This window comes from Shinella sp. OV683, assembly GCF_057787725.1.
In genome coordinates this window covers 682,577-794,512 of record NZ_CM173543.1, presented here as the reverse complement: position 1 = coordinate 794,512, position 111,936 = coordinate 682,577, and the positions used below count along the sequence as shown (strand labels likewise).

Genomic DNA, 111,936 nt, shown 5'->3' with positions numbered 1-111,936 from the left:
GTGCGCGAGCTCGAGCCCATCAAATGCAACTATCGTGGCTATGAAATCATCTCCTCGCCACCGCCCAGCTCCGGCGGGGTGATCATTTGCGAAATCCTCAACGTGCTGGAATTCTATCCGATCTCCTACCTCGGCCAGAATTCGGCGGAAACCGTGCATGTCATGGTCGAGGCGATGCGGCATGCCTATGCTGACCGCAACGCGGCACTCGGCGATCCGGATTTCGTCAAGAACCCTGTCTCGACTTTGCTCGACAAGAAATATGCCAAGGCGATCCGCGACGCCATCGATCCGTTCAAGGCGGGAAAATCAGCCGACGTGACGCCTCTAGGTCTCGCTGAAAGCCACGAGACCACGCATTATTCGATCGTCGACAAATCAGGCAACGCCGTTGCCGTCACCTATACGCTCAACGGCTCGTTTGGCGCCGGCGTCGTCGCACCCGGGACCGGTATACTGCTCAACAACGAGATGGACGATTTCACCTCCAAGCCGGGCGTCGCCAATCTCTACGGGCTGGTGCAAGGCGAGGCCAACGCCATCGCGCCGAAGAAGACACCGCTTTCATCCATGAGCCCGACCATCGTCACCAAGGACGGCAAGCTGTTCATGGTCATCGGTAGCCCCGGCGGTGCCCGCATCATCACCATCACGCTCGAAGCGATCCTCAATGTCATCGACCACGGCATGAACATCCAGGAGGCGATCGACGCACCGCGCATCCATCACCAATGGCTGCCCGACAAAGTGGCGATGGAGCCTTTTGCGCTGTCGCGTGACACGATGCAGAAACTCGCCGACATGGGCTACAATGTCAGCGTCGACATGGACTGGCCGATCTGGGGTCAGGCGGCAGGCATCCTGGTCGGCGGTAAAAGTCTCGAAGAGATAGAGGCTGGCGACGGAGCGCGGCTGAATGGCGCGATAGACAGCCGGGCGGCTTCGGGCGCGGCGCGCGGTTACTAGAGCAATTCCAGCAAAAGTGCGTAGCGGTTTTGCGCCCGGAATTGCGTAAAAACAAAAAGATAGAGCGCTTTCGCGATTCGAAGAAAAGCGGAAATGCTCTAAGACGCCGCCTTCAATCTGGCCTTCAAGGCGTGAACCGTCTCGGCATCAGTCCGCTTGGCAGATGCAGTGGAGAAGCCCAGCGCCACGACGCGCGAGTCGGCGATTTCGGCATCCACCGAACAGGAGGAATGCACCTCCTTGATCTTGAGGCGCGAAAGCAGCCCGTCGATGGTGGAAAGATTGACGCCGGCGCCCGGCATGATGGAAATGCGCTTGTTGGCAATCCGGATCGCATCGACAAGATCGTCAATACCATCGGGCGCACTCTTGGCCCGCCCGGACGTCAGGATGCGCTCGAAGCCGAAATCGGCTGCGAGGTCGATGGCTTCCTTCATGTCGGGGACAAGATCGAACGCACGATGCAAGGTGCGCGGCATGCTGCCAACAGCGTTCGACAGGATCTTCAACGTGTCCGCATCCAGCCGGCCATCGTCGAGATTGGCCCCGAACACCACGCCGGCGAGGCCCGCCGATGCCGCAAAGAAGATGTCATTGGTCATCATGTCGACTTCGCGTGGCGTATAGGTAAAATCGCCGGCTCGAGGCCTGATCATTGCGTAGCAGGGCACGGGTGAGCGCGCAGCAACGCTCATCAGCCCAGCCGATGGCGTCAGCCCGCCGAGTGCCAGCGCGCTGCAAAGCTCGATCCTGTCTGCCCCGCCCTCGATTGCCGCTTTGAGGCCGGCAACGTCATCGACGCAGACTTCGAGTAAAATTTCAGCCATTCCGGACGTGCTCCAGCCCCAGTAATGCTGCTCCTATCAGCCCTGGCTCGATATCACATTCCGCCCGGACCACAAGCGGCCGATCGACATGCCGCAGGATTCGCCGTCGGATTGTCCTGTCAATTTCCGCCAAAAGTGCGGCGGAATTCGCAAGCCCCCCGCCTGTGGGCAGGATTGATGCGCCCGTGATGTTAATCGCTAGCGCCAGGGGTGAACTGAGGAGATCCACGTAGACCTCCACTGTCCGCGCTGCCTGATGATCGCCACTCCCCCACGCCGAGACAATCTGCGTGCTCGATCGCTGTTCTCCGTGGATCATGGCATGCAGTCGCTCGATGCCGCGGGCGCCGCCAATGGTGTTGACGCAGCCATTCTGGCCGCAGGTGCAGGCAAAGGCAGGAATGTCGACGGGCGGGTCACCCGCCGAGGATGCGATGATCGGCCCATGCCCCCATTCGCCGGCAAAGCCACCAGCCGCGTTGATCAAGCGACCGTCGACGACCAGTCCGCCGCCAACGCCGGAGCCAAGAATAAGGCCGAGCACCACCCGATGACCTCGGCCGGCTCCCTGCCCGGCTTCCGCCAGCACGAAGCAATCAGCATCATTGGCGATCAGCACCGCCGCGCCGAGCAACGCCTGCAAATCTTCCGTCAGGTGGCGTTGATCAATGCAGGGAATGTTGGCGCATGTGATGATGCCGGTGTCCGGGTCAACGACGCCGGTCATCGAGATCGCAATGCAATCCGGCCTTTCCGGCAGCGCTTCCAGCTCAGCCTTCAGCACACCGGCAAAGGCTGCGAAGTCATCCGCGGGCGTTTTGTGCTTGCCGAGAATTTCGATGTCGTCGGCGGGCCGCGCAATCGCACTCTTGATCCAACTGCCGCCGATGTCGAAGCAGAGGATCATGAGGACAGCCCGGGGCGATGTTTACCCCCCTCTGTCTTGCCGGACATCTCCCCCACAAGGGGGGAGAGCGGATGGAGCGCCCTTCCAGCCAAATCGTCGAATTGGGGCAATGCAACCTGCCGCCTGCTGCTCTCCCCACCTGTGGGGGAGATGCCCGGCAGGGCAGAGGGGGGTATCAAGACCACCATCATCGAATGGCTTTGCCATCCGCATCGAAGCGGTGCGCGGCCCCCTCGTTGGGCGACGCATAAACCACGTCATCCGGCGCATAGGCATGCTCGCCGAACAGTCTCACTGTCAGCAAGCCGACCTTTTCGCTCTCAAGATAGACGATCGTGTCGGCGCCAAGGTGTTCGACATGCACGACCTTGCCCGACCATGTGCCGCTTTCGCGGGACAGGGACATGTGCTCTGGGCGAATGCCCAGCGTCTTGCAGCCGCTCTGGCCAAGTTTATCAGCATCGATGAAATTCATCTGCGGCGAACCGATGAAGCCCGCGACGAAGAGATTGGCAGGACGGTTATAGAGTTCCATCGGTGAACCCACTTGTTCGACCTCGCCGGCGCTCAGCACGACGATTTTGTCAGCGAGGGTCATCGCCTCCACCTGATCGTGGGTCACGTAGATCATTGTCGCCTTAAGGCGGCGATGCAGCCGGGCGATTTCGAGCCGGGTCTGCACGCGCAACGCCGCATCAAGATTGGAAAGCGGCTCGTCGAACAGAAACAGCGTAGGCTCGCGGACGATGGCACGACCGATGGCGACGCGCTGGCGTTGACCACCGGACAGCTCCGCTGGGCGACGCTCCAGATAAGGACCAAGCGACAGCAGGTTCGAGGCATTGGCGACGCGCGTTTCGATTTCCGCCTTCGCCTCACCAGCCTGTTTTAGGCCGAGACCCATATTGTCGCGCACGGTAAGATGCGGATAAAGCGCATAGGACTGGAAGACCATGGCGATACCGCGCTTGGCAGGCGGCACGGCCGAGACTTCCTTGCCATCGATGATGATCTGGCCCGAAGTGATGTCCTCGAGCCCGGCGATGGAGCGGAGCAACGTCGACTTGCCGCAACCCGATGGGCCGACGAAGATCACGAATTCGCCGTCCTTGACGTCAAGATCGATGCCCTTGAGCACATCCACCGTACCGAAGGATTTGCGCACTGCTTTAAGAGTTAGATTGCCCAAGGCCGTTCTCCGAAACTATAGATTTATCAGCTTGCCGGTGCGGACGCTTTCGTCCGCGGCAAGGCAAATGCGCAGCGACTGCACCGCATCATTCATATGGCGATCGAGGTCTATATCCTCGCGGATCGCCTTCAGCACATAGGCCTGCTCGCGATCGCAGAGTTCCTGATGGCCGGGCTCGCCCGCCATCGTCAGCATCTGGTCGGGTTCGGCGAACTTGCCGTCGGCGCCGGTCCTGGCCTTGTGCAGGCGAATGGTCGATGTCTTGGTGTGGGTGTCGATGTCGTCGGACTTGGCATTCGGATCCATGACGATCGAGACGCTGCCGTTTGGCGACATCACGTCCTTCACGAAGAAAGCCGTCTCCGAGATCATCGGCCCCCATCCGGCTTCATACCAACCCACGGAACCGTCTTCGAACGTCACTTGCAGATGGCCGTAATTGTACATGTCGGGCGCGATCTCGTCGGACAGCCTGAGGCCGATGCCGCGCACCGTCACCGGCTTGGCATCGGTGATCTGGCACATCACGTCGACATAGTGGACGCCGCAATCGACAATCGGCGGCGTGGTCTGCATCAGCGCCTTGTGGGTCGCCCAGGTCTTGCCGGAGGATTGCTGGTTGAGGTTCATGCGGAACACGAAGGGGCCACCGAGATCGCGTGACAGCTCGATCAGCTTCATCCAGGACGGATGATGCCGGAGGATATAGCCAACCACCATCTTGCGGCCATTGGCGCGCGCGCAGGCAACCACCCGCTCGGCATCGGCAACGGTCGTGGCCAACGGCTTCTCGACGAAGACGTGGCAACCTGCCTCCATCGCCTTGATGGCATATTCGGCATGGCTGTCGGAATAGGTGTTGACCGAGCAAAGCTCCGGCTTCAGTTCTTTCAGCGCCTCATCAAAGGACGGCAGGATTTCCCGGCCCGCCAGCGGGGCCGGCAGTTCTGGCTTCGAGCGGTTGACGAGGCCGACGATCTCGAAGCCGGGATTTGCGGCATAGGCAAGCGCATGGCTCATGCCCATATTGCCGAGACCGGCGACGAGAACGCGGATAGGCGATGCACTCATTTCACTGCTCCTGCGGTGATGCCGCGGATAAGCTGCCGCGAGAAGATGAGATAGAGAACCAGAACCGGGGCGATGGCGAGTGATAGCGCTGCAAGCACCGCGTTCCAGTTTGTGACGAACTGGCCGATGAATATCTGTGCGCCAAGCGTGATCGTCTTGGTCGCCTCGGAAGGTGCCAGGATCAGCGGGAACCAGAGGTCATTCCAGATCGGGATCATGGTGAAGACAGCTACCGTCGCCATGGCGGGACGGATGAGCGGCAGCACAAGCCGAAAAAAGATCTTGTATTCGGAAAGCCCATCGATGCGGCCGGCATTCTTGAGGTCGTCGGAGACGGTTCGCATGAACTCCGACAGAATGAAGATCGCCAGCGGCAGACCCTGAGCGGTGTAGACAAGGATAAGCGCCGTTCGGGTATTGACCAGCCCAGTCGCGACCATCCCCTGCAGAATGCCGATCGTGCCGAGGCGGATGGGGATCATGATGCCAAGGGCCATATAGAGGCCCAGTAGCGTGTTGCCCTTGAAGCGATATTCCGAGAGGGCAAAGGCCGCCATGGCGCCGAACAGCAGCACCAGGGCAATCGCAACGATGGTGACAACAAGCGAGTTCTGCAGGTAACCCTGAAAATCGCCCTGCCCCAGCACTGTGGTGTAGCCGATAAGGTCGAACGTGCCCGGCAGCGGCGGCTGCATCGGATTGCGGAAGATCGCTGCGCGTGACTTGAACGAATTGATGATCGTCAGGACAACGGGAAACAGCGCAATAATGGTGTAGGCAATCAGCACTGCATGTGCTGCGGCTGCGCGTGCGGTGGAGGTGCGGGCTTTAGACATGTTCCTGCTCCTCAGAACTGGTAGTGGCGCATGCGCCGCTGGATGGTGAAAAGATAGAAGCTGACGCCCGCGAGGATGATGAGGAACATCACCGTCGCGATCGTAGCGCCCATCGAGCGGTCGCCAAGCTGCAGCTGGAAGCCGAAGAATGTCCGGTAGAGCAGCGTGCCGAGAATATCCGTCGCCCCGTCAGGCCCGGCAAGCGCACCCTGCACTGTGTAGACAAGGTCGAAGGCGTTGAAATTGCCGACGAATGTGAGGATCGAGATGATGCCGATCGCTGGCAGGATCAGCGGCAGCTTGATCTTCCAGAACTGGCTCCAGCCGGTAATGCCGTCCATCTCCGCAGCCTCGAGCACCTCGTCAGGAATGTTCAGCAGCGCCGCATAGATCAGCATCATCGGGATGCCGACATATTGCCAGACCGAGATCAGCGACACGGTAATCAGCGCCGAACTCGGCTTGCCGAGCCATGGCGCGAACAGGAATTTCAGGTGGATATAGCCGAGCAGGTCCGGTGCCACGCCCCAGATCGGCGACAGGATCAGCTTCCAGATGAAGCCGACGATCACGAAGGACAACAGCGTCGGCAGGAAGATCGCAGTGCGATAAAAGGCCGAAAAGCGCAGCTTGGGCAAAGACAACAGCGCCGCCAGCGCAATGCCGATCGGGTTCTGCACCAGCATGTGAATGATGAAGAAGATAACGTTGTTTCTCAACGCGTTCCAGAAGCCGGCCGACCACTTGTCCTCGCCGAACAGGACAGCAAAATTGGAAAATCCGACAAACACCTTGTGACCATCGACCTCGTTGAACAGCGACAGCCACAGCGTACCGGCGAGCGGGATGATCATCACCGCCGTGTAGACAAGAAATGCCGGCAACATGAACACAATGATATGCCAGCGGAATGGCCGCCGGATCGGCGTATCTGCACTGACCATGTCGACTGAATCGGACATCCCACAACTTCCGTCTATAGGTGAAAAGACTTGGGCCAACGCCCCCGCGGCGTTCCAAGTATGGCGCAAGGTCAGACGCTTGTCATTGCTCCCGCTGATTGCAGGAAGCCGCGCCCTCTTCGCTTGCTCGAGCACTGGATATCCAGTTTTCAGATGTGGCGGCGCGTCATGAGATGCGCCGCCACGAAATCATGCCTTAGCGCTTACTTGACAGGCTTGAACCAGCTGTCGAGACCCTTCTGCAGCTTTTCAGCAGCAGCCTGCGGCGTGTCGGTGCCGTTGATCACGTTGGCGGATTCAACCCACGTTTCGTTTTCGAGGTTCGGCGTGCCACGCGACAGGATCTGGTAAGTCGAGCGGATCGTCGGCTTGCACTTTTCGCGCCAGGATACGAACTCCTGAGCGAGAGGGTCCTGCATCTTCACGGCCGTCTTGTTGAGGCTGAAGAAGCCCGGCAGCGAATTGGCATAGAGGTCGGCGAATTCCGGCGAGGACATCCAGGTCAGGAACTTTTCAGCCTCGGCCAGATGTGCGCTCTTCGCATTCGCGCCCATGCCGATGTCGGTGTGGTCTGAGATATAGCAGGTATCGCCTTCCTTCTCGACCGGAGGAGCGAATGCGCCCATCTTGAACTGGGCCTGCGTGTTGAAGCCGCCGATTTCCCACGAACCAGCAGGATAGATTGCCGCACGGCCGAGCGTGAACAGGTTCTGGCTGTCAGGATAGGTCTGGGCTTCGAAACCGTCGCCGAGGTAAGGCTTCCACTTGGCCAGCTCTTCGAACGGCTTTACCCACTGCGGATCGGTCAGCTTCTGCTCGCCCTTGATCAGCGCCAGGCGGCCATCTTCGCCATGCCAGTAGTTCGGACCGATATTCTGGTAGGCCATAGTCGCGGCTTCCCACAGATCCTTGGTGCCCATCGCCATCGGGATATAAGTGCCATCCGCCTTGATCTTGTCGAGCGCAGCGTAGAATTCAGCCTGCGTCTTCGGCGGGGTGATGCCGAGCTTGTCGAAGGCATCCTTGTTGTAGATGAAGCCGTGGATAACCGAAGCCATCGGCACGCAGAAGCTGGCGGAACCATCGTCCGTCGTCCAGGCGGACTTGGCGACCGGCTCGAAATTCTCCATGCCCGGGTTCTTGGTAATGTCAGCCAGGTAGCCCTTCTTGTAGAGCTCAAGCGAGGCGTCGAACGGGCGGCAGGTGATCAGGTCGCCGGCAGAGCCGGATTCGAGCTTGGCGTTCAGGGCAGCATTGTATTCCGTCGGAGCGGATGGCGAAAACACCACCTTGATACCGGGGTTCTTGGCTTCGAACGCCGGAATGAGCTTGTCCTTCCAGATCGCTAGGTCGTCGTTGCGCCAGCTTTCGATCGTCAGCGTGACGTCCTCGGCCGATGCAATGCCTGCATAGCCGAGCACGCTGGCGCTCAAAAGGAGGGCCTTGATTAGATTACGGGTCATTTTGTTCTCCCTTTTGTTATGACGCCACTATGGCGTTCATACGAACCCAGTTCCCATTCTATCTGCCGAGCATGCCGAGCGCGCGCCGTACATTGTGGCCGCTTTCCCGAAGCATGGCTTCGGCCGAACTTTTGTTTTCCGCCCCTGCCGCAAGCAGGATTGCTGTCTTGACCGAACCGGACGCGGCATCGACGAGCGGCGCTGCGTCCGCAATCTCGATACCGGCAATCTCGGAGACTATCCGTGCCGCCCGGTTTTGCAATTTCTTATTGTCCGCCCGCAGGTTGACCATGTAGCCGTCGTGGACATGGCCTAGCTGCACGGCCATCAGTGTCGAAAGCATGTTGAGCGCGATCTTCTGCGCCGTACCCGCACCCATGCGGGTCGAGCCGGACACCATTTCCGGCGGCGTCTCGAGCAGGACAGACACATCAGCGCCTTCGAACAACGCTGCGCCCGGATTATTGGCGACCGCCACGATCTTCGCACCCCTTGCCTTGGCAGCATCGGCGAGCGCCAGAGCATAGGGAGTCGAGCCGCTGGCTGAAACGCAAATCAGGCAATCACCTGCGCCGATCTGTTGGGCATCGTCCTTGGCTTGCTCCAGATCGTCCTCGGGGTTGCCGGCAAGATCGGCCAGCGCACCAAGACCACCGGCAATAAGGATGACGATCTGTGATTGGGGAATTCCATAGGTACCAGGCAGTTCCAGCGCATCAGCCATGGCCATCAGGCCAGAGCTGCCGGCGCCGGCATAGATCAGTTTATTTCCGGACGAAACCGACTGCGCCGCAAGCGAAGCCGCCGCGGCGATTGCGTCAAGCGCACCATCGACGGCGCTTGCGGCCTGCTGCTGGGCGGAACTGAGAAGACGGAGGATATCGGCCGGCACCATCGTGTCGAGCCCCCTCGCCTTGTCGTTCAACGCCTCAGTACCACGTGCAGCCATGCAATTTCTCCTCTGCGGTCGGATAATGCCAAAAAAATACCAATTGTCCAGAAAAATTTACTTTTGCATTAATTTTTTACCGCACGCCTTCATTTGAACAGATTTAAATCGTGCATTTTCAGCCTGTTATGGAAATTATCAAAAACTTCACAAATCTGACTTGGTTATTGGTATTTTTTTGGTATGCTTTATTCAGGAGGCTTTTCATGCGTGAATTTCTGGTTGGTATCGATGGAGGCGGCACAAGTTGCCGCGCGGCGGTTGCCGACGCCAGCGGGCGCATATTGGGCCGCGGCAAGAGTGGTGCCGCCAACATCATGACCGCCCCCGACACGGCGCTCGCCAATATAGAGAAAGCCGCACGCGCCGCATTCGCAAATGCTGGCTTGAGTGAAGAGCTCGTTAATTCAGCCCATGCCTATCTCGGCCTCGCCGGCAACAATGTTGACGACACGGTCGCCTATATATCCGCACGCCTGCCATTCGCACAGGCGACCATCGAGTCGGACGGCTTCATCGCGCTGCAGGGCGCGCTCGGCGACGGCGACGGCGCGGTGGCCATCCTCGGCACCGGTAGCATTTACATTGCCCGCTGCGGCACGGATGTCCGCTATGTCGGCGGCTGGGGCTATCACATCGGCGATCTCGGCTCAGGCGCCCGGCTCGGCCAGATGGCGCTGGTGGAAAGCCTGCTCGCCTATGACGGCATCGAGCCACAGACTGCGATGACATCAGCACTGCTTGTCGAATTCGGCAACCAGCCGCCGAAGATGGTTGCCTTCTCGCAGCGTGCGAAGCCCGGCGATTACGGCCGCTTTGCACCGCTTGTATTTGAATTTGCAGTTCAGGGTGACGAGGCGGCGAGCCGTATCCTCAAGCAATCCGCCGCCTGGGTGGATGCGACGCTCGACCGTGTTTCCGAGCTCACCAACGGCGGCCGGCTCTGCCTGCTGGGCGGCCTGGCCGAACTCTATCCATCCTATCTTGCCAAGCGCCATCGCGACCGGCTCGTACCGGCCGCAGCCGATGCGCTGACCGGCGCGATCGCACTGGCAGCATCCACTTATGGCGCTTCGATGGAGGCAGCGGAATGAACGACGCGCTCGCCGCCATCCTGTCGCCCGACGACTTGCAATCCGGTGGCACCGGCCCGCTCTACATCAAGCTGCGCCAATCGCTGGAAGATGCGATCATGACCGGCAAGCTCAGCCATGGACAGGCACTGCCGCCCGAACGCGACCTTGCGGAATTCGCCAATGTCAGCCGTGTCACCGTCCGCAAGGCCGTCGACGACTTGGTCAAGGATGGCCTGCTCACCCGCAAGCACGGCTCCGGAACCTTCGTCATGAAGCCGGTGTCCAAGCTGCAACAACCGCTGTCACGCCTGACCTCGTTTACCGAAGATATGGCTCGGCGCGGCTACGTCACCCGCTCGGAATGGCTCGAGCGCGGTCTTTTCCATCCCTCCCCTGATGAAATGATGAAGCTTGGCCTCAAGGTCGATATGATGGTAGCCCGTCTCGGCCGTCTGCGTATCGCCAATGAATTGCCGCTGGCCATCGAGCGCGCCAGTCTTGCCGCCGATATCCTGCCCAATCCGGAGGGGGTGACGACCTCGCTCTATGCCGAACTGCAGAAGCTCGGCGCAACACCAGTGCGGGCCGTACAGCGGATTTCCGCCTGCAATGTCGAACGCCATGACGCAGCTCTGCTTGCCGTGCCGGTCGGCTCCGCAGGCCTTGCCATCGAACGCGTCTCCTATCTTGCCTCGGGCCGCGTGGTGGAATTCACCCGCTCGCTCTATCGCGGCGACGCTTATGATTTTGTTGCGGAAATGACGCTTACCGACGTCTGAAGCCGTTTTTGAAGAGAGAATGTCATGACCACCCATATGCGCCAGGAAATCGATGAAATCCCCGATGCGGTCTCCCGCCTGCTCGAGAACTCCTCTGCGAGCCTCGAAAAGGCTGGCCGCGCACTGCGTGAGAAGGACCCGGCTTTCCTCGTCACCATCGCCCGCGGCTCGTCGGACCATGCCGCCCATTTCATTAAATATGCGATCGAGCAGCGGGCCGGCCGCGCCGTTGCCTCTATTGGCCCGTCGCTTGCTTCTATCTATGGCAAGTCGCTGAAGCTCGACCAGGCCGCCGCGATCTCGATTTCACAATCCGGCAAGAGCCCGGACATCGTGGCCATGGCCGGTTCCGCCACGAAGTCCGGCGCGCTCACGATCGCGCTAACCAACACGCTGCCGTCGCCGCTCGCCGAGGCATCGAACCACGCGATCGATATCGCCGCCGGTCCCGAGCTGGCCGTTGCTGCCACCAAATCCTTCGTCAACTCGATCGTCGCAGGCCTCGCAATCCTCGCCGAATGGACCGAAGACAAGAACCTCAAGGGCTCGATCACAGCCCTTCCGGAAAAGCTTCGATTGGCAACCAAACTCAATTGGCAGGAACTCGCCGACGAACTGGGTGAAGCGGAATCGCTTTACATGCTCGGTCGCGGCCCCGCTTTGGCGATTGCCAGCGAGGCTGCGCTGAAATTCAAGGAAACGTCGGAGATGCATGCCGAGGCCTATTCCAGCGCCGAAGTGCTGCATGGCCCGGTGGCGCTGGTCGGACGCCGTTTTCCGGTCATCACCTTCGCCGCGCGCGATGATGCGGAAAAGTCTGTTATCGAAACCGCTGATGGCCTGACCGCCAAGGGGGCGCTTGCCTTCATCACCGCCAACGACGCCAAGTCCGCCCGTCGCCTGCCCTTCGTAGATACCGGCCATCCGCTAACCGACGCGCTGGCGCTGATCGTGCCGTTCTACGGCTTCGTCGAGGCCTGGTCGCGCTCGCGCGGCTTCAACCCGGATGCTCCGCCAGCGCTGAAGAAAGTGACGGAGACGAGATGAGCCAGCTGACCGCACTCACCCACGCCGACATTTTTGACGGCGCCGAATGGCACAAGGGCCAGGCGCTGCTGATCGAGAATGGCAAGGTCAAGGCCATCACGGCCGATATCCCGGCCGGCGCAACCCTCGTCGATACGCAGGGCGCGCAGATCGTCCCAGGCTTCATCGACCTACAGGTCAATGGCGGCGGCGGCGTGATGCTGAACGACGACCAATCAGCCAACGGTATTGCCCAGATTTGCGCGGCACATGCGAAATTCGGCACGACGGCGCTGTTGCCGACGCTGATCACCGACACGCGCGAGATCACCGCCGCGGCAATCGCTGCCGGCAGGGATGCCTGGGCCAGAAAGGTGCCGGGCTTTCTCGGCCTGCATCTCGAAGGTCCGCATCTGTCTATTGCCCGCAAGGGTGCGCATGATCCCCAGCTCATCCGGCCGATGGAGCAGGTCGATCTGGAGCGTTTGCTGGCGCTCAAGGGAGCCTTCGACGGGCTGATGATAACGGTTGCGCCGGAAAACACCACGGAAGATCAGGTGCGCCAGCTGGCGCAAGCCGGGTTCACGGTCAGCCTCGGCCACACCAACACGGCCTATGAGACAGCGGAGAAATACGTGGCCGCCGGTGCTCGCACGGCAACCCACCTGTTCAACGCCATGAGCCCGCTCGAAAACCGCACCCCTGGACTCGTCGGCGCGGCCGTCAATCTCGGCAGCCTCTATGCCGGCATCATCGCCGATGGCTTCCATGTCCATCCGGCCTCGATGACGATCGCCCTCAATGCCAAGCAGGGTCCGGGCAAGATCTTCATCGTGTCGGATGCCATGTCAACGATCGGCACCGATATGACCAGCTTCCTGCTCAACGGAAGACAGATCTATCGCAAGGACGGACGGCTGACGCTGGAAGACGGTACGCTGGCGGGAGCCGATATCGACATGCTGTCGTCGGTGCTGTTCGTCCACGAAAAGATCGGCCTTCCCTTCGAGGAAGCGGTGCGCATGGCAAGCCTCTATCCCGCTGAAGCCATCCGTATTGCACACCGCAAGGGACAGCTGAAACCCGGCTTCGATGCCGATTTCGTGGTGCTGACCAAGGACTATCAGATGAAAGGCACATGGATCGGCGGCGAAAAGGTATTTGCCGCCTGATCGACAGACACCATACGTCACGACATCAGAATTCCAATGCTCCCCTCTGGATAAAATCAGAAATCTCGATATACAACGTAGTTTCCGATATGAAATGAGAGACTGCGGGACGCATGAGCAGGAATTTTCTGGTGATCGAGCCCGAGGAGGGCATGCCCGTCCTTAGGGGACTGGCCTCTCCTGCACGCATATCCATGCTGAAATTACTGCATGAACGCGGGCCGATGAACGTCAACGATATCGCCGCCGTCCTCTCGTTGCCGCAATCCACCGTCTCCACCAATATCCAGGTTCTCGAGGATTGTGGCCTGATCCGCACAGAGAACCAGAAAGCCAAGAAGGGCAGCCAGAAGATCTGTTATCCTGCCGCCGAGGAGGTGCTCGTCGTCTTCAAGAGCGAGTATCGCGAGATGCGCAAGGACACGATCGAAGTGTCGATGCCGATCGGGCTTTACACCAGTTTCGAGGTCACTGCCCCCTGTGGACTCTGTTCGCCTGACAGCATTATTGGCCTTCTGGATGTGCCGAACTCCTTCCTCGATCCCGACCGTATGAAGGCCGGCCTGCTGTGGTTTACCCGTGGCTATGTCGAGTATCAGTTCCCCAACAATGCCAAGCTTTCCAACATCAAGATCCAGGAGATCGAGGTGGTCATGGAGCTCAGCTCCGAGGTCCCCGGCACCAGCGCCGACTGGCCATCGGACATCACGGTTTCGGTCAATGGCAAGGATGTCGGCGTCTGGACCTCACCAGGGGATTTCGGCGACAAGCGCGGTGTCTTCACACCTGCCTGGTGGAAGCTCAAAGGCTCACAATATGGCAAGCTGAAGAACTGGCGCATTGCTGCCGATGGAACCTATGTCGATGGTATCAGGATTTCGGATGTGACCATCTCCGATCTCGATCTGGTCAACCATCATTCGATTCGACTGCGCATCGGCGTTTACGAGAATGCAGCCCATCCCGGCGGTATCAATATCTTCGGCAAGGGGTTTGGCAACTACGACCAGGATATCCTGTTGCGGTTAAAGACCGCTTGATATCCAACTTTTCGATATGAAAAATAATTGAGCAAACACAGCACTATAGCCACTTCATCCAAGTCTTTCTGCCTAAATTATCATACTTTTGCCTGTTCCGCCCTTGACCATCGCTCATTTCTTGGCCTTTAATATCAGTCAAGATGATTTAAATCATCATTCGTGATATTGAATGGGAGGAATTCCGAATGAAGGCAGCCGTTACGGCTCATCCGCGCTATGTTGTCTCGGAAATCGATCCGAGACTGTATGGATCCTTTATCGAGCATCTGGGACGCGCAGTTTACACCGGCATCTATGAACCCGGCCACCCCACGGCTGACGCCAATGGCATGCGCCAGGACGTCATCGACCTCGTCAAGGAACTCAACGTTCCGATCGTCCGCTATCCCGGCGGCAATTTCGTCTCCGCCTACAATTGGGAAGACGGCGTTGGCCCCAAGGAAGAGCGTCCGGTGCGCCTCGACCTCGCCTGGCATACCTCGGAAAGCAACGAAGTCGGCCTGCATGAATTTGCCGACTGGTGCACTTCCGCCAACACCGAGATGATGCTCGCCGTCAATCTCGGCTCGCGTGGCCTCGACGAAGCCCGCAACTTCCTGGAATACACCAACCATCCCGGCGGCAGCGAGTGGAGCGACAAGCGCATCGCCAACGGCCGCAAGGAGCCCTACGACGTCAAACTCTGGTGCCTCGGCAACGAGATGGACGGCCCCTGGCAGATCGGCCACAAAACAGCCGACGAATATGGCCGCCTCGCCCACGAGACCGCCAAGGCCATGCGCGCCTTCGACAAATCGCTCGAACTCGTCGTCTGCGGCTCGTCCAACGCCAAGATGCCGACCTATCCGGAATGGGAAGCAACCGTTCTCGACCATACCTACAACGAGGTCGATTACATCTCGCTGCACATGTATTTCGACAACGAAGCCAACGATGCCCCGAACTACCTCGCCATAAGCGAGAAGCTCGACGCCTATATCGTCTCGGTTTCCGGTGTCATCGATTACATCAAGGCGAAGAAGCGTTCCGACAAGCAGGTCTACATCTCGTTCGACGAATGGAACGTCTGGTATCATTCTAGGGAACAGGACAAGAAGATCCTCGGCGGCAATGACGGCTGGCCCTTTGCCCCGCCGCTGCTCGAAGACATCTACAATTTCGAGGATGTGCTGCAGGTTGGCCTGATCCTCAACACCTTCATTCGGCGTTCGAATGTCGTCAAGATTGCCTGCCTTGCGCAGCTGGTCAACGTCATCGCCCCGATCATGACGGTTCCGGGTGGCCCGGCTTGGCGCCAGACGACTTTCTATCCTTACCTCTATGCGTCCATCTATGGACGCGGCAAGGCACTGGACCTGAAGGTCGAAAGCCCGACCTACAAGTCCGATGTCGCGGGCAATGTAGCCTATGCCGACATCACCGGCGTGCATGACGAGGCGACCGGCCACGTGACCTTCTTTGCCGTCAACCGCCATGCCAGCGAAGCGATCGACACCACGATCGATCTCACCGGCTTCGGCTCGGCCGAGATCGTCGATCACCAGGTGATGACTCATGCCGACCTGAAGGCCACCAATTCGGCCGAAAAGCCTGGCAATGTTGCGCCAAAGAAAGGCTCCGGTGCGAGCATTTCCGGCGGCACGCTCAGCCTATCGCTGCCGGCCTATTCCTACCAGATGATCCGCCTGAAGCTCTAACATCAGGCCGCCTGAAGTCAGAACTTCAGGCGGCTTAACAAGAAGTGCATGCGCTGAGGAGGAGCGTCGACGTGACCGCCGATATTGAAATCAGGAATGTGAGCAAGCAGTTCGGTGCCATGACGGTACTGGATGACCTATCGCTCTCCATCAAGGCGCGCGAGTTCGTCGTGTTCCTTGGACCATCGGGCTGCGGAAAATCGACGCTCCTTCGCATGATCGCCGGGCTTGAAACCGTTGACAGCGGCGAGATCGCCATCAACGGCGAGCGCATCGATCACCTTCCTCCCGGCAAACGCGGCATCGCCATGGTGTTCCAGTCCTATGCGCTCTATCCGCATATGACCGTGCGCGATAACATGGCCTTCGGCCTCGACAATATCGGCGTAGCGCGCGACGTCGTCGATGCACGCATTACCGAAGCCGCCCGTATCCTCGAAATGCCGCATCTGCTCGAGCGCAAGCCCGGCCAGCTCTCCGGCGGCCAGCGCCAGCGCGTGGCGATCGGCCGCGCCATCGTCAAGGAGCCGAAGGCCTTCCTGTTCGACGAGCCGCTTTCCAACCTCGATGCTGCCTTGCGCACCCGCACCCGCATCGAGCTTGCCCAGCTTCACCAGCGCCTGCAATCGACGATGATCTTCGTCACCCACGACCAGGTCGAAGCCATGACGCTGGCCGACCGCATCGTCGTCATGAACAATCGCAAGATCGAGCAGATCGGCACACCGATGGAGATCTACGAGCGACCCGCGACCAAATTCGTCGCGGGTTTTGTCGGCGCGCCGGCGATGAACTTCGTTGAGGTTGCGATCGATCGATCGGGCGAGGCCATTGCTGTCAAATTCGGCGACGGCGCGGCTGTTGCCACAGATATTGCCTCAAGCCAGATCATTGATGGCACTCATACATTCGGTATCCGTTCGGAAGATGTGCGCATCGCGCCAGCTGGCCAAGGCAATATCGACGGCAAGGTCGATGTGCTCGAACGCCTCGGCGAACGCACGCTGGTCTATGCCCGGCTCGCCGATGGCCACATCATCGTCGCATCCGATGCCGGCAACAGCCGTGTCGCGGTTGGCGATACGGTCGGGCTGACGTTCGACGGCAGGAAATCGCATCTTTTCAACGAGGCCGGTCGCGCCTGGCACGCGAGGGAGGCCTGATATGGCTGACCAGATGACGATCTCGACCGCGATGCCGGCCGCCGGCGTCAGGGTCCAAAGCGCCAATATCTACGCACCGCAATGGCGAAACTTCGTTTTCGTCGCACCATTCCTGTTCTTCTTCACCACGCTGCTGATCTTCCCGCTTTTCTGGGGCATGTGGCTAAGCTTCCACAAGGCCGACACTTTCTCGACCGGCAGGTTTGTCGGCCTCGACAATTATGTCAGGCTGTTCCATGACAAGGTCTTCGTGCAATCGGTCTGGAATACCTTCTATTTCGTGCTTCTCACCGTTCCGACGCTGGCGCTGATCGGTCTCTTCCTGGCGCTTTGCCTCAACCGCCGGACGCGAACGGCCGCGGTGTTGCGGACGCTGTTCTTCTCCTCCTCGGTCCTGTCGGTCACCATCGTCACCCTGATCTGGCGGATCGTCTACATTCCAAATGTCGGCCTGCTGTCGACGATCTACGGCTGGTTCGGGGCTACTGCGCCGGCATTCATCTCCGATCCCAGCATTGCGATGATCGGCATTGCCATTGCCACGATCTGGTGGTGCATCGGCCTGCCGATGATGCTGTTTCTTTCGGCGCTCCAGCAGATTCCGCAGGATATTTACGAAGCAGCCGCGCTCGACAATGCCAATCGCTGGCAGACGTTGCGATCCATTACGCTGCCATCGATCAAGCGCACCTTCATCCTGGTGATTATCATCCAGATCGTGCTGCAGTTCCAGCTGTTCGGCCAGGCCTGGCTGATGACGCGCGGCGGCCCGAACAACATGACCAAGCCGATTGTGCTCTACATTTATGACACTGCGTTTCGCCGCTGGGATCTCGGCATGGGCGCCGCAGCCTCGGAAATCCTGTTCATCCTCATCCTGATCGCGGCCATGGCCCAGTACCTCGTCACACGCAATAAGGGAGATCAGGCATGAGCGCTCCAGCCACTTCCATCAAGGGACGCGCCTTCGGCGACCGCGTGCTGCTGGCCCTCGTCATCCTGCTGTCGATCATCATGATCTCGCCGGTTCTGTGGGTCATCGGCCTGTCGCTCAAGGAAAATGCCGAGCTGATGGCCAATCCCAACTCGGTGTTCCACGCCCCCTATACGCTGAAGAACTACATCAACACGATCGGCACATCGTCGGTGTTCCGCTGGGTGCTCAACAGCGTCATCGTCTCGGGTGGGCTCACAATCGGCACGCTGATCCTGTCGTCGCTGGCGGGCTATGGCTTTGCCCGGCTGAACTTTCCCGGCCGCAATATCCTGTTCGTGATCGTGCTCTTTGGTCTGGCGGTTCCCGAACAGGCCGTGCTGGTCGCCCGCCATCAGATCTTCAGCGTGCTGAAGTTTCACAACACCTATCACGGCCTCATTCTCCCCGGCCTGTCGACTTCGTTCGGCGTCTTCCTGATGACCCAGTATTTCAGGGCCATCCCGAAGGAGCTGGATGAAGCCGCCATGCTGGACAATGCAAGCCGGTTCAGGATTTTCTGGAAGGTGCTGCTGCCACTGACGGTGCCTGCACAGGCAACCCTCGGCATCTTCACCTTCCTCGGCGCATGGAACGACTACTTCTGGCCGCTGATCTCGGCGACCAAAAAGGACATGTTCACGCTGACGGTCGGCATGGCCTCGACACAGACGAACTTTGCCCAGTCTGAAGGCATCGGCTTTCTGATGGCGCAAGCCGTGTTTGCCGGCGCGCCAATCCTGATCATCTACCTCTTTTTCCAGAAATACATCGTCACGGCCGTCTCAGGCGCCGCAGTGCGATAGCCAGAATTGCCTGACGGTCGAGGGATGGCCGCGGCGATTGAAGAATGAAGCCAATCCAGGGTGGAGTGGCGGAAACTCAGTAGGAGGAACTGATATGAAAATGAAGAAAATACTGCTTGCCGCAGTCTCTGCGGGCGTGATGATGCTGGCGAGCCCAAGCTTTGCAGCAACGGAACTGACCGTACAGCGCTTCTTCGGTGCCTGCGACGCAGATTTCGGCACCAACACCGATGTCGCCAAAGCCGTTGGCGAATGCGGGATCATCACTTCTATGATCAACAAGTTCAATGCCGACAATCCGGATGTGCACGTGTCCGTCACCACGGTGGAATGGCCGGGCTATGACCAGTTGACCGCCCAGTTCGCTTCCGGCGACGCCCCTGATATCGTCACCATTCATGAATCGGTGCTGGCGGACTATCAGTCCAAGGGCCTGTTGCTGCCGCTCGACGACGTGTTGAAGTCGGTCGGCGTCACGCCAGACAGTTTCACGGATGCCGCACGCAACGGCGTCACTAAGGATGACGGCAAGATCTATGGCCTGCCGATCGACACCTGGAGCCTGCTGTTCCACATCAATATGGGCCTCTTCAAGAAAGCCGAACTGGTCAATGCCGACGGCACTCCGAAGCTGCCGACAAGCGCGGATGAACTTCTGGCCCAGGCCAAGCAGTTCAAGGAAAAGACAGGCAAGCCATATTTCATCCAGCCAACGGCAAACGAGACCGCCAATTTGGCCTGGAATCTCTATAGCTACCTCTTCCAGCAGAATTCCGATTTCTTCGCCGATCCGAAGCACGTCAAGCTGAATACGCCGGAAGCCAAGAAGGTCGTCGAAATGTTCCGCACGCTCTATACGAACGGCGACATTACCCCGAACCTCGACTACGGCACAGGCATCAATGCGTTTCTGGCCGGTGATGGTGGCGTGCATCTGAACGGCACCTGGGTCATTGGCGACTATACCGCGGCCTCCGAAAAGGCGGGTACGGCGCTGAATTCGGGCGGTTATGCCGTCTATCCGTTCCCGCAACTGTTCTCCGGCGACAAGGCGCAATATGCCGACGGCCACAGCTGGGCTGTTTCGCAGAAAGAACGCACCCCGGAACAGCTCGCCGCCATCGGCAAGTTCCTGAAGTTCTTCGCCGACAATGATTTCGAATGGTCGCGCACAGGCCACCTGCCTGCCTACAAGGCGGTTCTCGCATCCGACGCCTTCAAGGCACTGCCGCACCGCGATACATTGGCGCCGCTTGCTGCTCTGGGCCGCCCGCTGCCATCGGCCGTGCAGCGCCGCTTCGCAATCCAGGACATCGTTGGCGAGGAAATGAACGCCGCGGAAACCGGCCAGAAGGACGTCGACGCAGCACTCACAGACATGGAAACCCGCGTCAACGACCTGCTCGGCTCGCTTTAATACCTTGGATCGTGCTGCTGTGTAGCCGGCAGCACGATCCACAATACAGAATGCCCGCGATCTCTCCCGCGGGCATTTTGCTGTCTGGGTGTGAGTACTGGAAAAAAGCAGAGCGCCCCGTGGGCGCTCTTTGACATGATGCTCAGCGATGATTGCTTAGGAAGCAGAGCGCGATCTCGAGGCGACGATATAGGCGGCTCCGTAGAGCGCCAGGCCAGCATTGAAGCCGATCAGCGACAGAACCAAGCTGATGAGCGAGGCGCCGTAGAGGACGAAGGCCACCGCGAAAAGCACCGCGATAAGGAAGGCAACAATGATCACGGCGAAGGCCGAGCGCAGCATCGCTGCAAACAGTCCCGTCATCATGGATGTTACCAAAATCATGTTCGCCTCCGATGCAATTCCCTTAAAGCGAGATTGCACGAACCATTCTAAGATCGCCTTAGTTCAATGGTTCACATTTTAATGGAGTCGGTTGCCGCTCAACGTCTATTCTCCCCCGACCTCATCCTCCTGCTTCACAATGATACATTAGGACTTCTTTGCAAGAAAATTTCGCGTGATCGGTACAGATATTTGAATAATAACGATTAAATTTTTAAGTCAAAGAATTGTACGTTCTAAAAATCGTCACATTCTGTGTGATCAGGCCTCCAATTTGGCATATGCGAATCACCAGAATCGGTCGAAAATTTCGGTAACCATGACCTAAAATTCCAAGAAACGGTCATATTCCGGCCCGCAATGTAAAATGCGGCGCGCCTTTAAGGCACGCCGCATTTGTGTTCAAGTTGCTGGACCGTCTGCTCAGCTCGCCATCGCACCCGGGCCTGGCTCGGCTGCAGGCGGAACCTTGCCGAGGATGATCATGCCGAGCACCTCGTCCTTGGTGACATCCGCTGTACGGGCATGGCCAACGACGCGACCGTTCTTCATCACCGAGACACGGTCGGCAAGATCGAACACGTCATGGATGTCGTGGCTGATCAGGAAGATGCCGATACCGTCGGCCTTCAGCTGCTTGATCAACTCGCCCACCTGCGCCGTCTCCTGCGGACCAAGTGCGGCCGTCGGCTCGTCCATAATCAGGATGCGGGCGTTGAACAAGATGGCACGGGCGATGGCGACGGACTGCCGCTGGCCGCCCGACAGAGCCTTCACTGGCTCCTTGAAGCGGCGGAAGTTGGGGTTCAGGCGCCCCATCACCTTGCGGGCTTCCGCCTCCATGGCGACGTCGTCGAGCGTACCCCATTTGGTGAGGATCTCGCGGCCGAGAAACAGGTTGGCCGCCGCATCGACATTATCGGCCAAACCAAGGGTCTGGTAGATCGTCTCGATCCCATAACCCTTGGCGTCGCGCGGATTGTTGATGGTGACTTCCTCGCCATTGATGAGGATGTCGCCGTGGTCGCGGTGGTAGGCACCGGACAGTGCCTTGATCAGTGTCGACTTGCCCGCGCCATTGTGGCCGAGAAGGGCAACCACTTCACCAGGGAAGAGATCGACCGAGGCATGGTCGACGGCGCGAATACCACCAAAAGCGATCGACACGTCTTTCATCTCTACGAGCGGGGTGCCGGGAGGTCTCTGGTACGTTGCATTCATAGGAATTCCCTCCCTTACTTCGAATGGCGGCGATAGATGGTGTCGATATAGACGGCGAGCACGAGGACGGCGCCAACCACCATGTTCTGGATGGCGGCATCAAAGCCGACCAGCACCATGCCGGAATAGAGCGACTGCATGACCAGGGCGCCGATCAGCGCACCATAGATGGTGCCCGAACCGCCGGCCAGCGAAGTGCCGCCGATCACGGCTGCCGCGATGACATAGAGCTCGTCGAACTGGCCGAGCGCCACCGTCGAGGCCTTGAGGCGCGCCGACGAGATGCAGGCCGAGATGCCGACCAGAAAGCCCATCAACGAAAAGATGAACATCGTCAGGCGTTTGGTGTTGATACCGGCAAGTTCTGCGGCTTCCGGATTGCCACCCATGGCAAACACATAGCGGCCGAACTTGGTGCGGGTGGTCACGAACGTCATCGCCATGACCACGAACAGCGCGATCAGCACCGGAATGGCCCAGCCATGACCGATATTGCCGATGGTTTCCGGATCGAGCCCATGTTCCTTGGCGAATTCCTTGATGATCCCCTTCGGCCAATAGTAGGAATTGACCACCCAGGTGGCGCCGAGCACGATGGCCGCGCTGACGATGCCGATGAAATATTCCGCCCAGACCGGGCGCATCGGAAAGCCGAAGCGGGCGCGCTGGCCGCGGGCCGTGACCAGCAGGGCGACGATGCCGACACAGGCGATGATCGCAACGATCCAGCTGGCAGTGGCGCCGATCGAGCCGTAGGGTCCGCCGCCGATCAGTGCGAAATTGGCATCAATGGGGGCGATGGTCTCGCCGCGCGCCACCCACCAGGCAGAACCGCGCCAGACCAGCATGCCGCCGAGCGTGACGATGAAGGACGGAATCTCGAGATAGGCGATGAGATAGCCCTGAAAAGTGCCGATCAAGGTGCCGACGACCAGCCCGAACAACACAGTGATGACCCAGATCGCCGGATGGCCGATACCCAGCCATTCCGGCAGGAAGCGCACCTGCAAGACGCCCATCAGCATGGCGGTGACGCCGAGCATCGAGCCGACCGACAGGTCGATGTTGCGGGTGACGATGATCAGCACCATGCCGGTCGCCATCACCGTGATCGACGAGGTCTGGACCGTCAGGTTCCAAAGGTTGCGGGTGGTCAGGAACGCGCCGTTGCCATTGGCAAACAGCCCATAGAAATGAAAGCCGAGCCAGATCGCCAACAACGCCGCGATCATGCCGATCATCCGCGTGTCGATCTCGGTTGCCCGAAGAAATGTCTTCACCGGCCCTTCCTGCACCATCGCAGGACCGCCGCTCTGTGTCTGAACCTGGCTCATCGCAGGGCTCCCTTCCCCCGGAAATCTCGTTCGATCTCCGCGTCAATTCTTGTTCCGGCGCCGGCGGTTTGTCCAGAGCGCGGGCGCTCCGGGTCAATCACTCTTCCGTATGCCGCTTGTGGTGATGTTCTTTAAAAATGCGCCGCCCCTCGGTTTTCAAAGGGCGGCGCACCAACTTGTCAAAGATCGTTCATAGATTACTTGCAGGCGTCCACGCCGCCGGTCACGCCAGCGCAAACAGTGGCCTTGTCAACCCAACCGGCGTCGATGACGGCGTTGAGGTTGGCCTTGGTGATCGGGGTCGGTGCGAGCAGAACTGCGTTCATCTCGACCTTGCGGGCACCATCCTTGAACTTGCCGACATTCGGAACTTCTTCCATCGACTTGCCGTCTGCGAGCATAAGGGCGGCGTCGGCAGCGATCTTGCCGAGAGCACGGGAGTCCTTCCAGATCGACACGAGCTGCGTGCCCTGGGCAACGCGGTTCAGAGCGGCCTTGTCGCCGTCCTGGCCGGTGACCGGAACGTCGCCAGCAAGACCCTGTGCCTGCAGAGCAGCAACAACGCCGCCTGCCATACCGTCATTTTCAGACAGGACAGCATCGACCTTGTTGTCGTTCGACGTCAGGATCTGTTCCATGTTCTTCTGGGCATTTTCAGGCTTCCAGCCGTCCGACGATGCTTCGCCGACGATCTTGATCTTGCCTGCATCGATATTCGGCTTCAGGACTTCCATCATGCCGTTGTAGAGGAAGGTCGCATTCGGATCACCAGAGTCGCCCTTGATAACGGCGAAGTTGCCGGAATCCTTGACCTTGAGCATTTCCTGCGCCATCAGGCGGCCCACGCCGACATTGTCGAAGGTCATGTAAAGAACCGAGGGATGCTCGATCTGCACGTCGTAGGCGATCATCGGAACGCCTTCGGATGCTGCCTTTTCAACAGCCGGCAGGATCGCTTCGGAATCCCACGGGCAAATGATCAGAACGTCGGCGCCCTGCGACATCAGCGATTCGATGTCGGTCAGCTGCTTGGCAGCAGAACCCTGGGCGTCGGCGGAAATGTACTTGTCGCCGTTGTCTTCGACGATCTTCTTGATAACGGCTTCGTCGGTCTTCCAACGCTCTTCCTGGAAGATCTTCCAGGAAACGGCAACGGTCTTGTCCTTGGCCAGGACCGGCGCTGCGATCGACATGGCAAAGACTGCGCTGGCAAGCGCAATAGCGTATTTCTTCATCTTGTCCTCCCGATGCACAATGCATCAACAAAATATGTTCCGAAATTCCAAGCCCCCTCCAAATCCAGGACTTGTGAAGCGGAACCGCTCCTGAGCCTCTTTTTTTCGAGGTTCGAAAAAAGTAGTGACGCACAACGCTTCCTGTGTCAAGATGATTTTCAAATCGATTAGACTGTTGCATTGCGGGGTATTTCTGCAGTGCGGGAATAATCGTACCAGTGGGAGGAGCTGGGATAGTGACCATTATTGTGCGCCAGGATGACGTCCGGCGTCAGAATCAGTTTGGCGTTTTGCTGGCCCTGCGGCGGCATGGTTCGCTGTCACGCACCGATCTGAGTGCGGCGACAGGCCTGTCGGCATCGACCGTCACCGTCATCACCAATCGGCTCCTGGAACAAGGTGCGCTGGTCGCGGAAGCGATTGGCGAGTTTCCCGGCCAGCGTCGCGGACGGCCACAGGTCAAGCTGTCGCCCAATCCGTCGCACGCCACCGTCGCCGTGATTGTGCTTGGGCTCAACACTGTCCAGGTGACTTTCGCCGACTATGCCGGAGACACGATCGCATCGCTTTTCGAGCGGACGCCGACCAAGAAGCTGAGCGCCGACGACTTTAACCAGGTGGTCATTTCCACGGTGCGACGGCTGCTCGATGTGCAGGATGCAACGATCGGGCCCCTTTCGCGCATCACCATCGGCGTCGAGGGCATCGTCGATGCCGACGGCAGCATGCTTTTATCGTCGCCCGCGACCGACGCCTCGGATATCCCGCTGGGCCAGGCGCTGGAAGCCGCCTTTGGCGTCGATGTCGACGTCTACAACGAAAGCAACATGATTGCCGAGGCGCTGCACTGGAAAGTGCCGGGACGCTATGGCACCGATTTTGCCGCCGTGTTGCTGTCGGTGGGCATCGGCATGGGGCTTTATCTCAACGGCAAGCTGTTTTCAGGCATTCGCACATCGGCCGTGGAGTTCGGTCACATGAACTATCAGCCGGACGGCGCGCTCTGTCGCTGTGGCAGGCGGGGTTGCGTTGAAGCCTATGCAGGCGGCTACGCGATCTGGCGATCGGCTCACAGCGAAGACGACACTACCGTCACCGAGGACGACCCGACGGAGGCTGCGATGGCGGAACTTGCCGAGCGCGCCCGCGCCAACGATGGTCCGGAACGCCGTGCCTTCCGCGCTGCCGGCAAGGCAATCGGCACGGGCCTGTCGAATCTGTTCACGATATTCGACCCGATACCGCTTGTCTTCGCAGGCCCCGGCGTCTCGGTGCTCGACCTGATGATGGAAGATCTCGAACAAGCCATGACCAAGCCGATTTTCGGGCTACCGGTCACAGTGAGTGTCATCGACAGCTATTCCGACTATCGGGCGCTCATTCGCGAGGGCGGATTGATGCGGGGATTGGTATTCCTCGACGAAACCATGCCGGGTCTTGGCGAAACGCGAGAGCGCGCAACGACCTGACGGTCGTGGAATTGCCTCAGCGAAGTCGATCGCCAAACAAGCGGAAAAGCTTACTTGCTCTTCGTATCGTCAGCCGCAGCAGCAGCCTCCGCTTCCTTGGCCTTGCGCAATTCTCGCAGGCGCGCGGTCTTCTCGTCACGCGCAGCAGCCACGGCATCGATCTCGGAAATCGTGCGGCTTCGCGCCAGAAATTCGGTTTGCGTCTTGCCAAAAGCGGCTTCGGCCTGTTCGCGGGATTTGGATGTGTTCGAGGACATGATGACCATCCCATTTTGATAGTGCAGGCTACAGGCGAAAAAAAAGGCCAGGCTTGAGCCTGACCTCCATTCGTATTCTACCCTTCAACGGTGCCGGTACATCCGTGGTCACCGGAAAGGCTGAATACAATCAAGCAGCGCGAAGCTGGCCTGCGGACATCTTGCCCGACTTGTTGTCGCGCTCGAGTTCGAACGAAAGCTTCTGGCCTTCGACGATTTCGCGCATGCCGGCACGCTCAACAGCGGAGATGTGAACGAACACGTCTGCACCGCCGTTGTCAGGCTGAATGAAGCCGAAGCCCTTGGTGGAATTGAACCATTTAACTGTGCCAGTGGTCATAACGAACCCTCTCTTTAGCAATTCACATTCTGCATCGCATCAAAACGCGATGCTGGTTATCTCGATTTTTGAAGGGGGAAGTTCGTCAGTCGCGCCGAAACGGTTGGAGCAACAAAGATCAATCTAACAACTATCGATTTGATTTCTATAGGGACTTCCTTAACCTCTGTCAACTTTTAGTTTTTCAGGTGTGCAATTGCGACCCTTTGTTGACTGGTTGTAACCGCTCTGGACGCCACCTGGGGACCATGTATTGCTGTGCAAGCTGCAGCGTCCGCTAGGTGGAGAAGAGGAATTTCGATGGTGTCCTGGTTTGTCACCGAGCGGCCGAGCGACGGCGTCATCCGGATCACCGAGCCGCATGTCCACGAGTTCTACCGCGCCAACTGCTATCGCATTTCCGGCCGCGATTTCGATATCCAACTCGATTTCGGTGTGGGTGTCGAAGACCTTACTGCGGTATCACCGGCATCCGGCCACCCCGTGCTGGCGATCGCCACCCACGCCCATGTCGATCACGTCGGCAGCTTCCACCGCTATATCAGACGCGCCGGCCATCGCCTGGAGGCACACACCTTTGCCAACATGGATGACGATGGCACAGTCGAATCCTGGTTCCGCAACGAGGCGATGCCCGTCGCCCAACCGCCCTACCCCAACTGGACATTGGAGGCCTGCCGGCTGCAGCCGGCACCGCTGACAGAACTGCTGGAGGAAGGCGACAAGGTCGATCTCGGCAACCGCGTCTTTAAGATCCTGCATCTTCCCGGCCATTCACCCGGCTCGATCGCGCTGCTGGACGAGAAGAGCGGAGAGTTCTTCAGCGGCGACGCGATCTACGACGATACGTTGGTGGATGACGTGCCCGGTGCTGATATCGAGACCTATCTCAAGACAATGCAGCGCCTGCTGGATCTCGATATCACGATTGGCCATGGTGGCCACGGGCCAAGCTACAACAAGCAGCGGATGCAGGAAATCGCCCGGAGCTATATCGCGTCCAAGCAAGGCTAGAAACGAAAAAGGCCAAGCACTTGGCCTGGCCTCCCTGGCATTCTCGCTTTCGACCGTGCCAGTACATCCGTGGTCACAGGAAAGTCCGAATACCGATAGTTTTATCTGTCAAATGTTACAGATTTATTTCTCGTCTGATCAATATATGGGGCGGATGGGAATATTTTCAAGGCCCCTCAAGAAACGGGCAGTTCGAACGCGACCCCAAGCGGCTGAAAATGCTTCGTGTTTTCCGTCACCACGATCAAGCCATGCGAAGCGGCGGTGGCGGCGATGATAACGTCCGCCAGACCAGGATCGAAACCGCTAGCGCTCGCGTCCTCTTCCATTCTGCCAGCGCGCAATGCGACGGTCCGATCCATTGACAGGATACGATCCTCAAACATTTCGAGAAGCCCATCCAGCCAGGTCTGAAGCTGCCTCGATTTTTCGGTGGCGCCCTTGCGCTCAAGCTTTCGGATACCCTTGGCGATCTCGGCGATGGTCATTGCCGAAATGAAAATCTGGTCCGCAGCACCTTTTTCATGCAGCCAGTTGCTGAACGCGGGCGAAAGCTCGGAGCGTTGCGGCGCCAATTTCGAGATAACATTCGTATCGAGCAGGTAGCCGCTCAAAAGTCGACATCCCGCATCTTCGAGACACTGCGCTCGAATTCAACGCCACCCGGAAAGCGCATCAGATACTCGCCGAAATTTGGCCGATCACGCCCCATAGCCTTCTTGGCTGCCTCCGCTGCCTCGACGCTAACTAGCGCTGCAACAGGTTTTCCGTGGCGGGTGATCGTCACGAACTCGCCTTTGATTGCCTTGTCGACCAGATCGGAGAATCCGGCCTTGGCATCCTTCAAACTGACTTGTGACATTGCATCACCCTAAAGTGGTCATTAATGACCACTTTAGCATATCGTAATAGCAATTCAATATGCCAAAAAGAAAGGCCGGATCGCTCCGGCCTCCTTGTCTTTAGTGGCTGTCCTTGCCGACCGCGTTTCCGCGACATCCCTTGAGGAAGTCGAGGTCGGCGCCGGTGTCGGCTCCCTGGACATGCTGCTGGTGCAGAAAGGCATAGCCTGATGTCGGCAGATCATGGTTCGGCTGCCATTCGGCGAGCCGGCGAGCCAATTCCTCTTCGGAAATGTCGAGATGCAGACGACGGTTCGGCACATCGAGTTCGATCATGTCGCCGTTCTTCACGACGGCCAGCGGTCCACCGACCGCCGCTTCCGGCGACGTATGCAGTACCACGGTGCCGTAGGCCGTGCCGGACATGCGGGCATCGGAGATGCGTACCATGTCGGTGATGCCCTTCTTCAGCACCTTGGGCGGCAGGCCCATATTGCCGACTTCGGCCATGCCCGGATAGCCCTTGGGACCACAGTTCTTCATGACCATGATGCAGTTCTCGTCGATGTCGAGATTGTCATCGTTGATCTTGGCCTTGTAGTCGTCGATGTCCTCGAACACCACAGCCCGGCCACGATGCGACAACAGATGCGGCGAAGCGGCAGACGGCTTCAGCACCGCGCCCTTCGGTGCGAGATTGCCGCGCACCACGACGATGCCGCCCGACTGCGTCAACGCCTTTTCAGCGGGCAGGATGACGTCTTCGTTCCAGTTGACGACGTCCTTGACCTCGTCCCACATCGTCTCGCCGGAGACGGTCAGCGCGTCCTTGTGCAGAAGGCCCGCCTCGCCGAGGCGCTTGATGACCACCGGCAGGCCGCCGGCATAGAAGAACTCTTCCATCAGGTACTTGCCCGACGGCATCAGGTTGACGATGGTCGGCACGTCGCGGCCGCAGCGGTCCCAGTCATCCAGCGTCAGATCGATGCCGACACGACCAGCCATGGCGAGCAGGTGGATGACAGCATTGGTCGATCCGCCGATGGCCGCATTGGTGCGAATGGCGTTTTCGAAGGCTTGCTTCGTCATGATGTCGGACGGCTTCAGGTCATCCTTGACCATCTGGACGATACGACGACCGGTGAGTTGCGCCATGACCTTGCGGCGGGAGTCGACCCCGGGAATAGCGGCGTTGCCGGAGAGCGCCATGCCGAGCGCCTCGGCCATGGAAGCCATGGTGGAGGCGGTGCCCATGGTGTTGCAGGTGCCCGACGAACGGCTCATCGACGCTTCCGCTTCGAGGAATTCGGCCTGCGTCATCTCGCCGGCCTTCACCATTTCGGAGAACTTCCACAGATGCGTGCCGGAGCCGACGCGTTCACCGCGGAAATAGCCGTTCAGCATCGGTCCGCCGGTGACGACGATCGACGGCAGGTCGACGGAGGCCGCTGCCATGATCAGCGACGGCGTTGTTTTGTCGCAGCCGACCAGCAGCACGCAGCCATCCATCGGCTGGCCGCGGATCGTTTCCTCGATCGCAAGCGCCGCGAGGTTGCGGTACATCATCGCGGTCGGGCGGAACGTGTTTTCGGATGCCGAGAATACCGGCACTTCCATCGGGAAGCCGCCCGCCTCCCATACGCCAGCCTTCACCTTTTCGGCGAGCTCGCGCAGATGGCCGTTGCACGGCGTCATATCCGACCAGGTGTTGAGGATGCCGATGACCGGACGTCCGTCGAACAGGTCATGCGGATATCCCTGGTTCTTCATCCAGCCGCGGTGATAGATAACGTCGCGGCTGGTACCACCGTACCATTCCTGCGACCTCAGCTTGCGCGGCCATTCCGCTTTCTTAAACATTGTACTGTCCTTTCAGGCGTATGTGGTTACGCCTGCGTGTAGGCGGTCTTGACCGTGGTAAAGAATTCGTTGGCGTATTTGCCCTGCTCGCGGCTGCCGAAGGACGAAGCCTTGCGGCCGCCGAACGGAACGTGGAAATCGACGCCTGCCGTCGGCAGGTTGACCATCACCATGCCGGCCTCGGCGTTGCGCTTGAAGTGCGTGGCATGTTTCAGACTGGTGGTGGCGATACCGGAGGACAGGCCGAACGGCGTGTCGTTGGCAACGGCCAGCGCTTCGTCGTAATTCTTGACCCGAATGACCGAGGCAACTGGCCCGAAGATCTCTTCGCGGCTGATACGCATCTGGTTGGTGGCTTCGGTAAACAGCGTCGGCTGCAGGAAGAAGCCGGGATTTTCGCGCTCGACCAAATCACCGCCGAAAGCGAGATTGGCGCCTTCCTGCTTGCCGATGGCGATGTAGTCGGTGTCGGTCTTCAACTGGCGGGCGTCAACCACCGGGCCGATATGGGTACCGGCCTTCATGGCGTCGTCGACGACGAGCGTCTTCAATCTTTCCGTCAGCGCGGCGACGAACTTGTCGTGGATGCCTTCGGTAACGATGATACGCGAGGATGCCGTGCAGCGCTGGCCGGTGGCGAAGAAGCCGGAATTGGCGGCAGCTTCGACGGCAACGCCGAGATCGGCATCGTCGAGCACGACGAACGGGTTCTTGCCGCCCATTTCCAACTGGAACTTGCGGTTATGCTCGATCGAGGCCAGTGCGACGCGCTTGCCGGTGCCGGTCGAGCCGGTGAAGGTAAGACCCGAAAGCAGCGGGCTGTCGAGCATGACCTGGCCGACCACCGAGCCCTTGCCCATGACGAGGTTGAGCACGCCCTTCGGCAGACCAGCGCGGTTCAGGATGTCAACAATCGCCCAGGCGCAACCCGGAACAAGTTCAGCCGGCTTGAACACCACCGTGTTGCCGTAGCAGAGTGCCGGCGCGATCTTCCAGGCCGGGATGGCAATCGGGAAGTTCCACGGCGTGATGATGCCGATGACGCCAAGCGGATCACGGGTGATTTCAACGCCGATGCCGGGACGAACCGACGGCACCATTTCACCGGTGAGACGCAGCGCTTCGCCGCCGAAGAAGTCGAAGATCTGCGCAGCGCGCATCACTTCGCCGACGGCTTCCGGCAGGGTTTTGCCCTCTTCGCGTGCCAGCAGCGCGCCAAGCTCATCCTTGCGAGCCATGATCTCATCGGCGGTCTTCTTGAGGACCGTGTGGCGCTGCATGATGCCCGAGCGCGACCACTCCGTAAATGCTGCCTTGGCTGCTTCGATTGCCGCGGTCATGTCGGCGGCATTGCCGGATGCGTAATGGCCGACGACTTCGTTGGTGTTGGACGGATTGATGTTCTCGACGGACTCGCTGCCGACCCATTCGCCGGCGATCAGGTTCTGATGCAGTGCCATGATGTCATTCTCCTTATCGAGCGACCTCGGCCAGGATGCCGGGTGCCCCAATCATTTACAGTGTGCGAACCGAAATCTGTTCTTCGGCAGCAATTTTCAGCGGATTGCGCAGGGCAATCCCGAATTCCGGAACTTCAATCTCGAACACGTCGCCTTCTTCCGGCTTGATGCCATCGGCAAACGACAGCGTCGCCGTACCGAACATGTGCACATGTATTTCGCCCGGTTGACGGAACAGTTGGTACTTGAAGTGATGATATTCCAGGTTGGCGAACGTGTGCGACATGTTCGCCTCGCCAGACAGGAACGGCTTCTCGAAGATCACCTTGCCGGCGCGACGGATGCGCGAGGTGCCGCGAATGTCTTCCGGCGGCGCGCCGATGCGGATTTCCGGGCCGAAGCTCGCCTGGCGCAGCTTGGAATGGGCGAGATAGAGATAGTTGATCCGCTCGGTGACGTGATCGGAGAACTCGTTGGACACCGCAAAGCCAACGCGGAACGGCGTGCCGTCCTCGCCGATCACATAGATGCCGGCCATTTCAGGCTCTTCGCCGCCATCGAGCGCGAAGGAGGGCGAGACCAACGGCTGTTCGCTGGCAATCGCCTGCGTGCCGTTGCCCTTGTAGAACCATTCGGGCTGTACACCCTTTTCGCCGGCCTTCGGCTTGCCATTCTCGATGCCCATCTTGAACATCTTCATGGAGTCGGTCAGCGTTTCCTCGGCAGCTTCCGTGGTCTTCTTGTGCATGGAATCACGCGTCGCGGCCGAGCCGAGATGCGTAAGACCAGTACCCGTGAGGTGCAGATGCGCCGGATCCGGATGCGTGATCGGTGGCAGGAACTTGCCTGCGTCACGTGCCTTTTCAAGATCGACGACATCGCCAAGGCCATGCGCCTCGATCACCGAGACAAGCGACTTGCCGGCCTTCGCGGCCTCCATCGCCAACGCATAGACGCTGGCGGCGTTGTTGACGGCACGAGCCTGCGCGCCGGCTTCGCGGGCAGCGACGATGATGCCGCCATTGTCGCCCTTGATCTGGGAAATAAGCACGTCTTTATCCTTTCGAATGGCAAGCCTCTAGCGTCGGTGGCAGGCGTATTCCTGCCCCCTGAGGCTGCGCTTCATTGAATTGGCGGGCCTTTGCCCGGGCAGGCTGAGGTTCGTCCTCAGCCCTTTCTTTTGTTGTAGACGTCGAAGTAGACGGCTGCGAGCAGCACCAGGCCCTTGACCAGCTGCTGGTAATCGATGCCGAGACCCATGATCGACATGCCGTTGTTCATGACGCCCATGATGAAGGCGCCGATAACCGCACCCGTGATCTTGCCAACGCCGCCAGAGGCCGATGCGCCGCCGATGAAGCAGGCAGCGATAACGTCAAGCTCGAATCCGACGCCGGCTTTCGGCGTTGCCGAATTCAGGCGAGAGGCGATGATCATGCCGGCCAGAGCGGCCAGAACACCCATGTTCGCGAAGGTGAAGAAGGTCAGGCGCTCGGTGTTGATGCCCGAGAGCTTGGCCGCCTTTTCGTTACCGCCGAGAGCGAAGATACGACGGCCAATGGTCGAGCGCGTGGTGATGAACGTGTAGAACACGATCAGCACGGCCATGATCACCAGCACGTTCGGCAGGCCCTTGTAGGTCGAGAGCTGGAAGCCGAGGAAAATCGCCACGACCGATGTGATCCCCATCTGCAGCGCGAAGAACAGGAACGGTTCATTTTCGGATCCGTGCTTTTCGTTGGTGGCACGCGAACGAAAGCCATTCCAGATCATCCAGGCGACCGCGACAACGACAACGATAAGCGCAGTCCAGTTCTTGATAAGGCTTGTCGATGGATCACCCGCAAGGAACCACAGGAAGTCGGGCACGAAGCCGGTCGACAGTACCTGGAAGTCCTTGGGGAACGGCCCGATCGGACGGTTCGAAAGAACAACATAGGTCAGGCCGCGAAAGACCAGCATGCCTGCCAGGGTAACGATGAAGGCCGGGATCTTCTGGTAGGCGATCCAGTAACCCTGTGCCGCGCCGATGAGTCCGCCGAGAATCAGGCAAAGCGGGATGACGATGGGGTAGGGAATGTGCCATTTGACCAGCATGATAGCCGCAAGACCGCCGACCAGCGCCACGATCGAGCCCACCGACAGATCGATGTGACCCGCGACAATGATCAGCAACATGCCGAGCGCCATGATGACGATGAACGAATTCTGCAGCACCAGGTTGGTGAGATTGACAGGTCTGAACAGCACGCCGCCGGTCAGCACCTGGAAAAACAGCATGATGACGACGAGCGCGACGAGCAGACCGTATTCGCGGATATTCTTCCTCAGATAGTCGCCGACGGACTGGCCTGATTTTACGGTGGTGGTTTCCGAGACCATTAGTGCTTCTCCCCGGAACGCATGATAGCGCGCATGATTGTTTCCTGACTTGCTTCGGCTTTCGAGAGTTCGGCGACGATGCGCCCCTCGTTCATCACATAGATCCGGTCGCAAGTGCCGAGCAGCTCGGGCATTTCAGACGAGATCATCAGGATGCCTTTGCCTTCTGCGGCCAGCTGGTTGATGATGGTGTAAATTTCGTATTTGGCGCCGACATCGATGCCGCGTGTCGGTTCATCGAGGATCAGCAGGTCCGGGCTGGTGAACAGCCACTTCGACAGCACGACCTTCTGCTGGTTGCCGCCGGAGAGGTTGACAGCCTCCTGGTAGATCGAATGCGAGCGGATGCGCAGCTTGGTGCGATAGTCGGTCGCGACCTTGGCTTCCCGGTTTTCATCGATCACGCCGCTGGACGACACGGCATCGAGATTGGCAAGCGTGGTGTTGTCCTTGATATTGTTGATTAGCACCAGGCCGAGCTGCTTGCGGTCTTCCGTCACATAGGCCAGACCGGCATCAATCGCCTTCGGGATGGTGCTAACATCGACCGGCTTTCCGTGCATCAGCACTTCGCCGGTGATCTTGTGGCCCCAAGCCTTGCCGAAGATGCTCATCGCCGTCTCGGTACGCCCGGCGCCCATCAGGCCGGCGATGCCGACGACTTCGCCAGCCTTCACATTCAGCTTCACATTATGCAGGAACTGGCGATCGCGGTGGTTCTGGTGAAAGACGTTCCAGTTCTTGACCTCGAAGATCGTCTCGCCGATCTTGACGTCGCGGGGCGGGTAGCGGTCGTGCAATTCGCGGCCGACCATGCCCTTGATGATGCGGTCTTCGCTGACTTCTTCAGTGGCAGCATCCAGCGTCTCGACGGTCGTGCCGTCGCGAATGACGGTCACCTGGTCGGCGACCTTCTTCACTTCGTTGAGCTTGTGGGAAATGATGATCGATGTCATGCCCTGCTTGCGGAATTCCATCAGCAGCGTCAGCAACGCGTCCGAATCCGCTTCGTTGAGCGAGGCAGTGGGCTCGTCGAGGATCAGCAGCCGCACCTTCTTCGACAGCGCCTTGGCGATTTCGACCAACTGCTGCTTGCCAACACCGATATTGGTAATGAGCGTCGACGGCGCTTCCTTGAGCCCGACCTTGTCGAGCAGCCCCTGGGTGCGCAAAAACGTCTGCGGCCAATCGATCACGCCATTGGTGGCGACTTCGTTGCCGAGGAAGATGTTTTCGGCGATCGACAGAAGCGGCACGAGCGCCAGCTCCTGGTGAATGATGATGATGCCGAGATGTTCGCTGTCCGAGATCGTGTTGAAGCGGCGGACTTCGTCGTCGAAAACGATGTCGCCATCGTAGCTGCCGGCGGGATAGACGCCACTCAACACCTTCATCAAGGTGGATTTTCCGGCACCATTTTCGCCGACGAGCGCGTGGATCTCGCCTTCGCGGACCTTCAGGTTGACATTGTCCAGGGCCTTTACCCCGGGGAATGTCTTGGTGATACCGCGCATTTCAAGAATGATATTGTTCATGATCAAGCATTCCAATCCGATCCGAAGGTCCCGCGGACCGGGCGACTATTAACGTACGCTCTTTAAGAGACAAGGGTCCGCAAGTAAATGCGGACCCCCATTTTACAGACGATCCAGCGATCAGTTGTTGATCTGGTCTTCGGTGTAGTAGCCAGCGCCGACCAGTACGTCCTTGTAGTTGGTCTTGTCGACAGCAACCGGCTTCAGGAGGTACGAAGGAACGACCTTGACGCCGTTGTCGTAGGTCTTGGTGTCGTTCACTTCAGGCTCCTTGCCGTTCATGATCGCATCGACCATGCCGACAGTAACCTTGGCGAGTTCGCGGGTGTCCTTGAAGACGGTCGAATACTGTTCGCCAGCCAGGATCGACTTGACGGACGGCAGTTCTGCGTCCTGACCGGTAACGATCGGCATCGGCAGGTCGCCCGAGCCGTAGCCGACGCCCTTCAGAGCCGACAGGATACCGATGGAGAGACCGTCATAAGGAGACAGGACGCCATCGACATGCGCATCGGTGTAGGTCGAGGACAGCAGGTTTTCCATGCGAGCCTGGGCAACGGCACCGTCCCAACGCAGCGTGCCGACCTGGTCCATGCCCATCTGGCCGGACTTGACGACGATCTTCTTGGAGTCGATCAGGGGCTGCAGGACAGACATTGCGCCGTCATAGAAGAAGAAGGCGTTGTTGTCGTCCGGCGAACCGCCGAACAGTTCGACGTTCTTCGGAGCAGTCGCGCCTTCAAGCTTGAGGCCCTGGACGAGCGAAGTCGCCTGGAGCACGCCGACCTGGAAGTTGTCGAACGTTGCGTAGTAATCGACATTGCCGGAGTCACGGATCAGGCGGTCATAGGCAATAACCTTGACGCCAGCATCGTGGGCCTTCTGCAGGATGTCGGAAAGCGTCGTGCCGTCGATGGCGCCGATGACGAGAACCTTGGCACCCTTGGTGACCATGTTTTCGATCTGCGACAGCTGGTTCGGAATATCGTCGTCAGCGAACTGCAGGTCCGGGGTGTAGCCGGCTTCCTTGAACAGCTTTTCCATGGTTTCGCCATCGGAAATCCAGCGCGTGGATGTCTTGGTCGGCATGGAAATCCCGACGACGCCCTTGTCGGCGGCGAATACCGGAGCGACGAAGGCAGCAACCGAGATTGCGGCTGCGGCGAGCAGCGAAGTAATCAGTTTCATGAAGGTTCTCTCCCTATTTCATGGCACAGGCGGCACGGCCGCCTGAGGATCTGAACGCTGGGTTTCAGTTTGGACAACGGCGCAACCGATGTCCTGCCTTTTCAAGGGCGTGCTTGGACGTAGCGTCAAGCGCTCCCCCTCATTCCCTCCCCGGCGTTCGCCCCTTAACTGCAATCAAACCCTTATACCTGTCAAATAGAATAACGATAGTATTGCATAACAAAAACGGTATAATCCTCAAAAAGTCATACTTTTCAAATGGAAGGGTTCCATGGCCAAATTTGGAAAAGCCCAAGAAAATTTGCAAATCGCCCGCCAAAGCGGCTATCCGCCTGAAAATGAGGCTGATTCCCTCATCAAGGCAGGATTGAAACTTAACCATCTGAGGCTCATTTCCGCCATCGCAGACCATGGTCAAGTCAGCGCCGCAGCGGAGATTCTCAACATCTCTCAACCTGCGGCTTCCCGCATGTTGCACGAAGTCGAGTCACTTCTCAAGGCACCTCTGTTCGAAAGGGCGGCCAAGGGCATGGTGACGACTCGTTTTGGCGAGGCGATGGCCAAGCGGGCGCGCACCATCCTGCTCGAAATCCGCGAGGCCAACCGCGAGATCACCGAGCTGAAAACCGGCTACGGCGGCTCCGTGAATTTCGGCTCGGTCACCGCGCCCGCCATCGGGCTCGCGGTGCCGGCCATCAAGAAGGTCCGCAGCCTCTATCCCGCCATCCAGATCAACTGCCAGCTCGAGACCAGCAACGTCATGGCCCGCGATCTGCTGTCGGCCCGCTACGACTTCATCATCGGCCGCATACCGGACGACTTTAATCCGCAGCACTTCAATGCGACGCTGCTCGGCATCGAACGCGCCTGCCTGATCGTCCGCTCCGGCCATCCGCTGCTGACCATGCCGCCGCCGGCACTCTCCGAACTCAGCCATTATGACTGGATCTTCCAGCCGCCGGGCTCGCTGCTGCGACGGACGATGGAAACCATGTTCATGCAGGAAGGCGTGCCGGCTCCCGCCAACATCGTCAGCACCTCATCCGTTCTGCTGACCATGGCGCTGGTGTCCGAAAGCGATGCCATCGCGCCGATTGCCGAAGAGGTAGCGCGCTTTCTCGAAAGCCAAAGCAGCCGCATGGGCGAAATTGCCATTCTCGGCACATCCTTCGAGATCGTCCTGCAACCCTTCAGCCTGATCACCGCGCGCGGCCGCGCCCTGCCGCCCTCGGCCAAGCTGCTGCACGACCTGATCCTCGAGGAATCCTGGCGCCAGCAGTGACGCCAGCCTCGCTTAACCGTCATCTGTGAACATGTCGGGCAGGAGTTCAGATGACGCTGTTCGGAAAATCACTATTCGAGACCGTGCTTGCGGGCATCGACGCACGCAAGGACGAAGAAGACGAGGCAGACGATCCCTCCGAACCGGCCATCCGTGGCCTGAACGGCGGCTTTGTCGGCCGCAATTTTCATGGCGATCACTTTTCCGATGCCGACCCATCAGCGCAATTCGAGAATTTCATTGAGGACCCCACGCCGGTGCCGATCGCCGAGCCGGTGCCAACAGAGCCTGAGAAACCCCGTTGGCTCAACCGTTTGACGGATGACGAGATCGCCGAGGACGTCGGCCTGAGCAGTGCCCTCACAAAACACCAGCTACAGGAAAAGCGTCGCGCCTTTGCGCGTGAAAACCATCCCGACACGGTCAGCCCCGAATATCAGGCCATTGCGACATTGCGGATGATGGTCGCCAACCAGTTGATCGACAAGGCGCTTAAGTCGGCCAGGACCTAGTCGGGCTTCTTCTCGTCCGCCGGCGTCTCCTGCGCAACGGCCTCGGAAGCCTCGTCGGCTTCATGCTCATCCGGATCTTCCGGGCGTGCTGCCGGCACGACCGGATCGGCCGGCGGCTTGTAGGCCACGAACAATGTATAGATGCAATAGGCGGCAGCGGAGATGGCGATCACTGCCCAGAACGGCTCGCGCGCAATCGACTCGGCAATGGCCCAGATAACCACCGAAAAACAGATCGCTCCCCGCAGCCAAAGCGGTTTGTAGAACGGATTCTGCGTGTCGATCAGATAAAAGGGTGTCTTGCTCTTGTTCGGCGCCATCTCATCCCACGTCCCGTTCCCGTTCCAAGGCTGATGCCACATATGTTCATGCCGGGCAAGGCGAGGTGAAACGATCATGTCGCTCAGCTTGCGATGGAATAAATATTCCATCGATACGAGATTGAACATTTCGTTCCGTTTTGCTAAGCATGGCGGCGGGAGGCAGAGCGGCCGCGAAGGCGGCACGATCCGCAACTTTGAAACATTCCCCGCATTCCCTTTTGCTGCATTCACCATGCAGGTAAGGAAGCATGCCATGACAACAGGCGAGCCGGCACCCGGTGCCGAACAACATAGAGAGTGAGACAATGACCGTAAGATTTGGAGTGTTGGGCGCCGGCCGGATCGGCAAAGTGCATGCGAAAGCTGTGAGCGCCAATCCGAATGCAACGTTGGTGGCCGTGGCCGACGCCTTTGCCGATGCGGCAACCGCACTTGCGACCCAGTATGGCGCCGAAGTACGCTCGATCAGCCAGATCGAAGCGGCCTCCGATATCGACGCCGTGGTTATCTGCACCCCCACCGACACCCATGCCGATCTGATCGAACGTTTCGCCCGCGCCGGCAAGGCGATCTTCTGCGAAAAGCCGGTCGACCTCGATGCGGAACGCGTCAAGGCCTGCCTGAAGGTCGTGGAAGAAACCGGCGCCAAGCTGATGGTCGGCTTCAACCGCCGCTTCGACCCGCATTTCATGGCGGTGCGTGCCGCAATCGACGCCGGCAAGATCGGCGATGTCGAAATGGTCACCATCACCTCGCGCGACCCGGGCGCCCCGCCGGTCGATTACATCAAGCGCTCCGGCGGCATCTTCCGCGACATGACGATCCATGACTTCGACATGGCGCGCTTCCTGCTCGGCGAAGAAGTGGCTTCCGTCAGCGCCCATGCTGCTGTTCTGGTCGATCCGGAAATCGGCGCAGCTGGCGACTATGACTCGGTCACCGTGATCCTCGAGACCGCCAAGGGCAAACAGGCAGTGATCTCCAATTCCCGTCGCGCCACCTATGGCTACGACCAGCGGATCGAAATCCATGGCTCCAAGGGCGTTGTCTCCGCCGAAAACCAGCGGCCGGTATCGATCGAGATCGCCAATGGAGACGGATATACGCGTCCGCCGCTGCATGATTTCTTCATGACCCGCTATACGGAAGCCTATGCCAACGAGATCGCCTCGTTCATTTCGGCGGTCGAAAAGGGTTCGAAGATCAGCCCCAGCGGCACCGACGGCCTGATCGCGCTGCAACTCGCCGACGCAGCACTGGAAAGCGCCAAGACCGGCAAGCGCGTCAAGCTCTGATCAGCGGTGACAAGAAATCGGAAAGGGTGGCTTCGGCCGCCCTTTCTCTTTCAGGCAAGGTCGATCTCGAGAATCTCCGGCCATGCCCCGAAGCGTATGGGCACCCCGGTGCAGCCCAGTCCGCGCGATACGATGATGTGACTGCCATTCTCCTCGATATGCCCGCCGATATAACGGCTGCCATAGCGCGACGGCACGACGGGTGCCCAGCCAAGAATGTTGATCTGCCCACCATGCATGTGTCCCGAGAGGGTCAGGCTAACACGTTCCGAGACTTCAGGGAAAATATCCGGCTCATGTGCCATCAGGATCACTGGGCTCATGTCTGTGACCTGCGTCATCGTGCCATGCAGGTCATCAAGACCGCGCGACCGCAGCGCCAGTTGATCTCCCAGCCCCGCAAGCCAGAAGGGATGGCCATCTTTTTCAAGACGCAAAGCCTCATTGATGTAGACAGAGATTCCGGCGTCCCTAAGTGCCACCTCGCTGAACGTTTGACGGGTAGGATCCAGCTGAAAGTCCGGATCGTCCCAATAATCGTGGTTGCCGAGGATCGCGTGCACGCCGAGTGGCGCCTTCAGCACGCTCAGCGCGCTACCCCATTTGGCGGGATCGACAATGGCCCCCGCATGCTTCATGCCGGTCGCATAGTCGCCAAGCAGCAGGACGATATCCGGCTCAAGCGCATTGGCCTGGTCACAGATCGACTTTATGCGCTCGGCGGTCATCCATGGATCACAGGCATGAAAATCGGCGAGTGCCACGATCTTCAGCTTTAGACCCCGCGTCCAGTTCGGCGGATGCAACGTATATTTGGCAATCCGCGGCCGGCCCATGGCTTCGACGCCAACCGAATAACCGCCAAGGGCCGCGACCGCGGCCACGCCCGACAGGATGAGTTTGAAAAAACCGCGGCGGGTGAGCAACTACTCTTCATCCTGGAACAGCGCAAATTGTGTCGCCGCCAGGTTTGCCGGCGGATTGAGACCCAGATGCTTCCATGCATTTGCGGTCAAAACACGGCCGCGCGGCGTGCGCTGGATGAATCCCTGCTGGATGAGATAGGGCTCGATGATGTCCTCGATCGCGTCGCGTGGCTCCGATAGCCCCGCCGAGATCGTTTCGATACCGACGGGGCCACCGCCGAAGTTCTGGGCGATCATGAAGAGATAGCGCCGGTCGAGCTGGTCAAAGCCCATATGGTCGACATCCAGCCGGGTCAGCGCCGCATCCGCGATCTCGCGGGTTACCGCCTCGGCCTTTGCTACCTCGGCAAAATCGCGCACCCGCCGCAATAGCCGGCCGGCGATGCGCGGCGTGCCGCGTGCCCGGCGGGCGATCTCGCGCGCGCCTTCGTCGGTCATGCCCAGCCCCATCAGCCGCGCCCCCCGGCGCACGATCTGTTCGAGTTCCTCGACTGTGTAGAAATTCAGGCGCACCGGAATGCCGAAACGGTCACGCAATGGATTGGTCAAAAGGCCCAGGCGAGTGGTCGCCGCGACAAGCGTAAACTTCGACAAGTCGATCTTTACAGAGCGTGCCGCCGGCCCCTCGCCGATGATCAAGTCGAGCTGGTAGTCTTCCATCGCGGGATAGAGAATTTCCTCGACGGCCGGATTGAGCCGATGGATTTCATCGATGAACAGCACGTCGCGTTCTTCGAGATTGGTCAGCAGCGCTGCAAGATCGCCGGCCTTGGCGATCACCGGCCCGGAGGTCGAACGGAAATTCACTCCAAGTTCCTTGGCCATGATCTGCGCAAGCGTCGTCTTGCCGAGGCCGGGCGGCCCAACGAACAGCACATGATCGAGCGCCTCGCCACGATTCTTGGCCGCCTCGATGAAGATCTTGAGATTGGCGCGCGCCTCCGCCTGCCCGGTGAATTCGTCGAGCGACTGCGGCCGAAGCGCCGTATCGAGGTCATCGCCGCGCCGCTCAGGCGTAAGGAGCGTGTTCAGTTCACTCATTGCAGAAGTTCCATGCCATTGCGGCAAATGCCATTGTCTCCCCCTCGCTTAGCAATCTAGGCGACCGATGGGAATTGATTTCAACGCGCCAGCTCTTTCAGACCAAGCCGGATCAGCTTGGCGCTGTCAGCCCCCTCACCGCCATTCTTCAGTGCAGCCGCGATCGCATTGGCCGCCTGATCGCGCGAATAGCCGAGATTGGTCAGCGCCGAGACCGCATCGGAGACAGGCGCTGCGGCGACACCCTCGCCGAGTTCCTGCTTGAGGCCGATATTGATCGCGCTCTCACCTGCGAATGCCGGTGCTTTGGCCTTGAGCTCGGTGAGAATGCGGATGGCGACCTTCGGGCCGACACCAGATGCCCGCGAGATCGCCGTCTTGTCCTGCAGTGCAATCGCATTGGCGAGCTCAGACGGTGTCAGCGTCGACAGCACCGCAAGCGCCACCTTGGAGCCTACCCCCTGGACGATCTGCAGCAGTCTGAACCACTCCCGTTCCAGTGCCGATGTGAAGCCAAAGAGCTTGAGCTGATCCTCGCGCACATAAGTCTCGATGAACAGTACGACCACCTCGCCGACCGATCCGGCCCTCGACAACGTCCGGGCAGAGCAGAAGGCGACGTAGCAGACACCATGCACATCGACGAGCAGGTAATCCTCGCCGATTTCCTCGATGGTGCCTTTGAGTTTTCCGATCATGAATGTGGTCCGTCAGGATTGGGATTCGGGGGAGATGAGATCGAGAGAAGGAAAATAGCCGCGGTAGCGTTGAGGATCTCGTGTTAACAGTCGATACGATTTCACCATCGCATGCGCTCCGATGAAGAAATCGGGCAGAGTACGTTCACGTGCACCACCAGCCTTCCTGTAAGCAACATGTGCCCGTCCAGCCTCATAAGCGGCCGAAAAGGGTAATGCTTCTCGCACAAGGTCGAGTGGCGCCAGAGTCGCCGCCAAATCTGCCTCGCTCGGCTGCATTCCCGCAAGCTCAGCCCAAACAATCGGCGTGAGCACGAGCTGCGCCTGACGTTTCCATATCGTCAGCTGACGTGCTGACCATTCCAGAAACGGTGTCGGTCGTCCGAACACATCAATCAGCACATTTGTATCAACGAGGATCGAGGTCATCACGTGGTCCCCTCAGCCACTGCATATATTCATCGGCTGTCATCCCGTCGGTATCGAAAGTGCCACTGACGCTTCGGATCCAGTCTTCGAAGTCCTTGGGGTCACGATCCGCATGGCTGGCGATCAATACGAGCCTTGCCCCTTTTTCGTCGGGCAAGAATTCCACCTCCGACCCCGGCACGATGCCGAGCCGGTCGCGCACATCCTTGGGAATTGTAACCTGGCCTTTTTCGGTGACTCGCATGGTAATACCTCTCAGGTATTACCTAGCAGGAAGCCGGAACAAGTCAAGAACAAACTATCCGCCGAGCGCCCTCAGCCTTGCCCGTGCGCCACCCATGTGATGCGCGTGGCAGATAGCAATCGCCAGCGCGTCGGCTGCGTCAGCGCCGACGAATACCGCTTTTGGCATCAGCACTTTCAGCATCATCTGTATCTGCTGCTTCTCGCCATGGCCGACGCCGATGACCGCTTTCTTCACAGCGTTCGGGGCATATTCGGCAACCGGCAACCCGGCGCGTGCTGGTACCAGCATGGCGATACCGCGGGCCTGGCCGAGTTTCAGAGTCGCGGTCGCGTCCTTATTAACGAAGGTGTGTTCGACCGCCGCTTCATCCGGCTTGTGGATATGGATCACCTCGACCAGTCCGTCATGCAGCTGGCAGAGCCTAGAGGCAAGATCAGCCTTGTCATCGGATGTCACGGTGCCTGAAGCAACGAATTTCAGCGAATTGCCGAGCGTATCGATGATACCCCAGCCGGTGCGGCGTAGGCCCGGATCGATGCCGATGATACGAATCAAGCTGTTCATCGCTCTTCTATAGTCGCTTCCAGCTGAACTAGCCATGTGCGCAGCATTGCACTTCGCCGGCGACTGCCTTGATATCGTCACAAAAGTGAACAGCCAAGCCCGCGTATTTACCGGGAATTAAGCAGTTCTGGCGGAAAACTGACAGTCAGAGAAATACCGAATGCGGTGCGATTTGCCGTGTGGGGCCGCCGCGCCCACCCTTCTACACAATTGAACATGACGCTCGATGCGATGGGGAATTCGATGCCACGTTTGTTTCAGTCCTTGCAGGCCAAAGTTATAGCCATCTTCCTGGCACTCACGGCAGTTTCCGTCGCCGGCTTGTCGGTCCTGAGTTACGTCGGTTCCAGCACCATTTTCATGGACCAGACATCGGCATCGATGAAGAGCATCCTTGAATTCCGCGCCAGCAACCTGGCCAACCAGCTGCATCAAGTCCGAGACCAAGCCTCCTCGCTTGCCAAGATCGAAGCCGTGCAGCAATCGATGGTCAACCTGAAGGGCGGCTGGAAGAGCCTCGACAAATCACCAGGCGATGCCCGCAAGGAACTGCAAAAGTACTTCGTCGCTGAAAATCCCAATCCGCCTGAAAAGCGCAACCTGCTGATCAAGCCGGAAGGCCCCGGCGGCTACTACTATTCGGCGCATGAAGCACTTCAGCCTGAGGTGGGCAAGCTGCTTGCCGCCAGCCCGTTCAGCGACCTGCTGATGGCCGACAGCAAAGGCAATATCTTCTTCACCTACCAGAAGGGCGAGGCTTTCGCGGAAAATGCCACCGAGCCGAAATTGTCGGCAACCGGCCTCGGCAAGGTCTATGCGCAGGCTGTCGCAAGCGTGGCGAAGGCGGAAGGCGATGATATCCCGGGATCCTTCTCCGGTCTGGTGATGAACAAGGCAGAGAAAACCTCGGATGTTTATGTCGCGGTTCCCATTGCCAATCTCGGTGTGCTGCGCGGTATCATGATCTTCAAGGTCCGCGACAGTGTGTTGAGCCAGGTGCTGACAATGGCGATCCCGGAAGGCAGCTCCGAGCAGACCAACATCATCACGTCGGACAGTACCGTGATCGGCGCCACGGCAGATGGTCATCTGACGCTGCCGGATGCAGCCGCCTACGACTATCGCGATGCGGCCTTGGGTTCGGCTTCGATGACCAGCGCGCCGTTCAACCGAACTGATGGCGCCGCCACGAGCTTCAGCGCGAAATTGAACGACGCGGGCGAGACCTACCTGATTTCCGAAAGCGTGCTCAACAGCGAGCTGAATGCCGGCGCCATCAACATCGCCAGCCTGCTCGCGATCTTCGGTGTCGTCGTCCTCGCCGCTACTTCAACCATCGCCTGGTTCATTCTCCAGCGCATGTTCGCGCCGCTTGCCAAGCTTGCATCAGCCACCGAGAGCGTTGCCAATGGCGATCTCGAAACCGTCATCAAGGGCGAGAAGCGCAAGGACGAGATGGGCACGATGTCGCGCGCGCTGACCCGCTTCCGGGATTCGCTGATCGCCCAACGCGAAATGCAGGCGCAGGCGAAGTCCGCCGAACAGGCCGACGAGGCCGCCCGCCTCCATCGCCAGCGTGATGAACGCGCCCAGGCCGAGAGCCGCGAACGCGTGGTTGCAGCACTTGGCCAGGGCCTCAACCAGATGGCCGAAGGCAATCTCGCTTTCGAGATCAGCGACAGCTTCCCGCCGGAACTCGAAAGCCTGCGCCACGACTTCAACAGTTCCGCTGCCCGCCTTGCCGAGGCCCTGACGGCAATCGGCGAAAACTCGACCGCCATCTCGGCCGGTTCAGACGAAATGCGCCAGAGCGCCGACCAGCTCGCCACCCGCACCGAGCGCCAAACCGCATCGATCAGCGAAGCGGCTAGCGCCATCGATGCGATCACCGGCACCGTGAAGGCGCAGATGGCCCGAGCCGAGCAGGCCACCCGCATGGCCAGAGGCGCCACCGAGGGTTCCGAAGCCTCCGCGAGAATCATGGAGCAGACGATTCAGGCGATGCAGGCGATCCAGGGGTCGTCGCAACAGATCAACACCATCATCAGCGTCATCGACGAGATTGCTTTCCAGACCAACCTGCTGGCGCTCAATGCAGGCGTCGAGGCTGCGCGCGCCGGCGAAAGCGGCAAGGGCTTTGCCGTCGTCGCTCAGGAAGTCCGCGAACTCGCCCAGCGTTCGGCCAAGGCCGCCAAGGAAATCTCCGGTCTGCTCAACAAATCGACGGGTGAAGTCGAAGTCGGCGTGGCGCTTGTCGAGAAGGCCGGGGCATCGCTCAAGGCGATCGGCGCCGATGTCCGTGCCATCGGCAGCGAGATCGAGGCGATGATGCTGTCGACCCGCGAGGAATCCCAGAGCCTCGGCGACATCAACGCTTCGATCAGCCAGATCGAAACCATGACCCAGCAGAATGCCGCCATGGTCGAGGAAACCACGGCCGCGATCCACAAACTTGCACAAGAGGCCACGGAAATGGATAGCCGTCTTGGTCAATTCCATCTGGCAGCCGCCGCAGCGCAACAATGGCGCAAGGCAAGCTGAGCCAAATCGACCGTGCATACTTGAACAAATCCGGCGCAGTTCCTAGCTTGGGGAGATCACCCCCGCTGCAGGAATTGCGCCATGATCCCCTTTTCAATCCTTGATCTTTCGACCGTCGCCGAAGGCAGCACCATTTCGGAGTCGCTCGAAAATACCCGGCAGATGGCGATCAAGGCTGAGGAACTGGGCTATCATCGCTACTGGCTGGCCGAACATCACGGCATGCCGGCCGTCGCCAGCGCTGCAACGTCAATCCTGATTGGCCATGTCGGCGCCGCAACCTCGCGCATTCGCATCGGTTCGGGCGGCGTCATGCTTCCCAATCATTCGCCCCTCGTCGTCGCCGAACAGTTCGGCACGCTGGCCTCGCTGTTTCCGGGTCGCGTCGATCTCGGCCTTGGCCGCGCGCCGGGAACGGACATGCGCACCGCGCGCGCGCTCCGCCGCGATCTCGAAGCGGGTGCCAATGGCTATCCCGAGGATGTGCTGGAGTTGCAATCCTATTTCGCCGATGCCACCGACGACACCAAGGTGCTGGCGGTGCCAGGCTACGGCACGCATGTGCCGCTGTGGATCCTGGGCTCGAGCCATTACAGCGCACATCTCGCCGGCATGCTCGGCCTGCCCTATGCCTTCGCCTCGCATTTTGCACCAGATTCGCTGTTCGAGGCGCTGCAGATCTATCGAGAACGCTTCCAGCCATCAGCCCAACTCGACAAACCCTACACGATGGTCGGCATCATGGGCGTGATCGCCGATACCGACGAGGAAGCAGCCTATCACTTCACCTCGTCGCAACAGCAATTCGTCAATCTGCGCCGCAATGTCCGCGGCCCCTTCCCGAAGCCCGTGAGGTCGATGGACGGTATCTGGAACGACATGGAACGGATGGGTGTCGAGCACGCGCTAAGCTTTGCGATTGTCGGTTCACCAACAACAGCCCAACAACAACTCTCGCGCTTTCTTGAAGCGACCAAGGCCGATGAGTTGATCATCTCGACGCCGATCCATGATTTCAGCGCCCGCCTCAAATCGATCGAACACTTCGCGGCGCTGCCGGGGCAGATGAAACTGGCAGCATGAAAAATGCCCGGACGCGGTTCGCATCCGGGCACTCAATATCTCAGACGACAGATGGGATCAGGCAGACAGCTTGGCCAGCACGTCTTCCGGAATGTCCATGTTGGTATAGACATTCTGCACATCGTCGTCGTCTTCGAGCGAATCCGTCATCTTGATCAGTGACAGCGCACGGTCTTCATCGACCGGGATCGAGTTCTGTGCGCGCCAGACCGGCTTGACGGTTTCGGCCTGGCCGAGCAGGCCTTCAAGCGCCTTGGACACTTCATTCATGGCTTCAAAGCCGCAATAGATCGTGTGGCCGTCTTCATCGGTGACGACATCATCGGCACCGGCTTCGATCGCTGCGTCCATCACCTTGTCGGCGTCGCCGGCGGAGAGCTTGTAGGTGATCTCGCCGACATGGTCGAACGAGAATGACACCGAGCCGGTTTCACCCAGTGCGCCGCCGGCCTTGGTGAAGATCGAACGGACGTTGGACGCCGTGCGGTTGCGATTGTCGGTCAGCGCTTCGACGATGACGGCGATGCCGCCCGGGCCATAGCCTTCGTAGCGGACCTGATCATAGTTCTCGCCGTCGGCGCCCGATGCCTTTTTGATCGCGCGATCGATGTTGTCCTTCGGCATCGACTGGGCCTTGGCGTTGTTGACGGCCAGGCGCAGCGCGGAGTTCATATCGGGATCGGGCAAGCCGGCCTTGGCGGCAACGGTGATTTCACGCGCCAGCTTGGAAAACATCTTCGAACGGATCCCATCTTGCTTTCCCTTGCGGTGCATGATGTTCTTGAATTGTGAATGGCCTGCCATGGCACCCCTGCATATCGGTTCGTTTTCTTGAATGCGGCCTTATATTGCCTGAAAAGGCGGCATTCAAGGGGGCAATGCAATTCACTGCATGCCTTTCACGATCAGGATTTCCGGTTTCTTCGGCAGCGTGTCGACCGATATGTCGACGATGTTGGATGGCGCCAGCCTTATGTCGAAATCCGCCTTGAACATCGCCAGGAAGTTTGCGAGGGGCGGTCCCGGCCGGTGCATCGGCAGGATCAGCGACGACCGAAGCCGCTGTACCACCCTGCTCATGCTGACCGCGCCCATGGCCAGCCCGCCATCGACGGGCACCATCAGTACATCGAGCCTGCCGATCTCGGCATACTGGCCCTCCGACAACTCCTGATGCAAGTGCCCGAGATGGCCGATGCAGAGACCGGCCACCTCAAATATGAAAATCGAATTGCCGTCCGGCTGAAAACCGCCGAGGCCGCCGCGAATATCGGTCGTCACATTGCGGATGAACGTGTCGCCAACGACGAGATGATATTCAGCCTTCTTGCTGGGATCATCGCTCCAGCCATGCAGCACAAACTCGATCCGAGGATCGGGCGTCAGTGTGTAGTGGGTCGAGTGAGCGCGGTTCATGGTGGCAACGCGCGGCATGACTGGCGGCACGATGTAGCCGTTGTAATCGGTGGCGATCGTCACACCTGCAGGCGTCTCGATCAGGAATGTCGAGTGACCGATAAAGGTCAGCTTGACCGTCTGATCCGCCGCGGTGGGAATGGCTGTTAGCTTAGGCGCAGCACCAACATCGTAGTGGGCGAACGTGGCTCCCGGCAAGTTCTGGGCAATGGCCTGGCATTGGCTGTAATGGCGAGGCTGTTCCTGTGCCGTGGCAATCGCCGGAAAAGTCAGCAATCCAGCAAACATCAAAAGCCATCGCAGCATTTCGCCACCTCGCATAGCTCTCCGCAACCGCAAAAACATGCGGGAGGATGACTACGAGGTCCAGACCGAAAACGTCCAGACCGGCTCACAATGCCGTGAGCCCCAAGGCCTAGCGCCAGAAATCCGGCAGCGTTTCCTGCAGGCGTGCGCCCAGCCTGAGTGGTGCGATCTTCTCTGCAAGTCCCGTACGATCGGAGATCTCGACGCCGACGCCGCAGATGGTCGCAGCACCCGTCGCCGGTTCCATGCGCCCACGCGGCACCTTGGTCAGGAAGCGGTTGAGCGGCTCTTCCTTGTCCATGCCCAGCGAGGAATCATAGTCGCCGCACATGCCGGCATCGGAAAGATAGGCCGTGCCACCATTGAGGATTTGATGATCGGCAGTCGGCACATGCGTGTGCGTGCCGACGACGAAGCTCGCGCGGCCATCGACGAAATGTCCGAAGCATTGCTTTTCGCTGGTCGCTTCGGCGTGAAAATCGAAGATGACGGCATCGGCCTGCTCACCGAGCGGGCACGCTTCGATGATCGTTTCAGCCGCCTTGAACGGGTCGTCGAGTTCCGGATGCATGAACACCCGGCCCATAATGTTGGCAACCAGCACGCGCGCGCCATTCTTGGCGAAAAACAGGCCCGAGCCCTTGCCGGGCGTGCCGGAGGGATAGTTGGCCGGCCTCAGGAACTGGTCGTGGCGGCCGGCAAACACCAGCGCCTCGCGCTGGTCCCAGACGTGATTGCCCGTCGTCACCACATCGGCGCCGGCTGCCAGTGTCGAGGTGAAGATGTCCTCGGTGATGCCGAAACCGCCGGCCGCATTCTCACCATTGACGACAACAAAATCCAGCTTGAGATCGGAGATGAGGCCCGGCAGCCGGCTCCACACCGCCTCGCGGCCCACCTTGCCGACCATGTCGCCGAGAAACAGAAAACGCATTCACTGATCCTTCCGAAACACGTGCAGCCCGCTTTCGGTGAGAACCGCATCCAGCGGAACGTCATGAGGCTCGAATGGCACTATGTCTACTTGCTGGCAATCGAAGGCTATGCCAATCAACCGTGGTTTGCGGCCCTTCGCATAGAGTTTGGCAATGGCCCGGTCGTAGTGACCCGCGCCATATCCTATGCGGTGGCCGCTCGCGTCGAAGGCGGAAAGCGGAACAAGCAGGATATCCGGGTCTACGACCGTTGCTTGCGGGCCAGGCCCACTGGTTCCGAAGCCTGTTTCGACCATAGGCATGCCGTCGGAGATTTCGCGAAAGACGATCGTGTGCTTGTCCAGCACCACAGGCAGGCAAAGGCGCGCGCCGCGCCCTTTCAGCCGGTGCATCAGCGGCCGGATATCGGCCTCGGTCCGGATGGGGAAGAAACCGGAGATCACTTCACCCGGCTCGAACATGATGATTTCAGATGCGAGGTCGGCCATCAGCAGGCTTTTATCAATCCGCTCTTCCACCGGAATAGCATCACGGGCACCAAGCCGCGCCTTGCGCAATTGCGCTTTGCTGATCTTCACGTCCATGTGGCCTCTGGTATCGTCTAATGAAAGGCGATCTCTAGAGCCTTTCATGGCCAAATGGAAGGCTCCGGCGCGACAACACCGAGGTCAAATCAGAGAAAGCTCGCAGCGATGTTGATGCTGAGCGCCAGGATCGTGGTGTTGAAGAAATAGGATATGACCGATTGAATCAGCACCAGAAGTCGCATCTGTCGCGATACGATACCGATGTCGGCGGTTTGGTTGGCGACGCCGATGGTCACCGTGAAATAGAGAAAGTCGATGTAGTTGGGACGCTCGTGGCCGAGGAACTTGATTCCACCACCCTCGCGATTGCTGGTCCGGTCCTCGCCCTTACCCTTCATGTAGTATTCGTGGGCATAGTGCTCGGTGAAGATGATCTGGATAAACGCCCAAGAGAGCACGATCGTGGCCAGAGACACCAAGACGTAGAAGAGCGCGTGCGGATTGTGGCCATTTTCCTCGTTGAGCTTCACGAGTTCGATGACGATCGCGGCCAGGCTGGCAACGGCCGCGATGATCGAGAGCACCAGATATCCGTATCGCCCTCCGTCGACCAATTCGGCTCGCTTCTGCATTGACTCCTCGGTGGCGCCAATCATCTTGTAAGCCGCCATCACGAGATATGCGCATACCGATATGTTCCAGGCGAGAAGCCAACGCGCGGCATGGTCATTTTCGAATGGAACGGCAAAGAACAGCACCGCACCGATCAGCATGCAGAGGAACAGAATCGGTCGTGCTTTGAGATGCCGTAACAGTTCCGTCTCCAACCCTAGCGCCGCGGATTCGCAAACCCGACCTACTTTTTGAAAAGGCTTTCCGCCACATTGCGGCTCGATGACTTCGCCGCGATCTCCGCTTCGATACGCGCAATCTCCTGCTTGAGAAGCGCGATGCGCTTGTCGAGCTCGTCGACGGAAATTGCCGACAGATCAGCACCGATCTCGTGGCTGGTCTTCTTGACTGGCTTGTCGTCGTCGAACAGGGTCATGTCGCCTCCGTTCCCAGATCCTTTTCATCGAAACTAGTCTTATCGCTGGAAGGCGGCAAGGGCTGCGAGCGCGGGTCGAGCGACAGGCTTTCCGGCGTCGTCTGCGTGCCCGACGACACGGACGTATAGGCGTCGCGTTCCCCGACCGGGATTGGCGCCCTGAGCTTGGAGCGGACGATCGCGTGGATGGTGATCAAGGCATGTGCCGTCGCCGTCACCCCGAACAGCGCATAGGGTCCGAAATGCTGCATGATCGGGCCGCCAACCGACGGGCCGATCACCGTGCCGATGCCGTAAAGCAGCAGCAATCCGCCCGAGACGTTCATGAACTCGGATGGCTTGGCGAAGTCGTTGGCATGCGCGACCGCGATCGGATAGAGCGCGTTTGCCGTGGCGCCATAGACGCCCACCAGGATCAACAACACGACGACATTGCTCGGCGCTAGGACGAACATCTGGAAGCCGGCAAGCCAGGCAATGCCGGACAGGATCGCCATGACATAACGCCGGTCCATGCGATCGGACATACGGCCGGCCGGCATCTGCATGGCGGCGCCGGCAAAGATGGTGATCGTCATCATCAACGCGATGTCGCCAGCTGTCAGCCCCGCCTTGGAGCCGAACACGGCGCCCAGCGTGCCCCACGCACCGTTGGCGATACCGACCAGCAGGATGCCAATAAAGGACACCGGGGAGTTTCGATAGAGAGCCGTGAGATCGAGACTGATTTCGCTCAACGGCTTCGGCGTCTGCGCTGTCGAAATCAGCGTCGGCAGCATCGCAAGGCAATAATAGATGCCGGCGATCATGAACAGAACGGGTGTGTGGATATCGACGAAGGCCACCGTCATCTGTCCGCCAACCACGCCCAGCAGCGTAATCGAAATGTAGAGCGAGAAGATCATGCCGCGGCTCTTGTTGTCCGCCCGCTCATTCAGCCAGCTCTCGATGATCATCGAGGTCGCAGCGGTCGAGAAGCCAGTCACCGCGCGCGAGATGATCCAGAAGGTCGGATCGACGAAGATGCCGGTCAGCAGCGCGGTGATGGCGATGATCGAGATAAAGCCGGAGAAGGCTCGCACATGGCCCATGCGCTTGACCAGCGCACGCGCGAAGATGCAGCCGAGCACGAAGCCGCCAGCCCACGAGGTACCGAAAAAGCCCATGATGGTTTCGGTATAGCCTTCTGACGTGCCGCGCATCGGCATCAGCAGGCTGTGCAAACCATTGCCGAGAAACAAAAACAGGGTTCCGGTCAGGAGGGCCAAAACGGAAATCAGATTTTGCTTCATGAACCGGCTCTCTGGACTGTCGAATTCCGCCACAGGCGATGCACTATGGCATAGCCTGACGGCTTGTCATACGGATGATACTGATTTGGCGGAGAGCAGCGATTCGCATTCAAAGCACCTTGCCAACGATCCCCCACCGGCAGGAGCTCCACCCAATTAAATAATCGTGCCGATTGTGTGGCAGAATGGTTAAGGATTTGGAATTTTGACGAAAATCGTTCCGATACTGGCGATCATTCTGATGGTCCTGCACCTCGTCCGGCCGATCGGTTTGCCGGGATTGCGCAAGCGCCGCGATTTCTGGAAGATTGCCCTGGTAATGATCGCCGCCGTGCTGGTGACGGCGGTTCTGCATCAATATTGATTGCCGATTTACCGCTCTGTCAGCTTCAGCTCGATACGGCGGTTCTGGCCCCGAGCCTCGTCGCTGTCGCCTTCTGCAATCGGCTGATACTGGCCAAAGCCTGCCGCGACCAGACGGTTGGCCGGCACGCCCTTGGAGATAAGGTACTTCACCACCGACGTCGCGCGACCGGATGAGAGCTCCCAGTTGTCGGCGTACTTGCCGGTACCGGACAGCGGCACATTGTCCGTGTGTCCGTCCACCCGCAGCACCCAGTTGATCTCGGCGGGAATTTCCTTGGAAAGATCGATGATTGCCGACGCCAGTTTGTCCATCTCGCCCGTACCCGCCGCGTTCAGGTCGGCGCCGCCGGAGGGAAACAGCACTTCCGACTGGAAGACGAAGCGGTCGCCGACGATGCGGATATTCTCACGATCCGACAGGATCTCGCGCAGCCGCCCGAAGAAGTCGGAACGGTAGCGGTTCAATTCCTGCACGCGTTGTGCCAGCGCGACATTCAGCCGACGGCCGAGATCAGCGATCTTGGTCTGCGAGTTCTTGTCCTTGGATTCAGACACCTGCAATGCTTCCTCGACTGCGGCGATCTGGGCGCGCAGCGCGGCGATCTGCTGGTTGAGCAACTCGACCTGGTTCAGAGCCCGCGCACTGACCTCTTTTTGCTGAGAGAGCTCGCCGGACAGCGTGCCTGCCCGCGCCTCAGCGCTGTCCGCAGTACCCGTTCCCTGGTCGAGCAACTTCTGCAGCTTGGACTTTTCGCTTTCCGCCATGGCAAGCTGCGCCTGCAGATTGGCAAACGAGTCTTCGAGATCCTGCTTGCCGCCCTTTTCGAGCGCCAGCAGTTGCGTCAATTCGTTAATCTGGTTGTTGAGCCGGTCGAGCACCTCATCCTTGCCGGAGATTTCGCGGCTGAGGATGAATTGGCCGAGCACGAACACCGTCAGCAGGAACATGATCGACAGCAGCAGCGTCGATAGCGCATCGACAAACCCCGGCCAGTAGTCGACCGTCCGCTCCCGGCGGCTGCCGCGACGCGCCATCCTACTCTTCCTCGATCTTGTCGGTCAGCCGATCGAGGGTGCGGCGCAGCGCCTTGGATTCCTCCTGCTGAGCCTCGATCCAGTCGCGCAGCATCTGCTGCTCAGTGCGCATGTTGCGCACCAGCCCCTGGATGCCTTCGGCAAGATTGGCCATGGCGGCGGTCGAACGCTGCGAGCTGCCGCCTTCCTGGGTAATCCGCACCAGTTGCTCCGACAGCGTCTTGAGCTCCTCCGACGATCCGGTGGCAAGACTATCGACGACCGGCGCCACGGCAAAATCGCCGGAGACATCGGTGACCGACGACAGCCAGTTTTCAAGCTCATTGTAGAATCGGTTCTGCGCGCGGCCCGCTTGCAGGTCGAGGAAGCCGAGGATCAGCGAGCCGGCAAGACCGAACAGCGACGTCGAGAATGCCGTACCCATGCCCTGAAGCGGCGCCGACAGACTTTCCTTCAATGTATTGAGAATATCCGCCGTCTCACCGCCTCCGGCATCGAGCCCCTGGATGACGGTGTTGATCGAACCGATTGTGCCAAGCAGACCCCAGAATGTGCCGAGCAGGCCGAGGAACACCAGCAGGCCGGTGAGATATCGGGTCGTGTCGCGTGTCTCGTCGAGGCGCGAGGCGATCGAATCGAGAATCGAGCGCAACGCCGTGGTCGATAGTGCCCCCGTCTGGCTCGACGAGATCAGCGCCCGCATCGGCGCCAGCATCACCGGCTCGCGGCCTGCTTTCTCGGTGCTGCCGGCAGCACGAAAGGAATTGAACCAGCGGACTTCCGGCCTGAGCGAAATCACGTGGTTGAAGGCCAGCAGGATGCCGATCAGCAACACGCCCAATATGAGGCTGTTCAGGCCCGGATTGGCGACGAAGGCATTGTGGGCCTGTCGGAAGAGGATGGCCGCGGCGAAGCCGACCAGAATGAGGAAGATGACCATCGTCCAGAAATAGGACATCGGGCTTGAGAGCTTGCGTCCATAGGCGATCTGGGCACCGCTATCGTCCCGATCGAAAAAACCCGAACCTGCCATGCGATTCTTCCACTCCCCAAACTATGGCGGGAGCCTAGATGAAGATTGCGCCGAATTGAAGAGGTCTCGCGTGTATCAAGCCAAGGATAATCCGGTTCCGCGCACATGCGTTCACCCGGCCGCCGCATTCGTAGCGGCATAAGTCTTCAACTCCTCTTCGGACCGTAGCCCTGACCAGTTTGAACAGGCAAGCGTATAGGTGCAGCGCCGCAAAATAATACACCGAGTCTATACTGGTTAACCGAATATTAACCTTTCCAGCCTATTACTATTGTCATCCAGAGCTTCTGGACTCAGGCAATTTTCCCTCCGGGGTTTGGGTCTGATTTTTCTCCCTGTTTTACCTTGAGAGCCGCTTTCGCGGCTCTTTTTTTGTGCCATTACAATCCCTGAATTTTACGAAGATTTAAGGTAATCTGTGGAGATTAACCCTTCCTTAAGAATCATCTTGCACCAGGGCTAAACTGGCTGCATCATCCTGTTATCAAGAATAGTCCCTCGGGGCCTTTGTTACAGTCATGCGTTTAACAGGAAAAAACAATGCTTGAATCCGGAGCCAACACTATCAGCTTTGCCGGCCATGCGGCTTCCTCCGCCCAGTTCAAGGGGCTGTATACCGAAGGCATGGCGCTGGTGGAAGAAACCGCCAGCTACCTCGATGGCGCCGGCCGCCTGGCTTCCAAGAGCCTGCCGCGCATGGCATCCGTGCTTTATGCCGCCGAATCCATGCGCCTGACGACTCGCCTGATGCAGGTCGCCTCCTGGCTGCTGCTGCAGCGCGCCATCAACAATGGCGAAATGAGCCGCGAGCAGGTGATGAGCGAAAAGAAGAAGGTCCGACTCGATACATTCAATGTCGACCGCTCCGCGCCCGGCTGGACCGACCTTCCCGATTCCTTCCGCGACCTGATCGAAAAGTCGGTTCGCCTGCAGAATCGGGTCGCCCTGCTCGATCGCGAGATCTACCGCCCGTCGGAAGTTCCGGTTCCTGCCGCCAACAACCAAAATTCGGTTCAGGCGCAGCTGTCGCTGTTGAAAACCGCTTTCGGTACCCACTGAGTCCTTTGCATGCAGCGTCCCCACCGCTGTTGAAAGCCGCCCAAAAGGCGGCTTTTCCTTTGAATTGCCGCCCTATAGCGGTGAAAATGCTGGCTCTGGCGGTTGACAGAATATCCTTCTGCCGTTACATGCCTCCTCAACTCGGGCGCGCCCTCAAATGGCACGCTTTTGAATGTCAGTCATATCGGGGAAACCCGGCAACGTCGCGGATCAGTACAATGAAGATCAAAAATTCGCTCAAGGCGCTCAAGGCACGTCATCGTGAAAACCGCCTGGTCCGCCGCAAGGGCCGTGTCTACATCATCAACAAGCTCAACCCGCGCTACAAGGCACGCCAGGGCTGATTGCCCGCGTCTTCGAGCGCTTGAGAATCTTGTTTGAATATTCGCACTGGCGGGCTACCATGCCCGCCATGCGCTTTTTCATGCCTGCCCTTTCCATCGTGCTCGCTTGCGGCTTCCAGCCCGCATTGGCCGATGATGCTGCCCCCGCCATCAAGACCGAGAAACTGGTCGAGCAACCGCTCGGACCATTGGCGCCGAATGACGGCCAGCTCGATGAACTCTTCAGCAAATTGAAGAAAGAACGCAGCCCGGAATCGGCGCGCGCCATTGCCGACCAGATTCGCGAGACACTGGCCGTTTCAGGCAGCGCCACTGTCGATATGCTGATGGCCAATGCCGGCAAGGCCGCGACCGACAAGCGCTATGGCGTGGCCCTCGATCTGCTGGATCAGGTCACATTGCTGAAGCCGGATTTTGCCGAGGGCTGGAACCGCCGCGCCAGCGTCCACTACATGATGGGCAACCTGCCCAAGGCGATGTCCGACACCGCCCGCGTCCTGGCGCTCGAGCCGCGCCACATCGGCGCGCTTGCGGGTCTTGCCAGCATGTTGCAGGAAAGCGGTCGCGATGCGCAGGCTCTCAAGGCATTCGAGACTTACCTCAGTTACTACCCAGCAGATCAGGAAGCGCAAAAGCAGGCGCTCGACCTGATCAACAAGCTTTCCAGCCAGAAGACGTGAAACCTTCTGGGCCGTTGCGGCGTATGAAGAATTATCCGATCACGTAAACCACAGCGCTTCATGTCATTTGCCATAAAATTGTTTCTCATTCTCCTTGTCATCCTGTTCGTGATTGCCGCCTGCGGCTTCGCCTTCACACGTTGGCAGGTGCGCAGGATTGCCGAGCGATTCCCCCATATCGGCGAGTTGACCGAGATCGACGGAATCAAGGTCAACAGCGTCCACTGGCCGCGCCCGGCAGGTGCCGACCTGCCGCCGCTGGTTTTCATCCATGGCGCCAGCGGGAACCTGCGCGATCCGATGGGTGCGTTCTTCGAACCTCTCAAGGGTCGCGCCGAAATGCTGTTCGTCGATCGGCCCGGCCATGGCTACTCCGAACGCGGTGACGAGAAGAACCAGACCCCGGACGGCCAGGCCGATGTGATCGCTGCACTGATGAAGGCAAGGGGCATCGATGAGGCCATCATCGTTGGCCACTCCTTCGGCGGTGCCACGACCGCGACACTGGCGCTACGCCACAAGGATATGGTGGCCGGACTGCTTTTCCTTTCGCCGGCCACCCATCCCTGGCCGGGCGGCGTCGATTGGTATTACGACCTTGCCAACATACCCGTCCTCGGTACACTCTTCTGTAACACGTTGGCGCTACCTGCCGGACTGATGATGATCGACGCGGGAATCACCCACGTCTTCTCACCCAATCCTGTTCCCGAAGACTACAGCGAAAAGGCCGCCATCCCGCTGGTGCTGAGGCCGGATAATTTCTGCAGCAATGGCAGCGATGTCACCAATCTGTCGGATTACGTGACGAAGACCCAGCCGCATTACCGCGAGATCACCGCACCGACGATCATCATTACCGGCGATAGCGACGACATCGTCTATGAGGAACTGCATTCCCGCGGCCTGAAGCGCGACATCAAGGGGTCGGAACTCTACTGGATCCGCAACCTCGGCCATAAGCCTGACTACGTCGCCACCGATCTGGCAATCGCCGCAATCGAAAAACTTGCCGGCATGCCGAGGGATCTCGACCGCATTGCCCGCGACGTAGAAAAGCGCCTGGGCACCGGCCGTCGATAGCCGAGAACTCGACGGTTCAATTTTAGGCGGTTCGAATACTGCACAAAAAGCAAGCATCTGCCTACGCATTGATCTTGCTATGATTCTGATTTTATTTAGTTTTTTCGATTATCGTTCCACCATTCGAAGATCAGTGGCCGGAATGAATGCAGTGAACAAAGGCAGCAGGAAGCAGACCATCGTCGAGGGCGACTTCCGTTCGCTGTTCGAGACACACCCGTCACCGATGTGGGTTTATGACCCTGGCACACTGCGTTTCCTGATCGTCAACCGCGCCGCACAGGACCTTTATGGCTATTCCCTTGCTGAATTCAGCGCCAGGACCGTCCTCGACATCCGCCCGAGCTACGAGCGGCAGCGCATGCTGGACGCCGTCCAGAACCGCAGCGACATGGAGATCGCCGAACGCTGGGAGCACCTCAAATCCAACGGCGAGATTTTCCAGGTCCTGACCTACGGGCGCGAAGTGCGACTGGAGGGCCGGAATGCCATCCTAGCCATCGTCCAGGACCGGACCGAGCTCAACGCCGCCGAGCGGGAGGCGCTTGCCACCAAGACATTGCTCGACAGCATCGTCGACAACCTGCCGGTCGGCGTGTTCGTCAAGGACATGACCGAGGACGGTCGCTACATCCGGTTCAACGAGGCCTGTGGCGCGATCATTGGCCTGACGCGGGAGCAGGTCCTCAACAAGGACGACACGATGCTCTTCCCCGCAGAGCAGGCAATGAAGTTCCGCGTGCAGGACGAATGGGCGTTCGCATCGTCGTCGACCACCCACGTGGAGGAGAAGGTCGAGCGCACCGATGGCAATCGCCGCACCGTACGAACGCTCAGGCGCGCCCTGCCATCGACCGACGGACGTGCGCCGCGATACCTCGTCGGCATCTCCCAGGACGTCACCGAAGAGCGCCTGGTCGAAGCCAAGCTCGAACGGCTGGCGATGCACGATGCCCTGACCGGCCTGCCGAACCGCGCTGCGTTTACCGATCATATCCGCAGCCGCTTGTCGGAACTGGATAACACCGGCGCATTTGCCCTGCTCTATGTCGATGTCGATCACTTCAAGCACATCAACGACAGCATCGGCCATCCCGCCGGTGACACGCTTCTTTGCGGGATTGCTCGATGCCTGCTCGAGTTGAAGGATGAGCGGGACTTCGTCGCCCGCCTCGGCGGCGACGAGTTTGCCGTGCTGCTCGATCTCGGCAAAACCGGCAAGCGCCCGCGCGAATTTGCCGAGCAACTGTTCCGAGCACTGGAGACACCCTTCGATCTTGATGGGGTCAGGGAATATGTCAGTTGCAGCATCGGCATTGCGCTCGGTCCCATCGACGGCCGCACCGTTGATGTGCTGATGCGTAGCGCCGATCTCGCGCTCTATGCAGCCAAGGATGCCGGCCGCTCAACCTATCGCTCCTATTCGGCTGACATGCGTATAGAAGCCGAGCGCCGACACTCATTGGCAATGGAGATGCGCGAAGCCATCGCTGAGCACCAGTTCGAGCTGAATTACCAGCCCATCACGCAGCTGAAGAGCGGCGAGCTGACGGGCTTCGAGGCACTGATCCGCTGGCGACATCCGGTACGCGGCCTCGTGTCACCGGCCGAGTTCATTCCCGTGGCCGAGGAAAACGGATTGATCTCGCAGATCGGCGCGTGGGTCCTCCGCGAAGCCTGCGCGACAGCTGCCGGCTGGCCCAGCCATCTCAAGATCGCCGTCAATTTCTCGGTCAGCCAGTTCCGCGACGCCGGCCTGCTGCAGACGCTGGTCAACATTCTGGATGAGACGGGGCTATGCCCCGGCAGGCTGGAAGTCGAGATTACGGAAAGCGTCTTCCTGGCCGACAACGTCCAGGGCATACCGTTGCTCAAGGCGATGAAGGAACTCGGCGTCCGCATCGCCATCGACGATTTCGGCACGGGATATTCATCACTCAGCTATCTCAAGAGCTTCCCCTTCGACAAGATCAAGCTCGACAAAAGCTTCGTCTCGGGCATCCAGACGGGCGCAGGCGACCTCGCCATCATCCGCGCTGTCGCCGGCATCGCGCGTGGCTTCAACGCGACGACACTCGCCGAGGGCGTCGAGACGGAAGCCCAATTGCGTCTGCTGCGTGCCGAGGGCTTTGATGAGGTCCAGGGTTTCCTGCTCGGTAAGCCGATGCCGAGAGATGCAGCCGAGGCACTGATCCAGGAAGATCGCAAGCCAGCCAGAAAACGCGCCGCTTCCTGATCAAATGAAAAGGGCGCCCGAAGGCGCCCAATCTCCTTTACACAATCAGATGCCGCTCAAGCCATCGGAGCCGATATAGGCGATGCGCAGCATGTTGGTCGCCCCCGGCGTTCCAAGCGGTACACCGGCGGTGATGATCAGCCGGTCGCCGGGCTTGCCGAAGCCTTCATTGTGGACGATGCGGCAGGCGCGGTTGACCATGTCGTCAAGGTCGTGCGCGTCTTCGGTGACCACGCAATGCAGGCCCCAGACGATCGACAGGCGACGCGCCGTCTCGATGATCGGCGACAGCGCCAGGACCGGCACTTCAGGCCGCTCGCGGGCGGCACGCAGGCCCGTATTCCCAGAGCCCGTATAACAGACGATGGCCGACAGTTTTAGCGTCTCGGCGATCTCGCGGGCCGCAAGCGAAATAGCGTCGGCGCCGGTCGCTTCCGGCTGCGGACGCTGCGCATGGATGATGTTGGAGTAATAAGGGTCGCGCTCGACCGTGCTGGCGATCGACGCCATGGTCGTCACCGCTTCGATCGGATACTGGCCGGAAGCCGATTCCGCCGACAGCATGATAGCGTCGGCACCTTCGAACACCGCAGTGGCGACGTCGGAAACTTCCGCGCGGGTCGGCACGGCGGCCGAGATCATCGATTCCAGCATCTGGGTCGCGACCACTACCGGCTTGCCGACCTTGCGGCAGGCACGGGTCAGCTGCTTCTGGATGCCGGGAACGGCTTCCAGCGGCATTTCCACGCCAAGGTCGCCACGGGCGACCATCAACGCGTCGGAGAGTTCGATGATCTCGTCAATCCGCTCGATTGCCTGCGGCTTTTCGATCTTCGACATGATGCCGACGCGGTTCTTGGCGATCTTGCGCACTTCAGCCAGATCTTCCGGCCGCTGTACAAAGGAAAGCGCCACCCAGTCAACGCTGCCGGTTGCCAGAACGGCGTCGAGGTCGACACGGTCCTTGTCGGTCAGCGCACCGATGGCGAGCAGCGTATCAGGAAGGCTGACGCCCTTCTTGTCGGAAATCTTGTTGCCGGCGATCACTTTCGTGACGATGCTCGTGCCGTCGCAAACCTCGGCCTTGAGATGCAGCTTGCCATCGTCAATCAGCAGGCGATCTCCGACCTTGACCGATTCCAGGATTTCCGGATGCGGCAGGAAGACCCGATTTTCGTCGCCAGGCGCTTCATTATTGTCGAGCGTAAACGTCTGGCCCGCCTTGAGCTCGACGGAACCGTTGGCAAATTTGCCGACGCGCAGCTTAGGGCCCTGCAGGTCGGCGAGGATGCCGATCGGGCGGCCCGAACGCGCTTCCACCGCCCGGATGCGGCCGATCAGCGTCCGCATCATCTCGTGGCTGGAATGGCTCATATTGATGCGAAAGAGATCGGCACCGGCCTGGTGCAGCTTTTCGATCATGGATTCTTCACTGGAGGCCGGCCCCAAGGTGGCGAGGATTTTGACTTTCCTGTTCCGCTTCATCAATTCTGGCTTTCTTGCGATGCGGGCGTGTCTGTCAACTGAACCATCCAGCTACCCTGACGCCCGGTGTCATATTCCTTGAATCCGAATTGCTGGAACCCGCGCGCATAGCAATCCTGCACGCCGGTGATCTTGAATTCGTTTTCGGCGACGCACATGTTGACGCCACCGGTCCAGCGGCCGCCGCGGGCGGCATCTTCGGCATAGAGATAGTAGAAACGCGACTGCAGCTGACCTTCGATCAGGGTTGCGCATTGCGTGGCTGGGATCTGCCACCAGCCTTCGGAGATCCAGCCTTCCTTCGCCCGGTAGCCGATCGCCACGCCCACAAGGTTCTGCGTCGCATTGCAAACGCGGAATTCCGCCTTTGCGGGTGCCGCGGCGGCGAACGAAAATGTGGTGGCGGCAACGGCGAAAAGCCCAGCCGATATGCAATTCCGCATCCAAATTCCCTTTGGAAGCCGCGCGTCTGAACCCGAAATTGCTTTCCGGGTGAAATGGACGTTACGGGCTTTTGATTTCACGAGCATGACGTCAGTGGCTCCGACCTGCCAAGTGGCTCTTGTGCGTCGATATGTTTTGAATGTCAACGCATTTTCAATCGATTATATCCGGCAAAACGGTGTCTGCCAGCTTCTGGAATCGCCAAGTCGCGATTGCTCTCTCATATGGTGCGCGCATCCCGGAGGCCCGGTTGCCGTGTTTCGATTCATACTCATATTCGCCATTGCGAAAAGTCACAACAACAGCAGCCTTGAAAGCAGCCGAACTCCATGCAAAGACAGAAGAAAAGTGTCAAAAAAGAGTGCCGATGCCGGATTTTCCCGCTTTCGAAACTATCCCGGGTGACCTTGCGCGCGGCTTAATTCTGCTTGCCGATCACGCAACAAACCGCCTGCCGCCCGAATATGGTTCGCTCGGCCTGGCGCCGGAGGCGTTCGCGCGCCACATCGCTTACGATATCGGCATCGAAGCCTTGACGCGGGGGTTGGCTGCCCGGCTCGACGCACCCGCTGTGATGAGCTGCTTTTCAAGGCTGCTGATCGATCCGAACCGCGGCGAGGACGACCCGACGCTGGTGATGAAAATCTCGGACGGCGCCGTCATCCCCGGCAACCATCCAATCTCGTCAGAACAATGGGACGAGCGCATCGCGCGCTTCCATCGTCCTTACCACAGTGCCATCGCCGCAATGATCAGCGATATGGCGGAGGCGACCGGCCAACCGCCATTGGTGATTTCGCTGCATTCCTTCACCCCGTTCTGGAAGGGTGTGGCGCGCCCCTGGCACGCCGCCGTACTCTGGGATGCCGATCCGCGCGCACCGGTGCCCCTGATCGATATGCTCGCGGGGATGGGCGACATCACCATTGGCGACAACGAGCCCTACGACGGTGCGCTCAGGGGCGATACGATGTACCGTCATTGCATGAAGGTCGGCATTCCGCATGTGTTGCTGGAAGTCCGCCAGGATCTGATCGGCGACGATGCGGGTGTCCAGAGCTGGGTCGATCGGCTGGCGCCGGTTTTCTCTGCATTGAATGCCGAGCCGGGACTGCATAAGTACCAGGTCTACACATCGCGCACCGGCCCCTATGAGGCATAGCTCTCGGGAGGAATGAAATGACCGAACTCAGCAAAGACCAGCAGACCGAATTCGAGGCCGCCGCCTTCCGCCGGCTCGTGGAACATCTGCGCGAGCGCAGCGATGTCCAGAACATCGACCTGATGAACCTCGCGGGCTTCTGCCGCAACTGCCTTTCCAACTGGTATCTCGAGGCCGCCAATGCTGCAGGCGCGCCAGTGACCAAGGATGAGTCCCGCGAGCACGTCTATGGCATGCCCTACGAGGCCTGGAAACGCTTGCAGCAATCGGAAGCCTCCGACGCGCAGAAGGCACCGTTCGAAGCCAATCGTCCCAAACACGGTTAGCATTCTTTCTCGCCGATTCCGCTTGACCTCACGAGGCTTTCGCGGCACCTGATCGGCCGGATTTTAAATCAGGGAATCATCCAAGGAGCAGGCGTATGTCTGATGCACATGGCGTGGCCCGCGATCAGCTCAGGTCTTTCATTGAGCGTATCGAACGGCTGGAAGAAGAAAAAAAGACGATCGCAGACGACATCAAGGACGTCTACGGCGAAGCCAAGGGTACCGGCTTCGATACCAAGATCCTCAAGAAGGTGATCTCGATCCGCAAGCAGGACAAGGATGAGCGGATGGAACAGGAAGCGATCCTGGAAACCTACCTGCTCGCGCTCGGCATGCTGGAAACCGCACCGGCCGACGAAGAATAAGCTTCGAATACTGGAATTGAAAAAGCCGCCGGATCATCGATCCGGCGGCTTTTTTTCTGTCTTGTCTTTATGAGGCGCCGCTCTGGGCGTCCCGGAATATTCGGTCAGTCCTGAGCGCTGAACTTCTTCACGGAGAGGAAGTTGACGGCCGTGCCGGAGAACCGCGCCGGATCGACCTGCGCTGATGTCTGGATAAATCCGTCGGCATAGACCTCCGTCGGCAGCTTGCGCATCGTGCGGCTGACGAAACGCGGCGCCTTGACCGGCTTGGTCAGGATCTCGGCGAGACCCTTGTCCAATGCCCACTGGGCAATCATGTTCTGGGTCAGCTTCGGCTCGGTGCGCACGCTATCGGCAGCAGCGGCATCCGCTTCGCTCTTATGCGGGCGGCCACCCTTGATCACCTTCTGCACGACGGGCTCGGCATCGCCGATCTTCACGTCGGCAGGCAGCGTGAACGAGCGGGTCAAGGCCTGCTTGGGAACGTCGAGCGAAGCCATTTCAGCGAGGTTGCCCTGGCTGTCCTTGGCATCGGCTTGGTCCAGGCTGTTGATGATGCTAGCCGTATCGTCTTCATCGGTCGACGCATCGCCCTGGTCGTCGCCCGTTTCAGCAGCAAGCGCTGCGATTTCCTCAGGCTTCAGGTCACCCGCAGGCATTGTTTCACCGTCATCCGCCTTGGCAAGCTGGGCCTCGGGACGAACGCCCGGCACAGGCACGGAGGACAGCGACGCAACATCAGACGGGTCGAGAGAGGCTGTCAGCAATTCGCCATCAGCATCGCCGGGCTGCTTGCGCGCGCCAAGAAGATGCGGAACGGGAATGCGATACTGAGCAAGATTGGTGAATTCGGTCTCGGTTTCTTCGCTCTTGGCGACCAACTCCTCATCCGGCTTCGTCGTCAAAGCAGCCTGCATCGCCTCGTCGGCAGTATTCTTCTTCGTGCCGAGCAGCGCCGTTTCGATTGTCGGCTGAGCGTCGTTGAAGGCGGGGCGAACGATCGGTACCGGCGCCTTGAACTTGTCTTCCTTGACGACTTCCTCGTCGGCGGCAGCCGTCAGGATCGGCTGGTCTTCAAGCTTGGTGTTGCGGCGGCGGTCAGCCTTGGGCTGCTCTGCCTTTGCCGGAACGTCGTTGATCTCTTCTTCGTTCTCGTCAGCCCGGGAGAACAGTGCCGCAAGCAGGCTCTTGCTGCCGCTGCGAACATTGTCGCTGTTCTTGGAGTTGCCGCCGGCAACCACGATCGCGTCGGCACCGACGCGGCGCTTGTAATCTGCCAGAGCGGCAGCATAGCCCGGCATCTGGCCACCTTCGGCGGGGTGATGCAGCGTCTTGCCGTCGGGGAACAGGCGGGCGAGTTCGCGGCGCGGCAAGCGCGGCCAGGCACGAACGCCACCAACATCCATATGCACGAAGGGCGAACCGGATGTCGGGTAGAAGCCGACACCACCGACCTGGAATTTCACGCCAATTTCACGCAGCTTACGCAGCGAAACGTCCGGAATGTAAAAGTCGAGGGCCTTGCCAAGCATGTGCTGGCTTTTTTCGGCGACGCCACGCGAACGCGAGCGGAGCATCTGGTTGGTTTCTGGCGCGCGGTAACCGCAGACGACATTGATGTAATCGTGCGAACCGGATTTCTGGTAGACTTCCCAGATCAAATCGAACAGGCGCGGATCCATGCGGGTCGGTTCGTTGCGACGCCAGTCGCGCAGGATCATGTTGAGCTTCTTGAGGCCGGCAGCATCGTAACGGCCGTTGCGCTTGAAGACGATGGTCATCTTCTCATGCGTATGCAGGTGATAAATCTTCAGCGCACGGGTCTGTCCGGCAGCAGCGACACCCGATGTAAGCAGCGTGGTTGCCAGCACTGCGCCAGCCGCAGCGACCTTCAAAGCGACCGCAGGCTTCCGCAGATATGCAGCAAAACCAACCAGTGCTCTTACAAACCGGTTTTGGGTCTTAATGGCTTGGTACAACTCGATCCCCGTCCACTGGCTACCGTCCCGCTTGCCTCCTTGGAGGCGAAATGAGGTAAGACGATGGCAAATGCGCTACTTAACGTCTTGTCCAAAATTATAGTGAACGATGCCCTAACAAGGACTAAACGCCAACCGTGATTTTTACCAACTGAAGCGTTTATGCCGATTTTGGCGCGTTTTTCCAGCGCTTTTTTCACGGAAAGTGAAACTCCAGAACATTAGTGTGAACGAATTTTCTTGTTCCAGGCTGGCTGAATCCCTAAAAAACAATGAATTTCTGCCAAATACAGATTGTTGAGCCGCACAGACGGACAACTCAAGGTACGCCAGCATCCACAGAAAAAAGCGCCCCAAGGATTGATCCTGGAGCGCATTTCATCACTTTAGCCGCCTTTTTGCGAATCAGTTTATCCGACTTCGCTTTCCTCGAGCACGGGATGCTTCAGCGGATCATCCGGATCGATGCCGTAATCCTTGAGCTTCCGATAGAGCGTCGAGCGTCCGATTCCGAGACGGCGAGCAACCTCGCTCATCTGGCCACGATAAAAGCGGAGCGCGAACCGGATCAACTCTTCTTCAACCGCCGCGATTGTGCGGACCCCACCGTCTGCGCCAAGGCCGGCAATCGTGCCATCGGCAGAGTAGTTCGATGCTGCGGCCGCAGGTTGCGACCTCTGCGTTTCCCGCTCTTCGGACTCAGGTCTGCGGAAATCGGGATAGACCCCCGGCATGTCGGTGATCGAAAGGCTCGGCACCGGCATGACATCCCGGCTCCCCGAGAAGATGCTTTCGCCATTCTCGGTGATATAACCCGGAATCTGCGCGGCGATCTGCGTGAAGTCATCAATGTTGAGTTGATGACCCTGGGCCAGCACAATCGCACGGAAGATCGTGTTTTCAAGCTGGCGGATATTGCCGGGCCAATCGAAAGCAGTCAGCAGTGCCATGGCAGCCGGTGTCAGTTCCGGCACATAGTCCAGCTTCTGGCCGGCGGCGAACCGCTCGACGAAGGCCCGGGCCAGCACCGGAATGTCTTCCTTGCGGCGACGCAGCGCCGGAATGGTGATCGGAAAGACATTGAGGCGATAGTAGAGGTCCTCGCGGAACTCCCCATTTTTCACCGCAGCGATCAGGTCCTTGTTGGTGGCCGAGATCAGCCGCACATCAACCTTGAGCGGACGCCGGGCACCGATCGTCTCGATCTCACCATGCTGGATGGCACGCAGCAACTTGACCTGGACGTCGAGCGGCAGCTCGCCGATCTCATCCAGAAACAGCGTGCCGCCGTCAGCTTCGACGAACTTGCCGGCGTGCTTTTCGGTGGCGCCGGTAAACGCGCCCTTCTCATGGCCGAACAGGATGCTCTCGACCAGGTTCTGCGGAATGGCGCCGCAATTGACCGTGATGAACGGTTTGTTGGCGCGGTCGCTGCCGGATTGGATGGCGCGGGCCACCATTTCCTTGCCGACACCGGATTCGCCTTCCAGCACCACCGGGATATCGGATTGGGCGGCGCGGCGTGCCAGATCCATCACCCGCGTCATTGACGGGCTGACGGCAACGATGTCACCGAAACGGATCGTGCCGGCACGGGCTTTGGCCGGTGCGCGGGATGCTCCGCTGCGATCGACCTTCAGCGCATTGGTGATGGCCGAGCCGATACGCTCGGGGCTCACCGGCTTGACGACGAAATCGAAGGCCCCGGCGCGCATCGCCATGACCACAGTCTCGATACCGCCCTGCCCTGTCTGCACGATCACCGGGATTTCGACACCCTGCTCGCGAATGGCGTTCAGGAAGGCGATACCGTTCATCTCCGGCATCATCAGGTCGAGGATGATTACGCCGATCTTGTCACCGTGGCGGGAAAGCGACTCCAGTCCCTGCTTGCCGTTCTCGGCAAGATGGGCAGTATGTCCAATCCGTTCGACCGCATGCTTGAGAAGTCGTCTCTGCACCGGATCGTCGTCGATCAAAAGAATATGCGTGTTCACAGGCTCTCTCCCTGTTGTTCTTGGGTATTGAAGCCAATTTTACACAGAGGCTTGAAAATCCCGTTTTGAGAAAGACTCGCATTTTATCGATCTGGAAATCTGTTGCGGGACGGTTCAACTTCCTTTGCCTTTGCTCTATGAGTGCAGGCCTGTTGATTTGAGAGGACCGCCGTATGACCTTCATCCCGACCGCCCCGGTATTGCAGCCTGCCGACAGGATCGGCCACGCAGCCAGCGGTGAAAGCGGTGCTGGCGCTCCGCTTGGCGGTCTGCCCAGCTGGAATCTTGGCGATCTCTATCCCTCCGCCGATGGCCCCCTTTTCTCGGGCGATATGGAAAAGGCGCGCGTAAATGCGGCAGCCTTCCAGGAGAAATGGAAAGGTAACCTTGCGGCCGCCTGCGCCAGGACAGGTGACGAAGGGCTCGGTCGGTCGCTCAAGGAGTTCGAGGCGCTGGAAGATCTGATCGGCCGGATCGGCTCCTATGCGGGCCTCACTTATTACGGCGACATGACCGACCCTGCCAAGGGCAAATTCTTCTCCGATACCAGTGCCGCCATCACCGACATCGCCGCCAATCTTCTGTTCTATGGTCTGGAGCTCAACCGTATCGAGGATAGCCTGCTCGAACTCTCCATGACGCAGGACTCGACGGCCGGTCACTATCGCCCTTGGCTCGAGGACCTGCGCAAGGAAAAGCCACATCAACTCGACGATCAGATCGAGCAGCTGTTTCTCGAAAAGTCCCAGACGGGCGGCGCGGCCTGGAACCGGCTTTTCAACGAAACGATCGCGGCCTTACGCTTTCCGCTCGGCGGCGAAGAGCTGTCTCTCGAGGCGGCGCTCGACAAACTCCAGGAGCCATCGCCTGCCACCCGCCGCATCGCCGCGGAAGCCATCGGCTCGGTGTTCAAGCAGAATATCCGTATCTTCACGCTGATCACCAATACGCTGGCCAAGGACAAGGATATTTCCGACCGCTGGCATGGTTTCGTAGATATCGCCGACAGCCGCCACCTCTCCAACCGGGTCGAAGGCCCGGTCGTCGATGCGCTCGCCTCGGCGGTCAAGTCAGCCTATCCGCGCCTGTCGCATCGCTATTACAAGATGAAGGCCAAGTGGCTGGGCATGGAGCAGCTCAATTACTGGGATCGCAACGCGCCGTTGCCCGAGACGCCGGCACAACTCGTGCCTTGGGAAGAAGCACGCGAGACCGTGCTGTCGGCCTATCATGATTTCGCCCCCGAGATGGCCGCGATCACCAAGGAGTTCTTCGACAAGAACTGGATCGACGCCCCCACCCGTCCCGGCAAGGCGCCGGGCGCGTTCGCCCATCCGACCGTGCCGTCGGCGCACCCCTATGTGTTGGTCAACTATCTCGGTAAGCCGCGCGATGTCATGACCCTCGCCCACGAACTCGGCCACGGCGTCCATCAGGTGCTGGCCGGCGGCCAGGGCGCGCTGATGTGCTCGACGCCGCTGACCCTTGCCGAGACCGCTTCCGTATTCGGCGAGATGCTGACGTTCCGCGCCTTGCTTGCCAAGACCAGCAACCGCGCCGAACGCAAGGCGATGCTCGCCCAGAAGGTCGAGGATATGATCAATACGGTCGTGCGCCAGATCGCCTTCTACGAATTCGAGCGCAAGCTGCACACGGCGCGCAAGGAGGGCGAACTGACCTCGGAACAGATCGGTGAGCTCTGGCTCTCCGTCCAGGGCGAGAGCCTCGGGCCGGCGATCAAGATTTCCGAGGGCTATGAGAGCTGGTGGGCCTATATCCCTCATTTCATTCATTCACCCTTCTATGTCTATGCCTATGCATTCGGCGATTGCCTGGTGAACTCACTCTATGCCGTCTATCAGAATGCTGCTGAAGGCTTTCAGCAGAAGTATTTCGAGCTTCTCAAGGCTGGCGGCACCAAGCATTATGCCGAGCTTCTTCAGCCGTTTGGGCTCGATGCCGCCGATCCGTCGTTCTGGGACAAGGGCCTGTCGATGATCGAAGGCCTTATCGACGAGTTGGAGGCCCTTGATAGGGCTGGCTAAACACCAGTCAGGATAAGGCGAATGCATCCAGAAGCCCCCTTCGTGCTGCTGCGGGACGATCCGGCCGACGAGACGATGGTCTTCGTCGATCCTCGGGAACTGATCGTCGCACGCGACGCCAAGTCTTTCTTCGCCGGTCTCGCCCGGCTCGAACAGGCGCGCCACGAGGGCAAATGGATTGCCGGCTTCATGTCCTACGAAGCCGGCTACCTCTTCGAGAACAAGCTCGCGCCTTTAGCGAGCCTCGACCGCGAAACGCCGCTGATGGCTTTCGGGATCTTCGACGGCCCGACGCCCGATCATTCCCTGTCGACACCGCGCCAGCGCACAGAGAACGAACCCTTTCTCAAGGGCGCCCGGCCCGACTGGAGCTTTGACGACTATAAGGTGCGTTTCGACAAGCTGCATTGGCATATCCGCCAGGGCGACTGTTATCAGGCCAACCTCACCATGCCGATCCGCGCCGAATGGACCGGCGATCCGATCGCCGCCTTCTGGTCGCTGATCGAGCGCCAGCCCGTACACTACGGTGCGCTCGTCAATCTCGGTGGACCTGTGGTTCTCTCCCGTTCGCCGGAACTGTTCTTCAATATCGATCGAGACGGATGGATCGAGACCCATCCGATGAAGGGCACAGCACAGCGTGGTGCAACGCCGGAGGAGGACCGCGCCATCGTCGAGGCCATGAAGGCAGACGAGAAGACGCAGGCCGAAAACCGCATGATCGTCGATCTCCTGCGCAACGATATCTCGCGCATCACCGAAGTCGGCACGCTCGATGTGCCGAAGCTGTTCGATATCGAGACCTATCCAACGGTCCACCAGATGGTCAGCCACGTCCGTGCCAAGCTGCTGCCAAACCTCACTGTCACCGATATCTTCGCCGCACTGTTTCCCTGTGGCTCTGTAACCGGCGCACCAAAAATGCGGGCGATGGAGATCATCCACGATCTCGAGACCGGTCCGCGCGATGCCTATTGCGGCTCGATCGGCTTCATCGCCCCCGATGGCCGCATGTGTTTCAACGTGGCAATCCGCACCATCTCCCTGTTTGACGACGGTCGCGCAGTGTTCAATGCCGGCGGAGGCATCGTCTTCGACTCCCGCGCCCAGGACGAATATGCCGAATGTCTTTGGAAGGCCCGTTTCGCAATCGGCGACGAGGAGATCGGACGGTGAATGCCTTCTCGCTGATCGAGACGATGCGTTTCGAACGCGGTCAAGGCATCATCCGCTTGCGCCTGCACATGGCACGACTGGCAAACTCCGCCCGCAAGCTTGGTTTTTCCGGCTACGAAGAATCGAAAGCGGCACTGCTTCAGAAGATTGGCACTCTCAGCGAACCGAGTCGCGTGCGGCTCGAACTGTTCGGCGATGGCCACCATGAGATCACCAGCGCCGCTTTCATACCTCTTCCGGACGACGCAGTGTGGACGGTGCGCATTGCCGCCTCGGTCCGGCTGAGTTCTTCTGAGCCGCTCCTACGCCACAAAACGTCGATGCGCAGCACCTATGATGTTGCTCGCGGTGAATTTACGCGTGAGCAGTGCGATGAAGTAGTGCTTCTCAATGACAAGGGTGAAATATCCGAAGGTACGATCACCAATCTCTTTGTCGAAGGTCCCGAAGGCAGGCTGCTGACCCCGCCCCTCTCCTCAGGTTGCCTTGCCGGGGTACTGCGCACCTCACTCCTTTGCCAGAAGAAGGCTCGGGTTGCGCGCATCCTGCCCGCCGAGCTCGCCGACCAGCCATTCTATCTCGGCAACTCGTTGCGCGGGCTGATCCGAGGCAGATTGATCACCGATTCCTAAGATAGCGCCATTTCGGAACTGATTGGCCGGTAACTGCCCTTGCACCACATCAACGACTCAGTCGGTCTGCAAGAAACCACCGCAATCCACGGCCCGTTCCGTAAACCGCTCGGCGTGCCGAGCGCTATGGCAGACATCATGAAATCCCAGCGAACCGGCTATCTCTTCGCGCTTGTCACCTTCACAATCTTCGCGACGCAGGATGGCATATCCAAGCATCTCGCGGATCACTATCCACCGATGCTGATCACCATGATCCGCTACTGGGCGTTTGCGGGTTTCGCCATCATCGTCGCCGGCCGCTCGAAGCCCGGCCTGCGCACCATTGCGGGCAGTAAGCGGCTGGTCCTGCAGATTGTTCGCGGCCTGCTGCTGTCGTCACAGATCGCGGTGGCTCTCTACGGCTTCAAGACAATCGGCTTCATTCACTCGCAAGCGATCTTCGCTTCCACTCCGCTGGTCGTTGCCGTTCTGTCGGTGCCCATTCTCGGCGAGATTGTCGGGTGGCGTCGCTGGACGGCGATCGCCGTCGGTCTATGCGGGGTGCTGATCATCCTCAAGCCCGAGCCGACGGGGTTCGATTTCGGGCTGCTGATCCCGGTGCTGACATCGGTGATGATGGCTGTCTATTCCGTCATCACACGCCTCGTCAGCCGCGATGACGGCCCACTCACCAGCTTCTTCTACACCGGAACCGTTGGCGCCCTGTTCATGACCATCATCGGACCGTTTTACTGGGCGGCCGTTGCGCCGATCGACTGGCTGTGGCTGGCGGCGATCTGCACCACAGGCATCGTCAGCCATTTCTGCCTGATCAAGGCCTATGAATATCTCGATGCGGTTCTGGTGCAGCCCTTCGCCTATTTTCAACTGGTACTGACATCCTTCATGGGCGTCATCGTCTTCGGTGAAACGCTGCATTGGAATGTGGTGATCGGCTCGGCCATCGTCGTTGGCGCGGGCCTCTTCACCATCTGGCGGGAAGCGGTCGCGCACCGCCGGCAAAAGACGGCCTCAGCTTAGTAGAGTGTAGCAGCCTTGCGCAGGACCGATCTCTCGTCGACCAGGAAGCTCCTGACTTCGACCGCGGGCACAGCCTTGGAAAACAGGTAGCCCTGCCCGCTGTTGCAGCCGACCGCGCGCAGGAAATCCATCTGGCCTTCGGTTTCGATCCCCTCCGCCACGACCTCCATGCCGAGATTGTGGCCGAGATCGACAATCGCGTTGACGATGGTCGTATGCTGAGCCTTGGAACCCAAGCCGGCGATGAACGACTGGTCAATCTTGATGCAGTCGATAGGGAAATCGCGCAGATGCGTGAGCGAAGCATAGCCCGTGCCGAAATCGTCGACCGAAATCCGGATGCCCTGCTTGTGAAGCCGTTCAAGGCTCTTGCCGACCAGCTTTGAGTCCTCGCCCCAGAACACCGTCTCCGTGACTTCGATCTCCAGCATCCCGTGCGGAATGTGCATGCGATCCAGCCGGGCGATCAGGTCGTCGGCAAAAGCTGGTGTCTGGAAGCAGAATTCGTCAGCATTGAAACTGACCGTACCGGGGTCGAGTCCGCTTTCGAGCCAGTAGGAAATATCGTCGGTAATGGCGGTGATGATGTGCTGGCTGATCAGCCGCGCGCTCGTCGCCTCGCTGAGCGCCGGCCAGAAATCGGCCGGGCTGCTGATCGACCCATCGCTGTTGCGGATGCGCATCAGCGCTTCAAACCCGTAGATGCTCCGGTCATTCAACCTCACCTTCGGTTGATAGAAGGGAATGATCGCGCTATCGGCGGCGGCTCTGCGCACCTTCTCGATCGCCAGCCGGCGCGTGTCGAACACAGTGGCGATCTCCGGCGAATAATAGCCAACCGAGCCGCGGCCGGCCCGCTTGACCTTATAGAGGGCCATGTCGGCACAACGCATCAGGTCATCCGGACTGCCCGCGTCCTGCGGATAGCGGGCGAGCCCCATCGAGGCCGAAAAATAGATCGCCTGGCGTTCGAATTGCACCGGCTTGCGGAGGTCCGCGAGCAGGCTTTCGGCCAACTTTCGCAACTCGTCCGCTGGAAGCTGCTCCTCGATCACCACGGTGAATTCATCACCGCCGAGCCGGGCAATTGCCGCCCTGTCGCCGAGTGCGACCTGCAGGCGCTTGGCGACCACGCGCAGCACCGCATCGCCGGCAAGATGGCCCAATGTGTCATTGACTTCCTTGAAGCCATCGAGATCGAGCAGCATCAAGGTCAGGTGTCCCGAAAGGTCTCTCGCCTTGTCGATCTTTTCCACCAGCGTCTTCTGGAACCAGGTGCGGTTGGGAATCTCGCAGAGCCCATCGACATGGGCGGCGCGCCACAATTGTTTGGCGGCACTATGCTCCTCGGTAATGTCCTGGACGATCCCGGTCATGAATGCGCGGCCGTCATTCTCGCGCGCGACATCACCGGCAACGCGAACCTGTCGCCTGCGTCCGGTCGCCGTGATCAGGCCGGCATCAAAATGAAAATGCGATGCTGTCTCGATTGCGCTCCCCACGGTGGCGCGCACCATCTCCTGGTCCTCGGGTGCATAGAAGCTGATGCCGTATTCGAGGCTGATCGCCTCGCCCGCAGGAACTTCATAAATGCGCCGGACTTGATCGGACCAGGTTACTTCGCCGCTGCTGATATCCACGCGCCATGCGCCAATTGCTGCCATCGTTTCGACATGCTGCAGCAACTTTTCGCGCCGTTCTGTTTCCTGCCGCTGCAGGCGCGCTTCGAGCAATGCGTCATTGGCGTTGACCGCAGCGCGGTGGGCGACGAACAATCCTTCAACCGCGCAGGCGAGCCGGCGGAGTTGATCCAGTTCTTCCTCTGTCGGAATTTTCGGCTCGGTGCCAATGACGCAGAGCGAACCGAGATGGTAAGTTCCTTCCATCGACAGTGGGATGCCGGCATAGAAGCGGATATGGGGTTCGCCCGTGACGAAGGGATTATCGGCAAAGCGTGCATCCAGCCGCGCATCTTCGACGACAAGTTCGCGGCGGGTGCGGATCGTGTAATCGCAGAAGGCGACTGCCCGGTCAGTGCCCTCCAGGTCGATGCCGCATTTGGACTTGAACCACTGCTTGTCATCGCTGACCAGCGAGACGAGACCGATCGGGCATTTGAAAATGACCGTGGCCGCCTTTACCAGCGCATCGAAGGCGGGAGAGCTGGCGGTGTTGATCAGACGCAGTTCTTCGAGCACTTTGAGGCGCTCGATTTCATGCACATCTTCATCTGCAACCATGCTCAGTCCTCGCGTCCGGTTTTCTAAGATGGCGCGAGATTGATAATTATTACTTACGTCTGGACGGTGGATTCTAATCGATGCAAATTATCAGCCAACTGCCTAATGCACGCAGAGGTCACATTGCATCTTATGGCCCATAAACGCCGCAACGGACGCTTGAGGCATCAGAAATTGATGACGGAAATGCCGACTTCGATGTTGAAATTGTAGGGGCTATCCGCCCCGATCTCCACACACGGCCGGATATAGCCGTTGATCGCACCACCGCCGTCGAGCTTAGAATTACTGTTCGTCTGGCGACTTGCAGCGACCACGAGAGAGAACCTTAACCAACTCCGGCACAACAATCTTGGATGCTTCATCCGGCAGGGGATGGCTTCCATCGGCAATGATCCTGCCAAGCTCGGCATCATCGAGTTTCGCCCAGTTCCTGGCATTGTCGACATACTCCAAGCCCCGCGCCTGCGCCTCTTGGCGATGTGCCTCGACATAGCTGTCCAGATAAGGGCGGATCATTCCCCGCATTCCGAAGATCGGGTTCATGCTCATCGTAATGATCCGTGCCTTGGGCAAGCGTGCATGTAATTGGTCGAGTATGGCAGCAAAATTCTGCCGGCTGGCGCTCACACCGATCCAGCGGTTGAGTGCCGCGTCATTGGCGTAGAGTTCGATCAGGATGACATTCGGTGCGAGCCCAACGATATGGTCGATCTGGGTCAGCCCCCATTCGGTGGTCTCGCCGCTCTTGGCCGCCTTCTCCACCGTCACCGCAGCACCGGTGCAGGCTGCCAAAGCTTCGCCGAGCCGTTCCGGCCAGTTCGCTCGCGCCGTCAAGGAAGTGCCGAATGCAACGATCTTCACTGTGTTGCCAGCCTTTTCGGGTGTCTGCGCAAAGGCTGGATCAGCCATAGTGCATTGGCAAAGGCACAATAAAATTGCAAATGTCAGTTTCATGAGCCAGCCTTTTGCCGCATCATCAATGGCCCAAGTCATCCCAAGCACAGATCGTTTGAATCTTCCATAGAAATCAGCCAGCGGCAAACCTGGGCTGGCAGTGGTCTGAGGGCCGCACTTCAACCTTGCTTGCGACCCGCCGAGGTCCCGTTTAGCCGACCGTCGTTTTCATTCCTGGATGCTGGTCTGTCGCCCGCTCTGCCGCTTGGCGGTATAAGGCAGCACGAACATATATAGACCGGTGAGCAGCAGCAAGATGAGCGGAAAGAGCGCCACGAGGCCGACCCAGACGGCCGGCTGCCCCCAGGCCATGGCGATGATATTGAAGATGACGGCCACCGTAAAGGCGATGGACAGCCAACGGTGAATCTGCCGAATCCATGTGTTCCAGTTCATTTCGACCTCCTCTGAAGACGTGCAAAACCATCGGGCGATCCGCTTGACCGCCACCTTCCTTGCACAGTGTCATTGACTTGTTTGACATGCTGCCGGTGGTCACGTTCACCGGCAGATGCCAGGGCTTATTCAATTCGCGGCTTCAGTCCAGCCGCGCCAGGACATTCTCGAGTGCTCCGAAGAACCCCTGCCAGCCGTGATGGGCGCCATGGTAGGCCTGCTTCTGGCCCGGACGAAAGCCTGACTGCTCCATCCGTAGATGCGTCCCGGTGGCCGTAGGCGTAAGCGTCATGGTCACCACGCTCCTGAGATCGTAGGCCGCATCGTCGTGCACGTAGTTCCAGGTATACGACAGGCTTTTGTTCGGCTCGATGGCCAGGACCTCGCAGTCCAGCACGCCGCCCCACTCGCCGCGAAGATTGAAACGGTGGCCCACCACCGGCATGAAATCATTCTTCATCAGCCATTCCTCGATGAGATGCGGCTGCGTGAGCGCGCGCCAGATCTTTTCCGGCGGATAAGCGATGTCGCGTTCGACGACGACGGTGCGCGTTTCGATCGAATGTTCGTTCATTTTTTCTTCCCCATCTTCTTCGATGTGTTCAGCTCAACGGCAGCCCGAATAAGTGCCTTCAAGGCCTCCTCATCGATCTTGTCGCCCTCGTGGAAATCGATGGCGCGCCTCGTGTTGCCTTCGAGGCTGGAGTTGAACAAGCCCGAGGAATCTTCCAGCGACGCGCCATTGGCAAATGTCATCTTCACGGCAGCCTTGTAGGTCTCGCCGGTGCAGATGATGCCGGCATGCTCCCACACCGGAACCCCTCTCCATTTCCATTCTTCCACAACGTCGGGGTCGGCCTGCTTGATGAGCGATCGGATCCGCGCGAGCATCTCGCCGCGCCAATCATGGAGATCGTTTATTCTCGCATCTATCAGTTGGGAGGGAGAGGGTTCGCCTTCGTTCGAACCGCTTTTCTTCTTTTCCATGGCTATCGTTACTTTCCTCATGAAGATTGTCACTTGATATCAATCGCGTGTGGCTTGGCGCCGACAAGGCCCGCCACCATCTCGCATCGAACGCTCACATTCTTTCACCGGGCAAAAGACTGGCTTGCCTCACCCAATCGGTGAACTGAGCTTCGTCCAGTTGGTCTCCCTCGTAGATATCGAGGTATCGAACGTCCTTCTGCTTGGATGGCCCGGGAGGGACAGGACTGAGCGATGCGCCGCGGAAAAAGGCCACCTTGACGTATTTCGTCAGGCAATGAAAACCGAGAAACCAGCCTTGGCCCTCGATACCATATAAGGGCGAGTTCCATTTGACCGCTTTGTATACCGCCGGGACAGCACGCTCGATCAGCGCATCGAGACGGCGGCCGACGTCACTCTTCCAGCCCGGCATGGCAGCGATATAGGCCTGCACGGGAGCATTGCCGTAACCCTTGGCGATCTGAGGGTTGCCGCCGGACAGGAGCACTGGCTTTGCGCCGTCGCCGGGCTGCGGCTCAGCTGCCGTCTGGAGTGGCTCGGCTCCAGACTGTTTTGCCGTTTTCGTCGTCTTGGACTTTCTTTCAGCAACGTCGGGGCGCGTTTGGGCCGATGTTTCCTTCATTGGTCCATCCTTTTGAGCAAATCTTCGAGGTCATCGAACCGGCTTTGCCAGAACCCGCCCATCTGGTTCGTCCAGTCGATCAGGGGGGCAAGCGCGCCAAGCTGCGCGCTGTAATGGGTTTGTCGTCCTTCATGGCGGTCGCGTACCAGCCCGGCCTGCTTGAGAACTCCGAGATGCTTTGAGACGGCCGGCTGCGAGACCCCGGCCTGAGCCGTCAGCGCCCCGACCGTTTGCTCTCCTTCACGGCACAGTCGCTCGAAGATCGCCCGGCGGGTCGGATCTGCAAGCGTCCTGAAGAGTTCGTCGTGAGCATTCGGCATCGGAATACATAACTCGTTGGCTATTGATCTAACTCATAACCGACGGGATATACGTGTGTCAAGCCTGCCAACAAAGCGTGGCTGTCCGACGGCGGGCGCCGCGTGTTTCGATGCGCCGTACAGCCGATACGCGCGTTGAATGGATCGATCTAAATCGAGCTCAAAAATGCGGGATCCCTAAGCAAGTCGGCGTGCACTCTCGAAGTTATCCCTCAATTCGTCCATCGTAAAATTGGACAACGGCCCGCAGTCGCTGTTTGATCGAAGAGCCCTCGAAAAGACCGAGCCGATGCCGATGAGCAACGGTTCATCTATGCCGATGGTCTCGATCGCGATGCCAAGACAATCGAGTTCACCAATCCACCGGCGCTCATTCAAACGAGTTATGGCACTCATAACCGCTATCGGAGTGTTGCTGGGCATTCCCTCACCCAAAAGCTTGGCGCGAATTTCAACGGCGGTCCTTCCGCCCATATAAAATACGGTTGTGGTGTTAGGGTCAGCTAGACTGCGCCAATCGATATTCGACGGCAGGCGGCCGTCGCGCGCATGACCAGTAACAAAGCGAACGGCCTGCGCATGATCCCGATGCGTCAGCGATACACCCAGGCGAGCTGCCATCGCGCTCGCAGCCGTTATGCCCGGGATGACTTTGACGGAAATGCCTTCGCGCTCCAGATATTCTATCTCTTCGCCCGCTCGTCCAAAAATCATCGGATCGCCGGATTTGAGACGGACAACATGTTTTCCTGCTCTGGCCAGAGATAGCATCGTGTCGTTGATATCTTCCTGCCGGCAACTTTTGCGGCCGCCGCGTTTGCCAACCAGCATGCGCTTGGCTTCACGGCGCGCAAGTTCGAGAACGTCGTCGGAGACGAGATCGTCAAACAGAATGACATCGGCCGCCTGCAGCGCCCGCACAGCTTTCAACGTCAACAGTTCGGCGTCACCGGGTCCGGCCCCGACCAAGGTCACTGAACCATTATTGCCCGCGACGCCGCTGTCGATACGGTCGATTTCGCCGACCAGTCTCGCCAGGTCATCATTGGCCGGCTCTTGCACTGCAAAGGCGCGATCGACAAAACGCTCCCAGAACCGCCGCCGTTTGTCCGGCGAAGGCAGCCGCGTTGTGACGGTCTTGCGAACCGACTGGGCCAGTTGCGCCCAGGACGAGAGCGACGGTGGTAAAAGGGTTTCGATCCGCCGCCGAATTGCCTGGCCGAGAATTGGTGCCGCGCCATCGGTGGAAATGCCGATGACCAGCGGCGAGCGATTGACGATGCTGCCAAACTTGAACTGGCAGTATTCCGGCTTGTCGATCACATTCACCGGCACACCGGCCGCTCTTGCCTTGTTGTGGAAATCCTCCGCTTCCGTCGTGTCACAGTCACCGACTGCAAGTGCAAAACCGATGAAATCGGTCTCACGCCAATGTCTGTCATGATGGACAACATTTGCTGGCAGGGCGGTGGCGCTGTCCGGCAGATCGCCTGCCGGGCAAAATAAATGCACATTGGCCCCACAAGCTGACAGCAGCGTGGCCTTCCAGGCGGCCGCCTCGCTGCCGCCGGCAACCAACACCGGCTTGCCGGTCAGGTCCAAGAACACAGGTAGGGTTGCAAGCCCGCCAATGGGCCTCGCGCGCTCATTCCGCGGCGGCGGTGATACATCCATCGATGATTCCTCTGATTTCGGCACGGCAAGAGCCGCAATTCGTCCCGGCGGATGTCGCTTTGCCGACGGCCTCCACGCTGTGGCAGCCGTCGCGGATGGCGGCAACGATCTGGTTGACACCAATGGCATTGCAGGAACAGACAGTTGCACCCGGGTCCGGCCGGCCGGCTCCAGGGCGACCGGCGACGATGGCGAAGCGCTTTCTCAACTCGGCATGCGTTTCCGTCAGCTGGGTGACGGCCCAGTTACGGGCAACGGCAACCGGTTGGGTTGCCAGGAAAAGAGCGGCCACCAGCCTGTCGCCATCGAAGAAGGCGAGCCGTCGATCGCCGCTTTGCCGGTCGGCGTAACCCAGTGGCTCGACGCCTTCAGGAATGCCAAAGGCCGACCGGCACCACGCTGTCCAGTCCTCGACCGGAGCATCGAAAGCAAGCTCCAGCCGCCAGCCACCCATCGTCTTCGCCTTGGCCCAGTAAGCCGCGCCACGCGGATCCGGTGATGCCACGGACACTGCAAAGCCATAGTGGCTCGCCTTGAAGCCCTTGATTGCCACAGCAACATTCTTGGATGCCGGCTGACCTGAGAACGGGTCGGTCAGTGGCGGAACGAGTGCATCGATACGGGCCTGCGCCGCGAATTGGTCGTTCCAGTGCATCGGCGCAAAAATGCTGCCACGGGCCTGCCGCTCGGTGACCAGCGCCCGGACAAGCGCCTTGCCATGGGCGTTCCGGATCTCGACGAGGCCGGCGCCGGCAACGCCAAGTTCCACGGCATCGCGCGGATGGATTTCAGCGAAGGGTTCGGCGATGTGGGCCGAAAGCCGAGCGCTCCTGCCGGTGCGGGTCATAGTGTGCCACTGGTCGCGAATGCGGCCCGTATTCAGCGTGAACGGAAATTCCCGATTGGTGCGATCCGTCTCTGGCAAAGCCATGGCGATGAAGCGCGCCCTTCCATCCGGATGATAGAACCGGCCGTTCGCGAAAAAGCGATGTGTATTTGCAGTGGCTCCCGCCGGTTGCGGCCACTGGATTGGCTCAAGCTCGTTGTAAGCCGCCTCCGTTATTCCGGCGCAGGCGCCGATATTGAAATCGCGGCTGCCATCGTTCTCGAACGCGGATAAGGCGGCATGCTCGCTAAAGATTTCGCTTTGCGACTGATGAGAGAACGCCGTCGCAAACCCCATGCGGCGGCCAACCTCAGCCATCTGCCACCAATCAGAACGTGCTTCGCCTGGCGCGGGCAAGAACTGTCGCTGGCGGGAAATTCGGCGTTCGGAGTTGGTGACCGTTCCATCCTTCTCGCCCCATCCCAGCGACGGAAGCAGCACATGCGCATGCCGCGCAGTGTCGGTCTGCTTGAGAATGTCGGAGACCACGACAAAGGGACAGGCTTTGATCGCAGCTTCCACCGCGTCGGCATCGGGCATCGACACAACCGGGTTGGTGGCCATGATCCACAGCGCCTTGATCCGTCCATCGGCGACCGCCTTGAACATATCAACCGCCTTGAGGCCGGGCTTTGCCGCAATGGTAGGAGATTGCCAGAACCGCTGGACGCGATCTCGATCGCCTTGGTCCTCTATCGACATATGTGCGGCAAGCATATTGGCAAGCCCGCCGACCTCGCGGCCGCCCATGGCGTTCGGCTGGCCGGTCAGCGAGAATGGTCCCATTCCTGGTCGTCCGATGCGGCCGGTCGCCAGATGACAATTGATGATCGCATTGACCTTGTCTGTGCCAGAGGAGGATTGATTGACACCCTGGCTGTAGCAGGTCACGATCCTGTCGGTCGTCTCGAACATCTTGAAGAACGTCCTCAGATGCATGGCCGGCAAACCAGTGCGGTCGAGCAGGTCGTCGAATGTCAGCGCCGATGCCGCGGCGAAGGCTTCGGCGAAACCGGTTGTGTGTTGGCCGATGAAATTCTGGTCGATCGCCGGGCTTGCGGCGAGATGAGCGAGCAGGCCCATGAACAGCGCCACGTCGCCGTCGGGCCGGATCGCCAGATGCAGATCGGCGATATCGGAGGTCATTGTCCGGCGTGGATCGATAACCACCACCTTCATGCCCGGCCTCGCAGCCTTGGCGGCTGCAAGTCGCTGATAGAGGACCGGATGGCACCAAGCCATGTTGGAGCCGGTGAGGATCACCAGATCGGCAAGTTCGAGGTCTTCGTAAACGCCGGGCACAGTATCCGCCCCGAAGGCGCGGCGATGGCCGGCCACCGATGACGACATGCAGAGACGTGAATTGGTGTCGATGTTGGCCGAGCCGATGAAGCCCTTCATCAGCTTGTTGGCGATGTAATAGTCCTCGGTCAGCAACTGGCCGGAGACATAGAAAGCCACCGAATCCGGCCCGTGCTCAGCGATTGCTTCACCGAACTTCCCAGCAACAAGGTCCAGAGCCGCATCCCAGCCTGCGCGTTCGCCGTGGATTTCCGGATGGAGTAGCCGTCCGTCGAGATCAATCGCGTCCGCCAGCGCCGATCCCTTGGAGCACAGTCGGCCGAAATTGGCTGGATGCTCAGGATCGCCCCTGACGGAAACCGCGCCGTCATCGTCCACCTTGGCGATGACACCGCAACCCACGCCGCAATAGGGACAGGTGGTCTTGATCTCTTCCACCATCTATTCCGCCGCCGCCAGCATCAGGTTTTCGAGCGCGATGAACAGCGCGCCGTTGTCGTTGCGAACCGGAATGGTCCGCACCGCGCCGTGATCTGCACCCAGCGCCTTGCCGGTTTCGAGCGAGATCACCCAGTTGTGCAGCGGGCAGGTAACGGCGGCGCCATGCACGATGCCCTGCGACAACGGCCCGCCCTTGTGCGGGCAATGGTCCTCAATGGCGAAGACCTGGTTCTCCGTCGTGCGGAACACGGCAATCTTGCCTTGCGGGGTTTTGACACAGCGTGCGCCACGTAGCGGAATGTCGCTGATATCGCCGATCGGGTGCCAATCTGCATTTGACAGGTTCATATCCATGTTTCTCACTCCGCCGCCTGGGGAAAGCCGACCGTCGCCATCGGCCGGAACTCATGCTTGTCCTTGCCGGAGACACGCTCGGACCAGGGATCGACCTGGGCGAATTTCTGGCTGAAGACGAAGCGGTCATAATACGCCTTGCGCTTGTCGCCATCGGTCATGATCTGCCGGCGGATTTCGTCCAGCCCGATGCGTTTCGCCCATTTGTAGATGCGCTCGAGATATCGGCCCTGCTCGCGATACATCTGTGTCAACGCGACGATATGCTCGAGCGCCTCGTCCTCGGTCCTGACCAGGCCGAGCACTTCGGTACCCTTGATGTCGAGGCCGGCAGCGCCAGCGAAATGGATCTCGTAGCCGGAATCGACGCAGATCACGCCGATATCCTTGCAGGTCGCTTCGGCGCAGTTGCGCGGACAGCCTGAGACGGCCATTTTGAGCTTGGCCGGCGTCCACGATCCCCACATGAATTTCTCGATGCGGATGCCCAGCCCGGTTGAATCCTGGGTGCCGAAGCGGCACCAGTCCGAACCGACGCAGGTTTTCACGGTCCTCAGCCCCTTGGCATAAGCCTGGCCGGAGATGAAGCCAGCCTTGCCGAGATCGGCCCAGACGGCCGGCAGGTCTTCCTTGGCGATTCCGAGCATGTCGATGCGCTGGCCGCCGGTGACCTTGACCAACGGGATGTCGAACTTGTCGACCACGTCAGCGATAGCCCGAAGTTCGGCGGAGTTGGTCACACCGCCCCACATCCGAGGCACGACCGAATAGGTGCCGTCCTTCTGGATATTGGCGTGGACGCGCTCATTGATGAACCGGGATTGGTAATCATCGGCATATTCATCCGGCCAGTCGCAGACGAGGTAATAATTGAGCGCCGGCCGGCACTTGGCGCAGCCGCAGGATGTCTTCCATTCCAGCTCCTGCATCACCGCCGGAATGGTTTTCAGATGCTTGGCCTTGATCAGCCGTCGAACATCGTCGTGGCCGAGTTCGGTGCAGCCGCACATCGGCTGCACTGCCTTCGGATTGTAGCTGTCGCCAAGCGTGATCGTCATCAACTGCTCGACGAGACCGGTGCATGAGCCGCAGGAGGCCGAAGCCTTGGTATGGGCGCGGACTTCGTCAAGCGAGGTCAGCCCCTTCGAGGTGATCGTCGAAACGATCTTGCCCTTGCATACGCCGTTGCAGCCGCAGATTTCCGCATCATCCGGCAAGGCTGCAACGGCCGCCATAGGGTCCAGCGGGGACCCTCCCTGGTAGGCCGCACCGAAGATCAGGGTCTCCCGCATCTCCGAGATATTGGTCGATTTTTTCTTGAGGTCGTTGAACCATGCGCCGTCGGAGGTCTCGCCGTAAAGCACCGTGCCGACAATGCGGTTGTCGCGGATGATGATCCGCTTATAGACGCCGGCGCTGGCGTCGCGCAGCACGATTTCCTCGCGGTCGTCGCCATCGGCAAAATCGCCGATCGAATAGAGATCGATGCCGGTCACCTTCAGCTTGGTCGGCGTGTCCGCATGCACGAAAGCTGCCGGACTGTCGCCGCCGAGATGTGAGGCGGCTACCCGCGCCATCTCATAGAGTGGCGCCACCAGGCCATAGACCTGACCGCCGACTTCGGCGCATTCGCCAAGCGCCATGATGCTGCCATCCGAGGTCGACATGCCGTCATCGACGACGATGCCGCGATTGACGGCGAGGCCGGCGTCGCGTGCAAGTCCGACATTGGGCCGGATGCCGACAGCCATGACCACCAGCGTTGCCGGGATGATCGTGCCATCGGCAAGCTCGACACCCTCGACCTTGCCATTGCCGACGATCGCCTTGGTATTCGCCTTGGTGATGACCTTGATGCCCCGGTCTTCGACGGCTTTCTGCAGCAGATAGCCGGCGGCGGGATCGAGCTGGCGTTCCATCAGCGTCGGCTGCACGTGCAGCACGGTCACGTCCATGCCGCGCAGATTGAGACCAGCAGCGGCTTCGAGCCCGAGCAGGCCGCCGCCGATGACCACGGCCTTCGCCCGCGACTGGGCCGCCAGCAGCATGGCCTGCACGTCGTCGAGATCGCGATAGCTCAGCACGCCGGGCAGGTCGTTGCCCGGAACCGGGATGATGAACGGTACCGAACCGGTGGCGATCACCAGCCGGTCGTAGCTCTCGGTAACGCCATGATCGGAGGTGACGGTCTTGGCCAGGCGGTCGATGGCGACGATCTTGTGGCCCTTGTAGAGGGTGATGCCGTTTTCGATGTACCAGCCATCGCCATGGATGACGATTTCCTCATAGGTTTTCTCACCCGAGAGTACCGGCGACAGCAAGATACGATCATAATTGACGCGCGGCTCGGCATTGAAGATCGTGACCTGATAGCGGCCGGGCGCCTGTTCGAAGAGATGTTCCAGCATACGCCCCGGGGCCATGCCATTGCCGATAATGACGAGTTTTTCAGCCATTGATCCTACTCCGCAGCTTCGACAAAGCGATGGCGCTCGTAGAGGAACTTGAGCACGGCCTCGCGGGATTTGAGATAGGTCCGGTCGGCGGCGAGCTCGATCCGGTTGCGCGGACGCGGGATCGGCACATCAAGCACTTCGCCGATCTTGGCCGACGGACCGTTGGTCATCATGACAATGCGATCGGAGAGCAGTACGGCCTCATCGACATCGTGGGTGATCATGATCATGGTGTTACCAAGGCGGCTGTGGATTTCCATCACCGCGTCCTGCAGATGGGCGCGGGTCAGCGCGTCGAGCGCGCCGAACGGCTCATCGAGCAACAGGATCTTGGGTTCCATCGCCAGCGCCCGGGCAATGCCGACACGCTGTTTCATGCCGCCGGAAATTTCCGCCGGGCGTTTATCGCTGGCATGCGCCATCTGCACGAGGTCGAGATTGCGCATTACCCAATCGTGGCGCTCGGCCTTGGTCTTTTTGCCGGAAAACACCTTACTGACCGCAAGATTGACGTTTTCATAGACAGTCAGCCAGGGTAGCAGCGAGTGGTTCTGGAACACCACGGCGCGTTCGGGGCCAGGGGAATTGACCTCGATGTTTTCCAATAACACTACGCCTGATGTGACCGTCGTCAGGCCGGCAATCAGGTTGAGCAGCGTAGACTTGCCGCAGCCGGAATGGCCGATGATGGAGACGAACTCACCCTTGGAGATCGTCAGGTCGATATCCTTCAGCACTTCGGTGCGGGTTCCGCCGCGTTGGAATGCCTTGTCGATATGGTCGAGCTTGAGATAGGCCGTCATCGCGGTTCTCCTTAGTTTGCCGAAGTGCCGCGAGTGATGAAGCTGCCGAAAGCAGCCACCAGACGGTCAAGAACAAAGCCGGTGACGCCGATATAGGCGAGCGCCACGATGATGTCAGAGAGCTTGGAGGAGTTCCACGCATCCCAGATGAAGAAGCCGATGCCGACGCCGCCGGTCAGCATTTCTGCCGCGACGATGGCCAGCCAGGAGAGGCCGATGCCAATGCGAAGCCCGGTGAAGATGTAGGGAGCCGCGGCCGGGATCATGATGCGGAAAAAGAATTCCAGCTGGTTGAGACGCAATACCCGGGCGATGTTGCGATAATCCTGCGGGATGTTGCGCACGCCGACGGCGGTGTTGATGATCACCGGCCAGATCGAAGTGATGAAGATCACGAAGATCGCCGAGGGATTGGAATCTTGGAATGCCGCGAGCGACAGCGGGAGCCAGGCAAGCGGGGGAACAGTACGGAGGATCTGGAAGATCGGGTCAAGACCGCGCATCGCCCAGACCGACTGGCCGACGATGGCGCCCATGATGACACCCGCTATGGCTGCCAGCCCGAAACCGACGGCGACCCGCTGCAGCGACACCAGCACCCGCCATGCAAGACCGATATCCTGCGAGCCATAATCGAAGAACGGATAGGCGATCAAATCATAGCTGTCGGCCCACACCTGGCTCGGGGGCGGCAATGTGGCACCCGGCGCCGAACAGGTCACCTGCCAGACAGCCAGCATGATGATCAGCACCACCAGCGGCGGCAGGATATTGCGGCCGAGGGCGGCCGCGACCGGCTGCCATTGAAAGCGCGATGTCTTCTTTGCTGTGAACGGCACGATCTGGCTGGGTTCATGACTGGGCTGTTTTGTTGCTGCCACAGTTGCCATCTCTTTTTTCAGTGCGGTTACGGTCATGGTTGTCTCCAGGAAGAAGGGTCGAGGCCGACGCACCTCCGAGGCGCGCCGGCGCGGATATCAGGACGCAGCCTTCTTGATCGACAGGCTTTCGAGATAGGCGGCGGGATTTTCGGGATCGAAAATCTTGCCGTCGAAGAAGGTCTCCTTGCCGCGCGACGTCGAGGCCGGGATATCTGCAGCGGCGACGCCCAGATCGGCGGCGGCCGCGCGCCAGATGTCCTCGCGGTTGACCTTGTCGATCAATGCCTTGGTATCGGTATCGGCGGCGAACTTGCCCCAGCGGATGTTTTCGGTGAGGAACCACAGGTCATGGCTCTTGAAGGGGTAGGACGCATGGCCCTGCCAGAACTTCATGTAGAGGTTGGTGCCCTCGGCAACGCGGCCGTTTCCATAATTGATGTTGCCTTTGAGGCGGCCGAGAATGTCCTTGGGCGGCACGTTGAACCACTGGCGCTTGCCGAGGATGGTGGCCATCTCGTCCTTGTTGTCCATGCTGTCACACCACTGCTGCGCTTCCATAATGGCCATTAGGATGGCCTTGGCGGCATTGGGGTACTTCTCGACCCATTCGCTGCGCATCGAAAATGCCTTTTCCGGGTGCCCCTTCCAGATCTCGCCGGTCGAGCAGGCGGTGAAGCCGATGCCCTGGTTGACCAGTTGCTCGTTCCAGGGTTCGCCGACACAGAATGCGTCCATGTTGCCGACCTTCATGTTGGCAACCATCTGCGGCGGCGGCACAACGATGGTGGAGACATCGGTGTCCGGATCGATACCGCCGGCGGCAAGCCAGTAGCGGATCCAGAGATCGTGGGTGCCACCGGGGAAAGTCATGGCCACCTTGACTTCGTTGCCGGCAGCCTTCTTGGCAGCGAATGCTTCCTTGAGCTTGGAAGAGTCCAGCCCGGCGCCGGTATTGGCATATTCCTTGGAAACCGAGATCGCCTGGCTGTCGAGATTGAGGCGGGCGAGGATCGACATGGCCACAGGCTGCTTGTTCTGGGTGATCTTGCCGGTTTCCATCAGGTACGGCATCGGCGTGAGGATATGGGCGCCATCGATGCCGTTCGCCTCGCCCCCCAGCACGAGATTGTCGCGCGTCGCGCCCCAGGAGGCCTGCTTGGCAACCTCGACATCCGGCATGCCGTGCTTTTCAAACAGACCCTTTTCCTTGGCGATGACCAGGGCTGCGGAATCGGTGAGTGCGATGAAGCCGAGCTTGGCTCCCGTCACCTCGGGAGCGGTCGTCGCAGCATGTGCGCCAGAAGGCAGGAGCCCGCGGGCAGCGGCCAGAAAGGCGACCGTTGCTGCGGTGTTTTTGAGAAATTCGCGCCGCGTGGCGGAACAGACTGCTTTCGTCTTGTCACTCATCGTCATTTCCAATGTCTCCTGTGTTGCTGTTCGGCTTTTGCGCCGGCTGCATCGGGAAAAAGAAAAAGCCGCTGAACAAAACCTAACCACACACGACCGTGCGATTGAGTCCCGTTCAGCGGCTTTGCTGGAGACGCCCTTCATTGGACGTCGATATTTTAGGTCTCGCGACCTTCAGCTATAGTTATGCAATGGCCGTGCCAGTTTGGAGATTGGGGATAAGGATCAAGAAAATCAGCGAACTAAAGTCTGCGGTTACCGAGGTGCACGCTTTGCCGTTGATAAATCTTTGAGCGGCAGCTTTCGCACTGCACAATAATTCGGCAGATCAGGATGCCGGATCTGCCTGCTGGAGCGCAATATATTGATCCAGCTTGTCGGGATCGAATAGAGCGCCGTCGAAAAATCCGTCCGGGCCGAGCATGAGTGCACCGGTCGATCCGACGGGGGTCTCTCGGACCAATGATCCCTCGACTTTCGAATTGGCGCTCGGTAGTGCGACGCCAAGGGATTTCAATGCCGAACGGTAGAGATCGGGCCGGTAAGTGTTGCTGACGACGGTGCCGTTTTGCGGCTGATGGGCAACCTGTCCCCAGCGGACCATCTGGCTGTAAAACCACAGCGCATGGCTCTTCCATGGAAAGGTGGCGGCTTTCGCTTGCACCATGAAGAAGTCGCTGACGCTCAATGATATGCCATTGCCGATCTGCAGATTTCCGGTGATTGCGGGAAACAGCCATTCGGCGGGCCTGCCGACATAGGCGGGCTTTGAGAGCAACGCGGCGAGAGCTTCGTTGTTCTCAGGAGCCGCGCACCACAGCGCGGATTTATAAAGCGCCCGCAGCAGCGCGATCAGCGCCTCCGGCTGGCGATCAGCCCAGCGGGCATTGACGCCGAGCACTTTTTCCGGGCTGGAGCGCCATATCGCCGCCTTGGTGGTGGCAATGTGGCCGCGACCATTAAGGACGCCCGCCGTATTCCAGGGTTCGCCGACGCAATAGCCGTCGAGCGCGCCCATCAGCAGCGCGTTCGGCATTTCCGGCGGCGGCAGGATCATCATTTCGATATCCCGGTCGGGATCTATCCCACAGGCCGCCAGCCAATATCGCAACTCATAATTATGGCCCGAGAACGGATGCACTACGGCAAAGCGCGGGGGCTGACCATCTCGTCCGGCGATGACCTGCCTGAGCGCCTCGCCATTTCGCGCTGCGTCGAGATCGGCGGTGGCGCCGTGATCCGACATCCTTTTCCAGAGATCTTCGGATACAGTCACCGCGTTGCCGCCCAACCCGAGCGCCATCGGCGCAATCATGCGCGGCGCAAGCGGCGTGAGCCCCAGATTGCAGGCGATCGGCATGGGGGCGAGAATGTGCGCGACATTGAACTGGCTGACCGCAAGCCGGTCCCGGATTGTGGCCCAGGAGACTTCGCGGACCAGGGACAGCACAATGGATTCGCTTTCAGCGAAGCCCATTTCCTTCGCAACAACCAGCAGGGCGCTGTCGAGAAGCGGAACGAAGCCGGCCGTGACTTCAAATCGGGTCGTCATGGCTTACCTCCGTGGTCGAACATCTCAGCGACGGATATCAAGCTCTGGGCGATGTCGATGATTTTGCGGTTCTGGTCCATCGCGGTCTTTCGCATCAGCGCATAGGCGGCGTCTTCCGAAAGCCCTCGCGATTTCATCAACAGGCTCTTGGCGCGATCGATCATCTTGCGGTTTTCCAGCGCGCCCTTTGCTTCCTCCAATTCGCGGTTGAGGCGATCGAAGGCGTTGAAGCGGCTGATTGCCATCTTCAGAATCGGCCTGACACGCTCCTGCTTCAAGCCGTCGACGATGTATGCCGACACGCCCGCTTCGACCGCAGCCTCGATTGATGCCTCATCCGATTTGTCGACGAACATGGCCACGGGTCGTTTCACCGCCCGCGAAAGCTGGAACATGCTTTCCAGCATATCGCGATTGGGGTTTTCAAGATCTATGACGATGACATCGGGGTTTGTTTCTGCGATCCGTCTGGCGATGCCGTCGATATTATCAATGACCGTTACATGTTCATAACCGGCTTCGCGCAGGCCCGCCTCAATGATTGACGCACGAATCCTGTTCTCGTCTATAACGAGGACAACCAGCGACAGCGCATTTGGTGGCGGCTTTTTCTGCATCCCTTGCAGATAACTGTTTTCCGTAAACAAATACAGACATCGGCACGGATGTCGTTTGCCTGCATGGCCGCATAGTGAAAGCGGCCTTCTCGACCGCCTTCAGCACTCCGACCGATCGGTCATGCTGAAGCCAACCGAGAGCACAGCGGGCGCCTTCGTACCGTTCGTGCGACCTACTCCTCAAAGCGGTCCGTGGCGTCACGATCGCGGTCGTATCGTCTCGTGAGCGGAAACGGCGGCAACCAGGACTCGCGACGGACGGTCCAGAGCTCGTAGGTTGGCATCAGTTGGTCAGGGGCATCCAGGGAGCCCAGGTTCACTTCGATTTCGTCTGCGGTACGTGCGAAAACGGAGGAGCCGCAACGGGGACAGAAAAACCGCCCGGCGTAGTCGCGTGTTTCGCCATCGATCGTCACTGCATCCTGCGGAAAGATCGCGGAAGCGTGAAAAAGGGCTCCATGATGCTTGCGGCAGTCGAGACAGTGACAAAGGCCGACCCGGTATGGGCGTCCCGACGCCACAATTCGGACGTTACCGCACAGGCAACCGCCCGCGAATCGGTCCATGCTGTGTCTCCTCCAAAATCAAGCGAGCGGAATGTTTACGACGAACGGCACTGTCATTGCAATCGCCCGCTGCGGGCGGGGGAGACGGCGACGTGTTCGCGAACCGCGAAGAAAGATTGCCATACCGAATAAATATCGCTCGGCAATTGTGCCCGCAACCTACCCATGTGTACAAAATGCGTTGAAAAATCAGTCGAAAAAATCATAAGTATCTGATTTAATTGCCGAATTTCAAGAAAAAATGGCGCGCCGGACGAGATGAAGCTGGGCACCGCTATGTGATTGAAGGGCCTCTATAATTGGAACAGGTAACCCTGGGGCGCCATCAGGGGTTCTGCGTGGTCCCGCTCCAAATCAGCCCTCAATTGCCAACAGACTCGGAATGTTCCAGGCCATCCACTGTCTTGATGAATACGAGCGACGTATTGTTCGCGGGCATCGTGATCGTCTCGCGCAGAGTAACTCCGGATGCCTTACCTACGCGCTCAAGGTCAGCGATATCACGCACTCCCCAAGTTGGATCTTGCGCCTTTAAGGTGACGTCGAACGCCGCGTTCGATGGCGCGTTATGTGCGCCATCGCGCATGAATGGGCCATAGAGAAAGAGAACCCCACCACGGCGGAGTAAGGCCCCAGCACCCGCGAACAATCCTAAACTCGCAGCCCACGGTGCAATGTGCACCATATTCAGCGACACGATAGCATCAAACTGCGCCGACCGTTCTTCAAGCCATGCTGTTGCGCACACATCAATATCGAGTGGCGGGAGCACGTTGGTGAGTCCGGAGAATTCGATCCAGCCTGCGGTGCTTGCGCGCGAACGTGAATCCGGATCGCTCGGCTGCCAACTTAGGTTGGGCATCGCACCTGCAAAATGAACGGCGTGCTCGCCGGTTCCACAACCAATTTCCAAGATCAGGCCACGCACAGGAAGGACCCGTTGCAGGACCGCGAGGATCGGCGCCGAATTTCTCGCGACCGATGGCGAGAACATGCGCAGGTCATCGCTCACGCTGCGCTCTTCAAGTGCGACAGGAGGACGACTACCACTCTCGTTGGCCATTGTGGAACCCTCTTTAGCGCACGCGATCCACCATTCGAGGCGCACATGGTGGGAGCGAATAGTCATCATGGAGCACAGCGAAGATGTCCGCAAGGGATCGACGGCGGCCCCATACCCAGTTTTGTTCCGGAATGGCGGAGATTTGGCGCTCCGGACGAGATGAAACGGCGAACTGCTATGTTATTGTATCATCGGCCCATCTTGGAATGGGTATCCGGCCGCGGCGCATTGCAACGGAGCATCAAAATGACAGCCATCCAGGAAGAGCCTCCGACCGCAGTCCCCTCGCACCCTGAGGAAATCAAATCCACTTTCGATCTGCGCGTGGGGAAACACATTACCTTGCAGGGCAGCGCTAGAATAACGCCGGCTGGCGTAATTAGCACCGGAATAGCAGTCGCCGCAATAACGCTTGCATTGGGTTACCTCATATCGTCAATGCGGCGTCGCGGGAGTTAGGCTGAGATGAGCTGACTACGTCGAGACAAGTGCAGCGACTGAGGCGCCGGAAGAGGCTGCTGCAATGTTCAGAAGCATTTGGGAAGACTGGCGCACCGGACGAGATGAAACTGGGCACCACTATGTAATTGTAAGTGCTGTATGATTTCACAGCGGTGGTCTGCCTTGAACGAGAAGAAGACCCCCTTATTGCTGATAGCCGTCCTCTCTTGCCTTGATATCGGTGGGTTTCGACGAGCATGCTCCGCCGCTGCACCTGTGCGAGAAATGATCGAGAGGGCGACGGAGCTACTCCGCCAGAGAGGCTTCCATGAAGATGAGATGGTTGTGCAGCTCAGGAGGTGCTTTGTAGTAGGGGGCGATCTCCTGGAATCCCAGAGAACGGTAGAGGCTAAGCGCCTCATCGTGGTTGCGGCCTGTATCCAGCCGCATGGTGGAGTAGCCCCGCTCAGCAGCCACGCGCAAGATGGTCTCAGCGAGACGAAAGCCCAGACCTAAGCCTCGGCCGTCAGGGCTGATGAACATGCGCTTCATCTCGCATGTGTGTTCGTCGATCCGCTGCATCATCACACAGCCGACCACCTTTCCATTCAGGCGGGCAACAAGAATCTCGCCATCTGGAGCCGAGTGAATCCTCGGCAGGTTGTCCAGAAGTGCGGCCCATTGCTCTGGCGTGTAGTAGCGATCAACGAACCAAGCATTCTCGCCATAGCGCGACCGGCACCACTCGATGAAGCCGTTGCACAGGGCTCGAATGGCAGGGAAGTCGTCAGGCCCGGCCGGGCCGATCTCCGAGTTCTGTTCCACCTCTAGTCCCAATTCGGAAGCTTTCCTGCCCGGTGCCCGTGGCTCTATCGACTTCGTGGGTTCTTCTCAAGCTGTGGTCAACTATAATGAAAAAAGGCCTCATTGACAATCTGGCATCCCGCCAGCGCTGAATGTTCAAGCCGTTGTCAGGCTCCACGGTTAGGGATCAACTCGACTGACCCCCTGCGATCCTGTGCCCAGTTTCGTTCCGTAATAGCGAGAATTTGGCGCACCCGACAGGATTCGAACCTGTGACCTTTGGAATCGGAATCCAACACTCTATCCAGCTGAGCTACGGGTGCTTTTGAGCGGAAATCAGCAGAGGATTCCGCGTGCCGGTGAGGTCTCTTAGCCCGGAACCAATCGACATTCAAGCTTCGCGGGCGGCATCAAGTTGATTTTGTCGATCAAGCATCGAAAAGGCTCCCCGCCCATCATGCAGAAGGGCGGGCAGCGACGCGTCAGGGACTTAGAGCGCGGCTTCCCGGCGCTCCTTCTCGGTGACGAAAGCGAGATCCAGTGCCTTCTGCAGGTTGGCGGCATGGCGGAAATCCGGCTCGCCGTTTTTGCCGGCTTTGACAGCTGCAGCGAAGCGCCCGTAGTTGGTCGGCACGTCGCCCGCATCGATCTCTTCCCACAGAGCGTGTTCCGTATTGCTCTCGCCGACACAGGCCTTCAGCCAGGAACCCTTTGTGGTGTGCAACACCTCGATAGCGCCCTTGTCGCCAAAAATCCGCAGCCTGAGGTCGTTGTAGTGGCCGGCAGCCCAGCGTGTCGCATGCACGACGCCGAGCGCACCATTGGTGAAGTCAACCGACATGGTAAAGCTGTCATTAGCATCGAGCGTGTATTCGCCGATCTTGCCACCCTCGGCCTTGTCAAAGGTCTTGAGCCGGCCAAAGATGTGATCGATCTCGAGACCTGCACCATAGGATGCGAAATCAAGGATATGGATGCCGATATCGCCCAGAACGCCGTTCGAGCCATGCCCGGTGGAGAGGCGCCAGAGCCACTGGCTTTCGGTGCGCCAGTCGCCCCATTGCTTGGAGATCAACCAGCTCTGCAGGTAGGACGCTTCGACATGCTTGACCGAGCCGACATGGCCGGCAAGAACCATCTCGCGCGCCTTCTGCAGCGGCGCGACATTGCGGTAAGTCAGGTTCACCATATTGATGAGCCCCGCCTTTTCTGCCGCATCGGCCATCTCGCTGGCCAGCGCATGGTTTTCAGCCAGTGGCTTTTCGCAGAACTGGTGCTTGCCGGCCTTGATGAGCTGCATCGTGGTCGGATAATGTGCGCGATCGGGCGTGACATTGGCGACCGCATCGAACCTGCCCCAGGCGATCGCCTCGTCAAGCGAAGCGAACGTGTTGGGGATCTTGTGCTTTTCGGCAAATGCCTTGACGCGCGCAGGATCGACATCGACCGCGCCGACCATGTCGACACCTTCGATCTCAGCGAAGTGTTCGGCATGGTTGTTGGCCATGCCTCCGGTTCCAAGAATCAAAAGACGCATCATGTTCTCCCCGGGTCTCACTTGAAGCCTTCTTCGCCGTGATCGTGCAGCCTGGGACCGCGCTCGACGATCGGCTCCCATGCTTTTTCGACCGGCACGTTCGGCGCATCATGAACGGCAGTATAGGCCGGGACAGGGTTGTAGGCCCACTTCACCGAGTTGACGAGCACCTTCTTGACGTCGTCGTTGTGATAGGTCGGGTAGGTCTCATGGCCCGGACGGAAATAGAAGATGTTGCCGGCGCCACGGCGCCAAGTCATGCCGGAGCGGAAGACTTCACCGCCCTGGAACCAGGAGATGAACACCGTTTCCAGCGGCTCGGGCACGGAGAAATGCTCGCTATACATTTCCTCGTTCTCGATAACAAAATGCTCACCCAGGCCGGCGGCAATCGGATGGCCGGGATTGACGACCCAGACGCGCTCGCGCTCACCGGCTTCGCGCCACTTCAAGGCGCAGGGCGTGCCCATCAGCCGCTTGAAGATCTTGGAGAAATGCGCCGAATGCAGGACGATCAGCCCCATGCCTTCGAAGACGCGCTTGGCAACACGCTCCACGATGGCGTCATCGACCGCGCCATGGTCGCGATGGCCCCACCAGAGCAGCACATCGGTTTCGGCAAGCCGCTTTTCGCTCAGGCCATGTTCCGGCTCTTGCAGCGTGGCGGTGGTGGCCGAAATCGCGGAATCGGCGTTCAGAGCGTCTGCGATCGTCTGGTGCATGCCGTTGGGATAAAGCTTCGCAACGACCTTGTTGACACGTTCGTGGATGTTTTCGCCCCAGACGACGGTACGGATGGCCATGGTTTCCTCCTGGCGTTCATGCTTCCAAAGAAATTGAAAGCGCTTTCAATTTTCGTTAAAATACCTGCTCGTTCCGGCGCTGGCAAGTGCGAATTCCTGCCATGCGTCAAGTTGTTCGATTTACTCCGGTGAAAACCGACACATGAAAGCGCTTTGGAAAAGCGCCAATTCGCTCGTCAGATTCGCAAGCCCGTGATCGGGTCGAAGAGGTGTACCAGCGCGGGATCGATCGCCACCTTCAGCCGGTCGCCAGGCTTGACCCGCTCGCGCCCCTGCTCCACCAGCGTCACTTCAGGATCGGTGCCGAGCACGATATAGGTCAGCGACCCCGTCGATTCGATCGAGCTGACCGGCAGCTCAAAACCTTCGGCATCATGAGAGACTCGCAGGTTTTCCGGCCGCAACCCGGCCAGCACCTTGCGGCCAGCCTCGACGTTGACATTGCAGGCGATGGCGGGCGAGCCTGCCATCTCGAGCGTTATGCGGCCGCTGCCATCACCGACAGCCGACACGAAATTCATCGCCGGCGAACCGATGAAGCCGGCAACAAAGCGATTGGCGGGGCGATCATAGAGTTCCAACGGCGCGCCTTGCTGCTCGATCACGCCATCCTTCATAACCACGACATGGTCGGCCATGGTCATCGCCTCGACCTGGTCGTGGGTGACATAGACCGACGTGGCGCCCAACCGGTCATGCAGCGCGCGGATTTCCTTGCGCATGGAAACGCGGAGTGCCGCATCGAGGTTCGACAATGGCTCGTCGAACAGGAAGGCCTTGGGATTGCGGATGATCGCGCGCCCCATGGCGACGCGCTGCCGCTGGCCGCCGGAAAGTTGACGCGGGTAGCGTTCGAGCAGCCCGGTCAACCCGGTGATCACAGCCACTTCCTCTGCCTTCTTCTTCGCCTCGGGCTTGGGCACTTTGTGCATCCGCAGCGAATAGGTGAGGTTCTGCTCCACGGTCATATGCGGATAGAGGGCATAGGACTGGAACACCATGGCGATGTCACGCATGCGCGGCGGCACGTCGTTCATCAACTCGCCCGCGATCTTCATCGTCCCGCCGGTGATTTTTTCGAGACCGGCAAGCGAACGCAGAAGCGTGGACTTGCCACAGCCCGACGGCCCCACCAGCGCGACGAACATGCCTTTTGGAATGGTGAGATTGATATCCTTGAGCGCGTGGAAGGCGCCGTAGTGCTTCTCGATTCCCGAGAGTTCGATCTGGATTTCCTGGTTCATGCACAAAACCTTGCTGGTCCCGGAACGAGACCGATGAAATGCCCGAGAGTGAAGAGCGCCGTCATTTGACTGCTCCGGCTGCGATGCCGCGCGTTAGCGTACGCTGGAAGATCAGAAAGAAGATCACGGTCGGAATGATGCCAAGGAACGCGGCCGACGCCTGTAGCACCGGGTCCGACATGTTCTGGCCCCGGGTAAGCCCCATCGCCACGGAGACCGTCTGATTGTTGTTGGACACGAGCATGACCAGCGGGATCAGAAATTCGTTCCAGGTCCAGATGAAGAAGAAGGTTCCCAAGACCATGAGCGCCGGTCGCAGCACCGGGACCACAACGAACCACAGCGTCTTCCAGTGGTTCGAACCATCCATCTCGGCCGCCTCGAGGATTTCCTTCGGAAACGTGCTCAGGACGGTCGAGAGCAGGTAAGTCCCGAAAGCACTTTGGAGGACTGCGAAAATGATGATGACGACGAGTTGCGTATCGTAGAGGCCGGTCGCCTTCGCCATGTAGTAGAGCGGGTAAATGATCGACTCCTGCGGGACCATGATGCCCATAAGCAAGATCACGAGAATGAAACGCGAGCCAGGCACCTTGCCGATTCCGATCGCGTAGGCGTTGAAGAGGCTGATCAGCACCCCCAACACCGACACACTGAGGCTGATCACCACGCTGTTGACCAGCTTCCGACTAAAATCGGAAACCACCCAGAATTTCTCGACCGCTGTAAGGTCTATCGTTTGCGGGAGCGAAAGCGGTCCGCCGACGGCGTACTCGGCACTCGCCTTGACGGCATTGAGCAGGGCAAGGAAGAACGGAAAAAGCGTGAAGGCGAGAAGCAAGACAAGGATGGTCAGCACCACCCATCGCATCGGGTCGCGCCGGGTGCGATGGGCTGTCGCCGTCGCCGTCGCCCTGGCCTTGGTCTTATCGTCGCCGAGAGCTGAATAGGTCATGATCTACTCCGTCGCCTCCTGCCGAGCCTGGAAGCGCAGGAAGATCACCGCCAGGGCGATCGTAAGGATCGTTTGCACGACCGCGATCGCTGCGGCATAGCCCACGCGCTGTGTTGTGAAGAAGTGGTAGTAGGTCAGATAGGAGGGCACGAGCGTGGCATTGTCGGGCCCGCCCGCGGTAATGACGAAGATCGGCGCGAAAACTTTAAGCGCCGCGATCAGCGTTGTCAGGACCACGACGAAGATTTCAGGCGCCAGCAATGGAATGGTGATCGTCACCAGCCGACTCCACCAGCTGGCGCCGTCCAGCTGGGCTGCTTCATAGAGAGAAGGGTCGATGCGAGAAAGGCCGGCCATGAACACAACCAAGCAATAGCCGACCTGAATCCAGACGATGACAAGCGAAACGGCGGGAAGCGCATATGTCGCGTCACCGACCCAGTTCTGGGCCAGCGATTCAAGGCCGATTGCCTTGAGAACGATGTTGATGACGCCGACGGGATTGAGAATCCAACCCCAGAGGACGCCAGCGACCGTCACGGGAAGAATTTGCGGCAGATAGAAACCGGCCCTGAAAAAGCTTGCAACGCCCTCCCCGAACTCCTCCCTGACATAGTCGAACAGCACGGCAGCCAGCACCAGTCCGATACATACGGGCAGGACCGTCATCGAGACGATGAACAGCAGCGTATGGTACATCGATCCCCAGAATTGGTCGTCGGTGAGCAGCCGATGATAGTTCTGCAGGCCGACCAGGCGCGGCGTGCCGACGCCCTTCCAGACCGTGAAGCTCAGCACCAGATTGGCCAGTTGCGGTATCAGCACGATCAGGATGAAGCCGATCGCTCCCGGGATAAGATACAGGCTATAAACGCGCCGGCTGTCGCTCGACTGCTGACTGACTGCTGCCATGTCGTTCTTCCTCACGCCTCCAGAATGGGCTGCGCCCGAGGGCGCAGCCTGGCTTTGAAGATCGCTTACTGGTTTTCCTGCGCGTCGTCGTAGATCTGCTTGATCTGCTCGACGAACTGCTCGGCGGTCAGCGATCCCTGGAAGAGGCCCGTACCCTTCTGGATGAGCACGTCGTAGTAGCCCGGCACCGGCCAGTCAGGATAGAAGCCGAGGCCGTTCTTGTCCGAAATCTGCTTGAAGACCGAAGCGGCATTCTTGCCGACAGGGTTGGTGATCGCAGCCGCATCCGCCGCAATCGGAACACCACCGTTGTTGCCGAGTTCGGCCTGATACTTCGGCGACAGGGTCAGGCTGATCCATTCGGCGGCGAGATCGTGGTTCTTGCTGGCCTTCGGAACGACCCAGAGGTTGCCCGTCGAACCGACCGAGTATTTCGGCGTCGGGATCACGAACTGACCCCACTTGAAGTCCTTGATGGTCGACGAGAACGTGCCGAGATTCCAGGTGCCGGAAACATACATCGGCGCCTTGCCGGAGGTGAAGAGCAGGGCCGCGTCCGGGTCCTTCATGCCCGTCGAGTCCTTGCTGATATAGCCCTTCGCGACCCAGTCCATCAGAGTATTGGCCGCATAGAGATAAGGCGCGCCGTCGAGCGGTGCCTTGAGGCCCTGATAGTTCTGCACCCAGGTATCGTCGGCCTTGGTATAGGCGAGAGAGGCAATCAGATGCTGGCCGCTGGTATCGATGGAGCCGAGGGCGAGAGGTGTGATGCCCTTCTGCTTGAAGGCTTCCATATCGGCGACCCACTCTTCGAGTGTCGTCGGTACTTTCAGGCCGGCCTTTTCGAACATGTCGAGGTTGTAGAAGCACGACACATATTCGCCGTAGACCGAGATACCCCAGACATGGCCGGAGCCATAAATGCCCTTTTCGTCGTACTTGCTCAGGACGAAATCGCCTTCGTTGAGGATCTTGTCCCAGCCTTCCTTCGTCACATAGTCATCGAGATTGGTCAGCAGGCCCTGGCTCGAGACAAGGCCGGCGGTCGCATTGCCCTTGTTGTACTCAAGAACGTCGGGGGCCTGATCGGAATTGAGGATCATGGCGCCGGAGGCCTGAAGCTGCTGGAAGGTCTTCTGCTCGAACTCGACCTTCACGTCGGGATGCGTCGACTTGAATTCTTCAAGCGCCTTCGTCCAGGCAATACCTTGGGCTGTGGTCGGCTCCTCGAACCACCAGATCTTGAAAGTCTTCTGTTCGGCATGGCCGACCGATGTCATCAGCATCGCCGTGCCGAGTGCCAGTGCAAGTCCTGCTATTCTTTTCATGCTTTCCTCCCAAAAAAGCGGCTGCGCCGCGAAAAGACCCATGTCAGTCAGTCGTGGCGCCGCCCGGCCTCCCAGCCCGGCGTTCGCCCTACCATAGGCGGACGATCAAGGATCGACAATAAAATCTCCGCCTCGGCAATTCTTCAGATAATTGAGCCCGTGAACCTGGCCGGTCATCTCCAGCGCGTCGCGATAGACCGGATCATGCCAGCCTTCGATGTCGATCGAACCACTCCAGCCGGCGAGCCGCAGCTCGGAAATGACGTCCGTCCAGTTGGTGTCGCCGAAACCCGGCGTGCGCATGAAGACGAACTTTTCCTTGCCGAAAATGCCGTGCTCCTTGATGACATCCCAGCGGATGGTCGCGTCCTTGCCGTGCACGTGGAAGATCTTGCTGGCCCATTTGCGGATCTGCGGCAACGGATCGATCAGATAGACCATCTGATGGCACGGCTCCCACTCCAGACCGATATTGTCATCGGGAGTCTCGTTGAACATCAGCTCCCAGGCGTCTGGGTTGTGGGCGATGTTCCAGTCGCCGGTCGCCCAGTTGCCGTCCATCGCGCAGTTTTCAAACGCGATCTTGACGCCCTTGTCTGCGGCGCGCTTGGCAAGCTCGCTCCAGATCTCCTTGTAGCGCGGCAGGCTGTCGGTCAGCGGCTTGTTGCGGATGCGGCCGGTAAAGCCGGCCACGCATGTCGCACCGAAATGATGGGCGTTGTCGATGCAATCCTTCCAGCCCTGCAGCGTATCGAGATCGATGTCGGTCGTTTCCAGCGGATTACCGAACATGCCCAGCGTCGAAATGGTGATGTCGCGGTCGCCGATTGCTTCGATGCAGCGCTTGCCGAGGTCGGCAAGGTCCTGGCCATTCGTCGTCTGCCAGAAGAACGGCTCGAAGCTCTCGAAGCCCATATCGCCGATCTGACCGATACGCTCCGCCGCCTTGCCCCCGCTGGCGCTCACCATCGTGCCGATGCGAATGGATTTTGCCGGATTGCTCATTCTGTTCATCCTTCTCTGATCATCACTCGCTGGCGGGTTTTCGCGCTTTCGATTGCTGCGAACACCATGGCGAGACTACGAATATTGTCGTCTGCTACCGTTTCCGGCGGCACTCCGGTTTCAATCGCCTTGAGGAAGGCGGAAATCACGCTGGCATGACCATGCGTTTCTGAATCCTTGACATCCTCGGAAACTGCCACTTCCTCCTGCTCGCGAAGGAACCCCTCGTCGGAGGCAACGCGATGCGCATCGAAGCCATCGGCACCATCCCAGAGCAGCGTCCCCTTGGAGCCGGTGATCCGCCACTGGCTCTCCCAGCTGGTATTGGCGCCCTCGGCGCACCACGAGCCGCGATAGGTGAACGTCACCTTGTCAGCCATCTCGAAGATCGCAAACGCCGAGGCACCGTGGCGATACCAAGAGCCGTCGGGATTGGTCTCATGGCAATACACCGCCTCCGGCACCTTGCCGGAGACGAAACGGGCAGCGTCGAATGTGTGGATCGCCATGTCGAGCAGCAGGACATTGTCCATCTCCTCACGGAATCCGCCAAAATGCGCGCCGATGAAGAAGTCGCAATGGATGCCCGTCAGGGTGCCGATTGCACCACTATCGACAAAAGCCTTGAGGCGGCGGATGCCCGAGATATAGCGGCGGTTCTGCACGACGGCGTGGACACGACCTGCCTTGTGGGCGAGCTGGATGACCTTGCGACCATCGTCGAGCGACGACGCCATCGGCTTTTCAGACAGCACATGGCAACCATGGGCAAGTGCGGTGGCGACGACATTCATGCGCGCCGGCGGCACGACGATGTCAAACAGCAGTTCCGGCTTGATCTCAGCGAGCAGAGCGTCGAGATCGCTGCCAACCGCAGCACCGTCAAAACCAAATTCCTGGGCAAGATTGCGGGCCGCCTCGATATCGAGATCGACGAAACCGACGACCTTGATACCGGCTGCCAGATCCTCGTTTTCAGTGATGGCCTTGAGCCAGCCGCGCGCCATCGCGCCGCAGCCGCAAATTACTGTATTTCGCTGCACAAAACCCCTCCCTGGTCTCGCAGGACCGGAACTTGCTTTGTGACAAGAAGTTCCGTAAACGTTTACGAAGACTATGCTAACATAGGCATCTGTGTCAATAGACCAATAATGACTCCTTAAGTTTTTGCTGCAGGACGCGTTCGCATGAAAGGCATAAAGCAGCTTGCCCGGCACCTCGACATATCAATTGGAACGGTGTCGCGGGCGCTGAATGGCAAGCCGGACGTCAATCCGGAGACTCGCAAACGCGTCATGGCGGCGGCCCAGGCCTATGGCTACGCACCCAACCAGTCGGGGCGCAGCCTGCGGCAGGGCACCACTAACGCGATCGGCTTCATGATCGAGCTTTCCGCCGACGCCAACGCTTCGAGCGATGATTTCTTCATGGGCGTGTTCGACGGCGTGCAGACCGTGCTGTCGCGCCACAAGCTCGACCTCGTCGTCTTTCCCTGCCCCGCCGACCAGCAGCCGGTCGAGTATCTGCAGCGCATCGTTGGCCGTCGCCTTGTCGATGCGATGATCATTTCGGCCACCTTCCGCCGCGATGCGCGCATCGAATTCCTGAAGAAGGCCGGCATCCCGTTCATCGCACTTGGCCGGTCGGAGACCGGCGAGGATCTCCGCTGGATCGACCTCGATTTCGAAGGCGTCGCCAGCCAGTCGGTGGACCGACTGGTCGAGCACGGGCATCGCAGGATTGCAGTCGCCATTCCAGCTGACGACATCAATCTCGGGCATGTTTTCCATGCCAGCTATCGCGATTCGCTTGCTCGCAACGGCATCAGCTACGAGCCCAGCCTTGTGTTTCGGCAGGAACGCATCGTCGAGGGAGGCCGCGATATCGCCGCCCGGATCGTCGCCATGCCAAATCCACCAACTGCAATCATCCTCTCGAGCGAAGCGGTCGCGCCCAGTCTTTACCAGGGATTGAAGGAGCACGGGATGGCGCCAGGCAAAGATGTAGCTATTATCGGCTTCCGCGACAATCCGCGTACGCACTACCTCAATCCCTCGCTCACCTGCCATTCCTTCTCTCTCGCGGAACTCGGCGGCTCGTTGGCCGAAACATTGCTCGCAGGCATGCCGGCCTATGCTAGCCTCTATCCCGATCAGGCCAACAACAAGGTCTGGCCACTGGCCTTCATACCCGGCGAGAGCGATGCCTTCAGCCTCAAGCGCTGACGCCGCGCACGCTTTGCCGCATTGACCGGGCGCATGCCGCACGCCATATGGTTGCCATGAGCGAAGAAACGACCACACTTTATCAGGCGATCGGCGGCGACGACACGATCCGCAAGCTGGTCAGCCGTTTCTATGACCTGATGGACACATTGCCCGAGGCCCGCGCCTGCCGCGCCGTGCATCCGCCAAGTCTCGCCAGCGCCGAACAGAAGCTCTACGAGTACCTGACCGGCTATCTGGGCGGCCCTCCGATCTACACCGAAAAATACGGCCATCCGCGGCTGCGCTCCCGGCATTTCGTCGCCTCGATCGGAGCGGAGGAACGCGACGGCTGGATATTGTGTTTCCAGCAGGCAATGGGGGAGGCAATCGAGCACCCCAAGCTTCGCGAAATCATCTGGGCGCCAATCGAGCGACTAGCCTTTCACATGCAGAACAAGGACGAGAGCATCCCGAAATGAAATCAGATCTCTTTCCGCGCCTCACCTTGTTCTTTGCAGGGCTGATCGGTGCTTTCGGCGTGATCTTTTCGGCTATGGCAGCACATGGAGAGGACCCACGACTCGTCAGCGCCGCCGCCGTGGCCTGCATGGCGCAGGCGCCTGCTCTGCTCGCACTCTACATCGGGTTCGACAAGATCAGGACAGCCGTGATCGCCAGCCTGTTGATCGGCATCGGTTGCATCCTGTTCTCAGCCGATCTGCTGTTCCGGACGAGATTCGGCCACGGCCTGTTTCCGATGTCAGCGCCGACCGGCGGCACGATGATGATCCTGGGATGGGTGGCGATTGCCGTCGGGGCGCTTTTCAGGCGGCCAGCCTAAGCCTGCGGAATGCGGCCGAATTTCAGAATGTTGCCGTGCGGATCCCAGACATAGAACTCTTCCATGTTCCATTGCCGCACGGTCATTGGTGTCAGCTTCGGCACATTACGCTCACTAAATTCCGCATGCAGCGCATCGATGCCGCCGCCACGAATATAGATACCCGAATTCTCGCAGATGCTGCGATCATCGGTCAGCCAGAAATGCACTTCCATCGGACTGCCGAGAAAGTCTCGACGTAAGATCAGGTAGTCCTTGTCCTCGTAAACCACCTCGCTGAAACCGAGAAAATCCCGGTAAAAGTCGCGACTCTCAGGGATCGACAACGAGGGCAGCATCGGCAGCACTTCAACGCGATCATCGGATGTCAAAGCGCGGTCGACCATCATGCACCTTCTACGACGTTGAAACCTTCAAAGACCGGCGGACCCTTGTAGAGGTGGCGGTTACCGGCAGCGTTCTTGTGCGCTTCGCGAAAATTCTCCGATTTGGTCCATGCCTGGAAATCTGCTTCCGATGCCCAGGTCGTATGCGAAGAAAACAGCGTGTAGCCTTCATCCGGGAAAGCCTTGCCGCGCAACAGCCGGAATTCGACAAAACCGGCAACGGTATCAAGGCTGGAATCGCGGTTCTTCCAGACATCCTCGAATTCCGCCTCGAAACCGGCGGCGACCTTGAACCTGTTCATGGCGATATACATCGGCAAGACTCCCACTTATCTCCTGCGGGCTTTTTGCGCGAGATAGGGCTTGAAGGCAATGACATTGTCGTTGCCGACATTGCCAAGCGGATGTGCCGATGCCGGGGATGCGAGCTCTTCCGGAAAGGCAACCACGTTCGGCGCCTGCATCGCCAGACGCTGACGTTCGGCATAGAGCGCCAGCAGTTCCGGAATGAGCCCGTCGCCACGCTCGGCCGCCAGCTTGTGCAGCCCGATCATCATGAATTCGTTCGATGTAGTGTCGCTCATCCCTGGGCCCTTTCGTGCAGTTCCTGCATGGCGCGCTCGAAGCTGGATTTGGAGCCGTTGCGCAACGGCACGAAGGACGTGCCTGTCTTCTTGCAACCGGTCTTTACCCGCAAGCAGGCATCATGACTGATACAGTCGATGGGGCAGAAAACGCATTCGACGGAAGGCAGTACGGTATCGATTCTGGAAACCGCCTCACGCAACCCACCGTCGTGGTGGATGAGCTCGGCACCGAAATTCTCGGCGATCTGGCGGAGATGGGCAACCTGGCAGTCGCGCCCACCGACATAAAGGATGGAGCGACCCCTGAGGCTTGGTCTCGCTTGGCTTGCGGCGGCTGCCTGCGGGCGTTCGCTGGCCGCTTTTCCCTTCGAAGATTTCTTGCCCATAAGCCCCTATCCCGTTGCAAATCAGCCTGCCGAAGCAGCTGGCGTGAGACGAGAGATACATAAGTTGACAAACGCAGTAAAGATTAAACTTGATTTTTTTAGTCAATAAATAAAATCGGGTTGCACGACACGACTTTCGAGCAAAAAACGTGTATCTTAATAAGGCAATCCGACATAATTTTCCGCAAGTGCAGTTTGTGCGGCATGCGATCCCGAGAGATAATCGAGCTCGGCTTCCTGCACCTTCTGGTCGAATTCGCCGCTTGCCGGAAAGCGGTGCATCAGCGTCGTCATCGACCAGGAGAACCGTTCGGCCTTCCAGATGCGCTGCAAAGCGCGAGCGGAATAAGCGTCGATCGCTGCCGGCGACCTGTCCAGATAGAAATCTCGAAAACCTTCAAACAGGTAGTGCACATCGGAGGCAGCGAGATTGAGCCCCTTCGCACCCGTCGGCGGCACGATATGACCCGCATCACCGACCAGGAACAGCTTTCCGAACCGCAGCGGCTCGGCGACGTAGGACCGCAGCGGCGCGATCGATTTCTCAATCGAAGGACCTGTTGTGACGGCATCACCGACCTCGGCAGGCACGCGGCGGCGCAACTCGTCCCAGAACGCATCGTCGGACCAAGCCTCGACCTTTTCCTCAAGTGGCACTTGGAGATAGTAGCGGCTTCGGACATGCGAGCGCTGCGAACAGAGCGCAAAGCCCCTTGAGTGATTAGCATATACCAGTTCGTGATGCGCAGGAGGCACGTCTGCCAGCAAGCCCAGCCAACCGAACGGATAGATCTTTTCAAAATGCTGCAGCCCCTTGCCTTCGACCGCAGCACGGGAGACACCGTGGAACCCATCGCAGCCAGCGATGAAATCGCAATCGATCCGGTGCGTGGCGCCGTCCTTCTCATAGGTCACATAAGGGTGCGGGCCGTCGAAATCATGCGGCGCAACATTAGTCGCGTCGTATATGGTTAGCCCGCCGGTCTCCAATCGATGGTCCATCAGATCACGCGTAAGTTCCGTCTGACCATAGACGATGACCGACTTACCACTGAGCCCCTTGAGGTCGATGCGATGCAGGCGCCCTGCAAAAGCGAGGCTGACGCCATCATGCACCAGCCCTTCGGCACGCATCCGCGCGCCCGCACCAGCCTCATCCAGAAGGTCGGCAGTGCCAGATTCCAACACGCCGGCACGGATCCGCCCAAGGATATAGTCCCGGCCAACACGGTCGAGAATCACGTTTTCGATCCCGGCCTTGGTCAGTAAAGCGCCAAGCAACAGGCCCGAAGGACCTGATCCAATGATCACAACTTGGCTGCGCACGGCGTTCTCCTTCACTTTTCTTAAGAAAACGTATGGTAACGCCCTCTCGACTATTGCAAAATGTTACCGCTCCCGTCATTCTCACAGAATGCAGTTTTAGACCTTAGAATTGCATTTTCCGAACACCGGCTATTGAGGAGTAACCGGTATTTCGGCGCCAGGAGGAGGCATGAAAACGAACGTTCCCACGTATGGCCTCTATGGAGAGGCGAGCGAAGCTGTGCCGGATTTCTGGATTCACACGGAATCCATTTCCGAGCGCAGCAGCCGCTATAATTGGGAGATCAAGCAGCACCGTCACGAGAACTTTTTCCAGATCCTGCAAATTCGCGGCGGCACCGGTGATGCGACCATCGACGGCAACGTCTATCGGCTGTCGCCGGGCGCGATCGTGCTGATCCCGGAAAAGGTAAGTCACGGCTTTCGCTTCTCCAAGGATATCGATGGCCAGATCATCACCGCGCTGACGGAACGGCTGCCAATCAACAAGCGGATGGATACGCGGCTGCGGGATTTCGTTTCGCGACCACGCCTTATCGAACTGTCGCCCGACGATCCCGATCGTGACTACCTGGTGGTGACGCTCGATCGCATCCAGAGCGAACTCGCCAACGGTTTTGGCGCCCGCGAAGGCCTGGTCGGCGCCTATCTGGAAATTGCTCTGACACTGGCGGCGACCGCTGAGCTGGCAGACCAGTCGGAAGATGGCGCGGCAACCCGCGACATCACCCGCATTTCCCGCCTCAATCAGTTGATCGGCCTACATTTCCGCGAGCATTTGCCAGTGGATTTCTATGCGCGGGAGCTGAATGTCTCGGTAACCCACCTCAACCGCATCACCAAGGCCCAGACGGGCCGGACGATGAACGAGTTGCTGAGCGACAAAATCATCTCGCAGGCCAAGCGCGATCTCGTCTTCACCATCATGACCGCGCAGGAAGTTGCCTATACATTGGGCTTTGCCGATCCTGCTTACTTCACACGCTTCTTCTCACGCGAGACCGGCGACACCCCCAGGCAATTCCGCGAGCGGGAACGCAGCCGCCAGACCCGCGACCGGCAAAAGCCGGCCGTGCTGCCCACCAAGGGAAAAGAAAAGGCGCGGGATCACGCCCTGTTGTGATCCCGGTATTCTACGGCCAGCTGAAATCGCTGGCCGAAGGCGGCTGGCCACCACATCCTCCAGCTTCATCATCATGCCAGTCTGTGCGAACATCGCCACGACGACCGGAACTCAGCGAAATGAGCCCACGCTCATCGCGGTAAGGAAGGCGGTCAAACCACCGCCAAAGGCGTTGGCGGGCGCGGCGTTGCTCGTTTCCAAAACAAAAACTTGCGCCGCACGAAGCCGCTGACTTTCAAATCACCGGCAGCACAAATAAATACGGAAACGTGCTGCGAGGGCACCCAGGCATTGGAGAGAACGGCATGGACTACTATTTCTGGATCAAGGCGGCGCATATCATCGCTGTGATGACCTTCGTTGGCGGTATGATCCTCAACGGTTTTCTGCTGCGCTATCTCGCAGCCGGCCAGGCGCAATCGGAACGGATCTTGAAGGCCGCCAGATTCTGGAACGGCCCCATAATCGGCACTGCCCTGCTGCTCGTTTGGGTGCTTGGCCTCTCTCTTGGCTATCTCGGCAGCTACTTCTCCGACGTCTGGCTGATGATCAAGATGACGCTTGCTTTCATCCTCAGCGGCATCCACGGCATGCAGGGCGGCGCATTCCGCAAGATGCTGCAAACGCCGGCGGTCCAGCCCTCCGCATTCCTGCGCAACTCGGCCGCAGTCACCATCCTCTTCGTGGCCTGCATCGTTGTGTTGGTGATCATCCAACCCTTCCAATAGTCAAAAATTTACCGTTTGATAAATTTTTTGGCTGTGCTACCTTTCGTCAAAAGAAAACGAGAGGAACAGAAACAATGGGAACAACTACACCCGGCATTCAGGGCGGTCGCCTCGACCCGCAAGCCTATGATGCCAACTTCTCCGATCTGCATCCGGCCTACGACCGGCACGAAGCCTTGGTCGCGTCGGACCGCTGCTATTTCTGTTATGACGCGCCTTGCATGACGGCCTGTCCCACATCAATCGATATCCCGCTGTTCATCCGGCAGATATCGACAGGCAACCCGATCGGCGCCGCCAAGACCATTTTCGACCAGAACATCCTTGGCGGCATGTGCGCGCGCGTCTGTCCCACCGAAACGCTTTGCGAGCAGGCCTGCGTGCGCAACACGGCCGAAGAAAAACCTGTCGAGATCGGCCGGCTGCAACGTTATGCGACCGACGCGGCCATGGCGGCCGACAAACAATTTTATAAACGCGCGGCGCCGAGCGGCAAGAAAGTCGCCGTTGTCGGCGCAGGGCCTGCCGGTCTCGCCGCCGCCCACCGCCTGGCCGTCAAGGGGCATGTGGTCACCATCTTCGATGCGCGTGAAAAGTCCGGTGGCCTCAACGAGTATGGCATTGCCGCCTACAAGGCGCCCAACCACTTCGCCCAGGCAGAGGTTGATTACGTCCTTTCCATCGGCGGCATCACGGTCGAACATGGCAAGGCTCTTGGCCGCGACTTCTCCCTTTCCGATCTCCAGTCGCAATATGATGCGGTGTTCCTCGGCCTCGGGCTTGCCGGCGTCAATGCGCTGAATGTTGGTGGTGAAGGCTTCGACGGCGTCCAGGATGCCGTTGACTTCATCGCCGGCCTTCGTCAGGCTGATAACAAGGCGGAGATCAAGGTTGGCCGACGCGTCGTCGTGCTTGGTGGCGGCATGACCGCCATCGATGCCGCGATCCAGTCCAAGCTGCTCGGTGCCGAAGAAGTGACGATCTGCTATCGCCGTGGCAAGGAACAGATGAACGCCTCGGAATATGAGCAGGATCTGGCGACCTCCAAGGGCGTCATCATCCGCCACTGGCTGGCGCCGAAATCGATCATCGGCAAGGACGGCAAGGTCGCCGGTATCGAAGTCGAATATACTGCGGTCAGAGATGGCAAGCTGGTTTCCACCGGTGAGACCGGCGTGATTGCCGCCGACCAGATCTTCAAGGCGATCGGCCAGAAGTTCGAAGCGTCAGCACTTGGCGCATTGAAGCTGGAGGGTGGCCGCATCGTCGTCGATGCCGAAGGCCGCACATCGCTCGACGGCGTCTGGGCGGGCGGCGACTGTGTGCTCGGCGGCGAGGACCTGACGGTTTCCTCTGTTGCCAATGGCCGCGACGCGGCGGAATCGATTGATCGCCAATTCAGCGCCGGACGCCAGCCGTCCTCGGCTGTGGCTTGAGGGAGGATTGAGATATGGCTGATATCCGCAACAATTTCGTCGGCATCAAATCCCCCAACCCCTTCTGGCTGGCGTCTGCGCCGCCGACCGACAAGGCCTACAATGTCGAGCGCGCCTTCAAGGCAGGCTGGGGCGGCGTGGTCTGGAAGACGCTGGGCGAAGAAGGCCCGCCGGTGGTCAATGTCAACGGCCCGCGCTATGGCGCCATCTGGGGCGCCGACCGCCGCCTGCTTGGCCTCAACAATATCGAGCTGATCACCGACCGTCCTCTGCAGGTCAACCTGCAGGAAATGAAGATGGTCAAGAAGAACTGGCCGGATCGCGCCCTGATCGCCTCGATCATGGTGCCCTGCGAGGAGGACGCCTGGAAAGCCATCCTGCCGCTGGTCGAAGAGACCGAGGCCGATGGCATCGAACTCAATTTCGGCTGTCCGCACGGCATGTCCGAGCGCGGCATGGGTGCCGCAGTCGGCCAGGTGCCGGAATATGTCGAAATGGTCGTGCGCTGGTGCAAGCAATATTCCCGCATGCCCGTCATCACCAAGCTGACGCCGAACGTCACCGACGTCCGCAAGC

Annotated in this window: 113 protein-coding genes and 1 tRNA gene (2 of these 114 only partly in view); 39 read left to right on the top strand and 75 right to left on the bottom strand. The window is 59.3% G+C overall.

All coding sequences use genetic code 11. The features are described from left to right. Positions 1-966, top strand: partial view of a gamma-glutamyltransferase gene (gene ggt / locus ACXHRN_RS03870; RefSeq protein ID WP_488640027.1) — the 3' portion only. 780 nt of this gene lie to the left of the window's left edge; only the last 966 of its 1,746 coding nucleotides appear in the window; its start codon lies beyond the left edge, outside the window; its stop codon occupies positions 964-966. 98 nt (positions 967-1,064) lie between these two features. On the opposite strand, the gene ACXHRN_RS03865 is transcribed toward ggt, so the two are convergent. From ACXHRN_RS03865 to ACXHRN_RS03830, 8 genes are all read right to left on the bottom strand, one after another. Beyond that, the gene (locus ACXHRN_RS03865) at positions 1,065-1,793 is read right to left on the bottom strand and encodes a copper homeostasis protein CutC (protein WP_488640026.1); all 729 of its coding nucleotides are present in this window, start codon (positions 1,791-1,793) and stop codon (positions 1,065-1,067) included. Continuing rightward, positions 1,786-2,700: an ROK family protein gene (locus tag ACXHRN_RS03860; protein WP_488640025.1), complete on the bottom strand. Its 915-nt coding sequence runs from the start codon at positions 2,698-2,700 to the stop codon at positions 1,786-1,788. Before ACXHRN_RS03860 ends, ACXHRN_RS03865 begins: the two co-directional genes overlap by 8 nt. A 187-nt stretch (positions 2,701-2,887) precedes the next feature. Further along, complete coding sequence (locus ACXHRN_RS03855; protein ID WP_488640024.1) at positions 2,888-3,889, bottom strand: ABC transporter ATP-binding protein; 1,002 nt, start codon at positions 3,887-3,889, stop codon at positions 2,888-2,890. Between the two features lie 15 nt (positions 3,890-3,904). After that, entirely contained in the window at positions 3,905-4,963 is a 1,059-nt protein-coding gene (locus tag ACXHRN_RS03850) for a Gfo/Idh/MocA family protein (protein WP_488640023.1), read from the bottom strand. Then, positions 4,960-5,799 carry a carbohydrate ABC transporter permease gene (locus tag ACXHRN_RS03845; RefSeq protein ID WP_488640022.1) on the bottom strand — a complete coding sequence of 280 codons (840 nt, stop codon included), beginning with the start codon at positions 5,797-5,799 and terminating at the stop codon, positions 4,960-4,962. Before ACXHRN_RS03845 ends, ACXHRN_RS03850 begins: the two co-directional genes overlap by 4 nt. An 11-nt stretch (positions 5,800-5,810) precedes the next feature. Then, complete coding sequence (locus tag ACXHRN_RS03840) at positions 5,811-6,761, bottom strand: carbohydrate ABC transporter permease (protein WP_488640021.1); 951 nt, start codon at positions 6,759-6,761, stop codon at positions 5,811-5,813. A 203-nt stretch (positions 6,762-6,964) separates the two neighbouring features. Continuing rightward, positions 6,965-8,224 (bottom strand): ABC transporter substrate-binding protein, encoded by a 1,260-nt coding sequence (locus tag ACXHRN_RS03835; protein WP_488640020.1) that lies wholly within the window; start codon positions 8,222-8,224, stop codon positions 6,965-6,967. A gap of 58 nt (positions 8,225-8,282) precedes the next feature. After that, positions 8,283-9,173 (bottom strand): N-acetylmuramic acid 6-phosphate etherase, encoded by an 891-nt coding sequence (locus tag ACXHRN_RS03830; protein WP_488640019.1) that lies wholly within the window; start codon positions 9,171-9,173, stop codon positions 8,283-8,285. A 206-nt stretch (positions 9,174-9,379) separates the two neighbouring features. On the opposite strand from ACXHRN_RS03830, the gene ACXHRN_RS03825 reads away from it, so the two are divergent. The 10 genes from ACXHRN_RS03825 (at position 9,380) to ACXHRN_RS03780 (ending at position 20,325) form a co-directional block, all read left to right on the top strand. Continuing rightward, positions 9,380-10,267: a glucosamine kinase nucleotide-binding domain-containing protein gene (locus ACXHRN_RS03825; RefSeq protein WP_488640018.1), complete on the top strand. Its 888-nt coding sequence runs from the start codon at positions 9,380-9,382 to the stop codon at positions 10,265-10,267. Next, positions 10,264-11,028 (top strand): GntR family transcriptional regulator, encoded by a 765-nt coding sequence (locus ACXHRN_RS03820; protein ID WP_488640017.1) that lies wholly within the window; start codon positions 10,264-10,266, stop codon positions 11,026-11,028. The genes ACXHRN_RS03825 and ACXHRN_RS03820 overlap by 4 nt, the downstream gene beginning before the upstream one ends. 24 nt (positions 11,029-11,052) lie before the next feature. Then, a complete protein-coding gene (locus ACXHRN_RS03815; RefSeq protein WP_488640016.1) occupies positions 11,053-12,075 on the top strand; it encodes an SIS domain-containing protein in 1,023 nt (340 codons plus the stop codon). Then, positions 12,072-13,226 carry an N-acetylglucosamine-6-phosphate deacetylase gene (gene nagA, locus ACXHRN_RS03810; protein WP_488640015.1) on the top strand — a complete coding sequence of 385 codons (1,155 nt, stop codon included), beginning with the start codon at positions 12,072-12,074 and terminating at the stop codon, positions 13,224-13,226. Before ACXHRN_RS03815 ends, nagA begins: the two co-directional genes overlap by 4 nt. Before the next feature lie 113 nt (positions 13,227-13,339). Then, positions 13,340-14,266: an ArsR/SmtB family transcription factor gene (locus tag ACXHRN_RS03805; RefSeq protein ID WP_488640014.1), complete on the top strand. Its 927-nt coding sequence runs from the start codon at positions 13,340-13,342 to the stop codon at positions 14,264-14,266. Positions 14,267-14,454: 188 nt separating this feature from the next. Continuing rightward, the gene (gene arfA / locus ACXHRN_RS03800; RefSeq protein WP_488640013.1) at positions 14,455-15,966 is read left to right on the top strand and encodes an arabinosylfuranosidase ArfA; all 1,512 of its coding nucleotides are present in this window, start codon (positions 14,455-14,457) and stop codon (positions 15,964-15,966) included. Between the two features lie 71 nt (positions 15,967-16,037). Further along, the gene (locus tag ACXHRN_RS03795; RefSeq protein ID WP_488640012.1) at positions 16,038-17,129 is read left to right on the top strand and encodes an ABC transporter ATP-binding protein; all 1,092 of its coding nucleotides are present in this window, start codon (positions 16,038-16,040) and stop codon (positions 17,127-17,129) included. Between the two features lies 1 nt (position 17,130). After that, positions 17,131-18,063 (top strand): carbohydrate ABC transporter permease, encoded by a 933-nt coding sequence (locus ACXHRN_RS03790; RefSeq protein ID WP_488640011.1) that lies wholly within the window; start codon positions 17,131-17,133, stop codon positions 18,061-18,063. Further along, positions 18,060-18,908, top strand: a complete 849-nt coding sequence (locus ACXHRN_RS03785) for a carbohydrate ABC transporter permease (protein ID WP_488640010.1) — start codon at positions 18,060-18,062, stop codon at positions 18,906-18,908. Before ACXHRN_RS03790 ends, ACXHRN_RS03785 begins: the two co-directional genes overlap by 4 nt. Positions 18,909-19,008: 100 nt before the next feature. Further along, on the top strand, positions 19,009-20,325 hold the full coding sequence (locus ACXHRN_RS03780; protein ID WP_488641820.1) for an extracellular solute-binding protein: 1,317 nt from the start codon (positions 19,009-19,011) through the stop codon (positions 20,323-20,325). A 156-nt stretch (positions 20,326-20,481) separates the two neighbouring features. On the opposite strand, the gene ACXHRN_RS03775 is transcribed toward ACXHRN_RS03780, so the two are convergent. From ACXHRN_RS03775 to ACXHRN_RS03760, 4 genes are all read right to left on the bottom strand, one after another. Then, the gene (locus ACXHRN_RS03775; protein ID WP_488640009.1) at positions 20,482-20,709 is read right to left on the bottom strand and encodes a hypothetical protein; all 228 of its coding nucleotides are present in this window, start codon (positions 20,707-20,709) and stop codon (positions 20,482-20,484) included. Between the two features lie 423 nt (positions 20,710-21,132). Continuing rightward, positions 21,133-21,930, bottom strand: a complete 798-nt coding sequence (locus tag ACXHRN_RS03770) for an ATP-binding cassette domain-containing protein (RefSeq protein WP_488640008.1) — start codon at positions 21,928-21,930, stop codon at positions 21,133-21,135. 14 nt (positions 21,931-21,944) lie between these two features. Continuing rightward, the gene (locus ACXHRN_RS03765; protein ID WP_488640007.1) at positions 21,945-23,264 is read right to left on the bottom strand and encodes a sugar ABC transporter permease; all 1,320 of its coding nucleotides are present in this window, start codon (positions 23,262-23,264) and stop codon (positions 21,945-21,947) included. Positions 23,265-23,461: 197 nt separating this feature from the next. Next, entirely contained in the window at positions 23,462-24,499 is a 1,038-nt protein-coding gene (locus ACXHRN_RS03760; RefSeq protein ID WP_488640006.1) for a substrate-binding domain-containing protein, read from the bottom strand. 236 nt (positions 24,500-24,735) lie between these two features. On the opposite strand from ACXHRN_RS03760, the gene ACXHRN_RS03755 reads away from it, so the two are divergent. Beyond that, positions 24,736-25,968 (top strand): ROK family transcriptional regulator, encoded by a 1,233-nt coding sequence (locus tag ACXHRN_RS03755; protein WP_488640005.1) that lies wholly within the window; start codon positions 24,736-24,738, stop codon positions 25,966-25,968. A gap of 50 nt (positions 25,969-26,018) precedes the next feature. Here the strand turns inward: ACXHRN_RS03755 and ACXHRN_RS03750 are convergent, their stop codons facing one another. Then, positions 26,019-26,225: a hypothetical protein gene (locus ACXHRN_RS03750; RefSeq protein WP_488640004.1), complete on the bottom strand. Its 207-nt coding sequence runs from the start codon at positions 26,223-26,225 to the stop codon at positions 26,019-26,021. Between the two features lie 130 nt (positions 26,226-26,355). Continuing rightward, positions 26,356-26,565, bottom strand: coding sequence for a cold-shock protein (locus ACXHRN_RS03745; protein WP_488640003.1), 210 nt, complete (start codon positions 26,563-26,565; stop codon positions 26,356-26,358). Positions 26,566-26,865: 300 nt separating this feature from the next. Between ACXHRN_RS03745 and ACXHRN_RS03740 the strand changes: the two genes are divergently transcribed. Then, on the top strand, positions 26,866-27,579 hold the full coding sequence (locus tag ACXHRN_RS03740) for an MBL fold metallo-hydrolase (protein ID WP_488640002.1): 714 nt from the start codon (positions 26,866-26,868) through the stop codon (positions 27,577-27,579). A gap of 176 nt (positions 27,580-27,755) precedes the next feature. Here the strand turns inward: ACXHRN_RS03740 and ACXHRN_RS03735 are convergent, their stop codons facing one another. The 8 genes from ACXHRN_RS03735 to chvE form a co-directional block, all read right to left on the bottom strand. Continuing rightward, positions 27,756-28,193 (bottom strand): DUF4411 family protein, encoded by a 438-nt coding sequence (locus ACXHRN_RS03735; protein WP_488640001.1) that lies wholly within the window; start codon positions 28,191-28,193, stop codon positions 27,756-27,758. Further along, positions 28,190-28,441 (bottom strand): type II toxin-antitoxin system Phd/YefM family antitoxin, encoded by a 252-nt coding sequence (locus tag ACXHRN_RS03730; RefSeq protein ID WP_488640000.1) that lies wholly within the window; start codon positions 28,439-28,441, stop codon positions 28,190-28,192. Before ACXHRN_RS03730 ends, ACXHRN_RS03735 begins: the two co-directional genes overlap by 4 nt. 100 nt (positions 28,442-28,541) lie before the next feature. Then, positions 28,542-30,281, bottom strand: a complete 1,740-nt coding sequence (gene araD / locus ACXHRN_RS03725; RefSeq protein ID WP_488639999.1) for an L-arabinonate dehydratase — start codon at positions 30,279-30,281, stop codon at positions 28,542-28,544. Positions 30,282-30,307: 26 nt separating this feature from the next. Beyond that, a complete protein-coding gene (locus tag ACXHRN_RS03720; RefSeq protein ID WP_488639998.1) occupies positions 30,308-31,741 on the bottom strand; it encodes an aldehyde dehydrogenase family protein in 1,434 nt (477 codons plus the stop codon). A 55-nt stretch (positions 31,742-31,796) separates the two neighbouring features. Beyond that, on the bottom strand, positions 31,797-32,792 hold the full coding sequence (gene araD1 / locus ACXHRN_RS03715) for an AraD1 family protein (RefSeq protein WP_488639997.1): 996 nt from the start codon (positions 32,790-32,792) through the stop codon (positions 31,797-31,799). A gap of 116 nt (positions 32,793-32,908) precedes the next feature. Further along, positions 32,909-34,123, bottom strand: coding sequence for a multiple monosaccharide ABC transporter permease (mmsB, locus tag ACXHRN_RS03710; RefSeq protein WP_488639996.1), 1,215 nt, complete (start codon positions 34,121-34,123; stop codon positions 32,909-32,911). Continuing rightward, positions 34,123-35,658 carry a multiple monosaccharide ABC transporter ATP-binding protein gene (gene mmsA, locus ACXHRN_RS03705; protein ID WP_488639995.1) on the bottom strand — a complete coding sequence of 512 codons (1,536 nt, stop codon included), beginning with the start codon at positions 35,656-35,658 and terminating at the stop codon, positions 34,123-34,125. The genes mmsB and mmsA overlap by 1 nt, the downstream gene beginning before the upstream one ends. 120 nt (positions 35,659-35,778) lie before the next feature. Continuing rightward, positions 35,779-36,846, bottom strand: a complete 1,068-nt coding sequence (gene chvE / locus ACXHRN_RS03700; RefSeq protein ID WP_488639994.1) for a multiple monosaccharide ABC transporter substrate-binding protein — start codon at positions 36,844-36,846, stop codon at positions 35,779-35,781. Positions 36,847-37,153: 307 nt separating this feature from the next. Here chvE and ACXHRN_RS03695 point away from each other — a divergent pair, with 307 nt between their 5' ends. Beyond that, positions 37,154-38,128, top strand: coding sequence for a LysR family transcriptional regulator (locus tag ACXHRN_RS03695; protein ID WP_488641819.1), 975 nt, complete (start codon positions 37,154-37,156; stop codon positions 38,126-38,128). 50 nt (positions 38,129-38,178) lie between these two features. Beyond that, on the top strand, positions 38,179-38,640 hold the full coding sequence (locus ACXHRN_RS03690) for a hypothetical protein (protein WP_488639993.1): 462 nt from the start codon (positions 38,179-38,181) through the stop codon (positions 38,638-38,640). On the opposite strand, the gene ACXHRN_RS03685 is transcribed toward ACXHRN_RS03690, so the two are convergent. Further along, positions 38,637-38,960 (bottom strand): hypothetical protein, encoded by a 324-nt coding sequence (locus ACXHRN_RS03685; RefSeq protein ID WP_488639992.1) that lies wholly within the window; start codon positions 38,958-38,960, stop codon positions 38,637-38,639. The two genes, ACXHRN_RS03690 and ACXHRN_RS03685, sit on opposite strands and share 4 nt — an antisense overlap. 76 nt (positions 38,961-39,036) lie before the next feature. On the opposite strand from ACXHRN_RS03685, the gene ACXHRN_RS03680 reads away from it, so the two are divergent. After that, positions 39,037-39,264 (top strand): hypothetical protein, encoded by a 228-nt coding sequence (locus tag ACXHRN_RS03680; protein WP_488639991.1) that lies wholly within the window; start codon positions 39,037-39,039, stop codon positions 39,262-39,264. Positions 39,265-39,268: 4 nt separating this feature from the next. Then, positions 39,269-40,258 carry an inositol 2-dehydrogenase gene (gene iolG / locus ACXHRN_RS03675; RefSeq protein ID WP_488639990.1) on the top strand — a complete coding sequence of 330 codons (990 nt, stop codon included), beginning with the start codon at positions 39,269-39,271 and terminating at the stop codon, positions 40,256-40,258. A 50-nt stretch (positions 40,259-40,308) separates the two neighbouring features. Here the strand turns inward: iolG and ACXHRN_RS03670 are convergent, their stop codons facing one another. From ACXHRN_RS03670 to ruvC, 6 genes are all read right to left on the bottom strand, one after another. Then, positions 40,309-41,184, bottom strand: coding sequence for a metallophosphoesterase (locus tag ACXHRN_RS03670; RefSeq protein ID WP_488639989.1), 876 nt, complete (start codon positions 41,182-41,184; stop codon positions 40,309-40,311). Continuing rightward, on the bottom strand, positions 41,185-42,225 hold the full coding sequence (gene ruvB / locus ACXHRN_RS03665) for a Holliday junction branch migration DNA helicase RuvB (RefSeq protein ID WP_488639988.1): 1,041 nt from the start codon (positions 42,223-42,225) through the stop codon (positions 41,185-41,187). It lies immediately after the preceding gene. A gap of 80 nt (positions 42,226-42,305) precedes the next feature. Continuing rightward, the gene (ruvA, locus tag ACXHRN_RS03660; protein WP_488639987.1) at positions 42,306-42,923 is read right to left on the bottom strand and encodes a Holliday junction branch migration protein RuvA; all 618 of its coding nucleotides are present in this window, start codon (positions 42,921-42,923) and stop codon (positions 42,306-42,308) included. Between the two features lie 12 nt (positions 42,924-42,935). Further along, entirely contained in the window at positions 42,936-43,352 is a 417-nt protein-coding gene (locus tag ACXHRN_RS03655; protein ID WP_488639986.1) for a type II toxin-antitoxin system VapC family toxin, read from the bottom strand. Then, positions 43,333-43,596, bottom strand: a complete 264-nt coding sequence (locus ACXHRN_RS03650; protein WP_488639985.1) for an AbrB/MazE/SpoVT family DNA-binding domain-containing protein — start codon at positions 43,594-43,596, stop codon at positions 43,333-43,335. The genes ACXHRN_RS03655 and ACXHRN_RS03650 overlap by 20 nt, the downstream gene beginning before the upstream one ends. Before the next feature lie 54 nt (positions 43,597-43,650). Further along, positions 43,651-44,163 carry a crossover junction endodeoxyribonuclease RuvC gene (ruvC, locus tag ACXHRN_RS03645; protein ID WP_488639984.1) on the bottom strand — a complete coding sequence of 171 codons (513 nt, stop codon included), beginning with the start codon at positions 44,161-44,163 and terminating at the stop codon, positions 43,651-43,653. 243 nt (positions 44,164-44,406) lie between these two features. Here ruvC and ACXHRN_RS03640 point away from each other — a divergent pair, with 243 nt between their 5' ends. After that, positions 44,407-46,704, top strand: coding sequence for a methyl-accepting chemotaxis protein (locus ACXHRN_RS03640; RefSeq protein WP_488639983.1), 2,298 nt, complete (start codon positions 44,407-44,409; stop codon positions 46,702-46,704). An 81-nt stretch (positions 46,705-46,785) separates the two neighbouring features. Next, positions 46,786-47,787 carry an LLM class flavin-dependent oxidoreductase gene (locus ACXHRN_RS03635; RefSeq protein WP_488639982.1) on the top strand — a complete coding sequence of 334 codons (1,002 nt, stop codon included), beginning with the start codon at positions 46,786-46,788 and terminating at the stop codon, positions 47,785-47,787. 57 nt (positions 47,788-47,844) lie between these two features. On the opposite strand, the gene ACXHRN_RS03630 is transcribed toward ACXHRN_RS03635, so the two are convergent. The 7 genes from ACXHRN_RS03630 to ACXHRN_RS03600 form a co-directional block, all read right to left on the bottom strand. Then, positions 47,845-48,591, bottom strand: a complete 747-nt coding sequence (locus ACXHRN_RS03630) for a YebC/PmpR family DNA-binding transcriptional regulator (protein WP_488639981.1) — start codon at positions 48,589-48,591, stop codon at positions 47,845-47,847. Between the two features lie 81 nt (positions 48,592-48,672). Then, positions 48,673-49,509 (bottom strand): MBL fold metallo-hydrolase, encoded by an 837-nt coding sequence (locus tag ACXHRN_RS03625; RefSeq protein ID WP_488639980.1) that lies wholly within the window; start codon positions 49,507-49,509, stop codon positions 48,673-48,675. A gap of 109 nt (positions 49,510-49,618) precedes the next feature. Continuing rightward, positions 49,619-50,443 carry a TIGR00282 family metallophosphoesterase gene (locus tag ACXHRN_RS03620; RefSeq protein ID WP_488639979.1) on the bottom strand — a complete coding sequence of 275 codons (825 nt, stop codon included), beginning with the start codon at positions 50,441-50,443 and terminating at the stop codon, positions 49,619-49,621. Then, on the bottom strand, positions 50,444-51,028 hold the full coding sequence (locus ACXHRN_RS03615; protein ID WP_488639978.1) for a 5-formyltetrahydrofolate cyclo-ligase: 585 nt from the start codon (positions 51,026-51,028) through the stop codon (positions 50,444-50,446). 89 nt (positions 51,029-51,117) lie between these two features. Further along, a complete protein-coding gene (locus tag ACXHRN_RS03610) occupies positions 51,118-51,798 on the bottom strand; it encodes a DUF1345 domain-containing protein (RefSeq protein WP_488639977.1) in 681 nt (226 codons plus the stop codon). 29 nt (positions 51,799-51,827) lie between these two features. Further along, entirely contained in the window at positions 51,828-52,019 is a 192-nt protein-coding gene (locus ACXHRN_RS03605) for a DUF1192 domain-containing protein (protein WP_488639976.1), read from the bottom strand. After that, on the bottom strand, positions 52,016-53,311 hold the full coding sequence (locus ACXHRN_RS03600; protein ID WP_488639975.1) for an MFS transporter: 1,296 nt from the start codon (positions 53,309-53,311) through the stop codon (positions 52,016-52,018). Before ACXHRN_RS03600 ends, ACXHRN_RS03605 begins: the two co-directional genes overlap by 4 nt. 205 nt (positions 53,312-53,516) lie before the next feature. On the opposite strand from ACXHRN_RS03600, the gene ACXHRN_RS03595 reads away from it, so the two are divergent. Beyond that, positions 53,517-53,675 carry a hypothetical protein gene (locus tag ACXHRN_RS03595; RefSeq protein ID WP_488639974.1) on the top strand — a complete coding sequence of 53 codons (159 nt, stop codon included), beginning with the start codon at positions 53,517-53,519 and terminating at the stop codon, positions 53,673-53,675. Positions 53,676-53,683: 8 nt separating this feature from the next. Here ACXHRN_RS03595 and ACXHRN_RS03590 read toward each other — a convergent pair whose 3' ends face one another. Together ACXHRN_RS03590 and ACXHRN_RS03585 are read right to left on the bottom strand one after the other, a co-directional pair. After that, positions 53,684-54,712 carry a peptidoglycan -binding protein gene (locus ACXHRN_RS03590; RefSeq protein ID WP_488639973.1) on the bottom strand — a complete coding sequence of 343 codons (1,029 nt, stop codon included), beginning with the start codon at positions 54,710-54,712 and terminating at the stop codon, positions 53,684-53,686. Position 54,713: 1 nt separating this feature from the next. Continuing rightward, on the bottom strand, positions 54,714-55,745 hold the full coding sequence (locus tag ACXHRN_RS03585; RefSeq protein WP_488639972.1) for a flagellar motor protein MotA: 1,032 nt from the start codon (positions 55,743-55,745) through the stop codon (positions 54,714-54,716). A gap of 540 nt (positions 55,746-56,285) precedes the next feature. Between ACXHRN_RS03585 and rcdA the strand changes: the two genes are divergently transcribed. The 5 genes from rcdA to ACXHRN_RS03560 all read left to right on the top strand — a co-directional run bounded on the left by rcdA (position 56,286) and on the right by ACXHRN_RS03560 (position 61,147). After that, entirely contained in the window at positions 56,286-56,804 is a 519-nt protein-coding gene (gene rcdA / locus ACXHRN_RS03580) for a protease adaptor protein RcdA (protein ID WP_488639971.1), read from the top strand. 218 nt (positions 56,805-57,022) lie between these two features. After that, on the top strand, positions 57,023-57,148 hold the full coding sequence (gene ykgO, locus ACXHRN_RS03575; protein ID WP_280778017.1) for a type B 50S ribosomal protein L36: 126 nt from the start codon (positions 57,023-57,025) through the stop codon (positions 57,146-57,148). A 59-nt stretch (positions 57,149-57,207) separates the two neighbouring features. After that, positions 57,208-57,828 carry a hypothetical protein gene (locus ACXHRN_RS03570; RefSeq protein ID WP_488639970.1) on the top strand — a complete coding sequence of 207 codons (621 nt, stop codon included), beginning with the start codon at positions 57,208-57,210 and terminating at the stop codon, positions 57,826-57,828. Positions 57,829-57,888: 60 nt separating this feature from the next. Further along, positions 57,889-58,911 carry an alpha/beta fold hydrolase gene (locus ACXHRN_RS03565; protein WP_488639969.1) on the top strand — a complete coding sequence of 341 codons (1,023 nt, stop codon included), beginning with the start codon at positions 57,889-57,891 and terminating at the stop codon, positions 58,909-58,911. 142 nt (positions 58,912-59,053) lie between these two features. Next, positions 59,054-61,147, top strand: coding sequence for a putative bifunctional diguanylate cyclase/phosphodiesterase (locus ACXHRN_RS03560; RefSeq protein WP_488639968.1), 2,094 nt, complete (start codon positions 59,054-59,056; stop codon positions 61,145-61,147). Between the two features lie 45 nt (positions 61,148-61,192). Here the strand turns inward: ACXHRN_RS03560 and pyk are convergent, their stop codons facing one another. Together pyk and ACXHRN_RS03550 are read right to left on the bottom strand one after the other, a co-directional pair. Next, a complete protein-coding gene (gene pyk / locus ACXHRN_RS03555; RefSeq protein WP_488639967.1) occupies positions 61,193-62,632 on the bottom strand; it encodes a pyruvate kinase in 1,440 nt (479 codons plus the stop codon). Continuing rightward, on the bottom strand, positions 62,632-63,075 hold the full coding sequence (locus tag ACXHRN_RS03550) for a DUF1036 domain-containing protein (RefSeq protein WP_488639966.1): 444 nt from the start codon (positions 63,073-63,075) through the stop codon (positions 62,632-62,634). The genes pyk and ACXHRN_RS03550 overlap by 1 nt, the downstream gene beginning before the upstream one ends. 368 nt (positions 63,076-63,443) lie before the next feature. Here ACXHRN_RS03550 and ACXHRN_RS03545 point away from each other — a divergent pair, with 368 nt between their 5' ends. The 3 genes from ACXHRN_RS03545 (at position 63,444) to ACXHRN_RS03535 (ending at position 64,929) form a co-directional block, all read left to right on the top strand. Continuing rightward, on the top strand, positions 63,444-64,238 hold the full coding sequence (locus ACXHRN_RS03545) for an N-formylglutamate amidohydrolase (RefSeq protein WP_488639965.1): 795 nt from the start codon (positions 63,444-63,446) through the stop codon (positions 64,236-64,238). Positions 64,239-64,255: 17 nt separating this feature from the next. Next, positions 64,256-64,564 (top strand): DUF1244 domain-containing protein, encoded by a 309-nt coding sequence (locus ACXHRN_RS03540; RefSeq protein WP_488639964.1) that lies wholly within the window; start codon positions 64,256-64,258, stop codon positions 64,562-64,564. Between the two features lie 95 nt (positions 64,565-64,659). Then, positions 64,660-64,929 (top strand): DUF2312 domain-containing protein, encoded by a 270-nt coding sequence (locus ACXHRN_RS03535; protein ID WP_488639963.1) that lies wholly within the window; start codon positions 64,660-64,662, stop codon positions 64,927-64,929. A 104-nt stretch (positions 64,930-65,033) separates the two neighbouring features. Here ACXHRN_RS03535 and ACXHRN_RS03530 read toward each other — a convergent pair whose 3' ends face one another. Together ACXHRN_RS03530 and ACXHRN_RS03525 are read right to left on the bottom strand one after the other, a co-directional pair. Then, a complete protein-coding gene (locus tag ACXHRN_RS03530) occupies positions 65,034-66,866 on the bottom strand; it encodes a peptidoglycan L,D-endopeptidase MepK (RefSeq protein ID WP_488641818.1) in 1,833 nt (610 codons plus the stop codon). A 452-nt stretch (positions 66,867-67,318) separates the two neighbouring features. Next, positions 67,319-68,905: a sigma-54-dependent transcriptional regulator gene (locus tag ACXHRN_RS03525; RefSeq protein WP_488639962.1), complete on the bottom strand. Its 1,587-nt coding sequence runs from the start codon at positions 68,903-68,905 to the stop codon at positions 67,319-67,321. 173 nt (positions 68,906-69,078) lie between these two features. Between ACXHRN_RS03525 and ACXHRN_RS03520 the strand changes: the two genes are divergently transcribed. From ACXHRN_RS03520 to ACXHRN_RS03505, 4 genes are all read left to right on the top strand, one after another. Then, positions 69,079-70,950, top strand: coding sequence for a M3 family oligoendopeptidase (locus ACXHRN_RS03520; RefSeq protein WP_488639961.1), 1,872 nt, complete (start codon positions 69,079-69,081; stop codon positions 70,948-70,950). 21 nt (positions 70,951-70,971) lie between these two features. After that, a complete protein-coding gene (locus ACXHRN_RS03515; RefSeq protein WP_488639960.1) occupies positions 70,972-72,129 on the top strand; it encodes an aminodeoxychorismate synthase component I in 1,158 nt (385 codons plus the stop codon). Then, positions 72,126-72,761, top strand: coding sequence for an aminotransferase class IV family protein (locus tag ACXHRN_RS03510; RefSeq protein ID WP_488639959.1), 636 nt, complete (start codon positions 72,126-72,128; stop codon positions 72,759-72,761). Before ACXHRN_RS03515 ends, ACXHRN_RS03510 begins: the two co-directional genes overlap by 4 nt. A 138-nt stretch (positions 72,762-72,899) precedes the next feature. Next, entirely contained in the window at positions 72,900-73,784 is an 885-nt protein-coding gene (locus tag ACXHRN_RS03505; protein WP_488639958.1) for a DMT family transporter, read from the top strand. On the opposite strand, the gene ACXHRN_RS03500 is transcribed toward ACXHRN_RS03505, so the two are convergent. The 28 genes from ACXHRN_RS03500 to ACXHRN_RS03365 form a co-directional block, all read right to left on the bottom strand. After that, positions 73,781-76,024 (bottom strand): putative bifunctional diguanylate cyclase/phosphodiesterase, encoded by a 2,244-nt coding sequence (locus ACXHRN_RS03500; RefSeq protein ID WP_488639957.1) that lies wholly within the window; start codon positions 76,022-76,024, stop codon positions 73,781-73,783. The two genes, ACXHRN_RS03505 and ACXHRN_RS03500, sit on opposite strands and share 4 nt — an antisense overlap. 285 nt (positions 76,025-76,309) lie before the next feature. Beyond that, positions 76,310-76,936 (bottom strand): SGNH/GDSL hydrolase family protein, encoded by a 627-nt coding sequence (locus tag ACXHRN_RS03495; RefSeq protein WP_488639956.1) that lies wholly within the window; start codon positions 76,934-76,936, stop codon positions 76,310-76,312. A 213-nt stretch (positions 76,937-77,149) separates the two neighbouring features. Then, complete coding sequence (locus tag ACXHRN_RS03490; protein ID WP_488639955.1) at positions 77,150-77,377, bottom strand: hypothetical protein; 228 nt, start codon at positions 77,375-77,377, stop codon at positions 77,150-77,152. A 142-nt stretch (positions 77,378-77,519) separates the two neighbouring features. Continuing rightward, on the bottom strand, positions 77,520-77,951 hold the full coding sequence (locus ACXHRN_RS03485; protein ID WP_488639954.1) for an SRPBCC family protein: 432 nt from the start codon (positions 77,949-77,951) through the stop codon (positions 77,520-77,522). Beyond that, positions 77,948-78,385 carry a DUF1801 domain-containing protein gene (locus tag ACXHRN_RS03480; RefSeq protein ID WP_488639953.1) on the bottom strand — a complete coding sequence of 146 codons (438 nt, stop codon included), beginning with the start codon at positions 78,383-78,385 and terminating at the stop codon, positions 77,948-77,950. The genes ACXHRN_RS03485 and ACXHRN_RS03480 overlap by 4 nt, the downstream gene beginning before the upstream one ends. A 73-nt stretch (positions 78,386-78,458) precedes the next feature. Beyond that, entirely contained in the window at positions 78,459-78,989 is a 531-nt protein-coding gene (locus tag ACXHRN_RS03475; RefSeq protein ID WP_488639952.1) for a DUF1801 domain-containing protein, read from the bottom strand. Continuing rightward, positions 78,986-79,309 (bottom strand): ArsR/SmtB family transcription factor, encoded by a 324-nt coding sequence (locus ACXHRN_RS03470; RefSeq protein WP_488639951.1) that lies wholly within the window; start codon positions 79,307-79,309, stop codon positions 78,986-78,988. The genes ACXHRN_RS03475 and ACXHRN_RS03470 overlap by 4 nt, the downstream gene beginning before the upstream one ends. A 177-nt stretch (positions 79,310-79,486) precedes the next feature. Next, positions 79,487-80,983, bottom strand: a complete 1,497-nt coding sequence (gene cysG / locus ACXHRN_RS03465) for a siroheme synthase CysG (RefSeq protein WP_488639950.1) — start codon at positions 80,981-80,983, stop codon at positions 79,487-79,489. Next, the gene (locus tag ACXHRN_RS03460; protein WP_488639949.1) at positions 80,955-83,612 is read right to left on the bottom strand and encodes a nitrate reductase; all 2,658 of its coding nucleotides are present in this window, start codon (positions 83,610-83,612) and stop codon (positions 80,955-80,957) included. Before ACXHRN_RS03460 ends, cysG begins: the two co-directional genes overlap by 29 nt. Next, positions 83,613-83,960 (bottom strand): nitrite reductase small subunit NirD, encoded by a 348-nt coding sequence (gene nirD, locus ACXHRN_RS03455; protein ID WP_488641817.1) that lies wholly within the window; start codon positions 83,958-83,960, stop codon positions 83,613-83,615. Positions 83,961-83,971: 11 nt separating this feature from the next. Continuing rightward, positions 83,972-86,422: a nitrite reductase large subunit NirB gene (gene nirB / locus ACXHRN_RS03450; RefSeq protein WP_488639948.1), complete on the bottom strand. Its 2,451-nt coding sequence runs from the start codon at positions 86,420-86,422 to the stop codon at positions 83,972-83,974. Between the two features lie 5 nt (positions 86,423-86,427). After that, complete coding sequence (locus ACXHRN_RS03445; RefSeq protein WP_488639947.1) at positions 86,428-87,225, bottom strand: ABC transporter ATP-binding protein; 798 nt, start codon at positions 87,223-87,225, stop codon at positions 86,428-86,430. 11 nt (positions 87,226-87,236) lie between these two features. After that, positions 87,237-88,115, bottom strand: coding sequence for a nitrate ABC transporter permease (ntrB, locus tag ACXHRN_RS03440; protein ID WP_488641816.1), 879 nt, complete (start codon positions 88,113-88,115; stop codon positions 87,237-87,239). 87 nt (positions 88,116-88,202) lie between these two features. Further along, a complete protein-coding gene (locus ACXHRN_RS03435) occupies positions 88,203-89,513 on the bottom strand; it encodes a CmpA/NrtA family ABC transporter substrate-binding protein (protein ID WP_488639946.1) in 1,311 nt (436 codons plus the stop codon). Positions 89,514-89,841: 328 nt separating this feature from the next. Then, entirely contained in the window at positions 89,842-91,065 is a 1,224-nt protein-coding gene (locus ACXHRN_RS03430; protein WP_488639945.1) for a CmpA/NrtA family ABC transporter substrate-binding protein, read from the bottom strand. Further along, positions 91,062-91,682 (bottom strand): ANTAR domain-containing response regulator, encoded by a 621-nt coding sequence (locus ACXHRN_RS03425; RefSeq protein ID WP_488639944.1) that lies wholly within the window; start codon positions 91,680-91,682, stop codon positions 91,062-91,064. The genes ACXHRN_RS03430 and ACXHRN_RS03425 overlap by 4 nt, the downstream gene beginning before the upstream one ends. Before the next feature lie 173 nt (positions 91,683-91,855). Next, complete coding sequence (locus ACXHRN_RS03420; protein ID WP_488639943.1) at positions 91,856-92,248, bottom strand: GFA family protein; 393 nt, start codon at positions 92,246-92,248, stop codon at positions 91,856-91,858. A 361-nt stretch (positions 92,249-92,609) separates the two neighbouring features. Further along, positions 92,610-93,242, bottom strand: a complete 633-nt coding sequence (locus tag ACXHRN_RS03415) for a DUF938 domain-containing protein (RefSeq protein ID WP_488641815.1) — start codon at positions 93,240-93,242, stop codon at positions 92,610-92,612. An 816-nt stretch (positions 93,243-94,058) separates the two neighbouring features. Beyond that, positions 94,059-94,577: a GNAT family N-acetyltransferase gene (locus ACXHRN_RS03410; protein WP_488639942.1), complete on the bottom strand. Its 519-nt coding sequence runs from the start codon at positions 94,575-94,577 to the stop codon at positions 94,059-94,061. Positions 94,578-94,802: 225 nt separating this feature from the next. Further along, positions 94,803-94,879, bottom strand: a tRNA-Arg gene (locus ACXHRN_RS03405). 167 nt (positions 94,880-95,046) lie between these two features. Continuing rightward, a complete protein-coding gene (locus tag ACXHRN_RS03400) occupies positions 95,047-96,093 on the bottom strand; it encodes a Gfo/Idh/MocA family protein (RefSeq protein ID WP_488641814.1) in 1,047 nt (348 codons plus the stop codon). Positions 96,094-96,110: 17 nt separating this feature from the next. Continuing rightward, positions 96,111-96,896, bottom strand: coding sequence for a ThuA domain-containing protein (locus ACXHRN_RS03395; RefSeq protein ID WP_488639941.1), 786 nt, complete (start codon positions 96,894-96,896; stop codon positions 96,111-96,113). Positions 96,897-97,072: 176 nt separating this feature from the next. Further along, positions 97,073-98,140, bottom strand: a complete 1,068-nt coding sequence (locus ACXHRN_RS03390; protein ID WP_488639940.1) for an ABC transporter ATP-binding protein — start codon at positions 98,138-98,140, stop codon at positions 97,073-97,075. A gap of 61 nt (positions 98,141-98,201) precedes the next feature. Then, complete coding sequence (locus ACXHRN_RS03385; protein WP_488639939.1) at positions 98,202-99,095, bottom strand: carbohydrate ABC transporter permease; 894 nt, start codon at positions 99,093-99,095, stop codon at positions 98,202-98,204. Positions 99,096-99,098: 3 nt separating this feature from the next. Continuing rightward, entirely contained in the window at positions 99,099-100,007 is a 909-nt protein-coding gene (locus tag ACXHRN_RS03380) for a carbohydrate ABC transporter permease (protein ID WP_488639938.1), read from the bottom strand. Between the two features lie 65 nt (positions 100,008-100,072). Then, the gene (locus tag ACXHRN_RS03375) at positions 100,073-101,335 is read right to left on the bottom strand and encodes an ABC transporter substrate-binding protein (RefSeq protein ID WP_488639937.1); all 1,263 of its coding nucleotides are present in this window, start codon (positions 101,333-101,335) and stop codon (positions 100,073-100,075) included. Positions 101,336-101,440: 105 nt separating this feature from the next. Next, the gene (locus ACXHRN_RS03370) at positions 101,441-102,340 is read right to left on the bottom strand and encodes a sugar phosphate isomerase/epimerase family protein (protein ID WP_488639936.1); all 900 of its coding nucleotides are present in this window, start codon (positions 102,338-102,340) and stop codon (positions 101,441-101,443) included. Positions 102,341-102,345: 5 nt separating this feature from the next. After that, positions 102,346-103,347: a Gfo/Idh/MocA family protein gene (locus ACXHRN_RS03365; protein WP_488641813.1), complete on the bottom strand. Its 1,002-nt coding sequence runs from the start codon at positions 103,345-103,347 to the stop codon at positions 102,346-102,348. Between the two features lie 180 nt (positions 103,348-103,527). Between ACXHRN_RS03365 and ACXHRN_RS03360 the strand changes: the two genes are divergently transcribed. From ACXHRN_RS03360 to ACXHRN_RS03350, 3 genes are read left to right on the top strand one after another with little or no spacing between them, the layout of a single operon-like run. Beyond that, entirely contained in the window at positions 103,528-104,565 is a 1,038-nt protein-coding gene (locus tag ACXHRN_RS03360; protein WP_488639935.1) for a substrate-binding domain-containing protein, read from the top strand. 56 nt (positions 104,566-104,621) lie between these two features. Continuing rightward, the gene (locus ACXHRN_RS03355; protein ID WP_488639934.1) at positions 104,622-105,026 is read left to right on the top strand and encodes a group II truncated hemoglobin; all 405 of its coding nucleotides are present in this window, start codon (positions 104,622-104,624) and stop codon (positions 105,024-105,026) included. Next, positions 105,023-105,388: a DUF423 domain-containing protein gene (locus tag ACXHRN_RS03350; protein ID WP_488639933.1), complete on the top strand. Its 366-nt coding sequence runs from the start codon at positions 105,023-105,025 to the stop codon at positions 105,386-105,388. Before ACXHRN_RS03355 ends, ACXHRN_RS03350 begins: the two co-directional genes overlap by 4 nt. On the opposite strand, the gene ACXHRN_RS03345 is transcribed toward ACXHRN_RS03350, so the two are convergent. From ACXHRN_RS03345 to pobA, 5 genes are all read right to left on the bottom strand, one after another. After that, a complete protein-coding gene (locus ACXHRN_RS03345) occupies positions 105,385-105,777 on the bottom strand; it encodes a bleomycin resistance protein (protein ID WP_488639932.1) in 393 nt (130 codons plus the stop codon). The genes ACXHRN_RS03350 and ACXHRN_RS03345 overlap by 4 nt on opposite strands. After that, positions 105,774-106,088, bottom strand: coding sequence for a heme-degrading protein HmuQ (hmuQ, locus tag ACXHRN_RS03340; RefSeq protein WP_488639931.1), 315 nt, complete (start codon positions 106,086-106,088; stop codon positions 105,774-105,776). The genes ACXHRN_RS03345 and hmuQ overlap by 4 nt, the downstream gene beginning before the upstream one ends. Before the next feature lie 15 nt (positions 106,089-106,103). Next, positions 106,104-106,358 (bottom strand): hypothetical protein, encoded by a 255-nt coding sequence (locus ACXHRN_RS03335; RefSeq protein WP_488639930.1) that lies wholly within the window; start codon positions 106,356-106,358, stop codon positions 106,104-106,106. Beyond that, a complete protein-coding gene (locus tag ACXHRN_RS03330; protein WP_488639929.1) occupies positions 106,355-106,747 on the bottom strand; it encodes a DUF2325 domain-containing protein in 393 nt (130 codons plus the stop codon). The genes ACXHRN_RS03335 and ACXHRN_RS03330 overlap by 4 nt, the downstream gene beginning before the upstream one ends. A gap of 156 nt (positions 106,748-106,903) precedes the next feature. After that, the gene (gene pobA, locus ACXHRN_RS03325; RefSeq protein WP_488639928.1) at positions 106,904-108,073 is read right to left on the bottom strand and encodes a 4-hydroxybenzoate 3-monooxygenase; all 1,170 of its coding nucleotides are present in this window, start codon (positions 108,071-108,073) and stop codon (positions 106,904-106,906) included. A gap of 169 nt (positions 108,074-108,242) precedes the next feature. On the opposite strand from pobA, the gene ACXHRN_RS03320 reads away from it, so the two are divergent. The 4 genes from ACXHRN_RS03320 to preA all read left to right on the top strand — a co-directional run. After that, positions 108,243-109,196 (top strand): helix-turn-helix domain-containing protein, encoded by a 954-nt coding sequence (locus ACXHRN_RS03320; RefSeq protein ID WP_488639927.1) that lies wholly within the window; start codon positions 108,243-108,245, stop codon positions 109,194-109,196. 305 nt (positions 109,197-109,501) lie between these two features. Then, positions 109,502-109,924 carry a CopD family protein gene (locus ACXHRN_RS03315; protein WP_488639926.1) on the top strand — a complete coding sequence of 141 codons (423 nt, stop codon included), beginning with the start codon at positions 109,502-109,504 and terminating at the stop codon, positions 109,922-109,924. Positions 109,925-109,998: 74 nt separating this feature from the next. After that, entirely contained in the window at positions 109,999-111,360 is a 1,362-nt protein-coding gene (locus ACXHRN_RS03310) for an NAD(P)-dependent oxidoreductase (RefSeq protein WP_488639925.1), read from the top strand. 14 nt (positions 111,361-111,374) lie between these two features. After that, positions 111,375-111,936, top strand: the beginning of a protein-coding gene (preA, locus tag ACXHRN_RS03305; protein WP_488639924.1) for an NAD-dependent dihydropyrimidine dehydrogenase subunit PreA. Its footprint extends 752 nt past the window's final position; the window shows 562 of its 1,314 coding nt (coding positions 1-562); it begins with the start codon at positions 111,375-111,377; the stop codon falls past the right edge of the window.

What these genes read in the sequence shown, in the direction of transcription:
- ACXHRN_RS03630 (WP_488639981.1), bottom strand. Translation starts at nt 48,591, where the DNA reads ATGGCAGGCCATTCACAATTCAAGAACATCATGCACCGCAAGGGAAAG.
- ruvA (WP_488639987.1), bottom strand. Translation starts at nt 42,923, where the DNA reads ATGATCGGAAAACTCAAAGGCACCATCGAGGAAATCGGCGAGGATTAC.
- ACXHRN_RS03720 (WP_488639998.1), bottom strand. Translation starts at nt 31,741, where the DNA reads ATGGCACTGCATCAGAACCTGATCGCCGGCGAATGGGTCGGCAGCGAG.
- ACXHRN_RS03320 (WP_488639927.1), top strand. Translation starts at nt 108,243, where the DNA reads ATGAAAACGAACGTTCCCACGTATGGCCTCTATGGAGAGGCGAGCGAA.
- ACXHRN_RS03520 (WP_488639961.1), top strand. Translation starts at nt 69,079, where the DNA reads ATGACCTTCATCCCGACCGCCCCGGTATTGCAGCCTGCCGACAGGATC.
- ACXHRN_RS03605 (WP_488639976.1), bottom strand. Translation starts at nt 52,019, where the DNA reads ATGACCCTGTTCGACGACGACAAGCCAGTCAAGAAGACCAGCCACGAG.
- ACXHRN_RS03420 (WP_488639943.1), bottom strand. Translation starts at nt 92,248, where the DNA reads ATGGACCGATTCGCGGGCGGTTGCCTGTGCGGTAACGTCCGAATTGTG.
- mmsB (WP_488639996.1), bottom strand. Translation starts at nt 34,123, where the DNA reads ATGGTCTCGGAAACCACCACCGTAAAATCAGGCCAGTCCGTCGGCGAC.
- ACXHRN_RS03635 (WP_488639982.1), top strand. Translation starts at nt 46,786, where the DNA reads ATGATCCCCTTTTCAATCCTTGATCTTTCGACCGTCGCCGAAGGCAGC.
- ACXHRN_RS03840 (WP_488640021.1), bottom strand. Translation starts at nt 6,761, where the DNA reads ATGTCCGATTCAGTCGACATGGTCAGTGCAGATACGCCGATCCGGCGG.
- ACXHRN_RS03780 (WP_488641820.1), top strand. Translation starts at nt 19,009, where the DNA reads ATGAAGAAAATACTGCTTGCCGCAGTCTCTGCGGGCGTGATGATGCTG.
- ACXHRN_RS03365 (WP_488641813.1), bottom strand. Translation starts at nt 103,347, where the DNA reads ATGGCGCGCGGCTGGCTCAAGGCCATCACTGAAAACGAGGATCTGGCA.
- ACXHRN_RS03370 (WP_488639936.1), bottom strand. Translation starts at nt 102,340, where the DNA reads ATGAGCAATCCGGCAAAATCCATTCGCATCGGCACGATGGTGAGCGCC.
- ACXHRN_RS03390 (WP_488639940.1), bottom strand. Translation starts at nt 98,140, where the DNA reads ATGAACCAGGAAATCCAGATCGAACTCTCGGGAATCGAGAAGCACTAC.
- mmsA (WP_488639995.1), bottom strand. Translation starts at nt 35,658, where the DNA reads ATGAACAATATCATTCTTGAAATGCGCGGTATCACCAAGACATTCCCC.
- ACXHRN_RS03585 (WP_488639972.1), bottom strand. Translation starts at nt 55,745, where the DNA reads ATGGCAGGTTCGGGTTTTTTCGATCGGGACGATAGCGGTGCCCAGATC.
- ACXHRN_RS03850 (WP_488640023.1), bottom strand. Translation starts at nt 4,963, where the DNA reads ATGAGTGCATCGCCTATCCGCGTTCTCGTCGCCGGTCTCGGCAATATG.
- ACXHRN_RS03760 (WP_488640006.1), bottom strand. Translation starts at nt 24,499, where the DNA reads ATGAAGAAATACGCTATTGCGCTTGCCAGCGCAGTCTTTGCCATGTCG.
- ACXHRN_RS03350 (WP_488639933.1), top strand. Translation starts at nt 105,023, where the DNA reads ATGAAATCAGATCTCTTTCCGCGCCTCACCTTGTTCTTTGCAGGGCTG.
- ykgO (WP_280778017.1), top strand. Translation starts at nt 57,023, where the DNA reads ATGAAGATCAAAAATTCGCTCAAGGCGCTCAAGGCACGTCATCGTGAA.
- ruvC (WP_488639984.1), bottom strand. Translation starts at nt 44,163, where the DNA reads ATGAACAGCTTGATTCGTATCATCGGCATCGATCCGGGCCTACGCCGC.
- ACXHRN_RS03545 (WP_488639965.1), top strand. Translation starts at nt 63,444, where the DNA reads ATGCCGGATTTTCCCGCTTTCGAAACTATCCCGGGTGACCTTGCGCGC.
- ACXHRN_RS03600 (WP_488639975.1), bottom strand. Translation starts at nt 53,311, where the DNA reads ATGAAGCAAAATCTGATTTCCGTTTTGGCCCTCCTGACCGGAACCCTG.
- ACXHRN_RS03415 (WP_488641815.1), bottom strand. Translation starts at nt 93,242, where the DNA reads ATGTTCTCGCCATCGGTCGCGAGAAATTCGGCGCCGATCCTCGCGGTC.
- ACXHRN_RS03785 (WP_488640010.1), top strand. Translation starts at nt 18,060, where the DNA reads ATGAGCGCTCCAGCCACTTCCATCAAGGGACGCGCCTTCGGCGACCGC.
- ACXHRN_RS03330 (WP_488639929.1), bottom strand. Translation starts at nt 106,747, where the DNA reads ATGGGCAAGAAATCTTCGAAGGGAAAAGCGGCCAGCGAACGCCCGCAG.
- ACXHRN_RS03425 (WP_488639944.1), bottom strand. Translation starts at nt 91,682, where the DNA reads ATGCAGAAAAAGCCGCCACCAAATGCGCTGTCGCTGGTTGTCCTCGTT.
- ACXHRN_RS03345 (WP_488639932.1), bottom strand. Translation starts at nt 105,777, where the DNA reads ATGATGGTCGACCGCGCTTTGACATCCGATGATCGCGTTGAAGTGCTG.
- ACXHRN_RS03775 (WP_488640009.1), bottom strand. Translation starts at nt 20,709, where the DNA reads ATGATTTTGGTAACATCCATGATGACGGGACTGTTTGCAGCGATGCTG.
- ACXHRN_RS03590 (WP_488639973.1), bottom strand. Translation starts at nt 54,712, where the DNA reads ATGGCGCGTCGCGGCAGCCGCCGGGAGCGGACGGTCGACTACTGGCCG.
- ntrB (WP_488641816.1), bottom strand. Translation starts at nt 88,115, where the DNA reads ATGGCAACTGTGGCAGCAACAAAACAGCCCAGTCATGAACCCAGCCAG.
- ACXHRN_RS03640 (WP_488639983.1), top strand. Translation starts at nt 44,407, where the DNA reads ATGCCACGTTTGTTTCAGTCCTTGCAGGCCAAAGTTATAGCCATCTTC.
- ACXHRN_RS03565 (WP_488639969.1), top strand. Translation starts at nt 57,889, where the DNA reads ATGTCATTTGCCATAAAATTGTTTCTCATTCTCCTTGTCATCCTGTTC.
- araD (WP_488639999.1), bottom strand. Translation starts at nt 30,281, where the DNA reads ATGTTTAAGAAAGCGGAATGGCCGCGCAAGCTGAGGTCGCAGGAATGG.
- rcdA (WP_488639971.1), top strand. Translation starts at nt 56,286, where the DNA reads ATGCTTGAATCCGGAGCCAACACTATCAGCTTTGCCGGCCATGCGGCT.
- ACXHRN_RS03770 (WP_488640008.1), bottom strand. Translation starts at nt 21,930, where the DNA reads ATGAATGCAACGTACCAGAGACCTCCCGGCACCCCGCTCGTAGAGATG.
- chvE (WP_488639994.1), bottom strand. Translation starts at nt 36,846, where the DNA reads ATGAAACTGATTACTTCGCTGCTCGCCGCAGCCGCAATCTCGGTTGCT.
- ACXHRN_RS03310 (WP_488639925.1), top strand. Translation starts at nt 109,999, where the DNA reads ATGGGAACAACTACACCCGGCATTCAGGGCGGTCGCCTCGACCCGCAA.
- ACXHRN_RS03360 (WP_488639935.1), top strand. Translation starts at nt 103,528, where the DNA reads ATGAAAGGCATAAAGCAGCTTGCCCGGCACCTCGACATATCAATTGGA.
- ACXHRN_RS03355 (WP_488639934.1), top strand. Translation starts at nt 104,622, where the DNA reads ATGAGCGAAGAAACGACCACACTTTATCAGGCGATCGGCGGCGACGAC.
- ACXHRN_RS03680 (WP_488639991.1), top strand. Translation starts at nt 39,037, where the DNA reads ATGTCGCTCAGCTTGCGATGGAATAAATATTCCATCGATACGAGATTG.
- ACXHRN_RS03560 (WP_488639968.1), top strand. Translation starts at nt 59,054, where the DNA reads ATGAATGCAGTGAACAAAGGCAGCAGGAAGCAGACCATCGTCGAGGGC.
- ACXHRN_RS03385 (WP_488639939.1), bottom strand. Translation starts at nt 99,095, where the DNA reads ATGACCTATTCAGCTCTCGGCGACGATAAGACCAAGGCCAGGGCGACG.
- ACXHRN_RS03515 (WP_488639960.1), top strand. Translation starts at nt 70,972, where the DNA reads ATGCATCCAGAAGCCCCCTTCGTGCTGCTGCGGGACGATCCGGCCGAC.
- ACXHRN_RS03500 (WP_488639957.1), bottom strand. Translation starts at nt 76,024, where the DNA reads ATGGTTGCAGATGAAGATGTGCATGAAATCGAGCGCCTCAAAGTGCTC.
- ACXHRN_RS03790 (WP_488640011.1), top strand. Translation starts at nt 17,131, where the DNA reads ATGGCTGACCAGATGACGATCTCGACCGCGATGCCGGCCGCCGGCGTC.
- nagA (WP_488640015.1), top strand. Translation starts at nt 12,072, where the DNA reads ATGAGCCAGCTGACCGCACTCACCCACGCCGACATTTTTGACGGCGCC.
- ACXHRN_RS03470 (WP_488639951.1), bottom strand. Translation starts at nt 79,309, where the DNA reads ATGCCGAATGCTCACGACGAACTCTTCAGGACGCTTGCAGATCCGACC.
- ACXHRN_RS03445 (WP_488639947.1), bottom strand. Translation starts at nt 87,225, where the DNA reads ATGACGGCCTATCTCAAGCTCGACCATATCGACAAGGCATTCCAACGC.
- ACXHRN_RS03380 (WP_488639938.1), bottom strand. Translation starts at nt 100,007, where the DNA reads ATGGCAGCAGTCAGTCAGCAGTCGAGCGACAGCCGGCGCGTTTATAGC.
- ACXHRN_RS03540 (WP_488639964.1), top strand. Translation starts at nt 64,256, where the DNA reads ATGACCGAACTCAGCAAAGACCAGCAGACCGAATTCGAGGCCGCCGCC.
- ACXHRN_RS03830 (WP_488640019.1), bottom strand. Translation starts at nt 9,173, where the DNA reads ATGGCTGCACGTGGTACTGAGGCGTTGAACGACAAGGCGAGGGGGCTC.
- hmuQ (WP_488639931.1), bottom strand. Translation starts at nt 106,088, where the DNA reads ATGTATATCGCCATGAACAGGTTCAAGGTCGCCGCCGGTTTCGAGGCG.
- ACXHRN_RS03570 (WP_488639970.1), top strand. Translation starts at nt 57,208, where the DNA reads ATGCCCGCCATGCGCTTTTTCATGCCTGCCCTTTCCATCGTGCTCGCT.
- ACXHRN_RS03765 (WP_488640007.1), bottom strand. Translation starts at nt 23,264, where the DNA reads ATGAGCCAGGTTCAGACACAGAGCGGCGGTCCTGCGATGGTGCAGGAA.
- ACXHRN_RS03375 (WP_488639937.1), bottom strand. Translation starts at nt 101,335, where the DNA reads ATGAAAAGAATAGCAGGACTTGCACTGGCACTCGGCACGGCGATGCTG.
- ruvB (WP_488639988.1), bottom strand. Translation starts at nt 42,225, where the DNA reads ATGAGTGAACTGAACACGCTCCTTACGCCTGAGCGGCGCGGCGATGAC.
- ACXHRN_RS03480 (WP_488639953.1), bottom strand. Translation starts at nt 78,385, where the DNA reads ATGAGGAAAGTAACGATAGCCATGGAAAAGAAGAAAAGCGGTTCGAAC.
- ACXHRN_RS03690 (WP_488639993.1), top strand. Translation starts at nt 38,179, where the DNA reads ATGACGCTGTTCGGAAAATCACTATTCGAGACCGTGCTTGCGGGCATC.
- arfA (WP_488640013.1), top strand. Translation starts at nt 14,455, where the DNA reads ATGAAGGCAGCCGTTACGGCTCATCCGCGCTATGTTGTCTCGGAAATC.
- ACXHRN_RS03685 (WP_488639992.1), bottom strand. Translation starts at nt 38,960, where the DNA reads ATGGCGCCGAACAAGAGCAAGACACCCTTTTATCTGATCGACACGCAG.
- ACXHRN_RS03825 (WP_488640018.1), top strand. Translation starts at nt 9,380, where the DNA reads ATGCGTGAATTTCTGGTTGGTATCGATGGAGGCGGCACAAGTTGCCGC.
- ACXHRN_RS03865 (WP_488640026.1), bottom strand. Translation starts at nt 1,793, where the DNA reads ATGGCTGAAATTTTACTCGAAGTCTGCGTCGATGACGTTGCCGGCCTC.
- ACXHRN_RS03400 (WP_488641814.1), bottom strand. Translation starts at nt 96,093, where the DNA reads ATGCGTCTTTTGATTCTTGGAACCGGAGGCATGGCCAACAACCATGCC.
- ACXHRN_RS03550 (WP_488639966.1), bottom strand. Translation starts at nt 63,075, where the DNA reads ATGCGGAATTGCATATCGGCTGGGCTTTTCGCCGTTGCCGCCACCACA.
- ACXHRN_RS03655 (WP_488639986.1), bottom strand. Translation starts at nt 43,352, where the DNA reads ATGACCTCGATCCTCGTTGATACAAATGTGCTGATTGATGTGTTCGGA.
- nirB (WP_488639948.1), bottom strand. Translation starts at nt 86,422, where the DNA reads ATGGCTGAAAAACTCGTCATTATCGGCAATGGCATGGCCCCGGGGCGT.
- ACXHRN_RS03430 (WP_488639945.1), bottom strand. Translation starts at nt 91,065, where the DNA reads ATGACGACCCGATTTGAAGTCACGGCCGGCTTCGTTCCGCTTCTCGAC.
- ACXHRN_RS03740 (WP_488640002.1), top strand. Translation starts at nt 26,866, where the DNA reads ATGGTGTCCTGGTTTGTCACCGAGCGGCCGAGCGACGGCGTCATCCGG.
- ACXHRN_RS03485 (WP_488639954.1), bottom strand. Translation starts at nt 77,951, where the DNA reads ATGAACGAACATTCGATCGAAACGCGCACCGTCGTCGTCGAACGCGAC.
- ACXHRN_RS03860 (WP_488640025.1), bottom strand. Translation starts at nt 2,700, where the DNA reads ATGATCCTCTGCTTCGACATCGGCGGCAGTTGGATCAAGAGTGCGATT.
- cysG (WP_488639950.1), bottom strand. Translation starts at nt 80,983, where the DNA reads ATGGATGTATCACCGCCGCCGCGGAATGAGCGCGCGAGGCCCATTGGC.
- ACXHRN_RS03505 (WP_488639958.1), top strand. Translation starts at nt 72,900, where the DNA reads ATGAAATCCCAGCGAACCGGCTATCTCTTCGCGCTTGTCACCTTCACA.
- ACXHRN_RS03730 (WP_488640000.1), bottom strand. Translation starts at nt 28,441, where the DNA reads ATGTCACAAGTCAGTTTGAAGGATGCCAAGGCCGGATTCTCCGATCTG.
- nirD (WP_488641817.1), bottom strand. Translation starts at nt 83,960, where the DNA reads ATGAACCTGTCAAATGCAGATTGGCACCCGATCGGCGATATCAGCGAC.
- pyk (WP_488639967.1), bottom strand. Translation starts at nt 62,632, where the DNA reads ATGAAGCGGAACAGGAAAGTCAAAATCCTCGCCACCTTGGGGCCGGCC.
- iolG (WP_488639990.1), top strand. Translation starts at nt 39,269, where the DNA reads ATGACCGTAAGATTTGGAGTGTTGGGCGCCGGCCGGATCGGCAAAGTG.
- ACXHRN_RS03750 (WP_488640004.1), bottom strand. Translation starts at nt 26,225, where the DNA reads ATGTCCTCGAACACATCCAAATCCCGCGAACAGGCCGAAGCCGCTTTT.
- ACXHRN_RS03335 (WP_488639930.1), bottom strand. Translation starts at nt 106,358, where the DNA reads ATGAGCGACACTACATCGAACGAATTCATGATGATCGGGCTGCACAAG.
- ACXHRN_RS03650 (WP_488639985.1), bottom strand. Translation starts at nt 43,596, where the DNA reads ATGCGAGTCACCGAAAAAGGCCAGGTTACAATTCCCAAGGATGTGCGC.
- ACXHRN_RS03835 (WP_488640020.1), bottom strand. Translation starts at nt 8,224, where the DNA reads ATGACCCGTAATCTAATCAAGGCCCTCCTTTTGAGCGCCAGCGTGCTC.
- ACXHRN_RS03625 (WP_488639980.1), bottom strand. Translation starts at nt 49,509, where the DNA reads ATGCTGCGATGGCTTTTGATGTTTGCTGGATTGCTGACTTTTCCGGCG.
- ACXHRN_RS03815 (WP_488640016.1), top strand. Translation starts at nt 11,053, where the DNA reads ATGACCACCCATATGCGCCAGGAAATCGATGAAATCCCCGATGCGGTC.
- ACXHRN_RS03435 (WP_488639946.1), bottom strand. Translation starts at nt 89,513, where the DNA reads ATGAGTGACAAGACGAAAGCAGTCTGTTCCGCCACGCGGCGCGAATTT.
- ACXHRN_RS03315 (WP_488639926.1), top strand. Translation starts at nt 109,502, where the DNA reads ATGGACTACTATTTCTGGATCAAGGCGGCGCATATCATCGCTGTGATG.
- ACXHRN_RS03845 (WP_488640022.1), bottom strand. Translation starts at nt 5,799, where the DNA reads ATGTCTAAAGCCCGCACCTCCACCGCACGCGCAGCCGCAGCACATGCA.
- ACXHRN_RS03495 (WP_488639956.1), bottom strand. Translation starts at nt 76,936, where the DNA reads ATGGCTGATCCAGCCTTTGCGCAGACACCCGAAAAGGCTGGCAACACA.
- ACXHRN_RS03805 (WP_488640014.1), top strand. Translation starts at nt 13,340, where the DNA reads ATGAGCAGGAATTTTCTGGTGATCGAGCCCGAGGAGGGCATGCCCGTC.
- ACXHRN_RS03395 (WP_488639941.1), bottom strand. Translation starts at nt 96,896, where the DNA reads ATGGCCATCCGTACCGTCGTCTGGGGCGAAAACATCCACGAACGTGTC.
- ACXHRN_RS03490 (WP_488639955.1), bottom strand. Translation starts at nt 77,377, where the DNA reads ATGAACTGGAACACATGGATTCGGCAGATTCACCGTTGGCTGTCCATC.
- ACXHRN_RS03745 (WP_488640003.1), bottom strand. Translation starts at nt 26,565, where the DNA reads ATGACCACTGGCACAGTTAAATGGTTCAATTCCACCAAGGGCTTCGGC.
- ACXHRN_RS03460 (WP_488639949.1), bottom strand. Translation starts at nt 83,612, where the DNA reads ATGGTGGAAGAGATCAAGACCACCTGTCCCTATTGCGGCGTGGGTTGC.
- ACXHRN_RS03475 (WP_488639952.1), bottom strand. Translation starts at nt 78,989, where the DNA reads ATGAAGGAAACATCGGCCCAAACGCGCCCCGACGTTGCTGAAAGAAAG.
- ACXHRN_RS03535 (WP_488639963.1), top strand. Translation starts at nt 64,660, where the DNA reads ATGTCTGATGCACATGGCGTGGCCCGCGATCAGCTCAGGTCTTTCATT.
- ACXHRN_RS03820 (WP_488640017.1), top strand. Translation starts at nt 10,264, where the DNA reads ATGAACGACGCGCTCGCCGCCATCCTGTCGCCCGACGACTTGCAATCC.
- ACXHRN_RS03615 (WP_488639978.1), bottom strand. Translation starts at nt 51,028, where the DNA reads ATGGACGTGAAGATCAGCAAAGCGCAATTGCGCAAGGCGCGGCTTGGT.
- ACXHRN_RS03620 (WP_488639979.1), bottom strand. Translation starts at nt 50,443, where the DNA reads ATGCGTTTTCTGTTTCTCGGCGACATGGTCGGCAAGGTGGGCCGCGAG.